Origin of the sequence: Bacillus sp. NH11B (genome assembly GCF_001884205.1) — a bacterium.
Classification (GTDB): domain Bacteria; phylum Bacillota; class Bacilli; order Bacillales; family Bacillaceae_G; genus Bacillus_A; species Bacillus_A proteolyticus.
Map to the genome: position 1 here is coordinate 1 of NZ_MAOG01000130.1, position 115,343 is coordinate 115,343.

Consider the following 115,343-nt stretch of genomic DNA (forward strand, 5'->3'; position numbering starts at 1 on the left):
TAACTTAATATGGCGGCATAGCCAAGTGGTAAGGCAGAGGTCTGCAAAACCTTTACCACCGGTTCAAATCCGGTTGCCGCCTTTCTTTTATGCCGATGTGGCGGAATTGGCAGACGCGCACGACTCAAAATCGTGTTCCTTCGGGAGTGTCGGTTCGACCCCGACCATCGGTATCGGTTAAAAGACGAGTGATCGTCTTTTTTTTATTTGTTTTTATCTTCAATTAAACGTGAATATACAGTAATATCAAGCGTTCCTACTTTGTGGGGACGCTTTTTTGTGTTCAAATTAATGTTAATTTATCACCTAATACGTTAATTCTTATAGGTTAAGGTAATGCCTTCTAATCGCATGTAGTAGGTTTAATTCACTAGAGAAAGGTAAGAGAAGTTATATTTTGGTAGGATTCTCGTGTTTATTTGCTTTATATAGTAGACAGATTAGTTGTAACTTCTTGTTTACAGCCTGTTTTTGCAGGTGGTGGTCTAACTGGTGAAACAATACTTAATACATTACCACCATCGGGACACTGGGGTAATTATTTAAGTGATTATTCTATGTTTGCTAGACCATCTTGGAGACAGTCAGAACTTGACGTAGGTAAGGGATATCCTGATTATGATGACCAAGTTGCTTTTAAAGATAGAGAAGAAGTTTCAAAGGTTACAAAAGGTAGTACAAGACCTGATTTTTACACAGAGGGTCACAGCTTAGAAGTGAAAAATTACGACTTGTCTACCTCGTCAAAAAGAAGTAACCTAGTTAGAGTTATTGTTAAACAAGTTAATGATAGGGTTGATAATTTACCTATAGATACAAAGAAAACCGTCATTATTGATATACGAGGGCAAACTGTTCCTGAAGATGCTTTATTTGATATTGTAAGAAAAATAAGAGAAAAGTCTAAAGAAACACCAGAGGTAATATTTAAGCGAGAGGATTGATATTAATGGCAGTAGGATTTAAAGTAGATATATTTTTCTATGAAACAGGACACCCTGATTTTTTACATAGCTTTTTTTCAACAATGTCATATCATACAGAACCTGAAGGTTGGGGCACTAAATACCCAATATTAATGAAGAATTTATATTTTGACAAGTTAAGTTGGGAAGACACAGAGGAAGCACTTCAAAATGTAGAGGAGATAAGAGAAGTTTTAAGCACATTACCTTCGGCAGAAGTCATTTGGGATATTGAGGACGTGGAAAGACAGCCACCTTGGGGGAATAAAATCCCTGATAAAATAACTAGTTTGGCAAATTATCATGCTACTCCAACAGGTACAACTATCTTAGATTTACTAAGCAATGCTTTAAAAGTTGCAAAAAGAAACAAAATTGATGTAACAGTTTCAAATCTAGGTAAATAAATCGTGCTGAATATTTTAGAGTTTTCTTTGAGGGATTTTATAAAAAGAGAGCTTCTGGCTTACGTGATTTTGAAGAAGAATAATCAATTATGAATAAGTTATTTCATAAATATACTAACGACTTAGATTTACAACAACCTATATCATTAGAGAATATCACTTCAATTGAATCTAACGGAGGTAGTAAAAGTTATGTTTGATTTTTTGAAAAATTGTGTTGTAGCTGATGAAAGTATAAAATCTGACCAAACACCTATTTTCTATCCTTTAAAAAGTGAAGAGATAGAGGAAGCAGAAGATTTATTAAAAATGAAATTCCCTAAAGAATTGAAAAATTTTTATAAAGAAATTGGTTATGGTTTTTTAGAGGCATCAAGTAAGTTCTTTTTTAACAGATTTATGGACCCCTTTTCTGTTGTGGATTTTCGTTTGAGACAAGATATCTATGAATATAACCCTAATATAGATGGTGTAGACGATGAAGAATCATTAGTGTTTTTTGAAGTGACAGAACTTAGCTTTTTAACAATTAAATTTAAGCAAGCGAATGAATTAGGTCAATGCCCTATTTACTCTGAAGATGAGAAAATAGCGGATTCTTTAGAAGAATTTTTAATTAAAATGGGCGAAAATCCTGACTATTATATCTAATGAAAGAATCAATGAACACCTGAGTTTCAGAGTTGAACGTGTAAGTCTTTAGCAAAGTTCTAAAATAACTGACAGGAGTTAGTAACATGGACGCAAAGGTTTCAGAAATTCTAAGAATGTTAGACAATTATGAGGGAAATGAAAAAGAAATTTTTGAACAGATTCAAGCTGAAGCAATGGTGAAATTTATATGTGGAAAAATCTGATTTTAGAAATTGAAGATATACTGAAAAGTGTTAACTTTAATCTAAACACACCAGCAACAGATACTGAAGTTCATAGATTAAGAGAACACGTGAAAGAGAAATTTAATGTCGATTTACCGAGTGAATTTGAGGAGTTTATTAAAAACGTAAATGGTTTAGATTTTAATGGGCTGGTGATTTATGGAGTTGACCCTTCTTTACTAGACACAGAAAGGGACGAACTAATTAGTGGACTTATAGACACGAATGAGATTTGGTATGAAAATGAATTTCAAAAAGAGTATCTTTTCTTTGGGGATTCAAATATTGCGTGGTTTTGCAAAAAACTTATCAGACGGTACTTATCTAGAACTTGATAAACCATCTGGCACAGTGATGAAAACATATAATGATTTCAATACAATGCTTGAGGAAGCGTTAAAAATAACCCTTCTGTAATAGGGGTATTAAGAAGAACAAAAAATCTATTTGAAAGAACAGTTTATTTATCTGATACGACTCAAGAGCGAAGAGTATTTCTTTTTACCGAGTGAAACTTTGGAAGAAGAAACAGCTCTGTTATATAAACAACAGTTAAAAGCTATTAAGGAATTAGAGCAAACTGCGAAACAATAAAGGGATAAAAATGAACATTCATTTTTATCCCTTTATATAATTTCATTACTTTATAGAGTATCTCTCCACCCGGGTGACATGAAGTTAAATCCGACACCACCAGTAGATATTAGCACATTATCAGCTGTTAATTTCGTAATTTCTAAAAACTTTTTTTCAAACTTTTCTCTGTTGTACTTGTACATAGCTGAGTGGCACGACCACATTTGCGTTGAAGTACTCAACCAGTCCCCTAATTCCTTTAATTCAGGAAACGACTCAAATTGAATTGGTTCATCTAATTTCATGAATCTCACTTGATAGATAGTTGGGTTTAACTTCTCTCCTATTCCTTTAAGACCATGTGCTTTTTTCTCATTTGAATGTGCCATAATTTTCCCTCCATTTTCCCTTCAAATTTTTCCCTATTTTAATTATACAGCAATAGAAAGAAAATATGGGAATATTATGGAAAACGGTATCAGCGATATAAAAAGACTCTAACAGAAATGTTAGAGCCTTTTTTGTTAAATTATACTATGTGCTTCTAAAATTCGTAATAAACGTAGGAATTCATGTATAATATAACTTGTCGAAAGAACAAAATGATAGTAATTTATATTATGTCTGTAATATGAATCAAAAATGAACTTTTTATATTTCTTTTAAAAATGTGTTGAATACACATTATATTTTATATTAATATTTTTATGTAGATTTAAAACGGGAAAGAGAGTGGAAAGTATGGGCCGTAAATGGAACAATATTAAAGATAAAAAAGCATCAAAAGATGCAAATACAAGCCGTATATACGCAAAATTTGGACGTGAAATTTATGTGGCAGCAAAACAAGGCGAGCCAGATCCTGAATCAAACCAAACGTTAAGAGTTGTATTAGAGCGCGCGAAAACATACAATGTACCAAGAACAATTATTGATCGTGCAATTGAAAAGGCAAAAGGCGGTTCAGAAGAAAACTATGACGAGCTTCGTTATGAAGGCTTTGGACCAAATGGATCTATGGTGATTGTAGATACACTTACAAATAACGTAAACCGTACTGCAGCAGATGTACGAGCTGCATTTAGCAAAAACAGTGGTAACATGGGCGTAAACGGTTCTGTAGCTTACATGTTTGATGCGACAGCTGTTATCGGTCTTGAAGGTAAAACATCAGATGAAGTTCTTGAAATTTTAATGGAAGCAGATGTAGATGCACGTGACATTCTAGAAGAAGAAGATTCTGTTATCGTGTATGCTGAACCTGATCAATTCCATTCAGTACAATCTGCACTTAAAGATGCTGGTGTTGAAGAATTTACAGTTGCAGAATTAACAATGCTTGCACAAAATGATGTAGAACTTCCTGAAGATGCTCAAGCACAATTTGAAAAAATGGTTGATGCATTAGAAGATTTAGAAGATGTACAACAAGTTTACCACAACGTAGACTTAGGAGAATAATAAGACAGAAGATCCTTTCGTTTAACGAATAGGGTCTTTTTTGTGAAGTTAATTAAGATGCTGAATTATTAAAGGTGTTTTGTTGTAAGTAGGGAATATGGTTATAGATTGTACATGAAATAATTGTATTTCTAGGAGGCATTTTTATGGCGCATAAAACACCAAAACATATTGTTGCCGTATCAGGTTATTTAACAAATGAAAAGAATGAAGTACTTTTAGCAAAAGTGCACTGGCGAGCTGATACGTGGGAAATGCCTGGAGGACAGGTAGAAGAAGGAGAAGCCCTCGATCAAGCTGTTTGTAGAGAAATAATGGAGGAGACGGGCTTAACGGTGAAGCCAATTGGAATTACAGGAGTGTATTATAACGCTTCTATGCATATTTTAGCTGTTGTCTTTAAAGTAGCATATGTTAGTGGCGAAATAAAAATTCAACCTGAAGAAATAAAAGAAGCCAAATTTGTTGCTTTAAACGAAGAGAACATTGATGAGTATATAACGCGTCCACATATGAAATCAAGGACACTTGATGCGATGAAAGCGACGCAGTTCATTCCATACGAAACATGGGAAGTTCAGCCATATAATCTTATAGGAAGGCTGTAACGTTTAGGTTAGTTATTTGAGGACACCTCAAATTGCTAACCTTTTCTTTATGTATACTGTTTCAGAAAAAGGTCACAATAATAAAGTGTAGTCTATTAATGAGTGGGAGAAGTTCTACTGTCAGCCAATAGCGAGACAGTATGAAAGCTAGTATTGATTTAAGGAACGTTTGTTCTGTATAATAGTGATATATCGTATATACTTAGATTGCTAGATGTTTAAAAGTATAAATTTATAAATGATATAGTAAAAGAATAAAGTTAAATTAAGCTTTTTTTATGAAGATAGTTATAGCGCTCTTAATTCTTTTTCTGTTACTAATTATTAAGGGGAGTCCTACTGTCTGCCTATAAATAATGTATATTCAACATTTCATATGAATAGTAGATAAAAAAGGACTGTGATACAATACATTTTTACACCTTACAATGTTGTAAGGTACGTGTAAGAGAAATCGATGGGATATTCTTTTACAACAATGTATTCTTGAGTTAAGAGTTATATATGCTGTGTGGAAAAGAGGTGTTCGAGATGAAAGAACGAGTATTATCTAGAGTGAACTATCATCAAAAAGTTGCATTAAATCCATTAACTAAATTTTTTTATAAAGCCATTATATTATTATTATTGTTAAGTTTTGCATTATTATTCGTTGGAAATGTAATGATTGAGCGAAGTGATATTAGTAAATTACATGTACCTGCTAATTTAGAGGTGCCAGAATCATTAACACACGCATTTATTGCGACGGAAGATAAAAGATTTTATCATCATAACGGTTTAGACTATATAGCGATTATCAGGGCGTCTATTGAGAATATAAAAGCTGGTGGTGTTGTGCAAGGAGGAAGCACGATTACACAGCAGTTATCTAAAAATGCTTTCTTATCTAATGAACGTACATTTTCTCGTAAGTGGAAAGAAATTTTTTATACGAAAAAGATTGAACGTACATTCACAAAGGATGAGATATTAAAATTGTATGTAAGTAATATTTACTACGGAGAAGGCGCATGGGGAATTGAAAAAGCAGCAAACCTTTACTTCGGTAAAAAAGTGGATCAATTAACACTGGCTGAAAGTGCAATGATGGCTGCTGTAGTAAAAGCACCGGCTTATTACTCACCTGCACAAAATTATGATAAAGCAGTTGAGAGACGGAATGTAGTTTTAAGGTTAATGGAGAAAGAAGGGTATATAAATCATGATGAATATGTGCAAGCAGTTAGTGAGAAACTAGTAATTCGTCATGATATAAAAACAGAGCAATCCATGTTAAAAAATGCCCGTGAAAAAGCAGTAAGTTAAAAGAAGTTCCTACGTAGGAGCTTCTTTTTTTTGAATAATTTGTGACAAAAGACGACACAATATTGTCACAAATGTTGTATTTTTGTAATTTATGTGAGCGTGTTCATTGCGTGACGTATATAAGTGTTGATATTATGTGTATTGTGTACAATGCTGTATACAGAATATGAATTTAAAGAGGAATGTATATGAAATCAAATAAACTCATGGTTCTTGGTGTAGTTTTTTCTATCGCAGTATTGATTGTAATTGGAACAATTGCGTATAGCATCATAAATGACAAGAAAGATAAAGGGAATGAGATGTTTGCTTATTCTACGCAACAATCTCTAGGGAAAGATGATGCTCCAGTTAAGGTAGTTGAGTTTGGAGACTTTAAATGTCCAGCTTGTCGTACTTGGGATGTAACAGCATTACCACGATTAAAAGAAGAGTATATTGATAAAGGTAAAGTGCAGTTATATTTTATTAACTTCCCGTTTATCGGAAAAGACTCTGATTTAGGTGCAGCCGCTGGTGAAGCGATTTATAAACAAGATCAAGATTCATTCTGGATTTTCTATGATGAGATTTATCAAAATCAAAAGAAAGATACGGAAGAATGGATTACAGAAGAATTACTTCTTAATATTGTGAAAGAAAAGCTTCCGAAAATTAATGTAGAACAGTTTAAAAAAGATTTACACAGTAAAGAAATGAAAGACAAAGTACGTAAAGATTCAGATCGTGCTCAAAAATTAAAAGTTCAAGGTGCTCCTTCAGTATATGTAAATGGAAATCTTGCAAATCCTGATTTCGATAGTATGAAGAAGGCAATTGATAAAGAATTGAAAAAGTGATGAGTTATCTCATCACTTTTTCGACTTTTTTCGATAAAATTCTTGCTTCGTATTTTTTTACATGCTATACTACTTTACATAAGTTATTTTAATATCTTATATTTATTTCATATTTGCGGGTGTAGTTTAGTGGTAAAACAAGAGCCTTCCAAGCTCTGGTCGAGAGTTCGATTCTCTTCACCCGCTCCAAATTTTATTTAATGTTTTTCTAATAAATTGTGATCAACGCAGTGTTTCGTTTCTAAGATAAACGAGGCATTGCGTTTTTTAATGTTTGAAAAGCGTAATTGTATGCGAAAATAGAAGTAAAGAATAGTATTCCAAAAGTGAATTACTAACCAATATAGTCGTTACATAAGGGATGGATTCATCGGAGGAGGCGATAAAGAATGGATTTTGAACAATTAAAGCAAGAAGTAATTGCGTATAGTAAAACGATTGGTATAGATAAAATAGGGTTTGCTAGTGCATCACCATTTGAGGAATTAAAGCAACGATTAATCCAGCAGCAACAATTAAATTATCAGTCTGGATTCGAAGAGCCTGATATAGAGAAGAGAACGAATCCACAGCTTTTACTACCTGGTGCAAAATCAATCATTGCGATTGCTTTAGCGTACCCTTCAAAATTAAAAAATGCACCATTAAGTAAGCGTGGAGAGCGCCGCGGGATTTTTTGTCGTGCTTCGTGGGGACAAGATTATCATCTCGTTTTACGAGATCGTTTGCAAAAGTTAGAGGCGTATTTAATCGAGAAACTTCCGGATATAGAAGTGAAATCAATGGTCGATACAGGTGAACTAAGTGATCGAGCTGTATCAGAGCGTGCCGGTATTGGATGGAGTGGTAAGAACTGCGCTATTATTACGCCGGAATTTGGTTCGTATGTATACTTAGGAGAAATGATTACGAACATCCCATTCCCTCCGGATCAGCCAATAGAAGATCAATGTGGAAGTTGTACGAAATGTATTGATATTTGTCCTACAGGTGCTTTAGTACAGGGAGGACAGTTAGACTCGAAGAAATGTATCGCATTTTTAACACAGACAAAAGGGTTTCTGCCTGAAGAATATCGCGATAAAATAGGAAACCGTATATATGGATGTGATACATGTCAGACGGTTTGTCCAAAAAATAAAGGAATGGATTTCCACAATCATCCTGAAATGGAGCCTGACCCTGAGTTAGTTAAACCGTTATTAACACCACTTTTAACAATTAGTAATCGTGATTTTAAAGAGAAGTATGGAATTATGTCTGGTTCATGGAGAGGTAAAAAGCCATTGCAACGAAATGCTATTTTAGCACTTGCACATTTTAAAGAAACAGCAGCAATTCCTGATTTAATCGGTGTTATGAAAGATGACCCAAGGCCAGTACTTCGCGGAACAGCAGCATGGGCACTTGGGAAAATTGGCGGAGATGGAGTAGGCGAAGCAATTGAAAAAGCGATGGAACGTGAGAAAGATGAAGAGGTTCTTCATGAAATGAATCGTGGGCTTGAATTGTTAGCACAGAAAAAAGAGTAGATAATATCTCCCTTTTTCATATTGTAATATGGGAGGGAGACGAAATGGTTGTAAAAGCGAATATTGAAAAGCAAGTACAACAGTTTTTAGCATATATCACAGAGAAACGAACTGACGTGGATGGTATTGCTGAAGATTTATTACGAATGGTACAGAGAAAGAAACAATTGTTTCAAAAACGTAGTGCAGATATAGTGAAAGCAACTGCCGATATTTCTTTCATTAGACAATTAAATAGTAGTGAGCATCAAGAAATTGATTATCAGGTACACTTTAAATATTTAATTAAGCATAAAGAATTATTTTATATCGAAGAGGAACAATTAAAACGACGAGTTTGTCTGAAAAACAGTCGTGTAATAGATGATTATGCTCTTGAGGTGTCAGAAGAAATAGGGATAGGTGAAAAGTTAGAACGAGAAGTCACGAAAGAAAAATACGGTTCATATCAATATAATCGTTTAGAGGCAGTGAAATATGCAGAGCGTTGGTGGGATGATCGCAATCCCGCATACCGTAATTTCCCTGATAATTGTACAAATTTCATTTCACAATGTCTGCACACTGGAGAAGTGCCAATGAACGGACATCCTAACATTCGTAAAGGGTGGTGGCAAAGGGGAAACCAATGGAGTTGGAGTTGGGCTGTAGCACACTCTTTTTATTGGTATTTGTCAGGTGCTACAACAGGGCTTCGGGCAGAAGCGGTAGAAAAGCCAGAAGACCTAATTCTTGGCGATGTAATTGCGTATGATTTTGAGGATGATGGTAGGTGGAATCATACGACAATTGTAGTAGCAAAAGACGCAGATGGTATGCCGCTTGTAAATGCACATTCAGCGAATAGCCGTCAGCGTTATTGGAATTATGAAGACTCTAGTAAATATACACCGCAAATGAAATATAAATTCTTTCATATTATTAATGGGTAGAGATTTTTCGTTCAAGTGGTATAATACGTAGTAGACAAAAAATAGAGGTGAATATCGCGTGGGAGTACATGTTGTTTTATATCAACCAGAAATTCCAGCAAATACAGGAAATATTGCACGTACTTGTGCAGCAACTGGAACAGAATTACATTTGATTAGACCGCTTGGATTTTCAACGGATGACAAAATGTTAAAGCGTGCAGGATTAGATTATTGGCAGCACGTAAAAGTTACGTATTATGATTCAATCGAAGAATTTTATGAAAAAAATAAAGATGGTGAATTCTTCTATTTAACAAAGTATGGCGAGAAAGCTCATACAGCATTTGATTATAGCAAACGTGAGAAGGATTACTATTTCGTGTTTGGAAGAGAAACAAATGGATTACCAGCTAATGTAATTGAAGAAAACTTCGATCATTGTTTACGTATTCCAATGACGGATAAAGTACGTTCATTAAATTTATCTAATACAGCAGCAATTTTAATTTATGAAGCGTTCCGTCAACAAAATTATCCAGGATTAGATTTAGAAATCGTTTATTAAAAGTCGCCATTTGGCGACTTTTTTATTTTTTTTAGAAAATATGTAACCATACATTTTAAAAAAGCTACATATTCATATAGAATGAGGTATATGAATAAAAATAGATAAGACGGGTTGAGATAAATATGAAGGAACAATATAACAATCAAAATACCTTTTTAAGTATGATAGATATGGATTTAGTAAGACAGGGACTACTACATGCTATTCAAGATTTAGTGTTTATTGTGAAAGTTATTGATGATGAAACTTTTAAATATATTTATGTGAATAAAATAGGAATGGATTATGCCAGGCTAGGAAAAGAATGTTATGGAAAAACTTTTGCAGAAGTATTACCAGAAGATACGGCAAGGATATTACAAGGACAATATGCAAAAGTAATGAGAGAAGCGAAAGCAAATACATTTTGTGATGTAATTAGTTTGCCAACTGGTAATATACATTATGAATCTTTACTTAATCCAGTATGTGATGTAAATGGAATATGTCAGTTTATTATTTGTATTACTAGGGATATTACAGCACAGGTTAAGGAAAAAGTGGAAATAGAAGAAAAACAAATGTTATTTAAGTCATTACTAGAATATAATAATGACTCCATTGTATCTGTAAATTCTATTGGGAGAATTATATATGCAAATCCAGCAACATATGAAATATTTGGATATCGATATGAAGAACTAAGTAATCAATTTGTTTTTCAGTTTATAAATAAGGAATATGAACAAGCTTTTCAAACCATATTTAAGGGGGCTTTACAGGGAAGAGCAAAACAAATTGTTGCAAAGAAGTATATTCATAAAGAAGGATATGAACTTTATATTTCCGTTAGGACAATCCCTATTATTGTGAATAGTGAAATCGTCGGGGTGTACATAGTCACGAGGGATGTTACAAGGCAAGTATTAAATGAGATGAAAACAGAATATTTGGCTTACTTTGATCAGTTAACGGGGTTAATGAATAGAATATCATGTACAAATAAACTAAATGAATTTTTAGCTGAGAATAAAAAATTCGCATTGCTTTTTATAGATTTGGATGAATTTCACCTTATTAATGATACATTTGGTCATAAAGAAGGAGATCAAGTCTTAAAAAAAGTTACTGAATGCTTACGAGACGTAAAAATAGAAGATATGCATTTATTTAGAGAACATGATGATCAATTTGTTATGTTAATAGAAAATATAACGAGAGAATGCGTAGAGGAAGTTGCACAAACAATACTAAAAAAAATTAGTGGGCATTTTGTACTAGAAGAAGAGGATGTTTATTTGAGTGCATCAATTGGGATTGTAATGGCCCCAGAAGATGGAATGGATGAAAAAATACTTTTCCAAAGGGTCGACGCAGCTTTGGAAAAAGCCAAGGAAAAAGGAAAAGGGTATTATCATTTCTATTGTAGTGGATTAGATTGTGAACGTGAACAAAGGTTTATAATAGAAAACCAGTTACATCGTGCTATAGAAAAAGATGAATTTTTCCTATATTATCAACCTCAAATTAATATTGAAACGGGAAAGATAGCCAGTATGGAAGCCTTAATAAGGTGGGAGAATAAGGAGCTAGGATTGGTCTCGCCAAATCAATTTATCCCACTTGCTGAAAGAACAGGATTTATTATTAAACTTGATGAATGGGTAGTACATCAAGTGTGTAAACAAATACATGAATGGTTAAATAAAGGATATGAGGTTGTACCAATTGCAGTTAATATTTCAGCTAGACATTTTCGTTCTATTACATTAATAGAGATGATTACACGCGCTTTAAATAAGTACAATGTACCGCCTCATTTATTAGCAATAGAAGTTACAGAAGGAGCCCTTATACATAAAGATTTATCGAAAAGAGTGTTATTACAGTTAAAAGAACAAAACTTAAAGATTCATTTAGATGATTTTGGAACGGGATATTCATCTTTAAGTTATTTGAAAACATATCCAATTGATACGTTAAAAATTGATCGTTCTTTTATGGAAGGTATATACAGAGATGAAAGAGATACGAATATTACGGCTGCAATTATTCATTTAGCACATACTCTAGGATTAAATGTAATTGCAGAAGGAGTAGAGAAAGCGGAACAAATACAATTTTTAAAGGAAAAGAATGTGAAACTCGTACAAGGTTATTTTTATAATCGTCCTTTATCGATATACGATGTGGAAAATATTTATTTTAAATAGTTTATAAAAACAAGAAAAAAAGTGATGTGCTAAATAGCACATCACTTTTTATGTGTACCTGGTTTATCGTTGTAACCAGATGTGAAAATAGCTGTAAGAAATGTGAGTGATACACCTAAAATTAATAATAATTTCATACTAATTTCCTCCTTACTTTTTCGGTTTACGAATCCTATTTGTGAATCGAAATGTATGTAAGGTTCCTAGAAGAAAAGAATTTATTTACAATGAATAGTAGCGTGAAAACGTTAATACCCTTATTATACAGAATTTTCTTTGAATTTTGGAGAGAATTTTATAGAGCTATTATATATTTCGTTTTGATTTAAAGAATGTTTAAGGACATCCTAGCATACCTTTTATAATAATCCGATTGAACAAGGAGATGGGGGAGGAGCTATAATGGATATTCTAAAAAAGATTGAACAGCATCGAGCAGCAGAAGAACGTTTACAATGGGAAGGTACGTTTGCGGAGTATTTGGAGCTTGTGAAAGAAAGACCATGGGTGGCTCAAACAGCACACTCTCGCATTTACAATATGATAAAAGATGCCGGAATTGAAGAAGTTGATGGTAGAAGAAAATATAATTTCTTTAGTAATCAGCTGTTTGGATTAGAGGATGCACTAGAGCGTCTTGTCGAAGAATATTTTCATCCATCTGCAAAACGATTAGATGTTAGAAAACGTATTTTATTATTAATGGGTCCTGTTAGTGGTGGTAAATCAACTTTAGTTACGATGTTGAAACGAGGATTAGAAACATATTCACGTACAGATCGTGGAGCTATTTTTGCGATTAAAGGCTGCCCAATGCATGAAGATCCATTGCATTTAATTCCGCACCATTTACGTGATGACTTCTTTGATGAGTATGGAGTAAGAATTGAAGGGAATTTATCACCATTAAATGTGATGCGTTTAGAGCAAGAATATGGATCAAGAATTGAGGATGTAGTTGTAGAGCGTATTTTCTTCTCTGAAGATCGCCGTACAGGGATTGGTACATTTAGTCCGTCTGATCCAAAATCACAAGATATTGCCGATTTAACAGGTAGTCTGGACTTTTCTACGATTGCAGAATATGGTTCAGAATCAGATCCTCGTGCATATCGATTTGATGGAGAATTGAATAAGGCGAACCGAGGTATGATGGAATTCCAAGAGATGTTAAAATGCGATGAGAAATTTTTATGGCATTTACTATCGCTTACGCAAGAAGGGAATTTCAAAGCGGGAAGATTTGCGCTTATTTCAGCAGATGAATTAATTGTAGCGCATACGAATGAAACAGAGTATCGTTCCTTCATAGCAAATAAGAAAAATGAAGCATTGCACTCAAGAATTATTGTAATGCCAGTTCCGTATAACTTACGAGTTAGTGAAGAAGAACATATTTATGAAAAAATGATTCGTGAAAGTGACGTGTCCAATGTTCATATTGCACCGCATACACTTCGAGTTGCAGCAATGTTTACCATTTTAACTCGTTTAAAAGATCCGAAGCGTCCGGATATTGATTTAATTAAAAAGATGCGTTTATATGATGGAGAAACGGTAGAAGGTTATAATGCAATTGATGTAGAAGAATTGCAACGCGAATATCAAGATGAAGGTATGAAAGGTATTGATCCTCGTTATGTTATTAACCGAATTTCTTCTACAATTATTCGAAAAGAGGTACCATCTATTAATGCACTAGATGTACTTAGATCGCTAAAAGATGGGTTGGATCAGCATCCATCAATTAGTAATGAAGATCGAGAGCGTTATATGAATTTCATCTCATTAGCGAGAAAAGAATACGATGAAATTGCTAAGAAAGAAGTACAAAAAGCGTTTGTTTATTCATACGAAGAATCAGCTAAGACACTTATGGATAATTATTTAGATAACGTTGAGGCGTACTGCAATAAGTCGAAATTACGTGACCCATTAACAGGTGAAGAAATGAGCCCAGATGAAAAATTAATGCGCTCAATTGAAGAGCAAATTGGAATTTCAGAAAATGCTAAGAAAGCATTCCGTGAAGAAATTTTAATTCGAATTTCTGCTTATGCCCGTAAAGGAAAGCGCTTTGATTATAATTCACATGAACGCCTTCGTGAAGCGATTCAGAAAAAACTATTTGCTGATTTAAAAGATATAGTGAAAATTACAACATCAACGAAAACGCCAGACGAAAATCAGCTTAAGAAAATCAATGATGTTGTTGCACGCTTAATTGATGAGCATGGATATAATTCTTCATCTGCGAATGAATTGTTACGTTATGTAGGTAGTTTGTTAAATCGATAGTTTGATAACAAAACGCTGTCTCTTGTTTTTTGCGGGACAGCGTTTTATTATCCGCTCATATGTGTATAACGTGTCATACCTTGTCCAAATATAATAAATTAAGATGCAATTTCATGAATTTATTGTCAATTATTTTTACAATATGCATATGATAGAGTAACCAACCATTCATACGAAAAAAGCCAACACAATACAATATGTTGCAAAGTGAAAATGTGTGCAACAATGCATTGTGTTTCTTTCTTATCGACGGTTAAATGTTACTTCTATTACGTGAGTGGAAAAATTTTGTTTAGGATGCTCGGAGTATTGTATGAAAAACGTTATATATGTTTATGGGATGATTTTCGATGGACAGTTATTTTTCAAGTATTCTAGCTTGCACATTACAGAACAAAATTTCTAGCTTGCTGTTCATAGAGGAAGACAATTACAGTAAGGAGGGAAAGAAATGGGCGAAGAAAATCAACCAAATTATACGATTTCACAGGAAAACTGGTCCCTCCATCGCAAAGGATATGACGACCAACAACGCCATCAAGAAAAAGTGCAAGAGGCCATTAAAAATAATTTACCAGACCTTGTAACAGAAGAAAGTATAGTTATGTCTAATGGCAAGGATGTTGTAAAAATACCGATTCGTTCTTTAGATGAATATAAGATTAGATACAATTATGATAAAAATAAACATGTTGGGCAAGGAAACGGTGATAGTAAAGTTGGTGATGTCGTTGCGAGAGACGGATCAGGTGGTCAAAAACAAAAAGGACCAGGAAAAGGGCAAGGTGCAGGAGATTCAGCTGGGGAAGATTATTATGAAGCAGAAGTCTCAATTTTAGAATTAGAGCAAGCGTTTTTCAAAGAATTAGAGCTGCCTAATTTAAAGAGAAAAGAAATGGATGAAAACCGGATTGAGCATATTGAATTTAATGACATTAGAAAAACAGGATTATGGGGAAACATTGATAAGAAGCGAACGATGATATCTGCATATAAACGAAATGCAATGGGTGGTAAAGCATCCTTCCACCCGATTCACCAAGAAGATTTAAAGTTCCGTACTTGGAATGAAGTGTTAAAGCCAGATTCGAAAGCGGTTGTATTAGCGATGATGGATACGAGTGGATCGATGGGAATATGGGAGAAGTATATGGCACGTAGCTTCTTCTTTTGGATGACAAGATTTTTGCGCACAAAATATGAAACGGTAGATATTGAGTTTATTGCCCATCATACAGAGGCAAAAGTAGTTACAGAAGAAGAGTTCTTCTCAAAGGGAGAAAGTGGCGGAACGATCTGTTCTTCCGTATACAAAAAAGCACTTGAGGTAATCGATAATAAATATTCACCAGACCGCTATAATATTTATCCGTTCCATTTTTCAGACGGTGATAATTTAACTTCGGATAATGCTAGATGCGTAAAGCTTGTGGAAGAGTTAATGAAGAAGTGTAATATGTTTGGATATGGGGAAGTGAATCAGTACAACCGCCATAGTACGCTAATGTCCGCCTATAAAAATATTAAAGATGAGAATTTCAGATATTATATTTTAAAGCAAAAAGCAGACGTATTCCATGCGATGAAAAGCTTCTTTAAAGAAGAATCAGGTGAAAAAATGGCATAATCCCTTTTAAAGGGATTATTTTTTTGTAAACTTTTTATTTTTTTAATTGACATCGATAATGAAAATCATTATCATTTATTCAAGAAATGATTATATTTAGATTTATAGATTTCGGAGGAGATGTAAAGTTGAAAAAAACTAAAAGAAAACATATAAATGCAATGCTAGTGGCGGCAGCCTTATCGCTACCGTTTGCTGTTTATTCAACACCTGCTTTAGCGGCGGTAGCAATTGAGGTGAATAAAACTGGCCAGACTTTAGAAAATGGTACATATGATGCTGTTATTAAAGCATATAAAGATAAAACGAATGAAGAATCTATGGCAGCTGTTTATATAAAAAATCCGAAATTAACAATTGAGAATGGAAAGAAAATTGTAACGGCAACGTTAAGTGATAGTGATTTCTTCAAATATTTGAAAACAGAAGATATCCATACTCTTGGTGTGTTTCATGATGTAAAAGTAATATCAGAAGATAAAAAGAAAAATGGAACGAAAGTGATTCAGTTTGAAGTAGGGGAATTAGGAAAGAGGTATAATATGCAAATGCATATTTATATTCCGACAATGGCCTATGATAATAAGTATCAAGTGCAATTTGAAGTAAATGCATTGAATTTAGAAAACAATGTTCCAGAAGAACAAAAGGAAAATAAAGAGGATAAAGTGGATCAACAAGATGAAAGTGCAAATGTAATAGTAGATAAGCAATTACAAATGCATATTAATAAATATAACTTGAATAGAGAGAATCTAAATACGCCAATAACTAAGGAAGATTTATTAAAAGTTAAATCTTTAATAGTCGTTGAGGCAAAAAGTAAAGGAATAAAAGACGTAAGTGGTCTAGAATATATGACGAACTTAGAAAACTTAACATTGGAAGAAGTCAAGTTAGAAAATATACATTTTATCTCGAAGTTGAGACAGTTAAAATCAGTAAATATAACTTATAGCGAACTTCAAAATATTGAGCCTTTGGCTGAGTTAGAGAATATTGAGAATTTAAATTTAAGAAACAATAAAATCTCAGATTTGAGCCCATTGAGTCAAATGAAGAGAGTTAAAATGTTAGATTTAAATAGTAATTATATAAAAGATATAACACCATTGTTTACAGTAACGTCTTTAAGGACTTTGACTGTAGCAAATAATCAAATTAGTAATGCTAATCTTGCTGGGATTGAGCAATTGAAAAATGTGAGAAATTTATCTTTAAGTAACAATGGACTTACTAATATCGAGCATATTACCTCAATGAAAAAGTTAGTGGAGTTAGACCTTTCTAAAAATGAATTAAAAAACATCGAACCTTTATTAAGATTATCTACTGTACAATCACTTAATTTAGAGGAAAACTATATTTCAGATATAACACCAATTAGTCAATTAACAGGCTTGTATGATTTAAAGCTAGGTTCAAATGAAATTCGTGATGTTAGACCTGTTCAAGAGTTAGGAAAAAGAATGTATATCGATATTCAAAGACAAAAAATCTTTTTAGATGATGTAGAAAAAGGTAAGGAAGTTAAAATACCTATCTATAATTTACAAGGAGAACCAATCGAGACTATTCAATTGAAGAGTGAAGATGGAATAGTTAATAACGGTGCTATTAAATGGAGTACTTCCGGTGAAAAAATATACGAATTTATGTTGGACTTAAAACGAGAAGAGAATGGTATTAAATTTAATGGAACAGTAATTCAAAATGTTGTTGAAAGGTTAGATGAAATAAAGGAAACAATAAAAGAGGATAATGAAAAAAAGGAAAATGTAATTCTCGATAAAGCTTTACAACAACATATTAATAAAGAGAATTTAGGTAGAGAGAATTTAAACGATCCTATCACAAAAGAAGATTTATTACAGATCAAAAAATTAGAGGTACTTAAAGAAAAAGGAAAAGAGATAAAAAATCTAACTGGTTTAGAGTACATGAAGAACTTAGAAAACCTCACTTTAGAGGGAGTAGGACTGAAAAATATAGAGTTCATCTCAAACTTGAAACAATTGAACGATGTAAATGTGTCTCATAATCAAATTGAAGATATAACACCGTTATCTGTATTGAAAAATTTACAATGGTTAGATCTTACAGATAATCGTATTAAAGATGTAACGGTTCTTGGCTCAATGTTAGACTTACTTAGTTTAAAATTAGCTGAAAATGAGATTCGTGATGTAAGGCCATTAATACAATTAGGTCAGTGGGGGACAATTGATGTTAGAAGGCAAAAGGTTATTTTGGATGATGCAGAAATAAATAAAGAAGTGACAATTTCTGTATATGATTTAGAGGGAGAGCCAATTGAAAAGATTACACTAAAGAGTGAAGGTGGAACGCTTACCGATGAGGGAATCATTTGGAGTACTTTAGGAGAAAAAATATATGAATTTGATTTAGATGCAGATCATGATGAGACTGGCATATTATATAGTGGCATTGTAATTCAGAATATAGTAGAAAAATTAATACCGAAAGAAGAAGTAAAAGAACCGGTAAAAGAAGTTGAAGAAACAAAAGAAGAAGTAAAAGAACCGGTAAAAGAAGTTGAAGAAACAAAAGAAGAAGTGAAAGAACCAGTAAAAGAAGTTGAAGAAACAAAAGAAGAAGTGAAAGAACCGGTAAAAGAAGTTGAAGGCGTAAAAAAATCAGCAACAGGATTGGATCAAGAGCCAAAAGGGAATAATCAAGTTGTTGCAAACGAGGGAAGAAAAGCAGACACTTTAAATAAACAACATACTAATAAGCCAGAGGAAGGCAAGAAATCTTTACCATCAACAGGCGGTGAGGCTAGCACATCGACTTTATTTTCTGGAATAACACTTGTTCTTTCCGCACTAAGTATGTTCGTATTTAGAAAGAGATTATTTAAGAAGTAAATAACGTTTAATCTTATTATTATATATAATTAATTTTTACTTTTTTGAGAAGACATTATCATGGCAGTTTCATTAGAAACATGCATATGATAATGTCTTTTTTTACGAGAGAAGGGTATTACTGGGGATTTCTAAGTGTATTAGAAATGGAAGAAAGCAGATTATTGTCGGGAGATAAAGGTTGATTTGTTGACGATATGTACAAATTATAGGAAGAAATAATATGAAATATTGCATTTTATATTGCTATATCTAGATTTTATGTTAAATTCTTGGATGGAATATTAAAATAGGGGGCAAGGATATGAACAAGAAATCAAAGATCAATAAAGTGATGCTTAGCATTAGTACAATGGCTTTATCGTTAGGGGCACTTCAAACTCATGCAGCAGTGGAAGAAAAAATACCGTATAACGTGTTGAAAACGAAACCGGTTGGAATTGAAAAGCCGGTAGATGAAGTTGGACATATTTCAAAAGTTGATGAAACTTTATCATTTCAAGAACGTTTAAAAGTAGGAGACTTTTCACAGCGACCAGCAGCTATTATGAAGAGTTCAGAAGTAAAGCAAGTTAAAGAAAGCTATTCGATGGCTGATTTAAACAAAATGAATGATCAAGAATTAATTGAAACGTTAGGAAGTATTAAGTGGAATCAAATTACAGACTTGTTCCAGTTTAATGAAGACGCGAAAACTTTTTATCAGGACAAAGGAAAAATGCAAGTAATTATAGACGAATTAGCTCATAGAGGTAGTACATTTACGAAAGATGACTCGAAAGGGATTCAAACGTTTACTGAAGTATTACGTTCGGCGTTTTACCTTGCATTTTATAATAAAGAATTAAGCGCTTTAAATGAAAGAAGCTTCCAGGACAAATGTTTACCAGCGTTAAAAGCTATTGCAAAAAATCCAAACTTTAAGCTTGGAACAAATGAGCAAGATACAGTCGTATCTGCATACGGTAAATTAATTAGTAATGCATCAAGTGATGTTGAAACGGTGCAATACGCATCGAATATTTTAAAACAATATAATGATAATTTTAATACATATGTAGACGATCGTATGAAAGGACAAGCTGTGTACGATATGATGCAAGGCATTGATTATGATATACAGTCTTACTTAAATGAGGCTCGTAAAGAAGCGAATGAAACGATGTGGTATGGAAAAGTAGATGGGTTTATTAATGAAATAAATCGTATTGCTCTTCTAAATGAAGTAACGCCAGAAAATAAATGGCTCGTTAATAATGGAATTTATTTTGCTAGCCGTTTAGGAAAGTTTCATAGCAATCCAAATAAAGGATTAGAGGTTGTTACACAAGCAATGCATATGTATCCACGTTTAAGCGAACCGTATTTTGTTGCGGTAGAACAAATTACAACAAACTATAATGGGAAAGATTATAGCGGGAATACGGTAGATTTAGAGAAGATACGTAAAGAAGGCAAAGAGCAATACTTACCAAAAACGTATACATTCGACGATGGATCTATTGTGTTTAAAACTGGGGATAAAGTGTCAGAAGAAAAAATTAAGAGATTATATTGGGCTGCGAAGGAAGTAAAAGCGCAATATCACCGCGTAATCGGAAATGACAAAGCTTTAGAACAAGGTAATGCAGACGACGTATTAACGATAGTAATCTATAATACTCCAGATGAATATCAGTTAAATAGACAATTGTATGGATATGAAACAAACAACGGTGGAATTTATATTGAAGAGACAGGTACATTCTTTACATATGAGCGTACGCCAGAGCAAAGTATTTATAGTTTAGAAGAGTTATTCCGTCATGAGTTCACTCATTATCTTCAAGGGAGATATGAAGTTCCCGGTTTATTTGGAAGAGGAGATATGTATCAAAATGAAAGATTAACTTGGTTCCAAGAAGGGAATGCAGAATTTTTCGCAGGATCTACTCGTACAAATAATGTAGTACCGAGAAAGAGCATCATTAGCGGATTATCATCTGATCCTGCAAGCCGTTATACAGCAGAGCGTACACTATTTGCTAAATATGGTTCTTGGGATTTCTATAACTACTCGTTCGCATTGCAGTCTTACTTATATACGCATCAGTTTGAAACATTTGATAAAATTCAAGATTTAATTCGCGCGAATGACGTGAAAAGTTATGATGCATATCGTGAAAATCTAAGTAAAGACTCTAAGCTAAATAAAGAGTATCAAGAGTATATGCAGCAGCTAATTGATAATCAAGATAAGTATAATGTACCGGAAGTAGCAGATGATTATTTAGCTGAACATGCACCAAAATCGTTAACAGAAGTGAAGAAAGAAATTAGTGAGACGTTGTCTATGAAAGATGCAAAAATGACAAAACATGAGTCTCAATTCTTTAATACATTTACATTAGAAGGTACGTTTACAGGTGATGTAACAAAAGGTGAATCAGAAGACTGGAACGCAATGGGTAAAAGAGTAAATGAAGCTTTAGAACAATTGGCGCAAAAAGAATGGAGCGGCTACAAAACGGTTACAGCATATTTCGTCAATTACCGTGTGAATAGTTCCAATCAATTTGAATATGATGTAGTCTTCCATGGTATCGCAAAAGATGACGGAGAGAATAAAGCTCCGACAGTTCATATAAACGGTCCTTATAATGGGCTTGTAAAAGAAGGAATTCAATTCAAAAGTGATGGATCAAACGACGAAGATGGAAAAATCGTTTCTTATTCATGGGAGTTTGGAGACGGAAGAACAAGTACGGAAGTTAATCCAGTACATGCATATGAAAAAGAAGGAACTTATAAAGTAGCGTTAAGAGTAAAAGATGATAAAGGAAAAGAGAGTAGAAGTGAAACAACTGTTACGGTTAAAGATGGAAGTTTAACAGAATCTGAACCAAATAATCGTCCAGAGGAAGCAAATCGTATCGGACTAAACACTACTATAAAAGGTAGCCTTATCGGCGGGGATCACACCGATGTTTATACATTTAATGTAGCATCAGCGAAAGATATCGATATTTCTGTTTTAAATGAGTATGGAATTGGGATGACGTGGGTACTTCACCATGAATCAGATATGCAAAATTATGCTGCTTACGGTCAAGCTAATGGAAATCATATAGAAGCAAAATTAAATGCAAAACCAGGTAAGTATTACTTGTATGTATATAAATATGATAATGGCGATGGAACGTACTCATTATCACTAAAATAAGTACTCTTCCAATGTATGTTTAACTTTACTTTTTGTGGAAAATAGTATATTATATAGATATACAATATATCGGTTATTTACTAGGAGGAGCCTGTCACAATGGGTTTCTCCTGTTCTTTTTTAGAGACCTGTCTTACAGGTTTTTCTTTAAAAATTAAATAACTGAAAATTAAGATTAATAATCTTTGAAAGAGGTGAGGCATACACATAACAAAAAAGGGATTGTTTAAGAAAGGGGGATAAAAATGATGTTGTTCGGTTATCCACTTGAAACAATTTATTTATACGGATTTACAATTGCAACTATACTTACTGTTATTTATATCTTTTTTGGAGATATTTTTGAATCAATATTTAGTGTTGGGGGCGGATCTGTATCCGTTGTAACGTTGCTACTTAGTTTTTTCGCCATGTTATGTGGACTTAGTTATATAGGAGAATATTTATACGCCTATAACAGTCTCGTTATTTTCGGGGCTTCATTTGCTATATCTTTTATCGGTGTTTTCATAATGAAAATACTAATTTTAAAACCAATTGCAGAAGCAGAACAAAATACTGTCCAACGCATGGATGAATTTATAGGATGCAAGGGAGAAGTCATTACTACAATCCCTAGAGAAGGATTTGGAGAAGTGTTAATCTCCTCTCAATTTGGAAGTAATGCAATACCAGCGAAAACAATTGGAAAGAAAGATATTTCACAAGGAACCGAGGTCATTATTGAGGGAGTTCAAGATGGTGTTTTACTTGTACAAAACATCGCTTATTCTTTAAAAAAACCAAAATTATAAGGGGGAATTTACATGACGATTCCATTAATTATCGGTGGAGTTTTACTCGCAATTTTAATTCTACTTATTTTAGTATTCATTACGAAGTATCGAACAGTTGGCCCGGATGAAGCATTAATTGTGACAGGGAACTGGCTTGGTGGTGGAAAGAATGTTGTTACTACTGATGACGGGAAGAAGATTAAGATTATCCGCGGCGGTGGTACTTTCGTAGTTCCAATTATGCAAAGAGGAGAGCCTCTTAGCTTATTAAACTACAAATTAGAGGTTGGAACACGTGATACGTATACGAAACAAGGTGTACCGATTACAGTAAACGGTGTTTCTATTATTAAAGTAGGATCGACAATTGAAGAAGTATCTACAGCAGCTGAACAATATTTAGGAAAAGAAACGGAAGAATTAAAAATAGAAGCAAAAGAAGTGTTAGAAGGGCATCTACGTGCTATTTTATCTTCTATGACAGTAGAAGATGCTTATAGTAATAGAGAGCAATTCGCACAAAAGGTACATGAAGTAGCTTCTACTGATTTGAAGAAGATGGGTCTTCGCATCGTCTCCTTTACAATTAAAGAGATAATGGATAAAAATGGATATTTAGATGCGCTTGGTCAGCCACAAATTGCAATGGTTAAGCGTGATGCAACAGTTGCGAATGCAGAGCGTGAAAAAGAGGCACGAATTGAAAAAGCTCGTGCTGAGAAAGAAGCAAAAGAAGCAGAATATCAACGTGATGCACAAATCGCTGAAGCTGAAAAACATAAGGAATTAAAAGTACAATCTTATAAGAGGGACCAAGAACAAGCTCGTGCAGATGCGGATCTTTCTTACGAATTACAACAGGCGAAAGCGCAACAAGGTGTTACAGAAGAGCAAATGCGAGTTAAAATCATTGAGCGTGAGAAACAAATTGAATTAGAAGAAAAAGAGATTGCGCGTCGTGAAAAGCAATATGATGCAGAAGTGAAGAAAAAGGCAGATGCAGATCGCTATGCTGTTGAACAATCAGCAGAGGCTGAAAAAGTAAAACAAATGAAAAAGGCAGATGCAGATCAATATAAAATTGAAGCAGAAGCAAGAGCGCGTGCAGAAGAGGTACGTGTGGAAGGTTTAGCGAAAGCAGAAATTGAAAAAGCGCAAGGTCAAGCGAAAGCGGAAGTACAAAAGGCACAAGGTACAGCGGAAGCAGATGTTATCAGGTTAAAAGGTTTAGCAGAAGCAGAAGCGAAACAAAAAATTGCAGAGGCATTTGAATTATATGGTCAAGCGGCAATTATGGATATGGTTCTTAAAATGCTTCCAAGTTACGCGAAAGAAATTGCAAGTCCACTTAGCAATATTGATAAAATTACAGTTGTTGATACAGGCGGCGGTGGTAAGAATAGCGGTGCCGGGAAGGTTGCAGGATATGCGACTGATTTAATGGCAACAATGCAAGAAACGTTAAAAGCTTCTTCTGGCATTGATTTAAAAGAATTACTAGAAGGATTCGCTGGAAAAGGTGCCGTGCAACAACTATCAAATGATAAACCTGTAGCATCAGTAGTAGAAGGTGAGAAAAAAGAAGTGAAAAAAGATAAAGAATAGTAAGACGGAAAGAACCTCTAGTAAATGGCAGTAGAACTACAAGAAATGATTGATAAATTTAAAGTGTAATAACAATTATTAAGAAACGAGGTAGTAATTTTACTTCGTTTCTTTTTTTATAAAGATAAAGAAATATATAGTAACCGTGTTATGATTAAACGTGATAATAAAAAAACTGTATTTTCTTTAAATTCTATCTTTATTCATGTTAGGGGAATGGTTTTGACATTTAAAAAATTAAAGCTACAACCGAGAATTACATTAACTATTAGTACACTTATTCTTGTTGTACTGCTGTTAACAAGTTATTTATTTTACTATATATTATCTGAAACGGTAGAGGAACAAATTGGAAAAAGGGCGTTGCATGTTGCAAAAACAGTTGCTGCTATACCGGAAATCGGGGAAGCTTTTCAAAAAGAAAATCCAGCTTCCATTATTCAGCCAATTGCAGAAAAAATTCGAATCGAAACAGATGCCGACTTTATTGTAGTTGGAAATAAAGATGGTATTCGTTACGCACATCCTATGCGGGATAAAATAGGAGAGAGAATGGTTGGTGGAGATAACAAAGGGGTTCTATTAGAGGGGAAGTCTTACGTTTCGGAAGCAACGGGATCATTAGGGCCTTCATTACGAGGAAAAGCCCCAATTCGTAATCAGGATAATGAAATTATTGGCGTAGTTTCTGTTGGATTTTCAATGGATGATATTCATGGAGCGATAGAAGTATATGGAAAGCGTGTGTTTTGGATTACAATAATAGGTCTGTTAATTGGGATAATTGGCTCTATATATTTAGCAAGAAGTATAAAACGAATGATGTTTGGAATGGAGCCAGAGGAAATTTCATCTTTATATGAGGAGCATAGTACAGTTATTCAATCCGTACGTGAAGGGATTGTAGTAATCGATAAAAATGGAATGGTTAGTTTAGTAAACCAAGCAGCACATGACATTCTTTCTTTAGATAAACAACAAAATATAATGGGAGAATTTATTTTAAATGTTATTCCTAACTCATCGATACTGGATGTACTTCAAACTGGCGAAGAACAATTTGATCGTCAATTAAATATAAAGGGACAGGATGTTATTGCCAATCGCCTACCTATTAAAGTTAATAATAAAGTAACTGGTGTAGTATCCAGCTTGCGCTTGAAATCTGAGATGGATCAATTAACAGCGGAATTATCTCAAACACGGCAGTATACAGAGGCATTACGGGCGCAAACGCACGAATATAACAATTTATTGTATACGCTTTCGGGTCTTATTCAATTAGAGTCTTATGAAGATGCTTTAGAGCTTATTCATAAGGAAACGGCAGTATATCAAGAGTTCGTTCAATTTATTATGAAAAGAATTCGAAATCCGTGGTTAGGTGGGATTTTAATTGGATTTTATAATAGGGCACGAGAGTTGAAGATTGATTTTACGCTAGATCGAGAAAGTAGTTTAGAAAATTTAAGTCCACATATTGAGAGTAATTACGTTGTTTCTATTTTAGGGAATTTGATCACGAATGCATTTGAAGCAATTGAAAGAAATCAAGATTATGATAAGAAAGTAAGAATGTTTGTAACAGACATTGGGGAAGAAATATTAATTGAAGTAGAAGATTCAGGACAAGGTGTTCATGATGAAATAATTACAAGCATATTCTATAAAGGTTTTTCGACGAAAGTGGGCGGAAAACGTGGATATGGATTAGCAAAAGTGAAAGAGTTAGTAGAAGATTTAAATGGGAGTATTGCGATTGAAAAAGGGGATTTAGGTGGTGCTTTATTTATCATTGCATTACCGAAAGAGAGAGGCGAATTGTAATGAATGAGGGGATTGAAGTATTGATTGTAGAAGATGATATTCGGATTGCGGAAATTCATCGTCGCTTTACTGAAAAAATTGAGGGATTTAAAGTAATTGGAACAGCAACGACTGGAGAACAGGCGAAGGAATGGTTAGAATTTGTAAAGCCGCAGCTCGTTTTATTAGATGTATATTTACCTGATATGCAAGGGACTGAACTTGTCACATATATTAGGCATAATTTGCATGATACAGACATTATTATGATTACAGCTGCGTCAGAAACAGATGTCGTACGTCATGCTTTACGTGGAGGAGTAACAGATTATATCGTAAAGCCACTTATGTTTGATCGATTTAAAACAAGTTTAGAAAATTATCAAAAGAAGATTATGCAGTTAAAGAGAAATGACCAATTATCACCAGAACAAATTGAACATCTCTGGTCCCAAAGGGGGGGGAAGGGCAACTCAATCGAATACGCCCCAAAAGGAATAGATCCTTTAACTTTAGCAAAAATAAAAAAGCATATGTTAACAGTTAATGAAGAAGGTATTACCGCAGAAGTGTTAAGCTCAATGGTCGGAGTGAGCCGATCAACAGCGAGGCGATATTTAGAGTATTTAATATCTGGAAAGAAAGTACATGCAGAGCTTATATATGGAAGTGTAGGGAGACCAGAGAGAAGGTATTTTCTTGTTTCTTCATAACAAAAAACAGTAGAGGATTGCATTTTCTCTACTGTTTTTTGCTTCTTATATTGGAATAATCCCAATTACAATTCCAGTAATCAACATCACCATTGTAGTTCCAACAGCCCATAATAAAGTAAAGCGTTGGTGTTCACCAAAATCAACTTTTGCCATTCCGACTAATAAATAAGTGGAAGCAACGAGTGGGCTTAATAAATGAACGGGTTGACCGAGCAAGGAAGCACGTCCCATTTCAGCTGCGCTAACTCCGTAAGCAGCAGCCGCTTTTGTTAAAATAGGTAATACACCGAAGTAAAAAGCATCGTTGGACATGAAAAATGTAAACGGCATACTTAGAAGAGCTGTAATAATTGGAAGCTGGGGTCCAAGTGCATCTGGTATGAGAGTAACTACACTTTGAGCCATCGCATCTACCATTTTTGTTCCAGATAGAATACCTGTGAAGATTCCAGCAGCAAATACGAGAGAAACAACCGCTAAGACGTTTCCAGCATGAGAAGCAATACGTTCTTTCTGTTGTTCTAAGTTCGGATAGTTAATCATAACAGCAATAGCAAAAGCGACTGTAAATAAAACAGGTAACGGCATAACTTCTAGTATGAGACAGACGAGAAGAGCGACGGTTAATAAAAAGTTAATCCATAGCAGTTTAGGGCGTTTATGCACGGCAGCTTCTACTGTGGCAGCTTGCTCATCCATTGTTTGCATTTGTTTTAAATATTGTACATCCATAATGCCTAAACGTTTTCTTTCTTTTTTTCCAAGATAGTAGGCAACGAAAACTACCCAAATTGCACCAGCAATCATTCCTGGTATAAGTGGTGTAAAGAGCTCTGATGCATCTAGTCCAAGTGCACTCATAACTCGAGCAGTTGGTCCACCCCAAGGTGTAAGATTTGTCACACCTGCCCCTAACATAACAACCCCAGCTAATATAAGTGGATTCATTCCGAGACGTTTATATAATGGGTACATTGCGGAAACAGTAATCATATACGTTGTTGTTCCGTCCCCATCTAATGAAACGATAATAGTAAGAATAGCTGTACCAACAACAATTTTTAAAGGATCCCCTTTTACAAATTTTAATATTTTACTAATGACAGGATCGAATAAACCGCTATCAATCATAATTCCAAAATATAAAATGGCAAACATAAGCATAATACCGGTAGGTGCTAATTTTTGAATACCCTCTAACATCATAGGACCCATGTCTGCATAAAAGCCGCCAATTAATGCGAAAGTAATTGGAATTAATATTAATGCTACTAATGCTGACATACGTTTCGTCATAATTAAAAACATAAAGACAAATACCATTGCAAATCCAAGTAGAGCTAACATTTGATCTCCCCCTCAAAAAAATGATTACGCTTTCAAAATAAATCAAAAATTCAGAATAAGGTTTTTTGTTTATCATAAAAGCATCTATTCAAATGGTAAATAATTTGAAAAATAACACCATTAGAAGCATAATTTTTATTTTGGTCATATTGTTCACGAAGGTAATTTTGAATTTTTAAAAATATGATTTACTTCTAACAAGAATGATAGAATAAGGTGAAAATAGTGAAGTGCGAAGTAGGGAGTAGATTTTGAATGGAAACGAGAATAGAAGAAGTTTATAGTTCTTATGAGGGGAAAATAGAAGAGATTTTTGTTAATGAATCTTCTTACGTATATGAGTGGGAAAAATTAATGATGATTCGAAAAAATAACGGTGAGCTTGAAAAAGTCGCGGTCGGTATCAGTGGAAATATAAGATTAGTAAATGTAGAAGTTGGGCAGAAAATTAATACAGATACATTATTAGTTAAGTTAGAAGATGATTTATTAATTACAGGCTGTGAATGATGAGAGATGTGTAGAAATAGCTACACATCTTTTTTGTTTCCTATATTACAAAAAGCACATTGTTTTTTCACAAATCCCACACAAGTTTTTGATATTCTCCTTGTGGAGTATACGGTTTTTAGGGAGGAATAGTGATGAGAATAAAGTATGTTGTGCTTGCTATATGTTTATGTTTCTTATTTACGATAGTGGGATGTGGGAAAAAGGAAACAACAGCTGTGGCAATTGATGAGAAACATGATAAGTGTGATATTTGCCAAATTGGGGTAACGGATAATCAATTTGCAACAGAAATCATTTTAGAAAATGGAAAAGCTTTAAAGTTTGATGATATTGGTTGTATGTATAAATGGATGGAGATTAATTCAGGTGAAAAGACGAAAGAAAAATTTGTTCGAGATTATGATTCGAAAGATTGGATTTCGTTAGAAGATGCCACTTACGTATATGATAAAACAATAACGACACCAATGGCTTATAATGTAATTTCTTTTAAAAATAAAAAAGATGCAGAGAGTTTTGTATCTAACTATAAGGGGAAAGTTCTTTCGTATAAAGAGCTAACAGAGCATAAATGGGAAATGAATAAAGAGATGATGGGGAAACCGAAAACAGGGAATCACGGTGGGCATCATTAATAATAGAAAAAGACAACTATATAGTTGTCTTTTTCTATTATTAATGAGATGAAAATAAGAGGATAAAAGGTGTAAAATATTTAAAAGAACGGTTACAATGGAATATAGTAACCTAAAGCAATCATTTATGTACTTTTTAGAAATGTATACAAATGCGGTAAAAACGTGCTAAACTAATTGCTTCGCTAATATAGGTTGAGAAACATCGATATAAGTTTAGGATAATCCGATTAAAGAAGGAATCTAAAGGGCTTATGGATAAATGTACTCAAGAAGAATTTTTGTATGTGATGGAGGAATGGTTAAGAAAACATTATCTTTCATAGGAGCTGTAGTTGTGAGAAAACAAAAAATTTTATTATGTATGTTATTAGGACTTTTAATGACGGTAGTGGCTTGCGATAAGCAAGAAGAGTCAGAATCAAAACCGGTTCATGTGAAAAACGAAAAGAAAAAAGAAAAGCATAAAGAACAGGAAGAATTTAAAGAAGAAAAAAGTATAAATTTAATGGACAAACAGTTGCTACTTTCTGCGACACTTGGAGATACAGAAACAGCTATGAAGCTGATCCAAGATGGAGCGAATATCAATGTAGAAGGTGACAACGGAGAAACGCCTGTCCTTGCAGCGACGTATCAAAATCATGTAGAAACAGTTAAAGCATTAATTGGTGCAGGTGCTAATATTGAAATTAAAGATGAGAAACAAAGCAATCCACTTCTTTATGCAAGTAGAGAAGGATATACGGATATTGTAAAAGTATTAATTAATGCAGGAGTTAATACGAAAGAAACGACTAAGTCAGGTGGAACAGCACTTATTTCTGCATCTGAGCGTGGCCATGTAGAGGTTGTTAAAGAATTATTAGAGCATACAGATATTGATGTGAATTATAAGAATGAACGTGGTGGAACAGCTTTATTAGAAGCAATTGTATTAGGAAATGGTAGTGAAAGTCATAAGAAAGTAATTCAAATGCTTATTGACCACGGGGCAGATGTAAATATGGCCAATAAGGAAAATATTACGCCGCTGCAATATGCTGAAAAAAGAGATTTTAAAGATATTACGAATATGTTGAGGATAGCTGGAGCGAATGAAGTAGTACAGCCGCAACCACAACTGGCGGAATAACAAGTACGAAATAATCCCATTTAGATAGACAGAATGAAGAAGTCATTTTAGTATGATGGATTCAGTAATGTGTATTTAAATGGGATTTTTGTTTTGAAAAAATGGATGGATGCTATATCGAGGAGGCTACAAATGAAATTTTCAGAACTTGAGTTAATAGCAATTCAAGCAGAGGTTTTATTTGTTCATAATCAAGTAGGAAGAATAAAGTGTGTAAATGAAAATGGAAATCTGAAAGCACCACGTTTTTTTCTGAGCAGAACTCGTGAAGGGAATATAACGAGATATCATTATAAACTGCATGATGAAATGGTAAGTAAGATCGAGAAATTAATTCGAGAACATCCAAAACATATAGAGATAGCAAAAATCATTAAAGTATTAAATGAAGAGAGAACGGTGGAGAATATTTGGGTGGGTCCTGCTTACATGTTTCCAAATAATTTAAATAAACCAACTAGAACAATACAAATAACAGAGAAGAATAAAGAGCTTTTGCGAGAAAATTTTCCTAATCTAATAGAACAGATGGAATGGAGGCAACCTTATTTTGCAATTGTAAAAAATGAAAAGGTAGTTTCTATATGTTGCAGTGCCAGAAGTACGCCCATAGCTGCTGAGGCAAGTGTGGAAACTTTAGCGGAGTTTCAAGGGAATGGATATGGTGTTGATGTCGTTACAGCCTGGGCAATATCAATACAAGAAGAAAAGCGCATTCCGCTTTATAGCACTTCTTGGGATAACTTTGCTTCGCAAGCAGTGGCAAGAAAACTAAAACTCATTAATTATGGCATGAACTTACATATGGAGTGAATTTTAAACATCGTTGTATTTCGTTTGGTTATATTCGTATATATAGATTAATGTAAATGATGATATGGTGAATATTTACGTTTGATTAACACCTAATTAACAATTTATCAAAACTGACTTAATAAATGCGTAATATAGTAAAGATAACAAAATAACTAGGGTAGAGAACATTTGGGAACACCCGCTTACATATAACGTGCCACTTTCTTAGGTGTGCTCTATTCCCTAGAGTTCAAATAAGGAGAAAGGTGTTCTATGTAAGTAGGTGTTTTTAGTTTGGATAAAAATAGAAAAGCTAGGTGGAATAAATGTTTAAAGAACCTTATATTGCGATGATAAAGGATTCGAAAGGGTATAAAGCATACAAAAAATTACCGAAAACAGTTTTTCTTATGACGGGTTCAATGCTGGAGTTACCAGAGCGTGTATATGAATTACAGAAACATGGACATGATGTATTTCTTCATTGTGATTTTATACAAGGTTTAAATACGAATGCAGAAGAAGCTCTTTTGTATATTCAAGATGTTATCGGAGCACAAGGTATTATTTCAACAAAGGGATCGACAATTCGAAATGCCAATAAAATTGGATTAAAAACGATTCAACGTATTTTTATTGTCGATACTTTATCTTTTACAAAATCAATTGAAAATTGTAAAACGACTAAACCAAATGCGGTAGAGATTATGCCTGGAATTATGCCTTCTATCATTAAACAGCTAGCAGGGGAAATAGAATTTCCTATTATTGCAGGTGGATTGATTCAAACGCGGGAAGATGCGGAAATTGCCATTCGTGCAGGAGCAAGTGCGATTTCAACGAGTCATTATGAAGTATGGATACAAGAAGAAAAAAGGAGTGCAACCTTGTGATCGAATTGAAAGATATTTCAAAGGTATATAAAAATGCGGAAGAGACAGCGGTTAAAGACGTATCGGTTCATATTAAGAAGGGAGAATTTTTTGTTTTAGTTGGACCTTCGGGATGTGGAAAAAGTACATTACTACGAATGATCGCTGGCTTAGAAGAAATTTCTTCGGGAGATTTAATGATTAATGAACGTGTTGCAAATGATTTGGAGCCGAAAGACCGTAATCTATCAATGGTATTTCAAAATTATGCATTATATCCACACCTAACTGTAGAAGAAAATATTTTATTTGGACTCAAGGTAAGGAAAGTACAAAAAGAAGAGCGACAAAAACGATTAATGGAAGCTATTAAAATGGTAGGACTGAAAGAGTATGTGAAAATGAAACCGGGCCAATTATCAGGCGGACAAAGACAGCGTGTTGCGCTTGCCAGGGCGATCGTGAGTCAAGCACCGATTTGTTTAATGGATGAACCACTTTCAAATTTAGATGCGAAATTACGTGCGCAAATGAGGATTGAAATTAGAGAAATTCAGCAACGACTAGGAATTACGATGATTTACGTTACTCACGATCAAATAGAAGCGATGACTATGGGAGATCGTATCATGGTCTTAAATAAAGGAAGTATACAGCAAGTTGGAACACCGCTTGATATATATAACGAACCAGCAAACGAATTTGTTGCAAGTTTTATAGGTTCTCCTTCTATGAATATAAATGATGGAGAAGTGGATAAAGAAAAAGGCGTATTACATATAGGGCAATTACAAATTCCATTATCTATTGGACAGTTAAAGCAATTACCAAAAGGAACAATTCGAGTAGGCATGCGTCCTGAGCATATTGCATTGTCTGAGGAAGGACAAGAAGTTACGCTACAATCTATAGAAGTATTAGGAAATGAATCTATATTAAACTTTGCGGTAAATGGTGCAACTTGGAGTGCGAAAGTTATCGGGCAGTTACCTCTGAACAAAGGTGACAAAGTAAAATTATTATTCTCACAAGATAAACTATGCTTCTTTCACCAAAATACGAATGAACGATTAAAAGTGATGGCTGAAGAAGAGTTGAAAGTGGTGGCGAAATAATGATTGAAGTAAGTAAGTTACCAGTTCAAACAACAGTGTCAAAAAAGAAGAGTTTATGGGGCAGAACGAAAGATTTAAGAATAGGATTATTGTTTTTGGCGCCATCTATTTTACTATTTTCGATTTTTCTTTTCTATCCATTGTTTAGGACGATTTATTATAGCTTTTATTTAACAGATATACATGGAGAAGCTAATCTTTTCGTGGGCTTAGAAAATTATCAATATTTATTTTCTGATCCTGCTTTCTACAAAAGTATAAAGTCAACGTTATTATTTGTTTTATATACAGTGCCTACTAGTATTATATTCGCCTTATTTCTTGCATTACTTGCAAATGAAAAAGTAAGAGGTATTGCATTATTTCGAGTCCTGTTTTCTTCAACAATGGGCATATCAGTAGCTGCTAGTGCAGTGATTTGGCTATTTTTATTTCATCCAAGCGTAGGGCTATTTAATAATATATTGGCCGCTATGAATCTTCCTGCAATCGCATGGTTAACGAGTCCAGAATGGGCACTGTTTTCTGTATCGGTTACAACAGTTTGGGTGAATACAGGATTTGCATTTTTAGTTATATTAGGCGGTTTACAAAATATTGATACGTCTTTATATGAGAGTGCATCTATAGACGGTGCTAGCTATTTATATAAGCTTCGCCGCGTTACATTACCGATGCTATCACCAACTTTATTTTTTATTGTGACAGTAACGTTAATTAGTGCGTTCCAAAGCTTTGGACAAATTGATATTTTAACGCACGGTGGACCAAATGATGCAACGAATTTAATTGTGTACTCGATTTATAAAGAGGCATTTGTAAATCATCAATTTGGAACAGCAAGTGCACAAGCGATGGTATTATTTGTTTTCATTTTCATTGCTACATTACTTCAATTCAAGTTTGCTGAGAGAAAGGTGCATTATAAATGATCGTTAAACAGTGGAAACAAAATTTCCTATTATACATGCTGCTCATTATTAGTGCAGTAATGGTGTTTTTTCCTGTCCTGTATGCGTTTGTAATAAGCTTTATGACACCAGATGATATTCAAATGAGAAGGATATTTCCAACTCAATTTACTTTTGATAATTTCATTAATATTTTTCAAAAAGTACCGCTTTTTACATACTTATATAACAGTTTAATTGTATCGACAGTTGTTATGATTGGACAACTTATTGTGTCAAGCTTAGCGGCTTATGCTTTTGTTTTTCTCCAGTTTAAAGGAAGAAACGTAATTTTCTTCTTGTTTATTTCAACGATGCTTATTCCGTGGGAAGCAACGATGGTACCGAACTTTTTAACGATTCAAAACTTCGGGTGGATTAATAGCTTTGCTGGGATGACAGTACCATTTTTTGCAACAGCTTTCGGTATTTTCTTACTACGTCAACATTTTATGACGCTTCCGAATGAATTGAAAGAAGCTGCTTTTATTGAAGGGATTGGAAATATAAGGTTTTTATTCAGAGTTGTAATTCCGTATTGTAAAACGAGTTTTATTACGCTTGGAGTATATAGCTTTTTAACAACATGGAATATGTACTTGTGGCCGCTCTTAGTGACCACTGATGAAAGAGTAAGAACAGTTCAAATTGGTGTGAAGCAGCTTCAATCTCAAGAGGTTGCAACTGATTGGGGCAGTGTAATGGCCGGTGTTACGGTTATCGTCATTCCAACGTTGATTTTACTATTTTTAGGGCAAAAGCAATTACAACAAGGATTAACAAAAGGTGCAATTAAATAAGCATACATAGGAAAAGGTGGAATTGAGATGAGTTTATTGAAAAAAAGTGCTGCTCTTTTAATGGCAGCCACAATGGCATTAACCGGGGTAGCTTGTTCAAATAGTAAAACAGAGGGTAAGCCTGAAGCACAGGCAAAAGTAGCTCCAGTTGAAAAGAATGGTGATAAAACTGTAATTCGTTTCTGGCATGCAATGGGTGGAAAAACACAAGGTGTACTAGATGGGCTTGTTGCAGACTATAATAAGTCGCAGAATAAATACGAGATAAAGGCAGAGTTTCAAGGAACATACGAAGAGTCTTTAACGAAGTTTAAAACGATGTCTGCAACGAAAGAAGCGCCAGCTCTTGTTCAATCGAGTGAAATTACAACGAAGTATATGATTGATAGCAAAAAGATTACGCCTATCGATAGCTGGATTAAAAAAGATAAGTACGATACATCAAAATTAGAAAAAGCAATTACGAACTATTATTCAGTTGATGGAAAAATGTATTCTATGCCGTTTAATTCATCTACACCAGTATTAATTTATAATAAGGATGCCTTCGCGAAGGCTGGATTAGATCCAGAGAAAGCTCCGCAAACATATGCTGAGTTAAAAGAAGCGGCGAAAAAGTTAACGATTAAAGACGGCGGAAATGTAAAGCAGTATGGATTTTCAATGCTGAACTATGGTTGGTTTTTTGAAGAGTTGTTAGCGACACAAGGTGCTTTATATGTAGATAATGAAAATGGTCGTAAAGATGCTGCACAGAAAGCGGTATTTAACGGAAAAGAAGGCCAAAAAGTATTTGGGATGTTAGATGAATTAAATAAAGCTGGTGCACTAGGAAAGTATGGAGCAAGTTGGGATGATATTCGTGCCGCGTTCCAGTCTGGACAAGTTGCTATGTATTTAGATTCTTCAGCTGGTGTTCGTGATTTAATTGATGCATCTAAGTTTAATGTAGGCGTTTCGTATATTCCGTATCCAGAAGATTCAAAGCGAAATGGTGTTGTTATTGGTGGTGCATCATTATGGATGACGAATATGGTTTCAGAAGAAACGCAACAAGGTGCTTGGGACTTTATGAAATATTTAACGAAGCCAGATGTACAAGCAAAATGGCATACAGCAACAGGGTATTTCTCAATTAATCCAGATGCATATAATGAGCCGTTAGTAAAAGATCAATACGAAAAATATCCACAGCTAAAAGTAACAGTAGAACAATTGCAAGCGACGAAGCAATCTCCAGCAACTCAAGGGGCATTAATTAGTGTATTCCCAGAATCAAGAGATGCAGTTGTAAAAGCATTAGAAGCAATGTATGACGGAAAGAATAGTAAAGAAGCTTTAGATGAAGCTGCAAAAGCAACAGATAGAGCAATTAGTATTTCAGCTCGTACGAGTCAAAAATAAGAGAAAGCCGCATCCTTTTTCAGGATGCGGCTTTCTTTATAGGGAGATAAGGGATCAAAGAAATGATGAAGTCTTATCTCTTTTATATGAGTAAAGGGTCTAGAATGAATTTTGTCTTTTTCATTATTTGTTTAACTCCATTGCAATCTGTTTCCCATTTACGAAAACCTCTGCCACCGCTACTACAACTTCCATCACTTTTTTCATATCTCATCTCTCCTTGTTTTTTGTTTCATTTCTTACTTTTAGTATAAGGAAATGCAGTAACTGCAACTATCGAATTGGATGACAAGAGACTTACATTGTTGTAAGGATAATAGTTTTAGTTTGTAATAAATGTGATTCGGAAATTTCTGTCTTTTTGAATTATAATTAGAAAGAGAATGTTTTAGAAAGAAGGGGATAATATGAAAAGAATTCTTGTTATTAGTGATATTCATGGAGAAATAGAAAAGTTCGAACAATTATTGGAAGAAGCTCACTACGATGCAAAACAGGATCAACTAATTTTGTTGGGGGATTATGTAGATCGTGGCCCGAATGCAAGTGCTGTCATTGAAAAGGTAAAAGAGTTAAAAGAAGAGGGAGCCTTCGTTTTAAAGGGAAATCATGAAGATATGATGATTAAGGCGTTAACGACAGATGAGGAACGTTCATGGAACCATTGGGTAAAAAGGAATGGTGGAGATAAAACGTTATATAGCTATGGATTTGTAGAAGAAGACATTGCGGTTAATGAGGAAAACTTCCAAAAACCGATTTTACAATCTCATATATTAGAGGAACATGTAACGTTTATTCAAGAATTAGATCATTACATTGAAACAGAAGAGTATATCTTTGTACATGCTGGTGTTGAGCCAATGAAACGAGTTTCTGAATCTGAACCATATACGTTAATGTGGATCCGTAATGAGTTTCATAGTGGGTATAGTGGCGAAAAGGTTGTTGTATTTGGCCATACGGAAACAAAGACGCTCCATGGAAATGATAATTGTAATGTGTATTTTGGGGATAACCGTATTATAGGGATTGATGGCGGTGCTGTGTATGGTGGCCAGTTAAATTGTTTGGAGTTGCCGAGTAAAAAGATGTATGTAGTAAAAAATTGAAAGCGATAAGTGAAATCTTATTTCTTTCAATTTTTTATTAAGCAAAATTTAAGAAAGAGCTTTTATAATAAAGGTTCAAAATTCTATATCAAGCAAAACCTTAGAAGGAAATAGTTAAAAATAAAATTACATAATATGATTACATTCTTTCGTTATGAAGAGAAGAAATGTAATAATAAAAAGAATTGAAATAGATTGTGGAAGGTGAGAATATGCGCTTACTTGTAGTAGAAGATAATGCTTCTTTATTAGAGTCTATTGTCCAAATCTTACGTGATGAGTTTGAAGTAGATACAGCGTTGAATGGAGAAGATGGATTATTTTTAGCACTGCAAAACATTTATGATGCAATCCTACTTGATGTGATGATGCCAGAAATGGACGGATTTGAAGTGATTCAAAAAATACGTGATGAAAAGATTGAAACGCCAGTCCTGTTTTTGACAGCGAGGGATTCTTTGGAAGACCGGGTGAAAGGATTGGATTTTGGTGGAGACGACTATATTGTTAAGCCATTTCAGGCTCCTGAATTAAAAGCGAGAATTCGTGCTTTGCTACGCAGAAGTGGTAGTTTAACGACACAGCAAACTATTCGCTATAAGGGGATTGAACTGTTCGGAAAAGATAAAGACGTTCAAGTGGATGGACAAGGTATTAAGCTGACATTGAAACAATATGAGCTACTAGAGTATCTCATTCAAAATAGCGGTAAGATTTTAATGCGTGAACAAATTTTCGATCGTGTTTGGGGCTTTGATTCAGATACGACAGTAGCAATTGTAGAAGTGTATGTGCATCATTTACGTAAAAAATTAGAACCATTCGGTTATCAGAAAGATATTCAAACCGTTCGAGGTATTGGATATATATTAAAAGAACAATGAAAAAAGGAAGTATGTTTCAAAAAACACGCATTCGTCTGACTATATTAAATTCGTTAGTGTTTATTATATTAATTGGAGTGTTAGGAAGTTTAGTGTATTCATATACATCCAATGAAATTTATAAGGGAGTAGATGAATCGATAAAGGACTTTATTATAAAGATAACGAGAGAAAAGCCACTAGGACCTCCACGATTTGAGGTGGGTAAAGAATTACGTATAGGGGATTCAAAAGCTTTTTACTTAATATGGGACGAAAGTAAGCAATTGCGAGAGATTGATCCGAGAGTTCGAGATCGTAGTTTTCTGAAAGAAAACAAAATAAAGCTATCCCCCAAAAAAATTGGAGATTTCTATGATATAGAAATAAAAGGAAAAAGTTATAGAACCGTGGCAGTCAAAGAAACTATACGTTCGGGAGAGAATGTCACATTTCAAATATTACGTGAAACTACGACTGAAACAGAAGTACTGCGTACATTGTTTTTAATTCTTGTTATTGGTTGTAGCATAGGAAGTCTATGTGCAATAGGTATCGGCTTTTTCCTAGCTGGTAGAGCGCTCATACCTATTCAAAATTCATGGGAAAAGCAGCAACAGTTCGTGTCTGATGCATCACATGAATTAAGGACACCACTTGCAGTTATTCAATCAAAAACGGATGTGTTATTCCAGTCACCATCCGCTACGATAGAAGAAAAGGCGATGGATATCTCTACAATTTCAAAGGAATGTAGGCGATTATCGAAACTAGTTAGCAATTTATTATTGTTAGCGCGTTCGGATTCTAATCAAATTGAGATGGATAAGAAAACATTTGAACTAGATAAATTGTTAGAGGAAATAGTAGATCCATATAAAGAAATTGCCTCTTATCAAGAAAAAGAGATGATATTAACAGTAGAACGTGATATATCGTTTATGGGTGATAGAGAGAGAATACATCAAATGATGGTCATATTGTTAGATAATGCGATGAAGTATACGAATGAAGGTGGGCATATTCAAATTGATTGCATGCAAACGGGCGGTTCAATTCGTATACAGGTGAAAGATGATGGAATAGGGGTGAAAGAAGAGGATATTCCAAAATTATTTAATCGTTTTTATCAAGGTGATAAAGCGAGAAGTGCATCAGAAGGTGCCGGATTAGGCCTTTCAATCGCCAATTGGATTGTAGAAAAGCATTACGGAAAAATATCAGTAGAGAGCAAATGGGGAGATGGTACTTGCTTTGAAGTGATTTTTCCTAAAAACCAAAGAATATAAGTGAGAAGACGACCTTGTTTTTACAAGGTCGTCTTTTTTTTAAGGGAAAGTTAAGGAATTGTTTATAGTATGTATTGCATATAGAAAGTTCGTTACAGGAAGAAACGATTATAGAAGTGTATTTGAGTAGATTTTATCAATCATAATGTTACCTCAAGCAGCGGTGAGATGTATGTATAGTATTAAAAAAATTATGGGAATGATGGAAAAGACAGTGAAAGAGGGAGGAAGTAAATATGAAAAAGAAAATGATGACGGTATTCACTATTGGAGTAATGAGTTTAAGTATATTAGGGGGTGCCTCTCCTTCTGAAGCACAAAAAGGAAAGACAGATTACGCGCAGCGCAGTAAAGAACAATTAAACAATGGTAAGATACATGCAGTGCATACAGAAGAAAAAGCAGAGAAACTAGGTATTGAAACGGAAGGCAAAGAGCAAATCACGTTAGAAAAAGAAATTCATGAAACGGAAGTAGGAAGAGAAGCAGAACAGTTAGGAATTTCGATTGAAGGAAAAGATGTTGGGACTCTTTCAGAAGAAATCTATGAAACAAAAGTGAAGCAAGAAGCATCAAAATTAGGCATATCTATAGAGAATACATCGATTGTAAATTTAATTACTCAAATTAATACGATTAAAATTAATGAAGAAGCAGATAAATTAGGGATTTCGACAAATGGAAAAGAAATAGAAGACATTGAGGAAGAAATTTACGGAACAAAAGTAAGAGAAGAAGCAGATAAGTTAGGTATCTCTCATAAAGAGAAAGAAATAGAAGAGTTAGTACAAGAAGTGTACGAACAAAAAGTACAAGAAGAAGCAAAAAAATATCATATTGATTTATATGGGAAAGATATATATCAAGTATTAAGAGAAATCAATGAACAAAAGGTAATACAAATGGCGGATGAGCTTGGTATGGATAGAGAGAATTTGAATATTCAAGATTTGGCGGAGAAGATAAATCTTGAACAACCTGAAAAGGGAAAAGAGCTTAAGTTTGTTCCTATGGTTCAAACAGATGCTGATGCGTTTTATTCGTATTTAACGAATTAAAAAGGGCGTGAGGGTGATACGAAAATGGAAGTGGTATATATGTATGGCCGTACTTTGTATAGGGATATGGGGTGCATATACAAATGGAATTACAAAGTATGTGGAGAAAGTAAAGGGGTTACTATTTTCAAGTATACAAAGTCAAAAACGAACAGAGTTTAGTAATAACGATGAAAAAGTCATTTTATCAAATGTGCCTTTAATTCAGCAATTACCAGAGTTAGAGAGAGGCTGCGAAGTAACAAGCTTAGCGATGATGTTACAATATGCGGGTGTTTCTGCAGATAAGATGAAATTAGCAAATGAAATAAAAAAAGTTAACTTTATAGAAGATGGTGTACGCGGGAATCCGAATGAAGGATTTGTTGGGAACATTTATACGCTTTCTGAATCGGGATACGGTGTATATCATGGACCACTTTTTCAGTTAGCGAAAATATATTTACCGAATAAAGCTGTGGATTTAACAGGGAAGAGTATAGAAGAGATTTATAAGAGTGTAAAAGCTGGGCAACCAGTAGTCATGATTACGAATGCAACATTTGCACCACTAGATGAGGATGAATTTACTATATGGGAAACAAATAGTGGAGATGTTTCTATTACCTATAATGAACATTGTGTTGTACTTGTTGGGTATGATAAGGAATCTGTATATATTCGAGATCCTCTCAATGATAGCTTAGATGTAAAGGTACCGAGAGAAGACTTTGAACAGGCATGGGTGCAGATGGGGAGCCAAGCAATTAGTTATGTGAAAAGTTCAAAGTAAAGTAAGGGAATAAGGGTATACAGATTATAAAGAAGGTTTTGTGAGAAGTGTTTTAAAGAAGTAAAATTGATAAGAAGAAAGAGAACTTCTATGTATGGAAGTTCTCTTATTTTGTAATTTAAACTTTGAAGAATAATTACATATGTAAAAATGCATAATCAATAAAAAAAATACGTGTTATTATTATATTTTGTTTCTAAAATTAATTGAGCAGCAGAAACAATGAAAGGTTTAGCAGGCGATGAAAATGAAGTAACGAATGCTATTGGTGAAATTGAACAGGTTACAGAAGAACTATAAGAAATTAAAGTATAATAACAGAAAATAAGTAAGGTGAAAATAATATCACCTTACTTATTTTTCTATTCAGCAATTAGGGGAGTTATTAACGGGATGAAAAAAAGAAAAAAACTATGGAATTTATGGAAAACGATTACATTATTAGTGTGCACAGTTGTAATTTTTTCTTTACTCGTAACAGATATTTTAATTAGCCATAATGTTGAACGAACGACAGAGGAAAGCCAGGCGGAGAAGGCAAAAACGATTGCACGTATTGTGGCAAATGATTCTATTGTAATTGATGGGTTGGCGGGGAAGGTAGATCCCTCTTTGATTCAAGTGTATACAAATAAGCTATTAAAGAGTACGGATGTTCAATTTATTGTAGTTATGGATATGGATGGAATAAGAAAATCGCATCCAAATCCTCAAAAAATAGGTCATCATTTTATTGGGGGAGATGAGGGACCTGCATTGAAAGGGAAGGAACATGTATCGCTAGCAGAAGGAACTTTAGGTATTTCAATGCGAGTATTTGTACCAATATTTTCTGAAACAGGTGAACAAATTGGAGCGGTGGCTGTCGGTATTTCAGCAGATAATGTAAAAGAAAGGGTTAAGGAAAGTAGACATATTATTTATATTGGTGTTGGAGTTGGAGTACTAGTCGGAATTATAGGAGCAATATTGCTAGCTAGGCATATAAAGAAAAGCTTATTCGGTCTTGAGCCACACAGGATAGCGAAAATTCTTGAGGAAAGAAATACGATGTTACAATCTGTAAAGGAAGGTATTATCGCTGTAGATAAAGAGGCGAGAGTAACGTTAATTAATAATGAAGCGAAACGGCTATTTAAAAAAAGTGGACTGGAAGAAGATTTTATTGGTAAAGATGTTGAATTGTATATGCCGAATTCACGTATAAAAGAAGTGTTGCAAACAGGAGAGGTACAATTAAACGAGGAACAAAAAATTTATGGGATTACGATTGTTACTAATCGTGTTCCTTTATATGTAAAAGGAGAAATAGTTGGTGCAATTGCAACATTTCGTGATAAAACAGAAATTAGAAAATTGGCAGAAGAACTAACTGGTATTAGGCTATATGCGGAAGCTTTACGGGCACAATCTCATGAATTTATGAATAAAATGCATGTCGTATTAGGGTTAACGCATATGAAACAGTATGAAGAATTGCAGAAATATGTAAGTAGTATGGTATCAGAGCATCAATATGAAATTGGGGGGATTATGAAAAAAATTCAAAGCCCAGTATTTGCTGGATTTTTACTAGGTAAACTTAGTTATGCTAGAGAGAAAAATATAAAGTTAATTATAAAAGAAGATTCTTACTTACCAGAAATATATGATGAACGTATCATTCATGAACTAATCACTATTGTCGGAAATTTAATTAATAATGCATTAGACGCAGTGACAAATTGTGAGAAGAAGCAGGTTGAAATTGGAATACAATATGGGGATACATTAATCATTACAGTACAAGATACGGGGAAAGGCATAAAAGAAGATGAAATTGATGCATTATTTATAAAAGGTTATTCTACAAAGGGGGATAATCGGGGGTATGGTTTGCATCTTGTAAAGGAAAGCATACAGCGAATAAACGGGGAAATTTATGTTCATTCATTGTTAGGAACGGGGACGACAATAACGATTGAAATACCTAAAGGTAGGGATGAGAGGTAAATATGATTAAAGTTTTAATTGTAGAAGATGACCCGATGGTAGCGATGTTAAATACACATTATTTAGAGCAAGTAGGAGGGTTTGAACTTGTTCATGCAGTTAATTCGGTAAAATCGGCGATAGAAGCATTAGAAAAGTCACGAGTAGATTTAGTATTACTTGATATTTTTATGCCTGAAGAGACTGGATTCGAGCTTTTAATGTATATTCGGAATCAAGAAAAAGAAATCGATATTATGATGATTTCAGCTGTACATGATATGGGGAGTATAAAAAAAGCATTACAATATGGGGTTGTGGATTATTTAATTAAACCATTTACATTTGAACGATTTAAAGAGGCATTAACTATATATCGAGAAAAACTCACTTTTATGAAAGAACAACAAAAAATTAGTCAATCGGAATTAGATTCATTAATTTTGCAAAAAGAAAAAAGAGAATCTTTTGTTAATAAAGAACTTCCAAAGGGATTAACGAAGCAAACGTTGCAATTAATTTGGCAGAAGATCGAGTCGCTGAATGGACGAGCTTTTACAACAGATGAAATGGCGCAATTAGTAGGGGTTTCAAGAGTTTCTATTCGGAAGTATGTAATGTTTTTGACTGAAATTGGAGTGTTAGAAAACGAAATGGTGTACCAACATGTGGGAAGACCTGTGAGTAAATTAAGATGCATTGACCAAAATAAAATAGAGTTTTACGTATAAGCGACTTATTATAAGTCGCTTATACTTTTTTTAATTACAAAACCAATTACAAAACTTACAAAAACTATTTTTACTATTGAAAGCGTTTTAATATTGTTATTAAGAAAACAAGGGGGTGCCATATGGAAATTCAAAAGAATGTGGAAGCGGTATCATTTCCTGAGGAGAATGAGGTACAAAGAGAATCGTTTGCTTCTAAAATTATGAATGTAAAAATCGGTGTAATACCTTTACCGTTATATGTAGTATTGGCTGCTATTATTTATGGGGCATCTGTATATAATAAATTGCCAGCAGATATGATTGGTGGATTTGCAGTTATTATGATCATGGGGATTTTCTTAGGTGACATTGGGATGAGAATTCCAATTCTAAAAAACATCGGTGGTCCAGCAATTCTTTCGTTATTTGTTCCATCGTTACTTGTATTTTTTAACTGGATGAATCCAGCTTCAATGGAAGCTGCAACTATGTTAATGAAAAAATCGAACTTTTTATATTTATATATTTCTTGTTTAGTAGTTGGAAGTATTTTAGGAATGAACCGTAAAGTATTAGTACAAGGTTTCGTTCGCATGTTTATTCCTTTAGTGGTAGGGACGCTAGCTTCTATAGCAGTAGGCCTATTAGTAGGTTCACTATTTGGATTTGAAATGAAGCAGACATTCTTCTTTATCATTGTACCAATTGTGAGTGGTGGTATTGGGGAAGGGATTTTACCATTATCGTTAGCTTACGGTGATATTTTAAATGAGCCATCAGCAACATTTGTATCACAACTTATTCCTGCAGCTATTATCGGGAATATGTTTGCAATTGTGAGCGCAGGCTATATGAAGCGTTTAGGTGAGAAGAGACCTGAGCTTAGTGGGAATGGTGTATTAGTAAAAACAGATAATCAGGCAGAGTTATTAAAAGAGCAAAATACAGAAAAACCAATTGATTTCTCATTAATGGGAGCTGGGTTATTGATTGCATGTACGTTCTTCATCTTTGGAGGATTCGCTTCTAAGTTCATCGGTATTCCTGGGGCAATTATTATGATTTTCTCAGCAGCACTTGTGAAGTACTTTAAATTAATGCCAGCAAAAATGGAGCAAGGAGCATTCCATTTATATAAATTTATTTCAAAAAATTTAACATGGCCGTTAATGGTCGGCTTAGGATTGCTATACATTCCGTTAAAAGACGTAGCAGCAGTTCTTTCAGTAGGATATGTTGCTGTGTGTGCATCAGTTGTTCTTACAATGGTAGCATCAGGTTTTCTTGTAGGGAAAGTGATGAAAATGTATCCTGTTGAATCAGCAATTGTAACGGGATGTCATAGTGGTTTAGGTGGAACTGGAGATGTCGCGATTCTATCAGCTTCAAATCGTATGGAATTAATGCCTTTTGCGCAAATTTCAACGCGTTTAGGCGGGGCAGCAGTGGTCGTAACAGCGACAATTTTATTGAAAATGTTTTCATGATTAAACAAGCTAGCTATATTCATATAGCTAGCTTGTCAAATTAAGGGGAGATTATAAGTATGTTAGAAAATCAAATTAATGAAAGATCATTGTTATTGCATAAAGAGTTAGTAGGGAAAATTGAAATTACAAGTAAGGTGGAAGTGAATTCAGCGGATGATTTAAGCCTGACTTATACACCAGGCGTGGCGGAATCTTGCAAAGCAATTGCAGCAGATGAGGAAACGGCTTATGACTATACAGCACGTGGGAATATGGTAGCGGTTGTCTCAGATGGAACTGCAGTACTTGGTTTAGGGAACATTGGACCGAAAGCGGCAATGCCTGTTATGGAAGGGAAAAGTATTTTATTCAAGAAATTTGCGAATGTAGATGCTTTTCCATTATGTCTAGGGACGACGGATGTAGATGAAATCGTTACCCTTGTGAAAAATTTAGAGCCTACATTTTCTGGTATCAATTTAGAAGATATTGCAGCGCCACGTTGCTTTGAAATTGAAAAACGATTAAAAGAAGAAACGAATATTCCTGTATTCCATGATGATCAACATGGAACAGCTATTGTCGTTTTAGCAGCTGTTATTAATGCACTAAAAGTCGTAAGTAAACAAATGGATAATGTGAAAATTGTTATTAACGGTGCGGGTTCGGCAGGAATTGCAATTGGAAAATTATTATTAAAAGCTGGCGCAAAACACATTACATTAGTAAGTTTAGAAGGTATTGTTTGTGAAGGTGAAGCGTGGATGAACGAAGCACAAGTAGAAGTTGCAAAGCGGACGAATCGCGAACATGTACGCGGAACGCTAAAAGAAGCGATTCATCAAGCTGATATTTTCATTGGCGTATCTGCTCCTAACGTATTAACGAAAGAACTTGTACAGACGATGAATGGGAAAGCGATTGTGTTTGCAATGGCGAATCCAATTCCAGAAATATTCCCAGAAGATGCATTAGCAGCTGGCGCAGCTGTAGTAGGAACTGGACGTTCTGATTACTCGAATCAAGTAAATAATGTATTGGCGTTCCCAGGAATATTCCGCGGTGCGTTAGATGTGCGAGCGACTGATATTACAGAAGAGATGAAATTAGCGGCAGCATATGGAATCGCTAACATCATTACGGATGAAGAGCTTCATGCGAGTTATGTAATTCCAAATCCATTAGATAAAAGAGTTGTTCCAAGTGTTGCAGAAGCAGTAGCAAAAGCAGCCATTGATTCAGGAGTGGCGCAAATTACGAAAATGCCAAGTTATAAATAGTCAAAAGCAGCGCCTTAAAAAGGCACTGCTTTTTTTGAGATAAGAAATCAAAACAATGAAGAAGTGTAAATTTATTCAAGCCCCTTTCATTATTTATTTAATTCCATTGCAACTTGTTTACCATTTACTAAAACCTCAGTTACTGCTACGATCACTTCTATCATTTTTTTCATCTCTCATCTCTCCTCGCTTCATTTCTTACTTTAAGTATAAGAGAAGAGAGATAATCCAACTATCGAAGTACGTGACGTAGAAATTACATTGTTGTAAGGAAGTGTTTCAGTTTTGTCACTTTATTCGGCGTTGATTACAAACTGATCATAATATTTTTCATTCACATATATATTTAATACCCATAATCCAGAGGAAGGTAGTGACATTACGAGAGGGAGTTCCTTTATGGTTGTATCGACTGTATTTGAAGTAGTCCAAGTTTGTTTGGAAGTTTCTTTTTGAAAGAGTACTGGTGTTGGAGTTGTAGTTCCTTGTTTTAACGCGATAATAGACAGTTTTCCAGTTGGCATTTCAGGATCTAGGAAGAACCACATTATTTCATTTTGTTCATTTGCGATAATAGAGCTATCAGCCATTGCAATTTTTCCTTCAATGCCTTTTAAGGGCATTTTCCCCTCTGTAAAGGAAGGTGCTTCTTCCCAATTTACATCTTTTAAAACACTAAGATGAAAAAAGGAAGGTGCGTTAATTTGAGAGGATGACGTTTCTAGTACTTCTTTTTTAGGTACATTTGAATCTGGTTGCACTTGTGCGCAGCCAGTAATGAGGAAGGAGAAAAGTAGCATAGTTCCGATTTTTTTCATGTTGCCACACTCCTAATTTTTATTGTTAGTGTAATTGTATTTGCTAGCAAGCGGGACAATTCCTTTAAAGTATAAAAAGAGGTCGTAAGTTTTGTACGACCTCTTTTGACATTTTCTATACTTGTTCAGTTGTAAAGGTTGGCTCATTCTCTTTTTGCGGCATCGTTAAGAAAATAACAGAAAGAATGATACATACGCCGCCTAATAATTGATAGGCTCCAAAAGATTCATTTAGCCAAGCGATTGAAACGATGGCTGCTACAAGTGGTTCAATGCTAGATAAAATGCTCGTTTCTGTTGCTGCTAAATATTTCAGACTGCCGATATAAAGAAGGAAAGAAAGGGTGCCACTTGTGATGATAAGAATAAGCATAGAAAAAGTTTTTGGTGTAAAAGTTTGTGAAAGCTGATTCCATTCAAACGAGCGATTACAAATAAGAAGGGCAATTCCACCGATTAACATCCCCCAGCCAATTACTACAGTTGTTCCGCATTCTTTAATAAGAGAAGCTGGATGAAGGGTATAGAATGCAAATCCAATTGCTGTTAATAGACCAAAAATAATGGCTTCTTTCGATAAAACAATATTTTCAATTGAACCGTTTGTAATAATAAAGTACGTTCCCGTTAGGGCAGTTATAATTGCGAGTAGTTGCATAGAAGCAGGGAATTTTCTTTGTCCAAATGCGACATAAATGGTAATAAGAACAGGACCTAGAAATTGAAATAATGTCGCTGTGACCGCATTACTAATATGAACTGTTTCGATAAAGGCATATTGCGCACCAAGCATGCCAAGAATAGAGAAAATTATAAGTTGTATAAAGTGTTTAGGGTGTTTCCAAATGTGAAATATGTTTTGTTTTTTAATAAGCAAGAAAGATAAAATGAATATTCCAGCGAGCAACAGGCGAATTGTTAAAAAATCAAGTGATGATACGTTAGTATGTTGAAATAGCCACTGAATCATGGGACCAGATAATCCCCATAGGGTAGCTCCTGTAATAATCATCATAAGTCCAATGCGTCTACCATTGTTCATTATCATGCATCTCCTCTCTAGTATTTGATTATTAATGCGTTACATGATAAAAGGAATTATATAGAACTTCTGGTACTGTAAAAAGTATCAGTTATGTGTTTTTGAGAGGGGTCAGTTATTGTGTTAGAATTAACGCCTAATTTGAATGCAAATAGTAAGACGGCATTGTATGTACAATTGTATGAGTATATAAAAAAAGAGATTAAAGATGGAACGATTCCGGCTTTTACGAAATTACCGGCTAAGAGGAAGCTAGCAACATATTTACAAGTGAGTAAAAATACAGTTGAAGCTGCTTATGAGCAACTTCTTGCGGAAGGATATATTGAGTCGATTTCTAGAAAAGGATATTTTGCATGTGAAATCGAGCAAATGATTCATGCGGAAGGTAGCGAAGAGGTAATAGGAGAAGCACCTTTTCAAGATAAGGAGTATAAATTTGATTTCACTCAAACGGGTGTGGATACTAATACTTTTCCGTTTCATGTATATCGAAAAATTACGAACGAGGTATGGCAATTTGAAAATAAAGATTTACTTTTTATTGGACATCCGCAAGGGGAGGTAAGTTTACGAGAAGCAATCGCGAGCTATTTGTATGAATCTAGAGGTGTACGATGCGTAGCTAGTCAAATTGTAATAGGAGCGGGTACACAAATATTAGTAAAAATGTTATTTCAGCTGTTAAAGGGAAGTCGTTATGCAGTTGAGAATCCTGGGTACCATCGGAAAATGGTTGTTTTTGAGCAAGGGGAACAAAATGTCCAAATGTTATCTTTAGATGGAGATGGAATTTGTATGTCACAGTTAACTGATAGTCATGCAAATGTTGTATTTGTTACACCTTCGCATCAGTTTCCTTGCGGGATGATTATGCCAATTACGAGAAGAATGCAGCTTTTACAATGGGCGAAAAAAGAAGAAGGAAGATATATTATTGAAGATGATTATGATAGTGAATTCCGATATTCAGGAAAGCCGATTCCGGCGCTGCAAGGGTTAGATAGAGATGGGAAAGTAATTTATATGGGTACGCTGTCTAAAGCGCTATTGCCATCATTACGGATGAGTTATATGGTGTTGCCAAAACCGCTCATTAAGCAGTATCAGGAGCAATATTTATTTTATACACAAAGCGTTTCAAGAATGGATCAAGAGGTCATTAAGAAATTTTTAAATGATGGGCATTGGGAAAAACATATTCATAAAATGCGTGTTGTGTACCGAAAGAAGAGGGACCGTCTTGTTTCGGTAATAGAAAAATATTTTTCTAATGGAGTTGAAGTAATAGGGGAGGACTCTGGCCTACATATTTTATTAAAAGTGCATAATGGGATGGAAGAGAAAGAGTTAGTGGAAGCTGCAGCTGAAAGGAGTATTAAAGTATATCCTGTTTCGATGTATTATAAGGAAAGGACTTCCCCCGAAAATACAGTATTGCTTGGATTTGCGACTTTATTAGAGGAAGAAATTGAAGAGGCTATTCAATTATTATATACAGCATGGTTTACAAGGAAGTAAAAAAACATCCTCATAAATGGAGGATGTTTTTTATTATTTTTCTTCATCTAGGAAAAGAACCATATGCTCTTCATCCCAATATTGTCCGTTATATTTTAATGAACGTTCCTGCACACCAAATGTTTTAAATCCTAATGACTCATAAAGTTTTTTTGCACCATCGTTGCCAACAACAACATCAAGCATAACTTGCTCTACTTCTAGAGATTTAGCAAGTTCAAGACATTCCTTAATAAGTGCTTTTCCTGCTCCAAGTCCGCGTGCTTTTGGAGACACGTATACTGAACCAATTTTCGCTTTATGTTCTTGTTTTACATATGGTTTCGTTTCCAGTGTTGCAACTCCGATTAATTCTCCATCTTTAAATGCACCTAGTGTATAGTTCTCATCTTGTGCTAATTTTTGGGCTTTATATTCAATAGCACACTCTTTATTAATAATATCTTCATAAGAAGAGCTGAAAGCTTCCGGGTTTTGTTTTAATCCTTCTACTCGAAGTTCTAAGTAAATTTCTGCTTCGTCTTTTGTTAATACATGGATATCCAATTATATCACCCTCCAAATCTTTTACAGTTGTACCTATATTTTATATTGAAATAAAAATAATTTCAAAAGCTTAGCTTATATGAGCTGGTTTTATAAATAAAATAGCACCAGTAGTGTTTACTACTACTGGTGTTTTCACGCATATATTATTCAAATGGTAACTCAATTATAAATTCTGTTCCGACTTCTAATTCGCTTTTAACTTCGATAGAACCATTATGAAGTTCTACAATTTCCATTGCAACAGCTAGTCCAATACCTTTTCCACCGGTAGCCCTTGTTCTAGATTTATCGACACGGTAAAAGCGATCGAAAATGTGTGGGATATCTTCTTTTGGAATACCTTCACCTTCATCTTGTACACTTATTGTAAAAGTATTCACACTGGTTAGTACACGTATTGTGATAGAAGTGTTTTCTGGAGAATGTTGATAGGCGTTGTGTAATAAATTTAACATCACTTGTTCCATACGCCTTTCATCTATACAAACTTCTAAATCATTTTTACAGTATACATGAATTTCTATTTGTTTGTTTGTTAATGTTGTTTTTGTTTTTTCAACCATTCGTTCTAAAAATGGTCTAAGGGGCATTTTTTGTTTTTTAATAACGAATTGATGTTGCTCTAATTGTACGAGCATAAATAAATCTTGTACGAGATCAGTTACACTATCCGTTTCATCCTCGATGATTTGTAAATACTCTTCACGTTCTTCCTTCGTTAAAGAATCTCTCTTTGCTACCTTCGCATAACCTTTCATATAGGTTAATGGAGTTAATAATTCGTGAGCGACACTAGCGAGGAATTCATTTCGTTCTTTTTTCATATACGTAAGTTCACTAGATAAATCTTCAATAGTTTTTGCTAAGCTTCCAAGTTCATCATTTCGTTTAATTCCTAATTGAATTGGCTTGTTCAATTTGGACATTTTTTCAGTAGCTCTTTTCATCTTTATAAGAGGTTCTGTAATAACCCGAGAAAAAACAAAGACAGAAATAGTTGTTAAAATAATTGTCAAAATACTAATGATAATAAATTGATCCATGAGTTTAAGTAACATATTTTCTAAGAAAGATGTCTTTAATAACATATGTAAGTTACCTTGAAATCCATTTATTTCAAGTGGGCTTACTGTTGAGATGAATTTCGATTTTTTCCAGTTTTTTTCTACAATCAACCCGTTTTTAGGAATAGTTTCCGTTTTACAAGTAAGTTGCTTTTGCATTTCTTTCGTTACGGGTTCTGAGGTGGAAATGATTTTGCCGTTATTGTCAGTTATAATGATAGTGATATCGGTATTAGCAATTAATTCTGAGCCAATTAATTCTTCAGCTGCATGCTCGATAGTGAACTCTTGATACCAAGGGCGTTTAGGACGTTCGGTGTTTGGATTTTGTTTAGAATGTTCATTCCATTTTGCACGGTTTACAATTTTGTCACGATACCGATTGCCTTTCTCTAATAGAGCAACTGTTTCCTCTTCAACCCGCATTTTTGAAAGGCTTTTATAAAAAGATACGAAAGCAATTGTTTCAATACATAAAGCTAATATTAAAAAGTATGTCCCAATTTTAAGGGAAAGTTTACTCATTTTCTCACCATACCTTATTTTATATAAAGTGAAACTTTGGAGATTTCACGGATTATTATCCTGCATTAATTGGAGCCTTATTGCCCATTAATGCAGGATAAAGGGTCAGTGGTATACTATTATCGACTGACCATATTAATTATTCACTTTTCCATTTATATCCGACTTTATAGACAGTTTCTAAGTAATCTTCAACTGGAAATCCTTTTTTGCGTAACTTATCCCGTATATTACGAATATGTGAATCGATAGTTCTGTATTCGATGTCTGTTTGATAGCCCCAAATCTTCTCGATTAAATCGTCTCGGCTGTAAGCGCGGTTTGTATTTTGTAAAAATAGTCCGAGCAACGAAAACTCAATAGGAGTTAGTGAGATTTTTTCATTATAAGCTGTAACAGTATGTTTCGTTTTATCCCACTCAATACCATTGAAGCTAACAAAGCCATCTTTCTTTGTGCGGCGTAATATAGCCTCGATTCGCGCGACTAATACATGTTCATCGAATGGTTTTGTAATATAGTCATCTGCTCCCATTGTTAGGCCTTTGACCATATCGTAGTTTTGGTTGCGAGCTGTTAGCATAATAATGGGAACGTTGGAAATTTGACGAATTTGATAGCAAGTATCCCACCCATCCATATTTGGCATCATAACATCTAATAAAACAATATCGAAGTCCTTCTGTTCGATTACTTCTAGCGCTTCAAGGCCAGAAGTAGCTTTCATACAAAAATAGCCACGAGGACTTAAGAACAGATCTAATAATCGTAACATACGTTCTTCATCGTCTACTAATAGAATTTTCACCATAATCTTGTGCACCCCAAACTATTCATTCTACTTGTATAGTTTACATGAAAATAATAAAAAACTCTTTTTATGTGATTGAATGGATGGCTGATTTTTTCAATCAGGGCAATTGACATAAAAAATGCACTAGTTTTGCACAACTATTTTTTATAATAGAAAACGTAGCGACACAAATACCCTATGTTGCGACATAACGTCATGTCATTTTATTTATAAAATGACAATTCCATTCTATTGTGTATGTGAGATAGAGAGGGTTTTCGTATTCACCTCGCATCGGATAAGAAAAATTTCCTATCTCACACTTTTTTTAAAAGGAGATTGTACACATGAATAAACAAGTAGAGCATTTACAAAAAGAAAAGCAAGATCGTAATGCGGTTGTAATGTGTGTTGCGGTATCTATGCTTATTATGATAAGTTGTGTAAATAAATTTTTCGGGATTTTATAATAGAAAAAAAGCTTATTGCCTCTTAAGGAGCAATAAGCTTTTTTTATGTATTCTATATAATAAACCAAGGTAAAATTGCTAATCCAGAAGTTACAATTGCTGTAGCACATATTAAAAAGATAGCTCGTTTGTTTTGTTTCATGTCATATTCTCCTCTACATATCAATTGCATCATGCTATACGTTCATTTAATAATCAGCGGGAGATGGATCCGCCTTGCCGACTAAAGTTTCACTTTATCCCGCTATTCGCGGGCAGTAAGAATTCCATCTCAAAATTCAGTGGGGGATGGAGCTCCCGACTGAGTAAAGCTTCACTTTATATTTTTAGTATAACGAATGGAAAGGATTGGAACGATCGATAAAGGTGACATGAAGATTACATTGTTGTAATGAAAAAAGCATCTTAATTAATAAGAAGATGCTTTTGAAAAGTTATATTAAAATGTTAATTATTTAAGAATAAAACCATATGCTCTTCGTCCCAATATTGGCCATTATGTTTTAAGGACCGTTCTTGCACGCCGTAAGTTTGGAAGCCGAGAGACTCATATAATTTTTTTGCAGCAGTGTTATCAGCAACAACATCAAGCATGAGCTGTTCTACATTTAATTTATCGGCATTTTCAATAATCGCTTTAATTAAAGCTCGCCCTGCACCGAGACCACGTGCTTTTGGAGAAACAAAAACGGAGCCGATTTTTGCCTTATGCTCTTGCTTAATAAATGGCTTTGTTTCTAGAGTAGCAATACCGACTAAATCATTACCTTTGAAGACACCTAGAGTATACTTATCCGGATTGCTTAATCGCTTTGCCATGGCAGCGACAGGGTTTTCATGTTTAAGAACATCTTCATAAGAAGAGCTAAAAGCCTCAGGGTTTTTCGTTAAACCTTCCATACAAACTTTCAAATAAATTTCTGCGTCCTCTGTTGTTAATAAGCGAATTTCCATAGTTGTAACCTCCTTGGTTGATCCTAATTTAATCCATTAACTCTATAAGAATAAGGGTAGCTAAATACATTCTGTGATTATTCTTTCTTAATTTGTAAAAGAATGAAAAGATATATGCTACTATGTTTTCATTTTATTTATGTAATGAAATTATATATTAACTTTATTAACTATTCAAGTGTTAAATATATTACATTTTTATAACTAAAAAACACCTCCTCAATTGAGAAGGTGTTTTTTAATTATTCGATTGATAACCATCGATTCGTTCTGGATGTGTATAAATATTGCAAGATTCATTTCGAATGAATCCTACTACGGTAATGCCTAAATCGTGAGCGAGTTGCAATGCTAGCTTAGTTGGAGCTGATTTAGATAGGACAATTTCGCAACCGATTTTTGAAACCTTTAACAAAATTTCAGATGAGATGCGTCCGCTAAACGCGATGATTTTCCCTTGAACAGATATATTGTTTCGTAAACAATGACCGTATATTTTATCTAGTGCATTATGTCTTCCGATATCCATTCTTGATATGAGAATATTTTTTCGATCGCATAACGCGGTATTGTGCACACCACCTGTTTGGCGAAATGTAGTTGAAGATTGTTGTAAGGAAGTCATTAGGTGAAAACATTCTTCTGGAGTAATAGATATATGTATATCGTGTAACTCTTTTGCTTTTGCGGCATCATTGACGAAAACAAAACCTTGTCTACTTTTTCCGCAACAAGAAGTTACGTATCTTTTATTATATAAAGTTTGATAGAGCGGATTAATTTTTGATGATTTTACATGGGCAATTCCGTTTTCCTTTTGGACCCATAATTCTTCAATATCTTTATAAGAAGAAAGAATTCCTTCAGAAATTAAAAAACCAATTACCATATCTTCAATGTAATTAGGCGTGCATACAACTGTTACGTATTCTTCGCTATTCAACTTAATTGTAATAGGAAATTCTGTCACAACATCATCATTTTGTTTTGAAAATGTACCGGATTGATAGCGTACAATCGTATACGTTTCTTGAGTAGGCCCCATATTAAATTCCCCTTTATATGTATTTTTTCCCATATTTATCATAAAACATCGGAAAAATAAAAGCATCTACTATCAGAAAGATGGCAGATTATTTTGGTTATTATTGTATATGTACGATATAATAGATTTGTAGAATAGTGACATTTTCAAGCTTGCGTAGCTATACCTTATAACATCTAGAATCGACTTCATAAGAAAAGTATTTGGGCAGAGCGTTTCAAAAATATGTACAGAAATACGTTTTTGAAAACGGATTCATAATCGTATTGTACAGTGAGTTGTAAGGGGAGGGGAAACTATGACAGAACAGACAGTCCGTGTAACCGTTGATGGGAAAGAACTTTTTGCATCAGGTGAAAAGACGATACTCCAATTATTTAATGAAAGTAATTTAGAACATCCTCAAATTTGTCATGTACCAGAGGTAGATCCTATTCAAACCTGTGATACATGTATTGTAGAAGTAGATGGGAAGTTAATGCGTGCTTGTTCAACGCAAATAGAGAATGGTATGCATATTGAAAGACAGTCTCAGCGTGCAAAAGAGGCACAGACTGAAGCAATGGATCGAATATTAGAGAATCATTTATTGTATTGTACAGTATGTGATAACAATAATGGTAACTGTAAAGTCCATAATACAGTACATATGATGGGGATTGAAGAACAGAAATATCCGTATGAACCGAAAGTAAGTGCATGCGAAGTGGATACATCGCATCCATTCTATCGATACGATCCAAATCAATGCATTGCTTGTGGGCAGTGTGTAGAAGTATGTCAAAATTTACAAGTTAATGAAACGTTATCAATCGATTGGAGTTTAGACCGTCCACGTGTTATTTGGGACAATGGTGTAAGTATAAATGACTCATCTTGTGTGAGTTGTGGGCAGTGTGTAACAGTATGTCCGTGTAATGCGTTAATGGAAAAAACAATGCTGGGTGAAGCAGGATTTATGACAGGATTAAAACCAGATGTGTTAGATCCAATGATTGATTTTGTAAAAGATGTAGAACCTGGATATAGCAGTATTTTAGCGGTTTCAGAAGTAGAGGCTGCGATGCGTAAGACGAAAGTTAATAAAACAAAAACCGTTTGTACATTTTGTGGTGTAGGTTGTTCATTTGAAGTATGGACGAAAGATCGTCAAATCTTAAAAGTACAACCTGTTTCAGATGCACCGGTTAATGGTATCTCTACATGTGTAAAAGGTAAATTTGGCTGGGATTTTGTAAACAGTGAAGAGCGAATTACAAAGCCGTTAATTCGCCAAGGGGATATGTTTGTTGAGGCTTCATGGGAAGAGGCTCTTGAAGTTGTTGCATCTAATATGCAACATATTAAATCAGAATACGGTAGCGATGCATTTGGTTTTATTTCTTCTTCTAAAGTAACAAATGAAGAAAACTACCTTATGCAAAAACTAGCCCGTCAAATATATGGAACGAATAACGTAGATAACTGCTCGCGTTATTGCCAATCTCCAGCGACAGACGGTTTATTTAAAACTGTCGGTATGGGTGGGGATGCTGGAACAGTAAAAGATATTGCTGAAGCAGGTCTTGTTATTATTGTTGGTGCAAATCCAACAGAAGGTCACCCTGTACTTGCAACTAGAGTAAAGCGTGCTCATAAATTACACGAGCAAAAATTGATTGTAGCAGACCTTCGTAAACATGAAATGGCAGAGCGTGCTGATATATTTGTTCACCCGAGTCAAGGGACGGATTATGTATGGCTTGCTGGTATTACGAAATATATTATTGATCAAGATTGGCATGATAAAAAGTTCATAGCTGAAAATGTAAAGAATTTTGATGAATATAGCAAAATGCTAGAAAAGTATACGCTTGATTATACTGAGAAAATTACAGGGATTTCTAAAGATAATCTTAAAGAGATGGCTCGTATGGTATATGAAGCAGATGGTACTTGTGTACTTTGGGGAATGGGTGTAACTCAAAATACAGGAGGAAGTACAACGTCAGCTGCAATTTCAAATTTACTGCTTGTTACGGGCAACTATCGTCGTCCTGGTGCAGGTGCGTATCCGTTACGCGGACATAATAACGTACAAGGTGCTTGTGATATGGCAACATTACCGAACTGGCTTCCAGGTTATCAAGCGGTTTCAGATGATGTGCATCGTGCGAAATTTGAAAAAGCATACGGTACTACCATTCCGAAAGAACCGGGACTAAATAATATCGCAATGTTACTAGCAGCGGAAGAAGGAAAACTGCGTGGTATGTATGTTATGGGAGAAGAAATGGCTTTAGTAGATTCAAATGCCAACCATGTACAACATATTTTAGCGAATTTAGACTTCCTCGTTGTTCAAGATATGTTTTTATCGAAAACAGCTCGTTTTGCCGATGTTATTTTACCGGCAGCACCAAGCTTAGAAAAAGAAGGAACATTTACAAATACAGAACGCCGTATTCAAAGATTGTATGAAGTATTGAAGCCACTTGGTGATTCTAAGCCAGATTGGTGGATTTTACAAAAAGTAGCTCGTGCACTGGGCGGAGACTGGAATTATGGAAGTCCAAGTGAAATTATGGATGAAATTGCATCGCTTGCTCCGTTATACTCACAAGCAACGTATGACCGTTTAGAAGGCTGGAATAGTTTATGTTGGGGTAGCCATGATGGTAGCGATACACCATTATTATATGTAGATGGATTTAACTTCCCGGATAAGCTAGCTCGTTTATCATTAGATGAATGGGTACCGCCAGTAGTAGCGCCAGATGAGTATGATTTACTATTAAATAATGGCCGTATGCTAGAGCATTTCCATGAAGGGAATATGACGAATAAGTCGGCTGGCATTTTATCTAAAGTGTCTGAAGTATTTGTTGAAATTTCACCTGAACTTGCTAAAGAACGTAATGTGAAAGATGGTGGTCTTGTAGAATTAGCATCACCATTTGGGAAAATCAAAGTACAAGCGCTTGTTACAGATCGTGTAACTGGAAATGAGTTATATTTGCCGATGCATGCGACAGTAAATGAAGAGGCAATCAATATTTTAACAGGAACAGCAACAGACATTTATACGTGTACACCAGCTTATAAACAAACGATGGTGAAACTGCGCGTATTACGTGAAAAAGGGAATCGTCCGTTACCATCTTCAAACCCGAGAGATAAAAAACGTCATCCGCAAAATGGTGTTGAAATCGAGCAAAAGTGGCAAAGAAAACAATACGTATCACTTGTGGACCAGAATTAGGGGGCGGAGATCATGGCAAAAGAGATTACTTTAATTAAAAAGAAGGTTGTAACAGAAGAAGAAAAGAAACAGCAAGTAACAGATGAACTGTTAAATGAGCTAGCTGAAAATAGAGAAGCAGTAGAAGAGACGATGCAGCTGTTAGGACAGTTGCAAAAAGCTGGAATTTTAGATGCAGCAATTAGTTTACTTGCTGCAAAAGAAGATGTTTCCAAAATAGCTGTTGAACAATTAAATCGTGAACCAGTAAAAAATGCATTAAACAATATGATGGGGGCAGGAGAGGCATTATCTTCAGTGGACCCAGAAATAACGAAACAAATAACATCTAGTTTAGTCACTGGATTACAATTTGCAACGGATGAGCTGAAAAATGGAAAAAAAACAAAAGTGATGGATTTCTTTAAAGTATTAAAAGATCCAGATATCAACAGGGCGATAACATTTGGTTTTAGTTTCTTAAAAGCATTTGGACAAGGACTAGAGAAAAAATAGAGTGAGTGAAAAAAGTGATGGAAGTAGCCATCACTTTTTTCATTATATGTATAAGAGTGTTCATGTTAAGCGGAATATATTATTATTATTATTAAAAAGATGGATTGAAATTGGAAATGTGGAATCCATCTCAAATATAGTTTTAGAATGTGGAGGAATATATGCAACACCGTAAAAGACTATCTATACCAGGAGTAATGAGACATTCCTTTCAAACTGTACAATTTGCTTTTTGGAATGTGCTAACATTTCAGCTCGTCTATAAATTGTTAGCTGCAATCGTATTTATCCCCCTCTTAGGTATTATTTTCAATAAGTTATTGTACTTTGGTGGTTATGCAAATGCGACAAATGATGAATTAGTAGCATTTTTGAAAACACCATATGGGATTTTGGCGATTGTAATTTTATCGATACTAGCATTGTTTCTCATTTTTACGGAATTTGCAGTGCTTATTATCATTTCGTATTTCGCTCATAAAAGGCAAAAGGTAAGATTACGTCCGATTTTGTATAAAACAGTAACGTATTTACCTTCTCTTTTTACATATTGCTTACCAGGATTTGTGTTGTATGCAGTTGTACTATTACCGCTATTAAGTATGGGATATAAATCTGCATTGATTCCTGAAATTCAAATTCCTAATTTTATTACAGGTGAACTATTTAAGACGACAATGGGTCAGGTTGGTTATTATGCTTTCTTTGCTGTAGTTGCTTATTTAAATCTTCGTTGGATTTTTGTGTTACCTATTATTGTATTAGAAGAAAAACCATTTCGCACGGCAGCACGTAAAAGTGCGAACTTAGTAAAAGAAAGCTTTTTTAAAGTGTTGTTCTTTTTAGTAGGAGTTTTCATCTCTGTAGGAATGGTCTTTCTTTTATTTATAGGAGTGTATTTACTCTGTTTATGGGGCGTATACGAATTTACGAACCCAGAAGGGACATTTGCGCTATTAGCAGAGTCAACGATTTCAGTCTTCTTAACGAGTACATTGTATTTATTTAGCTTCATTATGACGCCGTTTTATATTATGGCGTTAACAAGATTATACTTACAGAAAGTTTCGGTTGAAGATGTTTTATTAGAAGAAGGATTAGATTATTCAAAAACAAAAGCAGATAAATGTTTCTTTAAAAAACACCGTTGGAAATTTATTGGTGTATATATCGTGGGGATTATTACTGCTGGAATGGTCGTTGCCTTCATTGTGACCTTTATTTCAAACACATATAAAGAACCAATTATTATGGCGCACCGTGGATATATATCAAAAGGTGTAGAGAATACGAAAGAAGCAGTACAAGGTGCCATTGATGCAAAAGCAGACTATGCAGAAATAGATGTTTTGCAAACGAAAGATGGCGAACTAGCGGTCATACATGATTTGAAGTTGAAACGTCTTGCGAATGCGAATGTGCATGTATCGGATTTGACGATGGATGAGCTAAGAAAGCTTACTCTTAGTCAAGATGGATTCTCGGGACAAATAAGTACACTTGATGAGATCATTAAGCTTGCAAAAGGCAAAATAAAACTTAATATAGAAGTGAAACTTCACGGTAATGAGAAGGATTTCGTAAAGAAAGTACTAAAAACAATTAAAGAGAACGATTTTGAGAAACAATGTGTAATTCAAACGTTACATTACCCGCTTATTAAAGAGTTTAAGCGTGCAAATCCGGATATAAAAGTAGGGTATGTATTGTTTGCAAGCAGGGCTAATTTAAAGAATGTACAGGCGGATTTCTATGTAGCAGAAGAATATATGTTAAATAAACGCCTAGTGAAAGAAGCGAGAAAGCTAAATAAACCACTTTACGTATGGACAGTAAATGATATGGAAAGTTTAAAGGCATATTATAAGTTAAACGTGGATGGTATCATTACCGATTACCCTGAAGACGCACGCGAAACAATTAAGATGTTAAAAGAGCAAGAAGATCGTGAAAGTGATATGTTTGATAAAATTACTGAAACGACAGAAGATTTATTTTCAAAGTTATTTATAAGTTATCCAGCTGCTGGCTAAATGCTAGTAGCTGTTTTTTTATGAAAAGAATATATTTCTAAAGTATTGTACAAAGTAATAAGTGTATATGTATACGTAACTACTTAGTTTTTTTGCATTGTTACATTATTGTCAAATAATAAATAATTACTATGCGTTTTGAATGGATATAATGTAAATAGAGTGATAGATAATGGAATGGCACGGATAACCCAATAGAATCAATGTTTCGTATATTTACACTATTCTAAATATATAAACTTTAAAAAAATAGTATGTTAGCGTTTTCATAACTTTTAAGTTATGCTAGAATAAGGACATAAGTTATTAATTATTACAAAAAGAAAAAAGAATTCCTTTTTTCTGTTAATTATAAGGGGGCATTTCATTATGCGTATTGGGGTACCAGCAGAAATTAAAAACAACGAAAACCGTGTGGCAATGACACCAGCAGGTGTTGTACATTTAATTCGTAACAATCACGAAGTATTCATTCAAAAGGGTGCAGGTTTAGGATCTGGTTTCACAGATGCTCAGTATGTTGAAGCGGGAGCAAAAATTGTTGATACAGCTGAAGAAGCTTGGAACATGGAAATGGTTATGAAAGTTAAGGAACCAGTTGAAAGCGAATACAAGCACTTCAGTGAAGGTTTAATCTTATTCACATACTTACACTTAGCTCCAGAACCAGAATTAACAAAAGCGTTAATCGAGAAGAAAGTTGTTGCTATCGCATATGAAACAGTACAATTAGAAAACCGTTCATTACCATTACTTGCACCTATGAGTGAAGTAGCTGGTCGTATGGCTGCACAAATTGGTGCGCAATTCCTTGAGAAAAACAAAGGCGGTAAAGGTATCTTACTTGCAGGTGTTCCAGGGGTTAAACGTGGTAAAGTAACAATTATCGGTGGTGGACAAGCTGGTACAAATGCTGCTAAAATTGCAGTTGGACTAGGTGCGGATGTAACAATCATCGACTTAAGCGCAGAACGTCTTCGTCAATTAGATGACATTTTCGGAAACCAAGTAAAAACTTTAATGTCTAATCCTTACAATATTGCAGAAGCTGTAAAAGAATCTGATCTTGTAATCGGTGCAGTATTAATCCCAGGTGCAAAAGCACCAAAACTTGTAACAGAAGAAATGATTAAATCAATGGAACCAGGTTCTGTTGTTGTAGATATCGCGATTGACCAAGGTGGTATTTTCGAAACAACTGACCGTATTACAACTCATGATAACCCAACTTATGAAAAACACGGCGTTGTTCACTATGCAGTTGCAAACATGCCAGGTGCGGTTCCACGTACATCAACTCTTGCATTAACAAACGTAACAGTACCATATGCAGTACAAATTGCTAACAAAGGCTACAAAGAAGCATGCCTAGGCAACACTGCATTATTAAAAGGTATTAATACATTAGAAGGCTATGTAACATTCGAAGCAGTTGCAGAAGCTCACGGTGTAGAGTACAAAGGTGCTAAAGAATTATTAGAAGCAGAAACAGTATCTTGCTAATAGAAGCATTATACAAAACAAAATCGAACAATATATAAAACAACATGATAAGAGCTAAGAGATAACACCTCTTAGCTCTTCTTGGTAAAAGGGGGCATTCATCGTGGCCAACCTATTTAAAAAGAAATCCGTTACGCAATTGTTAGGGGAAAGTAAAAGTAAAACTTTGACGAAAACGCTAGGGGCATTCGACCTAACAATGCTAGGGATTGGTGCGATAATTGGTACAGGAGTTCTAGTATTAACGGGATTAGTAGCAGCAAGAGATGCTGGTCCAGCAGTTATTTTTTCATTCATGATTGCAGCAATTGTTTGTGGATTTGCAGCTTTATGTTATGCAGAGGTTGCATCTACACTTCCTGTTTCAGGTAGTGTGTACACATATTCATATGCAACAATTGGTGAATTTGTTGCCCATTTAATGGGATGGACATTGTTATCCGTATATGTCGTAACAACTGCCGCAGTAGCTGGCGGATGGACAGGTTATTTCAATAATTTAGTGAGTGGATTGGGACTTGAAATTCCAAAAGCATTGTTAACGATTCCATCGCAAGGTGGTATGGTGAACTTACCGGCAATTATCGTTACGTTGGTTATAACTTGGTTATTATCACGAGGTACGAAAGAAAGTAAGCGTGTGAATAACATAATGGTATTAATTAAAATTGGCATTGTTGTTTTATTCATTGCAGTTGGTGTATTCTACGTGAAACCAGAAAACTGGATACCATTTGCACCGTACGGCTTAAGTGGAGTCTTCGCTGGAGGAGCAGCAGTATTCTTCGCTTTCTTAGGATTTGATGCATTAGCAACTTCTGCTGAAGAAGTAAAAAATCCGCAACGTGATCTACCGATTGGTATTATTGCTTCGTTAGTTATTTGTACAATCATTTATGTTGTAGTTTGTCTCGTTATGACAGGTATGGTTTCTTACAAGGAATTAGATGTACCAGAAGCGATGGCATATGTACTAGAGGTTGTAGGGCAAGATAAAGTGGCTGGTGTAATCGCTATTGGAGCTGTAATCGGTATTATGGCTGTAATTTTCGCTTACATTTATGCGACAACACGTGTATTCTTCGCAATGAGCCGTGACGGTTTATTACCAAAATCTTTTGCGAAAATTAACAAGAAGACAGAAGCACCAACATTTTCAGTTTGGTTAACAGGAATTGGTAGTGCTTTAATTGCTGGATTTATCGATTTAAAAGAATTGTCGAATTTAGCGAATATTGGAGCGTTATTAACATTTGCGATGGTTGGTGTAACTGTCATCATTCTTCGTAAAACACATCCGAAATTACAACGTGGATTTATGGTACCACTTGTACCAATCTTACCGATTATTTCAGTTGCATGCTGTCTATTCTTAATGCTAAATTTACCATTAACAACATGGATTTACTTCGGTATTTGGTTAGCAATCGGAGTGGTTGTATACTTTGTTTATTCGAAAAAACATAGTCATTTAAAAGACGATGGAAGTTCGCAAGATAGTTTAGAAAAAGCTAATTAAAAAAAGCTAAATAAAAGGGATATAAGATAGTAAGCCTTGTGCGTCTAGGGAACGCGCAAGGCTTTTTATTATGTAAATATAAAGGGAATGGATATGATTTTGTAGAATTTTGTATGTCGTAATATGCAAAAGGGGTGTAAGAATGAGAATAAAAGAAGATATAAAAGTTGTCGTTGGAGCAGAGGGATACAATAATAACCCTGGTTGATTACATACGAATGAAGAAGAATTAAATTTATTAAAAAGAGCAACGTGGCTTAATAAATTTCAGCTTAATTCTTTATCAGTAATTTTAGCGGAACATGTATGGGAGCATTTATCGTACGAAGAAGGAATCGAAGCGGCAAAAATTTGTTATGAGTTTTTAACGGAGGATGGATATATTCGTTGTGCAGTACCAGATGCATTTTTTCCAGATGAAGAATATCAGGAAGGTGTACAAGTAGGCGGACCAGGTCCATTAGATCATCCAGCGGCAAGCCACAAAATCGTTCATAACTATAAAACGATCACGTCCATGTTTGAATCAGCAGGTTTTCAAGTGAGGGTTTTAGAATATTGTGATGAGAGTGGTGAGTTTCATTATAATGATTGGGATGAAAAGAAAGGATTCATTTATCGATCGAAACGTTTTGATCATAGAAATCAAGATGGTAAATTAGAATTTGCTTCGTTAATTGTGGATGCAGTGAAAGTTAATAAATTGAAACTTTAATCAGTGGGGGTTCTTGGTCTCCCGCTGATTATTAGCCTTCACCAATCGGGCTTTTACGGGCAGTTAATGTGGGGTAAATAAGAGAAGGATGCACGATAGTTTTCGTGCATCCTTTTTGTATGAAGAGTATGATGGATGCGAAGAATATTGATATGTGTATGTTGAAATGTGAACGAAATTGTCAAAAAAATCTTTCGGATTTTATTGACACATATGAGTAGGCGCTCATATAATATATATGAACAGTTGTTCATATGTTCAATTAAAGAGGTGAGCTATAATGGCTGAAAATAAAGTAGAAACACCGCAGGAAACTTGTTCTCAAACGGTAATTCATGAGGAAGTCGTGGATCAAGTGAAGCAAACAATTCCGACTGATGAAAGTTTAAGTAAAGTAGCAGAACTATTTAAAGTATTAGGTGACCGTACGCGTACGAGAATATTACATGCATTATTTGAAGCTGAAATGTGCGTTTGTGATTTAGCTTATTTATTAGGAATGACACAATCGTCTATTTCACATCAGCTACGTGTGTTAAAGCAAGCGAAACTTGTAAAGAATCGTAAAGAAGGCAAGGTCGTTTATTATTCGTTAGCTGACCAGCACGTAATCCATATCTTCGAGCAAGCGTTTGAACACGTAAACGAGGAAGAATAAAAACGCGAGGAGGGAGAATGATGGCAGAAGCATTAGTGAAAAAGAAACTGATGTTAGAAGGTTTAGATTGTGCGAACTGTGCAATGAAAATTGAAAAAGGCGTTGGGAATATAGAAGGAGTAAATTCTTGCTCTGTAAACTTCGCAACAAAGACGATGGTTTTAGAAACAGCACAAAATAAAGAAAATGAAGTTGTGACAGAAGCGAAACAGCTTGTTACAAAGTTAGAACCACATATTAAAGTGCAAGAAGAGCAAAAAACAAAATCGGCAAAAGAAGTTTTTATATTAGAAGGTTTAGATTGCGTGAACTGTGCAATGAAGATTGAAAATAAAGTTAAGGAAATGCCGACAGTTTCAGAAGCAACTGTTGATTTCGTATCAAAGAAATTACGAGTAGAAGTTGCGAATAAAAGAGAGTTAGAATCGACTGTAGAAGATATAAAAAATGTCGTTCAAAAGTTAGAACCAGATGTGAAAGTTGTTCGTGAAGAAAAGAGCGGTCATGACCATGGACATAGTCACGACCATGGTGAAGCAAATGTGAAAAAGATGATAGGGCGATTAGTAGTCGGTGGAATTTTGACAGGAATTGCTGCCTTAGCTGATTTACCACAAATGATAACAATTCCGTTATTCGTCTTTGCGTATTTATTAATAGGTGGAGATATCGTTTGGAGAGCGGTAAGAAACATAACTCGCGGCCAAGTATTCGATGAAAACTTTTTAATGGCAATTGCAACTGTAGGGGCTTTTGCAATTCAACAATATTCAGAAGCTGTTGCGGTAATGCTATTTTATCAAGTAGGGGAACTATTCCAAAGTATTGCAGTAAATCGCTCGCGAAAATCAATTACTTCATTAATGGATATTCGTCCTGATTATGCGAACGTAAAGGTTGGAAATGAAACGAAACAAGTATCACCAGAGGATGTGCAGATTGGTGATTATATTATTGTGAAACCAGGTGAGAAAGTACCGTTAGATGGAAAAGTAGTCGAGGGAACATCAATGATGGATACTTCAGCACTTACAGGTGAATCTGTACCGCGTGAAGTAGAAGTTGGTAATGACGTATTAAGTGGTTTTGTAAACCAAAATGGTGTATTAACAATTGAAGTTACAAAAGAATTTGGTGAATCTACTGTATCGAAAATTTTAGATTTAGTTCAAAATGCAAGTAGTAAAAAAGCGCCGACAGAAAACTTTATTACGAAATTTGCGCGCTATTATACTCCTGTTGTAGTTATTACAGCAGCGATCATGGCGTTTATTCCACCGCTTATTTTAGAAGGTGCTACATTCTCCGAGTGGATTTATAGAGCGTTAGTATTCTTAGTTATTTCTTGTCCATGTGCGTTAGTCGTATCCATTCCTCTTGGATTCTTTGGAGGTATTGGTGGTGCATCTAAAAGTGGAATTTTAGTAAAAGGAAGTAACTATTTAGAGGCATTGAATGATGTGAAATATATCGTCTTTGATAAAACGGGTACATTAACAAAAGGTGTCTTTAAAGTTACAAAAATGGAGCCAAGTGAAGGTACTACTAGTGAAGAACTGTTAGAGTATGCAGCGTTTGCCGAAGTATATTCAAATCATCCAATTGCACAATCTATACGAAATGCATATGGAAAATCAATCGATGAAAATAGTATTGAAGACTATAGTGAAATTTCTGGTCATGGTACGGTTGTAAAGGTACAAGGAAAAGAAATTTTCGCAGGTAATGCTAAATTAATGAGAAAAGAAAACATTACATTTAAGCAACCAAATACAGTAGGTACACTAGTTCATGTTGCTGTAGATGGTAAATATGCAGGTTATATTGTTATCTCTGATGAGGTAAAAGAGGATTCAAAACAAGCAATTCAAAAGTTAAAAGAACTAGGTATTAAGAAGACAGTCATGTTAACTGGTGATGCAAAATCAGTTGGTGAAGCTGTTGGTAAAGAATTAGGTTTAGATGAAGTGCATGCCGAATTATTACCACACCAAAAAGTAGAAGAAATCGAAAAAATTGATGCAGCAAAACACGGTAAAGAAAAGATTGCATTCGTCGGTGATGGTATTAACGATACGCCAGTATTAGCGAGAGCGGACGTTGGTATTGCGATGGGCGGTTTAGGATCAGATGCAGCAATTGAAGCGGCTGACATCGTCATTATGACTGATGAACCTTCAAAAATCGCGACAGCTGTAAAAATTGCAAAACGTACACGTAGTATTGTATGGCAAAATATTATATTTGCATTAGGTGTAAAAGGGCTAGTTTTATTACTTGGTGCCTTTGGTATTGCAACAATGTGGGAAGCGGTCTTCTCAGATGTTGGTGTGACATTACTTGCAGTTTTAAATGCAATGCGTGTACTACGAGTGAAAGATTTATAAAAAAGAGGACGCAACCCGCGTCCTCTTTTTTATCGGTTATTTTGTCGAAATTGACTTAATAAAATAATATCAAATATTATTTTAGCTTTGAATAACGTAATATTAAATTTTACAAATAAAAAATATTCTTCTTGTTATTTTAATATATTTTTTACAAATATCCATATAGTATTGAAAAAACAGAGAAGGAGGAAACTTCTCTGTTTATTTTTGTATGTTTTTTTCAACTTGTTCGCGAACAGTTTGAATATAATTCATTTTATGATCCCAGCACTCTTGGCTTAAATCGACGGGATACTCTTCGGGGTTTAAAGTTCGCATGTATTCTTCCCAAAATAGAGCGAGACTCTGTTCGTTATATTTTTGAATATCTAATATACTTGGTAGTTCATATGTTCTTTCACCGTTAACGAAAATGTCTTTATGCAGTTCACGTGCTTCAAAGTTTGTCACGAATTTACTTATATATGTGTGAACGGGGTGGAACATTTTTAAGCGTTCTTCTTTTTCGGGCTCTTCAGAATCTAACGCAATATAATCGCCTTCAGCATGATTATTAACCCTGTTGACTATACGATAAATTCGTTTAAGCCCTGGAGTTGTAATCTTTTCAGGGTTAGATGAAATTTTAATCGTGTCATTTAATTTCCCGTCAGTATCTTCAATCGCAACTAGTTTGTAAACAGCCCCTAATGCAGGTTGCTCAAAGGATGTAATTAATTTTGTTCCAACACCCCATACGTCAATTTTTGCTCCTTGAGATTTAAGGTGCATAATTGTGTATTCATCTAAATCGCTAGAAGCAATAATTTTTGTATTTGTAAATCCAGCCTCATCTAGTAATATTCTTGCCTTTTTAGACAAATAAGCCATATCGCCACTATCAAGACGAATGCCATAGAAATCAATGCGATCTCCAAATTCTTTTGCGACACGAATCGCATTTGGAACACCAGATTTTAATGTGTCATATGTATCAACGAGAAAGACACATTTTTTATGAGTTTCAGCGTATTTTTTAAACGCGACATATTCATCGCGATACGCTTGAACGAAAGAGTGAGCATGTGTGCCGGCTACGGGTATCCCGAAGCGTTTTCCAGCACGAACGTTGCTTGTAGATGAGAAACCACCAATAAAGGCAGCTCGTGTTCCCCAAAGGGCAGCATCAAACTCATGAGCGCGTCTTGTACCGAACTCTAAAAGCTCATCATTATTTGCAGCGTGCTTCATACGTGCAGCTTTTGTAGCAATTAATGTTTGGTAATTTACAATATTTAAGAGGGCAGTTTCAATTATTTGTGCCTCACCGAGTGGTGCATCAACCCGTAATAAAGGCTCATTATTAAAAACAACTTCACCTTCTTGCATACTACGAATCGTTCCAGTAAATTTCATGTTTTGTAAATAATGAAGGAAGTCTTCTTCAAATTGAAGCTCTGCTAAATAAGCGATGTCACTTTCGGTAAAACTGAAATTTTCTATGTACTCTACAATTTTCTCAAGACCAGCAAAAACAGCATAGCCGTTTTCGAATGGAAGCTTTCGAAAGTATAAATCAAAAACAGAACGGCGATTATGAATACCATCTTTCCAATATGTATAAGCCATGTTGATTTGATATAAATCTGTATGTAAGGCGTAACTATCGTCTTTATAATGATTCATTGCGAAAACACCTCCGTAATTTGGTTATAGTATACCAATTTTTCCCCTTGCGTAGCAAAGAAGTAATAGGGAGTGAAGTCAAGAGAGAAAAAAATGAAATAATGCATATTTTTTAGAAAATTTACATTTATCAATTTATATTTCTCTAGATTTTATGTATTATTAGAGTAATGGGGGTAATGAGAATGGAGGAGGACAATGCAACAAACATTAGAAAAAATAGGCAAGCAAGTTTTTTATAAACGGCTACAGCAAAAAATGACACAAGAAGAATTATGTCAGGGCATTTGTTCTGTCTCATACTTAAGTAAGATCGAAAATGGAAAGATAGAAGCATCAGAAGAGATTCTACAATTGCTCTGCACAAGATTAGAGATTGCTGTGACGGATTTGAGAGATGTAGAAGAAGATGTGAAGGTGAAGTTGGATGAATGGTTGAATGCGCTAATTCATTTGGACAAGCAACAAGTAGAGCGCATATACGAAGAGTTGCAAGGTGAAATGAAGCATGTTTTGGATTTTGAAATTATAAACTATTATAAGTTACTTTATACGCGATATTTAATTATGAAAAGGGATATTTCTGTACTTGAAGAAGAGTTAGATAGACTGAAAAAGGTTTATAAGAAATATTCACCTTTTCAAAAGATGCTTTATACGTATAGTAAGGCTATATTACTTAGTTTGCAATATAAGCATAAGGAAAGCTTGGAGTATTTAATTGAGACGGAAGAAATGGCTAGAGAACAAGGGTATTTTGAAAATGGCATATATTATAATTTGAGTCTTGCATATAGCCATCTAAATATACCGCATTTAGCCATGCATTTTGCTCATATTGCTATGGAAGGGTTCCGTAACGAATATAAATTTCGTTATGTGATCAATTGTCAAACAATTATTGCTTTAAGTTATGTGGAAAAAGCGCAGTATGAAGAAGCTTTAAAGATTTATGAGAGTATATTAAGAGAAGTAGATTCTTTTGCGGAAAAAGATATGATTAAAGCTATGACCTTAAATAATATGGGGGAATTATACCATTATAAAAATGAGCATGATAAATCTAAAAACTATTTTCTTCAAAGTTTCGAATTGCAGAAGGCTGTCAATATGAATTATATTGAAACAATTTATGGACTGGCTAAACAATGCATTCATCTTAAACGTTATGAAGAAGCGCAGGAATGGATAGAAAAAGGAATTGATTGCTCACGTAGTGATGAAAAATATAATAAAATGATTTATTCGTTCTGTATATTTAAGTATAAATATTTTGGAGAATCTCAAGAGTTTAAGAGGTTTTTAGAGAATGAAGCTATTCCATTCTTTAAAAGTGTAGGTAGTATGAAAGAATTGAAAAATGCTTATTTAGAATTAGCAATGTATTTTGAGAATGAATTTAAGTATGAAGAAAGTAATAAATATTATAAAGAAGCGATTAAAGTGTTGGAAGAAAAGGAGGAATTGAATTGAAAAGACGTATATATGGTGTGGTAGGGATGGGTTTAGTGGCGATGTTGTCTTTGGGAGTTAACTATTCTAATCCAGATATATATGGAGTAAAATCCCTGAAAGAAGGATCAGTGAATTATTCCAATCCGGATATATATGGATTGAAGTCTTTACAAGAAGGAAGTATACAATATTCTAATCCAGATATTTATGGTTTTAATTTTTCGGAAAAAAGAGGTATAAATTACTCTAATCCGGATATTTATGGTTAAGAAAATATTGAGAAACCCCTTTCCAATCGGAAAGGGGTTTTTCAATATTTGTTCCTCAAAATTCTACAAAACTTGAGAAAAAAGTTATTTGAATTTTTAGTATATTAATAGTGAAAACATAATGCTAATATGAAATTACTCTTTTTCAAAAATTTTTTATTAGGGGGAATGTTAGATGAAAAAGAAGAGTTTAGCGTTAGTGTTAGCGGCAGGAATGGCAGTTACTACGTTCGGAGGGACAGGCTCTGCATTTGCGGATTCTAAAAATGTGCTCTCTACTAAGAAGTACAATGAGACGGTACAGTCACCTGAGTTTATTTCTGGTGATCTAACTGGAGCGACTGGTAAGAAAGCGGAATCTGTTGTGTTTGATTACTTAAACGCGGCAAAAGGTGATTATAAGTTAGGGGAAAAGAGTGCGCAAGATTCTTTCAAAGTGAAGCAAGTGAAAAAAGACGCTGTGACTGATTCAACAGTAGTACGTATGCAACAAGTTTACGAGGGAGTACCTGTATGGGGATCTACTCAAGTAGCTCACGTAAGTAAAGATGGTTCTTTAAAGGTATTGTCTGGAACAGTTGCGCCTGATTTAGACAAGAAGGAAAAGTTGAAAAATAAAAATAAGATTGAAGGCGCAAAAGCAATTGAAATCGCACAACAAGATTTAGGAGTAACACCTAAATATGAGGTAGATCCAAAAGCGGACTTATATGTATATCAAAACGGTGAAGAAACGACATATGCGTACGTTGTAAATCTAAACTTCTTAGATCCAAGCCCAGGAAATTACTACTATTTCATTGAGGCGGAAAGCGGCAAAGTATTAAATAAGTTTAATACAATTGATCATGTAACAAATGATGATAAGTCACCAGTTAAACAAGATGCTCCTAAACAAGAAGCGAAAGCAGCTGGAAAACCTGTAACTGGAACAAACAAAGTAGGGACAGGTAAAGGGGTATTAGGAGATACGAAATCAATCAATACAACGTTATCTGGATCTTCTTACTATTTACAAGATAATACGCGCGGAGCAACGATTTTTACGTATGATGCGAAAAATCGGACTACATTGCCTGGAACGTTATGGGTAGATACAGATAATGTTTTCAATGCAGCGTATGATGCAGCGGCAGTTGATGCTCATTACTATGCAGGTAAGACATATGATTATTATAAAGATACATTTAACCGAAATTCTATTAATGATGCAGGAGCACCATTAAAATCAACTGTTCATTACGGAAGTAAGTATAATAATGCATTCTGGAACGGCTCACAAATGGTATACGGAGATGGTGATGGTGTAACATTTACTTCATTATCTGGCGGGATTGATGTAATCGGTCACGAATTAACGCATGCTGTTACGGAAAATAGCTCGAATTTAATTTATCAAAATGAATCAGGAGCGCTAAATGAAGCAATCTCTGATATCTTTGGTACTTTAGTAGAGTTCTATGATAACCGTAACCCAGATTGGGAGATCGGTGAAGATATTTATACACCTGGTAAGGCGGGAGATGCACTTCGTTCTATGAGTGATCCAGCGAAATATGGTGACCCAGACCATTATTCTAAACGTTACACTGGTTCAAGTGATAACGGTGGCGTTCATACAAACAGTGGCATTATTAACAAACAAGCTTATTTATTAGCAAATGGTGGTACGCATTCTGGTGTAACTGTAACTGGTATCGGTAAAGATAAATTAGGTGCGATTTACTACCGTGCAAACACACAGTATTTCACGCAATCTACTACATTTAGTCAAGCTCGTGCTGGTGCAGTACAAGCTGCAGCGGATTTATATGGTGCTAGCTCTGCAGAAGTAAATGCAGTGAAGCAATCATTTAGTGCTGTTGGTGTAAACTAAGGCTTTAAAGGATAGTTATTAATAAAATACTTCAAAAATAAAGAAGGAGCATAGGCTCCTTCTTTATTTTTTTCTCCATTTTTTCCACAAATAAAACAATCCAATAGCGCCCGCGATTGTTACAATCCACTTCGCTTCATTCGTTCCATTCATGACATGATAGGCAGAATATACTTCGATTAACAAAGCCGGTATTTTACCTATTGTACTGGCAATACTGAAGGATAGTAATGACATTTTACCTAGAGCTGCAAATAAAGTCACGATACTGGACGGAATGAAAGGGATAAGACGGAAAGATAGGACGAGTAGAAAGGCTTCTCTGCCTTTTACATAAAGAAGACGCTCTACCTTTGGGTACTTATTTACTTTATCGTGAGTGAACTTTTGAAGGCCCATACGATAAATATAAAACGAGATAATAGCCCCTAATGCCTCACCTGCGATCGAAATAATGGTTCCGTTTGTTACACCGAAGAGCTGTATGTTAATAGCGGTCAAAAAAATACTAGGGATAAAACCTAAAAGACTGATGATGATGTTGATTAAGATACTAAGTGGAATTGCGATTGAATAATAATCTGTTAAGAAGTTTTGAATTGTTTCAGCCATCTTGTAAAATCCTTTATCTTTTTTTGCATTACACCATATTTCTATTGTGTAGGCAAGTGTAAATTTACATAATGTAGAAAATAGTTAATAAAAAGAGGTCTGTATACAGTATATGGGTATTGGGTATATAAAAATAGGGGTATATTTAGTTTGTTTTGAAAACACTCCATAAATCTTATATTTAAAGGGTTTATATAGTATTATGATTGGTATTTTCGTTCGGGAAATAATCGTAAAATCATGGGGGTATATTTTAAGGCGGGCGAAAAACAGTGGTTTGATGAAAGTAGGTTGGAAATATAGAAAAATGAATGCGAAACTTTAAAACTATATACGTTTTTTCTTTGTGAAATTGACTTTTAGTGGAGTTACGATAATAATCATGGAAGAGGTGATATGATGAAACGACTAAGTAGTCTTTTCTTGAGTGGTTTATTGGCACTAATGCTGATTTTAAGTGGATGTGCAGGAAAAGAACAAAAAACAGAAAAACCAAAAGAGGATCATTCTACATCAGTAGAAAAAATTAGTGATAATATTTTAGATGAAATGGAAGGACCACCGAAAAATGGTCATACGATTGAAAGGCATGTAGGCAAATCAGAAGAGGATTTGAAGAATCGTTTGAAGACAGATAAAGTATCAGCGGCAAGTACATACTATGATAAAGAAACAGCGACGAAAGCTGTAAAAGATAGTTTGAAGCAACATGATAAGGAAATTCAGGATTGGTTAAAAAATTCTAAAGAAGCTCGTCTTGTGTTAAATACAACTCATTCATTCCCAGTTGGAAAAACGGTAATAAAGAAAAATATGAATGTAAAAGACAAGTTAGTAAAAACTGTTACTGTTTTAGCGAGAGATAAATCAGGAGAATTAGGATATAAGATCATTACTTCTTATCCATCTGACAAATAAGAAGGGGGAGTACATATGTATACGACATTACAATACTTTCTTAAATCGTACTGTACGTTAAGTATTCATGAGGATGAAATAGTGAGTGTGATGAAAGAGTTTATAGAGCAAGAAGAAGAAATTGTTTTGAAATTACGTGATGAATTAGTATATATGAAGAAAAAGAACGCATGGGAAGAAGCGTGCGTATTAGCTGCGAAGCAAGGAAATCGTATGTGGTCTTTAGAAGAAACGAAAGACCATCTTGAAAATTTTTTACTATTATTGCAAAAGAAAAAGGCGTGATCTACTCACGCCTTTTTCTTTTTAAAATTTGTCCGTTTAATAGTATCTTATTGTTTTGGGGCACTTTTATATACGCTTTTTGAAATTTGTCCATTTGATATTACTTCACCATTTTGTGTTACCTTTTTATATGTAACCGCGGTTATTTTATCACCAGTATTACTAACTACTTGAGAAGAAACTTCAACATTTTTGCCAGTATTTGTACCGAAAATACGTGTAGTAATACTACCTCCATTTGAAAATGCTTGAATGTAAATATGCTTACCTGTATTGTTTTTAAATTTTAAATCTGGACCATAATCTGCGACGGCTGCATCTTGCCCAAGTGGTAAATAATTTACGGGCATAGAATGATTACTTCGAGAAACAATTCCTAAATCTGCCCTTAAAGCTGCGCTATATAAAGTACTACTGACTTGGCAAACGCCTCCGCCTGCACTTTGTATAACTTTACCTTGTGAATATACTGCTGCGGATTTATAACCATGTGCAGCATCAGTTACGCCAACACGGTCATTAAAACTAAACGTTTCATCAGGTGCTACAATAACTCCACTTAAAGTATTAGCTGATTTATTTACGTTATAAGACTGATTTCCATTACGGCCAGTCATTGGAGTCGAGTATTCAGCAATTACTTCTTTAATCCCCATTTTCTGTATATCTTCTGTAGAACGTTCTGGTTTTATTAATGTAACCGGTAATGTAACATCTGATTTACCAGTAGTAATAGCTTCGTTTGTTAAATCGTTTAGTTTTCCTTTATCAATTTTTTCTCCGTTTTGACTTTGACTAACATTTACTGTAGAGCCTTCAACACTTAATTCTGCATTAACAGGATTTTTTAATGTTTCATTATATTTATCTTTTATAAAGGCTTCATAAGCTGTTGTATTTAATTGTGGTGTTAATTTATAGTCACGTTTTAATTCATCGTTTTCAGCTTGCTTCCGCATTTTGTAACGACTCATTACGTTTCCTTCTTGTTTTTTAAAGATTTTGTTTACAATATCTTTCTCTTTATAATTTATCCCTAAATCTTTCCATGTGTAAGTTTGTTTATCATCTTGGAATATGTAGGTAAGGGATTTTTGATCTAATTCATTTACTTTTTGATTAATAATTGCTTGAATATCTGCTTTATTTTTTCCATCAAGAGAAATACCTTCAAATGTAGTGTTTGGTAATGCAGTTGTATTCAGTTGATCATTTAATTTGGATACATATTGATATCCACCAACACCACCAACACAAAGTAATATGCCACCAGCGATAGTGGAACCGATCAGTATTTTGCGTAGCTTCATTTATTTCCCCCCAGAAAAATTTGTATAAATATATGTATGACATTTTTTGTATAAAAATGATGAAAATAACATTATGTACGTACTAGTATACTATTATTTTCACTATGCGTGTAATGTTTTTATAAAAAATGTTACACTGGTGTAATAATTGTCTCTTTTTGTCACAATATGTACGAGAAATATGTTGAAAATTATAATAAAAAGGCTGCTTAGAAAAATCTAGCAGCCTTTTTATTATAATTTTTTATGCTCATTTTTATTCGTAACACCGAGATGTTCTTGAAGTGTTGTCGATATATCATTAACACTTTTTTCGTTTGGAACGTAATAATAAATACCACCTATATATTTATCAGTACCTTCCACTTGCAATTTATCCATTTTTAAATTTGAATCCATTGAACTTTTTGCAATAGCCATCATATCATCAAAAGTTAAGTTTGTTTTTAAATCCTTATCGACAGCATCTAATAAGCTTCCGATTTTATTAACGGAATTGAGAGATAGTGCTTTTTCAGCAATAGCTTCTAAAACAAGTTGTTGTCGTTGACCACGCATATAATCACTATCAATATGACGAGTTCTAGCTAGTGCAAGTGCTTCTTCTCCATTTAAATGTTGACGTCCTTTTTCTAGATGAATTGCATTTGCTTCGTCTTTACTATTTTGTTCTGTAAACTCAACGGGAACATCGACAGTAATGCCACCAAGGGAATCAACGATTTTGATAAAGGATTTAAAGTTGAATTTTACATAGTAGTCAACTGGAACGTCTAAAAAGGTCTCTACTGTATCAATCGTGCTGTCTACACCACCGAATACGTGCGCATGTGTAATTTTATCGTATTTATCACGTGATTTAATGTAGACGCGTGAATCACGTGGAATGCTGACAAGTTTAACGGATTTATCGTTTTTATTAATTGTTGCAAGTAATAACGCATCCGTACGAGTCGCTTTTCCATAATCCTTGTCCCTAATATCACTTTCATCAACGCCCATAATAAGGACAGAAATATTGTCAGTCATAGGTTTAACGGCTTTTTCACGTTTGCTGGATTTATCTCCTCGGCCGAGTTCAGAATAGGCGTTGCTTAAGACGGATTTTGCTTTACTGTATATATGGAAGGAGTAACCTCCTGCTCCTATTGCTACAATAAGTAAGGGAATAAGAATGAACCAAAGTAGGCGCTTTTTCTTTGAACGTCCTTTTTTGGCTCGAGTTTCTTTGTTAATGTCGGATTTCATCATTTTTTCTCCTTTAAAACAATCAAAGTGTATACATCTAGAAGTGTATTAAAACACATAAAAAATATTGTACGCTAAATAAAAGGTATTGTACATGTATAAAAAATAGATGTCTTGATTATTTATAAGACACCTATTCGTTATTGTATACAAAAGACAGGGATAAGAAAATGATAAAATTTTACCTAATTAAAGCATAATACTTACAATAATCGCAGATAAAATGCTAACAAGAGTAGCTCCGTATAGTAATTTTAGGCCAAAGCGGGCAACGACATTTCCTTGTTCTTCGTTTAATCCTTTTACCGCACCGGAAATAATTCCAATGGAAGAAAAGTTAGCAAAAGAAACGAGGAAGACAGAAATAATACCAACTGTACGGATAGAGAGCGTGCTGGAAATTTTACTAAGATCCATCATTGCTACAAATTCATTTGTTACAAGCTTCGTTGCCATAATGCTACCAGCTGTGACAATTTCAGAAGTTGGTACGCCGATAAGAAATGCAATAGGGGAGAATACATAGCCTATTATTTGTTGGAAAGTAACTCCAAATATAATGAGGAATAGGTCATTAATACAACTCATTAATGCGACGAATCCAATGAGCATAGCACCGACGACAATTGCTACGCGAAAACCATCAAGAATGTATTCCCCAAGCATTTCAAAGAAACTTTGTTTTTCCCCTTTGATTTCCAAAATGTCTTCATCATCGTTAACGTCGTAAGGGTTAATAATGAGTACGATAATAAAACCGCTAAATAAATTGAGAACGAGTGCGGTTACTACATATTTTGGTTCGATCATTGTCATATAGGCACCGACAATGGACATAGATACTGTTGACATAGCAGAGGCGCAAAGTGTATAAAGTCGATGTTTTGGAATTTGGGCTAATTGTTTTTTTACCGTAATGAAAACTTCTGATTGGCCAACAATAGCGGAAGCGATGGCGTTGTAAGATTCCAATTTACCAAGACCGTTTATTTTACTAAGAAAGAAACCAATCCAACGAATAAAGAATGGTAGTATTTTGAAATGTTGTAATATACCAATTAAGACTGAGATGAAAACAATCGGTAATAATACGTTAAGGAAAAATGGCATTTCTCCTTTATTTGCAAGACCCCCAAATACAAAATTTATTCCACTGGCAGCATACCCAAGTAGCCTTGTAAACAGATTGGAAATTATCGTAATAAGTATGAGGCCAATTTCTGTATTTAATAATAAATAAGTTAAAATTAACTGTATAATTAGCATGATAAAAATTGGTTTGAATTTAATATGTTTTTTATTGTTGCTAGCAATGTAGGCAAGAAAAAAAACAACGATAAGTCCAACGAAAAAAGTGATAAATTTCATAATAAGCCCCCTAAAAGAGATATTCTGCTATATATGTTTTTCATTTAAAAGGAGAATATGCATGTTTAGTAAAGAGAGGAATAGAGGAATCATGAATATATGTAGAGTACATCACGTTGCAATTATTAGTTCAAATTATGAAGTGTCAAAGGATTTTTATACACGAATATTAGGTTTCAAAGTGATGAATGAAGTATACAGAAAGGAACGAAATTCTTATAAGTTAGATTTATGTGTAGGAGAAGAGTATCAAATTGAATTATTTTCATTTCCAAATCCGCCTAACCGCGCAAGCTTTCCGGAGGCTGCTGGGCTTAGGCATTTAGCTTTTGCCGTTACTGATATAGAAGAAGCTGTTAAACATTTAAAACGATGTGATGTTGAGACGGAATCGATACGTGTTGACGAGATAACGGGAAAAAAATTCGTCTTTTTTCAAGATCCTGACGGTTTGCCATTAGAATTGTATGAGGACTGAAAATTGGTGAATTTTATGTAGGGTTGCTTTCAAGTAAATGAAGAAACTAAAGTGAAACTTCTTTTTTAAAGGAGGTGTAACTTTAGCTAAGAAAAGCTAAAGGACATATGTGGATATTTTAAAATTATTGATGGTAGCTGTTCTGATTGCGCTAACAGGTTTTTTTGTAGCTGTAGAGTTTGCAATTATTAAGGTACGTAGCAGTCGTATTGATCAACTCGTCAGTGAAAAAAAGCGAGGGGCATTGGCAGCGAAAAAAGTAACTTCAAATTTAGATGAGTATTTATCAGCATGTCAGTTAGGGATTACGATTACTGCTTTAGGGCTCGGGTGGTTAGGGGAGCCAACCATTAAACATTTACTTGAGCCGTTATTTTTAAAGGTACATTTATCTCCTGCAATTTCCAGTACAGTTTCATTTATTATTGCCTTTGCAGTAATTACATTTTTACATGTTGTAATTGGTGAACTTGCTCCAAAGACTTTTGCAATCCAAAAAGCAGAGCAAGTTAGCTTATTATTATCAAAGCCCCTTATTTATTTTTACCGAGTTATGTATCCATTTATTTGGGCTTTAAATGGCTCTGCACGATTTGTGACAGGCTTATTTGGCTTACATCCCGCTTCTGAACATGAAGTTGCGCATTCTGAGGAGGAACTAAGATTAATCTTGTCTGAGAGTTATGAGAGTGGCGAGATTAATCAAGCTGAATTTAAATATGTAAATAACATCTTTGAATTTGATAACAGGTTAGCGAAGGAAATCATGGTACCTCGTACTGAAGTTGTTGGTTTATATGAAGATGAGCCGTTTGAGACACATATTAAAGTAATTGCTCAAGAAAAATATACGAGATATCCAGTATTTGGTGAAGATAAAGATGAAATTATTGGGATGGTTAATGTAAAGGACTTATTTATTCGTTATATGGATGGTAATCGAGATGAAGAGTGTTCGATTACACCATATACACGTCCAGTTATTGAAGTGTTAGAAAATATCCCAATCCATGATTTATTATTGCAAATGCAAAGAAAGCGCATTCCATTAGCTGTATTATATGATGAATATGGTGGCACAGCAGGAATCGTTACATTAGAAGATATTTTAGAAGAAATTGTTGGAGAAATCCGAGATGAATACGATGAAGATGAACATCCACCAATAGAGCATATAAGTGAAGTGTGTAAAATTGTAGAGGGGAAAGTGCTTATTAGCGAAGTAAATGATTTATTTGGCATACATTTGGTTGCTGATGATGTTGATACAATTGGTGGGTGGTTTATGGTACAAAATCAAATCGTTGCTGAGGGGGACATTATTGAGAAACACGGCTTTTCTTTTAAAGTTCTTGAAAAGGATATGCATCAAATTAAGCGAGTTGAAATAAAGAAAGTAGAAGAATGAATTTTTTATTATATAAACTTTAATAAAAAGGATATATAGAAAAATAAATGTTTGCGCTTTCAAAAAAGGTGCTTTATAGTGAAGGTGGATACTGAAGAATTCTTTTTAATGATACTCGTATTTTATAGGGCGAATTCTTTGGATAAGGATTTAGAATGAAAAGTATAGGTGATGAAAAATGATAGCAACGAAGGATATACGTATAGAAAAAGATTTTTTAGGTGAAAAGGAAGTACCGAGTGTAGCTTATTATGGTGTACAAACATTACGTGCCGTAGAAAATTTTCCGATTACAGGATATCGCATTCATCCGTCACTCATTACGGCAATGGCAATTGTAAAAAAAGCGGCAGCGCTTGCGAATATAGATACAGGTTACTTGGCTAAAGATATCGGACAAGAAATTGTAGAAGCTGCACAAGAGATTATGGATGGAAAGTTCCATGATCAATTTATCGTAGACCCAATTCAGGGCGGAGCAGGGACTTCAATTAATATGAATACTAATGAAGTAATTGCTAATAGAGCTTTAGAACGTATGGGGTACGAAAAAGGTGAGTATGCGAAAGTTAGCCCAAACACTCACGTGAATATGGCCCAATCAACAAATGATGCGTTCCCAACTGGGATTCATATTGCAACTCTTATGATGTTAGAAGAGCTTCTTATTACAATGGAAGAACTTCATTCTGCTTTTCGTAAAAAAGCAAAAGAGTTTGATCACGTTATTAAAATGGGACGCACACATTTACAAGATGCAGTTCCAATTCGCCTTGGACAAGAATTTGAAGCGTATAGCCGAGTGCTTGAGCGTGATATAAAAAGAATTAAACAGTCTCGTCAACATTTATATGAAGTGAATATGGGGGCGACAGCTGTTGGTACAGGATTAAATGCAAATCCTACGTATATTGAACAAGTGGTAAAACATTTAAGAACGTTTAGTGGATTCCCACTTGTTGGTGCAGAGCATTTAGTTGATGCAACACAAAATACAGATGCATACACAGAAGTATCTGCAGCACTTAAAGTATGTATGATGAACATGTCTAAAATTGCAAACGATCTTCGTATTATGGCGTCTGGGCCACGTGTTGGGTTAGCTGAAATTCAATTGCCAGCACGTCAGCCAGGTTCATCGATTATGCCAGGTAAAGTAAATCCAGTTATGGCAGAAGTGATTAACCAAGTCGCATTCCAAGTAATTGGAAACGATCATACAATTTGCTTAGCATCAGAAGCAGGGCAATTAGAGTTAAACGTAATGGAGCCTGTGCTTGTATTTAATTTAATTCAATCTATCAGTATTATGAATAACGGATTCCGTGTATTCCGTGAATATTGTATTGAAGGAATTACAGCAAATGAAGAATTGCTGAAGCAATATGTTGAGAAAAGTGTTGGAATTATTACAGCAGTTAATCCTCATATTGGTTATGAAGCAGCATCTCGTATTGCACGTGAAGCAATTGAAACAGGAAAATCTGTTAGGGAGTTATGTTTAGAACATGGTGTACTTACAGCAGAAGAGCTTGATATTATTTTGGACCCATATGAAATGACGCATCCTGAAATTGCTGGTGCTTCTTTATTAAAGGATAAAGTGAAACTTTAATCAGTAGGGGGGGAATCCCCCACTGATTATTAGCCTTCACCAATCGGGCTTTTACGGGCAGCCCGACTCCCACCTAACTCCCTCGCATTCGCCGAATTTTTGGGTGGGAGTTTTACTGCCCAAAAATAGCGGGATAAAAAAATGTAATGTAAAAAGAACCGATCCATTTGGATCGGTTCTTTTTTAGAAGATATTAAATACAGCGTTTAATTGAAGTAAGCTAATAACAGCTAAGAAGATTAAACTGTATTTCATTGCTGTTTTAAATAAGGCAGATTCTTGACCAACTAGTCCAACTGCTGCACAAGCAACTGCTACAGATTGTGGTGAAACCATTTTCGCCATTGTACCACCTACTACGTTTAATGCAACGAGTGTAGAAGGAACGATGTTTAATTGGTCTGCAGTTACCGCTTGAAGTGGTGCGAATAATGAACCACTTGATACTACTGATCCTGTAATGAATACGCCAATCCATCCTAAGATTGGAGAAAGAACTGGGAATGCATTACCAGTAGAAGAGAATGCAAGTCCAAGTGTAGATGACATACCAGAGTAGTTCTCTACGTAAGCTAAAGCGATAACGCTACAAATTGTATATACTGGAGCTTTTAGTTCTTTAATTGTTTCAACCATTAGTTCTTTAATCATTTTACCTTTTACGCGGTAAACGATAAGTGAAACGATAATTGCTAGTACGATCGCAGTAGTTGTAGAAGAGAATACATCGAATTTGAAAATCGCTGCGAAAGGTGTATCTGCTTTTGTAATTGGTGTAGTTTTCATAACCATATTATGAAGACCAGGGAATTGAATGTTAAATACTAAGTTTGCTAACGCACCATCCGGAGCAAATAAAGCTTTAATTGGTTTTAAATTAAAGATTGTTACGAATGCAGTTAAGAATACGAATGGAGACCAAGCATATAAAATTTGATTGAATGTATGAGATTCTCTTGCTTCTTGTTTTTCTTCTTTAGCAGAAGATTTTGGTTGCCAAACACGTAAGAATAATGCAAGTGATACCATACTTACAACGGCTGCGAAAATATTAGTAAGTTCTGCACCTAAGAAGTAAGTTACAAGGAACTGAGTAATTGCGAAAGAAAAACCACTTACAAGAATACCTTGCCATGTTTCTTTAATACCTTTAATTCCATCGACCATTGAAACAAGTAAGAAAGGTAAAATAATGCTAATGAAAGGTAAAATAAGAACAGTTTGACGACCTATAGTTAATGCATCTAATTGAGTTAATTGTGCAGGTACTGTAACTGGAATACCCATAGCACCCATAGCACCACCAGCGATATTTGCTACTAAACAAATACCTGCTGCTTTTAATGGATTAAAGCCCATACCTACAAGTAGTGCAGCTGTAATAGCAACTGGAACACCTAGACCAGCTGCACCTTCTAAGAAAGCACCGAAAGAATAAGCGATTAACAACACTTGTAAACGTTGATCATTTGTAATGCTTGAAATACTATCACGAATTATGTTGAATTGCTCTGTTTTAACAGTTAATTTGTAAAGGAAAATTGCTGCGATAACGATAGTACAAATTGGATAAAATCCAGATAGAATACCGAATCCGGCAGATGCTACAGCTACTGTTGCTGGCATTTTATAAACGAATATAGCAAGAATAATAGCGACAATCACACTGTAAAGACCAGCGATGTAACTTTTCATTTTGAGTCCCATTAAACAAATGATGAAGCAGAAAATTGGAAGTGCTGCGATTAGTGCAGATAACCAAATGTTGTTTAATGGGTCATAAATTTGTGTCCAAGTACTCATAATAATGACAACTCCTATCTATTTATGTGAAACTATTCACATTGTTTGTGAAACTATTCACAATCAACTTACATGCTTAGTATATTCTCCTTCAACACTATTGTCAACGTGAAAAAGTATAATTATTCCATAATAGTATTAAAAGTAACATTTTGTTCATAAAGTAGACAAAAAGCGTAATCAAATTGATTTGAATACGCTTTTATAAATTATTTATATATTCTTTCATTTTTTCATATGTCATTGGTCCTACATGCTTATATTGAATGACACCGTTTGAATCGATGACAAAAGATGTTGGAATACTGATAATTTGATATGCGGCACTTGCCTGTCCTTTCTGATCTAATAGGACGGGGAAGGTATATTTGTTTTCTTCAAGAAATTGTTTTACATTGTTCGGGTCTTTTTCAGTAGCTGTCGCATTTACAGCAACAATTTCAATCCCCATATCTTTAGTATCATGATAAAACTTTTCCATATCAGGCATTTCTATTTTGCATGGACCACACCAGCTTGCCCAAAAATTCAATATTACTTTTTTTCCTTTATAGTCTGTAAGACGAACTTCTTGACCAGTGGTTGTTTCCAGAAGGAAATCGAGGGCAACATTGCCAACTTCAGTTCCAATGGGGATGTTTGATTTTGAAGCTATATCTTCTTTTTTGTCTAATAGGAAGTGATTGATAATAGTCCAGCCAACCGCAATGCTAAGTAACGCAATAATAAACCATTTTTTAATACTACATCCTCCTCCTTACTTAAATTTCCTTTTTTATCGTAACAAATTGGTTAAATATGGTCAAATTACTTTACGATAGGTTATCAATTATAGACGATATTTTACAATATCATTACTGTACATTTCAGTAAGGTGAAAATATAACAAAAAGCCTGATAAAACAACGTTTGTAAGCAAAGTATCGCTAGCCCTTTATTTTGCTTTTTCGTTGTATCATATAGTATAATATTCAAAATCAGGAGAGATTTTTTCTTGAACTGTGTGCTGATAAAAGTCGGAAAATTTTCTCAGCATTATGGGTTGATAAAGTTATGTCGTAACAGGAAATATAAGAACAGATATATAAATAAATAAAAAGAAAATAAAAAATGAAAATGAGGGGAACTTTATGAACCAAAACCAATTTGACTGTCGTATTTCAGAAGAAGACGTACAGATGTTAAGAGCATTAGCTCATCCATTGCGTCTACGCTTAGTAATGGAACTAATGCAGCGTGGAACATGTAATGTAACACAATTACAAGAGGTATTAGAAATTCCACAATCAACTGTTTCACAGCATTTAACGAAATTAAAACAAAATAAAGTAGTACGCTTTGAGAGACGCGGGTTAGAAGTGTACTATCAAATTCATAATGATAAAGTAAGTGAAGTAGTAAAAACGTTATTTTCTTAATTTTTGAATATTATGGAAAGGAGACGTATGAAATATACGTCTTTTTTTATTTGAAAAGGATGTAATAATAGGAAGATTTGAGAGCGTATATATTAACGCGTGAGAAAGAAACAAACTATCGGTTGAAGTGCTAAATTGTTGGAATATATTCTGAAGGGATATGAAAAGATAGAAAGGAGTGTTGTAAGCTAAAGGAGGAATAATATAATGGATGTACAACGTGTGAAACAGATATTATCTTCTTCAAGTAGAATTGATGTTACATATGAGGGAGTCCCCGTATGGATTGAGAGCTGTGATGAGCAGAAGGGGAGTGCTCAAGTGTATGACGTATCCAATCCAGGAGAGAGCGTTCACGTGGATGTGACGGCTTTAGAAGAGAGGTAATAGAAAAGACGCTTCTAATTGTAGAAGCGTCTTTTTTATTTGCTATTCCATCATATGTGCAATTTTCTTAGAGAACATAAGAAGTACTAATCCTAGCACGATTACGATAACACCGATGCTCGCGAATACTTCTAAATATCCTAAAGATTGAGTGAAAGCAGCTAATTGCCCTGCTAATAAGTTTGCACAGCCAGTACCAGCTAACCATACACCCATTAATAAAGATGCTAATTTAAGAGGAGCGATTGCACTTACCATAGATAATCCGATTGGTGATAAGAATAATTCACCGATTGTATGGAACATGTAAGTGAACACAATGAACAGTAAGTTTGCTTTCATTGTAATGTTACCTTCATCGCTACCAGTTTTTAAAACAGCTAAAGTTAGAACTAAATATCCAACTCCTAGTAAAATCATACCTAATGCCATTTTTGTTGGGATTTTTAAATCACCATTTTTTGTTTTTGAAAGTTTAATCCATAATGCAGAAACTGGTAATGCTAGTAAGATAATGAACAATGGGTTTACAGATTGGAACCAAGGTGTTGGAATTGTAAATCCACCAATTGTACGATCTACGAATTTATCTGTATAAAGTGTTAAAGAACTACCAGCTTGTTCAAATCCTGCCCAGAAGAATACAACGAAACAAGTTAAAATTAAAATTGCAACTGTACGTTTTTTCTCTTGTGCTGTTAAAGGTTTTTTCTCAATTACTTTTGCATTGTTTTCTTTAGATTGTTTTCCGACAACAGTTGTTCCAATAGATCCTAAGTAACGAGGTGCTAATGTGTTAAATGCAATCTGACCAATGATCATACCGATACAAGCTGTTAAGAATCCGTATTTATAATCTGCGAAATAACCGCAAATGAATGGAGCGATAAAAGCTCCTAAGTTAATTCCCATGTAGAAGATAGTGAAGGCACTATCACGACGAGAATCATTTTCGCTATATAATTGACCTAATAAAGTCGAAATATTTGGTTTGAAAAATCCATTACCAATAACTAATAATCCTAACCCTAAGAATAGTCCAGTTTTAGTGTTCATTGAAAAGAGTACAAAGTTACCAAGTGCCATGATGATACCACCGATGGTAATGGCGTGTCGTTTCGTAATGAAATGGTCAGTTAGCCAACCACCAATAATCGGTGTGAAATATACGAACATTGTGAAAAGACCGTAAATTTGCACAGCAACTGCTTTATCAAATCCTAAACCGCCGCTTACTAAGCTCGTTGTTAAATAAAGAACTAATAAGCCACGCATTCCGTAATAACTAAATCTTTCCCATGCCTCTGTAAAGAACAACAAATATAATCCTGGTGGATGTTTTTTTGGTGATTGTTGTTCTCCAGCTTTGTCTAATTTTAAAGCTGCATCCATGTTTGTTTCCCCCTAATCCTGTATAACGGATATTTATGTAATTATTTTAATTCACAAAATATTTAGAAGTCAATAGAATTATATGGAAATAGAAAGAAAATTTCTGAAATAATTCATTTTTTCTTCAACCGTTATTGTATTTTTCCCTGAAAACGAGATAATAAGCGTTTTCAAATGTAGTAATTGAATTCTAAAAGAAAGTAAAATAGTGATTAATCAGAAAATTTAGATTAAAATATCTATTCTGATATAGAGAAAAAACACTGTATTTACTTTTATAATATAACATATTGGGAATAAAAATACAAAATGAAATAATGTGACACTTCAGTGAAATGAAAAAACCAGCTCCATAAAAGAGGGCGCTGGTTTTTTATTATTTAATAAAGCGTTTTTCAATGTCGTCTAGCATTAAGTTCGCAGCCATTACACCGCCAGCTGTATTCCAAATTACATCGTCAACTTTGTATGCTTTTCCATTTTTTACTGCATTTAAGTTTTTAAATAGAGGATCGTTTATATATTCCTTTTCTAGTTCAGAGCCTTTTTTCTCGTTTCCTTTATCGAATGTGAAGTAGAATAATACATCACCATCCATTGCAGAAATACGCTCTTTAGATACGTTACGCTCTGCAAAATCATTTTTGTTTTGGTCTCCAGGACGTTTAAATCCAAGTTCTTTTAAAATAACACCAGAGAATGTATCACCATGATAAATACGAACGTCACCAGGCATAAAGCGTACCATAGAAATTTCTTGATTTACTTTATCGCCGAGTTTGCCTTTTAAATCTTTCATACGTGCTTCGTAATCAGCTAAGACCTTTTGACCTTCTTTTTCTTTATTTAATGCTTCCGCATAAAATTTGAAGTTATCTTTCCATTCACCGCGTAATGTTTCTGAGAAAACAGTAGGTGCGATTGCTTTTAGTTGCTCATACACTTTTTCGTGACGCATTTTATTACCGATAATTAAGTCTGGTTTTAAAGAAGCAATCGTTTCAACGTTAACTTGTCCTTCATCACCGACAACTTTTACATCTTTCATTTCATCCTTAATATGTGGATACCATGGATCTCCAGTCCAAGACTTTACAGCCCCAACTGGTTTTACACCTAACTCAAGTAAGGCTTCAGTTCCTTCATTTGTTAAAATAACTACACGTTTTGGGTTTGCTGGAACTTCTGTTTTACCCATTGCATGTTCAACCGTAATCATTTCTTTTTTATTATCTTCTTTTGTAGACTCTTCTTTGTTATTTGATTTTCCACAAGCGCTTAAAAGAAGTGAAAAAGTTAGTAGAAATACAAATACTGTGAACGATTTCTTTTGCATGAAATTCATTATGTACCCCCTACAGGTTGAGAATATTTTTCAATAGCAAGCATGATATTAATACTTCGTGGTCCAATTGTCAATGAAAATAATTCTCATTATCGTTGACAATGAGAATTAAGTTGAAATACACTTACAACGTATCATTATACATTGAAGGGGAAACGCTGCATGTTATTAAAAACAAATCAAGCAAAATGGATTGGATTATTTGTTGGAATCATTGCAGTCGCTATTTGTATTTGGGGAAGTATTATTTTTGGATATACAAATACGAGTTGGAAATTAGCGTTGGATGCTTTTTTCCATTTTAATGGTTCAAATGAGCATATTATTATTCAAAATGTGCGCCTACCAAGGGCACTAATTGCAGCCAGTGTTGGTGCTAGTTTAGCCATAGCGGGTTGTTTGATGCAAACTTTAACAAAGAACCCACTTGCTTCTCCAGATTTTATTGGATTAAATTCAGGTGCTGCGTTCTTTATAGTTGTAGCAATTGTACTCTTTTCCGTGACATCATTATCAGCTTTCACATGGATTTCCTTTTTAGGAGCGGCGGTTGCAGCAGTACTTGTATTTGCCTCTAGCTCTTTAGGAAAAGAAGGGACAACGCCTCTTAAGTTAACGTTAGCAGGTGTCGCGATAAGTGCGTTGTTTTCATCATTAACACAAGGGTTACTTGTTTTAAATGAAAAAGCATTTGAAGAAGTGTTATTTTGGCTTGCCGGATCTGTGCAAGGAAGAAAGTTAGAGATTTTACAATCTGTATTCCCGTATTTATTAATAGGCTGGATTGCATCTCTTATGATGGCAGGGAAAGTAAATACATTAATGATGGGGGAAGACGTTGCAAAAGGACTTGGACAACGAACAATTTTAATGAAATCATTCGTACTACTTATTATTGTACTACTGTCTGGTGGTTCAGTTGCGGTCGCTGGTCCAATTGGATTTATTGGTATTGTTACTCCGTATTTTGCCAGATTCCTTGTTGGAGTAGATCACAGGTGGAGAGTACCGTATAGCGGCTTGTTAGGTGCAATACTATTACTCTTAGCTGATATAGCAGCTAGATATGTCATTATGCCACAAGAAGTACCAGTAGGGGTTATGACAGCATTTATCGGGGCCCCATTCTTTATTTATATTGCACGTAAGAGAGGGCTTAGCAAATGAAGAAGTACATTCCGTTTCGTATAGGAAAAGGTGGGCTCTCGTTTTTAATGTATAAACGAGCTGTTCTAGTCTTACTTAGTTTACTAGTTGTTTTAATAGGATTATTTTTTGCGAGCGCAGGTATGGGAGATATGAAAATTGCTCCTTATGATGTATGGCAAGCAATTACCGGAAATGGTGATGCGATGTCAAATATGGTTGTAAATAAATTTCGTATGCCGCGTATTTTAATTGCAATCCTTGTGGGAATAGCACTTGCTGTAGCGGGGTGTATTTTACAAGGGCTCGTTCGAAATCCACTGGCTTCTCCTGATATCATCGGGATTACGGGTGGGGCAAGTGTTGCAGTTGTACTATTTTTAGCTATATTTAGTGATAAAAATAACGCGCTAACTGTAAGCATTCATTATATGCCGTTAGCAGCCTTTATTGGGGCAACGATTGTAGCGCTTTTTGTATATTTATTTGCATGGAGAAATGACGGGTTATCACCGATTAGTCTTGTTTTAATTGGTGTTGGTTTTTGGGCATTAACGAAAGCGGCAACGACTTTGTTTATGTTGTTAGCGCCAATTTACCAAGCGAGTCAAGCGAATGTATGGATTACAGGTACTGTTTACGGTTCTTCATGGCAAAACGTTATGGTGCTTGCACCGTGGGTTCTCATTTTAACGGTAATATCATTTATAGCTGCTAGACATTTAAATGCGCAAGAGCTAGGGGATGATATTGCGGTAGGACTTGGTGTTCCGTTAACGAAGTCACGCGTATTCATGTTATTACTTAGTACAGCTTTAATTGGCGGTGCGGTTGCCTTTGCTGGAGGAATTGGATTTGTCGGTTTAATGGCACCTCATATTTCACGAAGACTAGTTGGTTCTTTATACGGTGCATTACTCCCAGTTGCGGCTATTGTTGGTGCAATTTTAGTACTTGCTGCAGATTTAATTGGGCGTACAGTTTTCGCGCCACTCGAAATTCCAGCAGGGGTATTTACATCAGCAATTGGTGCACCTTATTTTATTTATTTACTTTATAAAAGTCGGAATTCATAAAGGGAGATGAATATGCAAAAAGCATTGGAGACAAAACGCTTGACGTTGTCTTATGGTGAAACAATCATTATTGATGAATTGAATTTAGAAATTCCAAAAGGAGAAATTACAATCTTTATCGGTTCTAACGGTTGTGGTAAATCAACTTTATTACGTTCACTAGCTAGATTATTAAAACCAGCGTCCGGTGATATTTTATTAGATAATCAAGCGATTCAAAGTATGCAAACGAAGCAAATCGCTCGTCAAATGGCAATTTTGCCGCAAGGACCGCAGGCACCTGAAGGACTTACAGTATTGCAACTTGTAAAGCAAGGACGTTATCCGTATCAAACGTGGCTGAAGCAATGGTCAGAAAAAGATGAGGAAATGGTACAAAAAGCACTTGCAGCAACAGGTATGACAGAATTTGCTGAGCGTGATGTGCATGCTCTTTCAGGTGGACAACGACAACGTGCTTGGATTGCAATGACCCTTGCACAAGATACAGATATTATTTTGCTTGATGAGCCGACTACATATTTAGATATGACGCACCAAATTGAAGTGTTAGATTTATTATTCGAATTAAATGAAACAGAGCAAAGAACGATTGTTATGGTATTGCACGATTTGAATCTGGCATGCCGTTATGCAGACAACATTGTAGCTATTCAAGATAAACAAATATATGCGCAAGGTAAACCAGAAGAAGTTATTGACCAGAAGTTAGTTCGGGATGTATTCCGTATGGAGTGTCAGATAAGCGCTGATCCGTTATTTGGGACACCGCTCTGTATCCCGCATGGAAGAGGAAGACGTGTACTTAAAGATGCTGTTCAGGCGATGAGGTAACGAAAAAAGACGATGAAGATTCATCGTCTTTTTTATTTTTGGCAAGAAAATAATAGAAAAAGGGGAATACGTAAACGGCGTTCATATTCTTCCGCGCTTTGAAAATAGGTTTGATTTGGTGTAGCTTCTTTTAAGTGTGTAATTGTAAATCCGGATTGTTGTAATAATGTGAAATACCCTTCTGTTGTACGATGATATTTAATAACCTCTTGATCAATCCATGGCTCAACACGTTTTCCTGTTTTGAAGTAATCATCAACGAGCCAGCTCGTTCGCTTGCTGCTTGTTTGCAAGCTTTCAAATGAAGATGTAATAACGGGATGTTGAACACTAAAGGTAAAAATGCCGTTCGGTTTTAAGGTTTGGTATACATTTTGAAAAATAGTATCAAGATGTTCAATATAGTGTAAGGCGAGTCTAGATGTTACTAAATCAAAAGTAGAAGGAGGGTAGGTATAGTCTTTGAGGTTTACAAAATGGACAGTACCATTTTTATTTTCTAGGTGCTTACTAGCTTTTTCATACATGCGCTTGGAGCCTTCAATCCCAGTGTAAAAGTGGCAACCATTTTCTAATAATTCTTCGCCAAACTTAGCATCACCACAACCTAAATCGAGAATTTGTTTTCCTTTTACATCGCCAATGAGCTGAAAGAATGCTGGCTTCTCAATCGATTCATTCGGGCTATTTTCGCGGTATCTTCGTTTCATATATTGCTCAAAAAACGCTTCGTTATTATATACATCAGATTCTGTAAATGCCATGTTTGAACCCCTCCTGAATATTTTTTTATTCTATCAAATATGAAAAGTAAAAGATAGATTTCTTGTAATGAATCATATATAATCTAAAATTGTAAGCGGTTACTTTAAACTATTTTTCTATAATAAATTCTGAAAACATGTTAAGCTAATAGAGGGATTATTAGAATTATTGAGATATTAATCCGCTTACATGAACGATGGGAGGCTTCACGATGTCTAGTAAAACACTTGCGAAATTTTTAGAAGAGAATTTAGAGGATTTAAAATCAAAGGGGCTTTATAACGTAATTGATCCGCTTGAGAGTTCAAATGGACCGATCATTACAATTGGCGGAAAAGAATATATTAACTTATCTTCAAACAACTATCTTGGATTAGCAACAGATAGCCGTTTGCAAGAAGCAGCAATTGGTGCCATTCATAAGTACGGCGTTGGAGCAGGAGCTGTTCGTACAATTAACGGTACTTTAGATTTGCATATAAAATTGGAAGAAACAATTGCAAAGTTTAAACATACAGAAGCAGCAATTGCTTATCAATCAGGATTTAACTGTAATATGGCAGCGATTTCAGCCGTTATGGATAAAAATGATGCGATTCTTTCAGATGAATTAAACCACGCATCTATTATTGATGGTAGTCGTTTATCAAGAGCGAAAATTATTGTTTACAAACATTCTGATATGGAAGATTTACGCCAAAAAGCAATCGCGGCGAAAGAGTCAGGTCTTTACAATAAATTAATGGTTATTACAGACGGTGTTTTCTCAATGGATGGAGATATTGCAAAATTACCAGAAATTGTTGAAATTGCAGAAGAGCTGGATTTAATGACATACGTAGACGATGCACATGGTTCAGGTGTACTTGGAAAAGGTGCAGGAACTGTGAAGCACTTCGGTCTGTCTGATAAAGTTGATTTCCAAATTGGTACATTATCAAAAGCAATTGGGGTAATTGGTGGATATGTAGCAGGGAAACAAAACTTAATTGATTGGTTAAAAGTTCGTTCACGTCCATTCTTATTCTCTACAGCTTTAACACCAGCTGATGCAGCAGCTTGCATGAGATCAATTGAAATCTTAATGGAAAGCACAGAATTACATGATCGCCTATGGGAAAATGGTCGCTATTTAAAACAAGGGTTAAAAGAACTTGGCTTTAACATCGGAGAAAGTGAAACGCCAATTACACCTTGTATCATTGGTGATGAAGTATTAACACAAGAATTTAGTAAACGTCTAAATGAAGTAGGCGTATATGCAAAATCTATCGTGTTCCCAACTGTAGCAAAAGGAACGGGTCGCGTTCGTAATATGCCTACAGCAGCTCATACGAAAGAAATGTTAGATGAAGCAATTCGTAAGTATGAAAAAGTAGGGAAAGAAATGGGTATCATTTAAGTAACGACATCTTTTGAATAGCTTGCAAATGAGGAGTGGGAAAAATGAAAAAAATTCTAGTAACCGGTTCTTTAGGGCAAATTGGTTCTGAACTAGTAATGAAACTTCGTGATGTATACGGTGCATCGAACGTTATTGCAACAGATATTCGTGAAACAGATAGCGAAGTAGTAACGTCTGGTCCATTTGAAACGTTAGATGTAACAGATGGACAAAAACTACATGATATTGCAAAGCGTAATGAAGTAGATACAATTATTCATTTAGCGGCTTTACTTTCAGCGACAGCAGAAAAAAATCCACTATTCGCTTGGAATTTAAATATGGGCGGACTTGTAAATGCATTAGAAGCAGCTCGTGAATTAAACTGTAAGTTTTTCACGCCAAGTTCTATCGGTGCATTCGGTCCATCAACGCCAAAAGATAATACGCCACAAGATACAATTCAGCGTCCTACTACGATGTATGGGGTAAACAAAGTAGCAGGGGAATTACTATGTGATTATTATCATCAAAAGTTTGGCGTTGATACGCGCGGTGTACGTTTCCCTGGTTTAATTTCTTACGTAGCTCCTCCAGGAGGCGGAACAACTGACTATGCAGTTGAAATTTATTATGAGGCGATTAAAAAAGGCACATACACCTCATACATTGCAGAAGGAACATACATGGATATGATGTATATGCCAGATGCTTTACAAGCGATTATTTCATTAATGGAAGCTGATCCAAGTAAACTTGTGCATAGAAATGCATTTAACATTACAGCAATGAGCTTTGAACCAGAGCAAATTGCAGCATCAATTCGTAAACACATTCCGAACTTTACAATGGATTACGCAGTAGATCCAGCTCGTCAAACAATCGCTGATAGCTGGCCAAACTCTATTGATGCAACAGCAGCAATGAAAGAGTGGGGCTTTAAAGCAGAATACGATTTAGACAAAATGACAACTGACATGCTGGCTAAGTTAAAAAAAAAGCTTGCATCTGAGTTAGTGATGAATTAATAGGAAGAGCCGATTCTTAGGAATTGGCTCTTCCTTCTTTTTAAGAGGGAGAAGAATAACATGCAAAGAGTTGACGTCGTATATGCACTAATACATGACGAAGAAGCCGATAAAATATTAATGGTACATAATGTAGAACAAAATGTTTGGTCACTGCCGGGTGGGGCTGTTGAAAAGGGTGAAACGTTAGAGGAAGCTCTAGTAAGGGAAGTAAAAGAAGAGACAGGTTTAACTGCTATGGCAGGTGGACTTGTTGCGATCAATGAAAAATTCTTTGAAGAATCCGGGAATCATGCGCTACTTTTTACATTCCGAGCAAATGTAGTAACAGGTGAACTTGTTGCAGAAGATGAAGGAGAAATTTCTGCAATAGAGTGGGTGGATCGAACAATCGCAAATGAACGATTCCCATTCTACGATGGAGGATTCGAGGCATTACTAGAAGTAGCCATTCCATACAAGTTTCAACCAGAAACAAAGTAATTGAACGAAAAAAAGGAGCCAAAAGGCTCCTTTTTTCTATTCAATCGTCTTCAGTAATAGCTTTTTCAGTAGTGGTTTAATCTTCAATCTTAAATCCTCAGCGTGATTTGCAACTAAGAAGTGATGGTTATAAATGTTCTTCATTAATTGATAAGTTGCTTCTTTCGCTTCGCCTTCTTCGATGAAGATTCCGATTACTTCCATACCACTTTTACGAGCAAGTTTGACAGCTTCATGCGTATCTAAAATACCGTCTTGTTGATAGTCTAGCGCAGAAGGCTCACCGTCTGTAAAGACAAGTAAGAATTTATGCTTTTCTGGTCTTTTCGCAAGCTTTTCAGAAACGATACGAATAATATATCCGTCGCGGTTATCTTCTTCTTCGCGAAGCTGCATAATTTCAGGACCTACGTTTGGTAAAGTTGAGTTTTTGTATGTCACAACTTCATGGATAACGTTCGGCTTATCTTCAGGTTTCGCACTAGAAGCATCTTCCCAAAATCCGCTAATAGCGTGCGGGATTTTTAAAGATTTTAAAGCTTCATGGAATAGGACCACACTCTTTTTCGTTTCTTCCATTTTGTTATACATAGAACCAGAGCAGTCCACTAGTAGTTGGAATGCAACATCGAGCTCTTGTGATTCTTGCCCTTTTTTATAAAACATGCGTGGTTGCTTCTCAGTATAAATACGAAGGAATTTCTTACGAAGTCTTCCGTAATATTTATCACTATTTGCATTCGTTTTATTTTCAATTGTTTTTTCGATAATTTTCTTTAATTCTTTTACATCTTTATTAACGACTGACTTGATAGCTTGGTAATCTTTTTTCTCATCGGTATTTGTTTTGCGAGCTTCTTTAAAGGTATGAGAGGCACCTACATTATACTTACCGTATGCACCCTCGTTTTGGCTAGAAGCGTGTGAAGCTCTTGCTTCTTCTGTATCAGAGCCATCAAAGTTGGATTGTGTACTCTTTTGAGAAGTACCTTGTACAGAACCAAGTGCTTGATCGCCATCTTCTGATTCACGAGCAGTATCGCCCATCATGTTTGTTTTTGTTCCGCTTTCTAATTCAAAGCGTAAAAAGTTCTCGTTTTCGTTATTTTTATTTTCACGATGCCATGTGGAGAAACTTTCATCCATTTTGTTTTTATTTTCATCGTCATCTATGAGTTGCGTATCATCATTAGCTAAATCTTCAACGCGACAGTTCTTTTCGTCTGCAATGACAGATAAATAAAGCGGAGCATGTCCGAAATAATTATTAAGCATATCACTTTCAAGAAGTTCCTCTAAGCGATAGCGAATCTTCTCAACGATATACATAATATCTTCCGTATTACGAGATTGGAATGTTTCATGCAAAATTGCTTCAATTTGCTCGAAATATTCATTATTAAACATTTCATATTTATCACTCGTTAATGAAAGATAGCATAGACAAAATAGACGATCACCGTGATAGTTACGAACACGATTTATTTCATTTTGTGAGCCAAAGTAATTGCGATACATTTCTTTTCGGCGTTTGAAAATATGTTTTGTGCCAGGTCGTAAATTTTTGACGATTTCCTCAACACGTAAATCTTCTAATAGAACAAATAATTGTGTTAAAAACTTTTTTAGAGGCGATTCTTGTAATTCAATCGCATAAGAACGAATTAAAGTCATGTCCGAGTAATGTTTATTACCAAGTGCTTTCAAAAACACTTCGCTTTTTAATCCGATTACTGTATCCTCTTCTTTTCGATCATCCCAAAAGTGACTAATGACAACCTTTTTTTCAATTTCGTCGTAGTATGCTTTATAGCCATACTCAAGATAGGCATCGTCTTCTTTTAGAAGAGCATACATTAAGTTTTCCATTTGTAGAAACAGCGACGCATCAATTTTTTTGTCACTAAAAATTTGTCTCATGAATTATCCCTCAAAGAAATAACTTTCTGCTAATTCACGGACAGTCATTTGTTCTGTTTCATCGTTTAATTTTGCGATAATGCTACGTTCAATTGCACGCATAACAGGAATATATACACCTAAATCACATGCATCGATAATGCCACGAATACTAGCTGCTTCTTCACTTACACGTCCATCACGAGCTAAAGGCATAAGGTCGCTCGCGAATGCAACGAATTTGTCAATTGTTGCAACATCATTTAATTTTGATTCAGATAGTAATAGCTCTTTTAATGTATCACCTTGAATGTAAGGAACTTCAATAATAACGAAACGGTTTTTTAATGCCTCGTTTAGTTCACTTGTACCAACGTAACCTTCATTAATCGCAGCGATTACACGATACTCGTCATCACCGTATACAACTTCTTGTGTAAATGGATTAGTAATCATTTTACGGTAATCCAATGCACCGTGAAGAAGTGGTAATGTTTCAGGTTTTGCCATATTAATTTCATCAATATATAGGAAATGACCGTTCTTCATTGCCTTCATAAGAGGACCGTTAACAAATGTAACTTCAGATGCGCCATCTTTCGTTTGTAGTGTGTTATATCCTAAAATACCTTCTACATCTAGGTCAACAGAACAGTTAATGCTATGCATTGGTTTTTGGAATAAAGAAGAAAGAGTTTCAGCTAGTACTGTTTTACCACTACCAGTTGGCCCTTTTAATAGAATGTTTTTCCCAAGAAGAAGGGCTGTAATAGCGTCTTCGATAATGCTGTTATCAGATGCTTTATATATTTTCTTTCCGATTAAATGTGCATTTTCACCAGCTTCTTGCTTATTCTTTTCATTAATTGTAGAAAGCTGCTCTTTTAAATCAGCATGTATATGAAATTGTTCTAACATGTATTTCCCACCTAACATTATTTTCATAAAGCAATACATCTTATGATAACTTGTTTTAATATGGTATGCAAAGAAAAGGAAAGAGAGAAAATGTAAAAGAAAAAGCAATCAATATTATATTGATTGCTTATAGCAAAGGAGAAATGAGTCGCATGAAAGACTCTAATATTCGTTTTTTGATACTTCTTTTTTGGAACGAGTTCCATTTAATCTCAGTGGAATGCTTAAAGTCTTCTTCAAAATCATGTTTAATATCATGAACGGTTTCGGACTCATAAAGTACACTAATAATTTCATAATTTAATTCAAAGCTACGTACATCCATATTTGCTGTTCCAATTGTTGCAATCTTATCATCAACGAGTACAATTTTCGCATGCATAAAACCATCTTTATAACTGTAAATGGAAGCACCAGCTTTTAAAAGTGGAGTGAAATAGGATTGAGATGCTTGATCACTAATAATACTATCACTTTTACCTGGATATAAAATACGTACATCTATGCCGGAAATTGCACTTAAGCGTAATAATGTTAAAGTTTCTTGATCTGGAATAAAGTATGGTGTAGCGATCCAAATAGATTTTTTAGCAGATCCCATAACAGCTAGTAATGTATTACGAATACTTTTATCATCTGAGCTTGGTCCACTTGCTACAATTTGAACAGCACCTTCTGCATCTGAAACTTCTTTACCTGGGAAGTATTGTTTATTCATAAATTGGTCCCAAGAATAGTTATTTAATCCACTAGAGGCATAGAGCCAATCTTCTAGAAAGATTGCTTGTAATTTATATAATGCTTTTCCTTCTATTTTTAAATGACTGTCTCGCCAAACGGGGAATTTTTTTGAACGGCCAAGATACTCATCACCGACGTTGAGTCCCCCGGTAAAACCAATTTCTCCATCTACAATAACGATTTTTCGATGGTTACGATAATTGACCGTTTCAAGCAACCAAGCTGAAAAAATAGGGTCAAATTCTACAATTTCAATTCCAGCTTCTTTCATAGGCTGTAAAAAGCGTCTTCTTAACGTGTTACTTCCGAGTCCATCATAAAGGAAGCGTACAATAACACCGTCTTTTGCCTTCTTTATTAAAGCATCCCGAACTTTTGTACCAATCTCATCAGATTTATAAATATAGTATTGAATATGTATATGGTGTTTTGCATGCTCAATAGCTTGCAGAATTTCTGAAAATGTTTGATCTCCGTTTGTTAAAAGTTTTGTGGTTGTTCTATCTGCGGCAGGACCGCCTCCAAATTTTTGTACGACTTCTGTTAAATGTACGGAACGTTCATGTAAAGGAACTGTGAGTGACAATTCCAGTCGTCGTCCTTCTAAAATTTCACGGAATAATTTTCTTTGTTCTTCTGAGCGGTGGAGGTGTTTTTTTCTTCTCCAACGGCTACGCCCAAAAATAGAGTATAAAAGCACACCGACAACAGGAAGAAGTGCTAATACTAAAAACCACGCTAAGGTGCTTTGGGGTGATCTATTTTCGATAAAAATAACGAATGAAATTCCTACGATTGTAATAGACCATAGGACACCTACAAATGTATATAGCGAAATAACCGATGTATTTAAAAGGAAAAGAACGATAGATACAATTGTAAATATTAATAATAATTGAACGATAGGCTTCTTCATTTCTATAAAATTCCTCTAATCTTTCTTAAATATAGACTTCTTATATAAAAGGTGTAATCCGACATTCTTATTATAAAGCGTTTTGTTTTTTTTACAAAATATAGACATTTTCCCCATGCTTTCCGCATTTGTCCTACATACAGTATATTGTTACGTTTTTATCCCATTATTTGCTGGTTAATGATCAGTGTAGGAGGGACAAAAACCTTGCCCCTTATATAGGAAAGAGAATGAGGTTTCTTTCCTGGATTTGTAGCAGGTGCATTATGAAGCCCAGGATATGATTATCCATATTACGCGGATTTTTCTTATTATATAGGTTACCAACAAAGTCCGTACTATTCATACAATACCTATTAAGGTGAGAAAATGGAAAGGAGAGGGGAATAATGAATTATATAGAAAATAACGGATTGTATTATCGTCATAATCATGGAGGGCACCATCATAATGGCGGACATAATCACCATGGAGGACACAATCATTATGATCATCATCATCATCATCACGGTGGTGGCTGGGGTGGCGGCTCATGGGGCGGTGGATTTTTCCCGGGAAGTTTTGCTGGAGGCGTGTTAGGTGGACTTACAGCTGGCGCATTAACGGGTGCAGCAGGTGGAGGCTACTACCCAGCACCGTACCCAGTAACATATCCAGCACCATATCCAGTGCCATACCCAGGTTATCAGCAAATACCATATCAGTATTAAACTAAAAAGAGGATATCCTCTTTTTTAGTTTAATACTATATTTATAAAATACTTCCAAAATTAAGGTGGAAATATGTTAATATTTTATTATTGTAATTCAATGTATTAAATGTAAATCTTGATTTTATCCCGCTATTTGTGGGCAGTAAAACTCCCACTTCAAAATTCAGATGGAACAAAGAAGTTAGGTGGAAGCCCTGCTTCCCGTAAACGCCCGATTGGTGAAGGCCAATAATCAGTGGATGATGAACAAAACCCCCACTGATTAAAGTTTCACTTTATATTATTATTCGTGAATAGTTGCATCTTGTAATTTAATCTCTATTTTATTATGTATCGGCAGTTGGATTTACATCTTAACATTTCATGAAATAAAGGAGATTAGGTGTGAGGCTATATTAATAGGGATTAGAGGCTAATATTGATGAAATTGTCACTTTAAAAATTAAAAGAATATAAGAGAATACGGTATAATAAATTTAGATAAACAGAGAGATGAGAAGCTTCTACTATCATTAAAATAGCACCATATTGCTTTTTTTATAAATAATATTATGTTATTTTAATTGGTCTATTTAGAAAAAATTTGTGATTTATGTAAAGGCATATTGTTAGAAGATGAAATATCTCTATTTCTATGAAGAGAAACAAGTTGTGTTTTAGTCAGATAGGAAGCAAGGAGAGGTGCGCATGCTAGAACAAAGAGGTCATGCATTATATGACTCTTCATTGCGAGATTTAAAATTAGCATTAGATGAGTCTTCAATTGTTGCTATTACAGATCGAAATGGTCGTATTACATATGTGAATGATAAATTTTGTAAAATCTCAAAATATAAAAGAGAAGAGTTAATAGGAAAAGATCACCGTATTTTAAATTCTGGATATCATCCGAAAGCATTTTTTCAAATTTTATGGAAGCGTATTTTGAGTGGGAAAGTTTGGACGGGGGAAATTCGAAATCAAGCAAAAGATGGTACGTATTATTGGGTTAAAACAACAATTGTTCCATTTTTAAATGAAAAGGGAGAACCTTATCAATTTATTGCAATTCGAAATGATATAAGTAGTAGGAAAGAAGCAGAACAAAGATTACGATTAAGCGAAAGTCGTTATAGGGAACTTGCTTATCATGATACGTTAACAAGTTTACCAAACCGTTTACAGTTAATTACGACTGTAAATAAGATGATTGCAGAGAAAATAGAGTTTGGCATGATTTACTTTGATTTAGATCGTTTTAAATTAGTGAATGATACGTTAGGTCATATGATAGGAGATTTACTTTTAAGCGAAGTTGCTTCACGGTTGCATTATGTGCTAGGAGAGGAAGATGTTCTGGCTAGGCTGGGTGGCGACGAATTTGTGCTGTTAACAAAAACTCATACACATGATGGGATGGGGCAGTTAGCGACATCCGTGTTGTCATGCTTTCAAGCGCCATTTATGCTTGAAGGTCATGAAATATATATTTCAGCTAGTCTAGGACTTTGTTCCTATCCGCAAGATGGAAAAGACGTGGAAACGTTATTGGAAAATTCGGATTTAGCCATGTATAGTGCGAAAGAGCAAGGAAGAAATGCGGCGTGCTTCTTTACAGATGAATTACGTGCGAAAATAAACCGTAGAATGAAAATAGAATTCGTGATGAAGAATTAAAAGTGGCATTACAGCCCATTATTGATTTGAAAACAATGAAATGTACTGGTATTGAGGCTTTAGTACGTTGTAATACAGAAGAAGGTCCTATTTCACCAAGTGAATTTATACCTGTAGCTGAAGAGTGTGGACTTATTATAAAACTAGGAGACTGGGTACTAGAAAAGTCATGTCGATTGTTTAAAACTTTACCAGAGTATCAAGAGGGACTGAAGTTATCTGTTAATTTATCAATACAACAATTGATGCAAAAGCGATTTATTTTATCTGTTCGTAGTATATTGAAGCGAACAGGATTTCCACCAAGTCGTTTAATATTAGAAATAACAGAAAGTATAGCTGTACGTCATTTTGATTATATTATTGCTACATTACAAGAATTAAGAAGTATGGGGATTTTAATTGCTTTAGACGATTTCGGAACAGGGTATTCCTCATTATATTATTTAAAAAAACTCCCACTTGATATTGTAAAAATTGATCGTAATTTTATTCGTGAGTTTCATTATGATCATGCACAACCTGAGCGAACGATTGTAAAATCGGTTATTGAAATTGCCCATAGTTTAAATTTATTAGTGGTTGCTGAAGGGGTAGAAACGGTAGAACAAGAAAGTTTATTACAATCAATGGGCTGTGACTTTGTACAAGGTTTTTATTATGCAAAACCGTTAGATGTAGGTAAACTAAAAGAAAAGCTAATAACTGACTTTTAATAAAAAAAGGAGAAGCGGAAAGCTTCTCCTTTTTTATTTTTTTTGTGAATCTTTCATTAAAATTGGATAAAGAATAAGGCCTAATACAAACAACCCAATTCCTAAGAAGAACGTTTTTAAATCAGCAGTTCCTGTTTTAATAACCCAAATGGAATATAAAAATGCTAGTGCAGTAATGATACCATCTTTTATTCGAGATCCAGGCATTATATCATACGTTTCCCCCGTAATAACTAATTTTAATTGATACAAGGTAGAAACAAGGTATGGGATTAAATATGCTAATGTCGCTACAACAATAGCGAAATTATATGCTTCGGAAACAGTACCAGAAATCGTTGAAAATAAGAAAATTTGTGTCATTACATTTGTAATAAATAATGATTTTGAAGGGCTTCCTTTTTTATTTGTTTTTCCGAAAAACTTAGGGAAAAGCCCATTTTTTGCTGCTTGGTAAGGTACTTCTGAGCTAACAACGATCCATCCTACAGTAGAACCGAATAAAGATACGAGTGCAAGTAAGGCCATTATATAAGCACCTTTAGTACCAATTGCTAAATTTAATGCATCTACTAATGGCTTTTGAGACTCTTTTAAAACATCTTGCGGAAGAGCGCCCATTGTTAGTAGAGTAATTGCCATGTAAATAAGAAGAGCAATAATTAATCCAAAAATCGTTGCTTTTTTAACATCACGCTGAGATTTTGCACGATTAGAAAGCATAACTGCTGACTCAATACCGATGAACGCCCAAAGTGTTGCAATAGCAGCTGAATTTATTTGTCCCCCTAATGAAATGGCTTGTCCAGATTCATTCATAAATGTTTGTCCGTCTCCGAAATTAGAGGCATTGAAAATGAATAATGTGATTACAATAAACATTGTAAATCCGATGATTTTTGCGATTGTTGCAAGAAGATTCATATTACCAGCGCGATCAATATTTTGAGAAAGAATATATTGAATTCCCCATAACATAAGGCTACATACGAGGAAAGTTAACCCTTTTCCAAGTTCTAGTGAAAATCCGTTTGTTGAAAAGAGAATTTGCTTACTTTGTAAAACTGGAAAGAATGTTGATAAGTATCCAGCAAAGGAAATAATAACAGATGCTGTAGCAGCCCAGTTAGCAGCCCAATATCCCCAAGCCATACTATACCCTGCAACTTTACCTGCCTTTTTGGATGTAAACATTGCTTGGGCATAACTTTGTGGTCCGGCTTTTAATTCTGGTTTTCGAATTGCTAAATTTCCAAATACGAGTGCAATCATAAATACACCAAAACCTGTAATACTCCATGCAAGTGTAGAACCCATTGGACCTGATACGTGTGCTAAGTTTGCTGGGAGCATAAATACGCCACCGCCAACCATATTTCCGATAACAAAAGCTGTTAAAATCCATAATCCCCATTTTTTCGTTTCCATTTTTGTTAACTCCTTTGTAGTAAGTTTTGCTTAAACATCATTTTTTACTAGCTTTTTGGCAATAAAAAAAGAGCCATGTAGATAAAAAATACCTACATGGCTCTTTGCCAAAGCGTAGGTACAATGGGAATAACCCTTGTACCTACGCGTAATTTTTCCGCTAGGTTTCAAGGGTTAAGTATGATGATGATGTTTTTGTGCAAATGTAACTACAATTGTTGTATAAGTAAGCATAGTTCTTTGCTCCCTTTCTCCTCTGATTTTGAAGTTAGTATACTACATGTTTTTTTGAATGAAAAGAAAAATATAAATTTTTTTATAAAAATACGTATCATCGGTTAAATATTTACCTATATTTTTCTTGTACTGGAAAATAAGTGAGAGATTGGCAGAAGAGTGTAGCGTGGTATAATACATATAGAATTAGAAGGTGACAAGGGGCTATTGTAGATGATGAGTAAGTATGAACAAATTTATACAGAAATCAGTAAGTCTATTGATAATAAACAATTAAAAGAGGGATGCAAAATCCCATCAGAAACTGAATTAATGAGGCAGTATGAAGCAAGCCGAGGCACTGTAAGAAAAGCGGTAGATTTATTGCAAGAGCGTGGATATGTTCAAAAAATACATGGAAAAGGTGTTTTTGTTTTAAAGCGAAAAAACATTGAGTTTAATTTTGGCGGCATAGTAAGTTTTCAAGAAGAAAATGAGCGTTTAGGACGTCATTGTATTACAGAAGTCGTGGAAATGGAGAAAGTAAAAGCGACAAAAGAGGTAGCCAAGTTATTAAACGTGAAAGAAAAAACGGAAATAGATCATATTAAGCGTGTACGAAATATTGATGGAGAAAAAGTAATTTTAGATATAAACCATTTTGTATCGGAATATATTCCAGGATTAACGAGAGAAATTGCAACTGCATCGATTTATAAATACATTGAGAAAGAATTAGAGCTACATATTAGCTATTCACAGAGGGTAATTGAAGTACAACCATGTACAGATGATGACCGAAAGTATTTAGACTTAAATGGAACAGACTATGTTGTCGTTGTAAAAAACTTTACTCATTTATACGATGGGAGTCAGTTCGAATATACGGAATCACGTCACCGTTTAGATATTTTTCACTTTTCGGATGTGGCGCGAAGAAAATAAAGAGATGGAGCGAAATAATCGTTCCATCTCTTTATTTATCCCGCTATTTGCGGGCAGTAAAAATCCCCCCTCAAAATTCGGCAGGAGCCAAGAAGTTAGGTGGAAGCCCCGCTGCCCGTAAACGCCCGATTAGTGAGGGCTGATTAAAGTTTCACTTTATAAAAAAATCACCAACTCGTATATACGAGTGTTGACTAACTTATATATACGAGTTAATATGTAAGTGTAAACGGTATCAAAAACAGAAAAGAGGGACGGGAATATGGGGAAAGACTATCGTAAGACAGCAGAAGAAGTGTTGCAGTACATTGGTGGGAAAGACAATATTGAACAAGCTGCGCACTGTGTAACGAGGCTCCGTATCGCTTTAAAAGATGAAAGTAAAATAGATAATGATAAATTGCAGTCTGTTTCATTAGTGAAAGGAGCGTTTCATAACGCTGGGGTATTTCAAATTGTAATCGGTCCAGGGGACGTAGATCGTGTTTACGCTGAATTGATAACGCTTGCAGGTATGGAGGAATCGACAGTAGCTGACGTAAAAGATTCTGGAAACCAAAAGTTAAATCCAGCTCAAAAATTTGTAAAAGTATTTTCAGATGTATTTATGCCGATATTACCAGCGATTGTAACAGCTGGTTTACTGATGGGGATTAACAATTTATTAGGGGCAAAGGACTTATTTTTTGATGGTAAAAATTTATTAGATGTTTATCCGAACTTAGGAGGGCTTTGGGATTTAATTAATATGATGGCCAATACAGCGTTCGTATTCTTACCAGCACTTGTCGGTTGGTCAGCAACGAAGCGTTTTGGTGGTAGTCCGATACTCGGGATTGTTATGGGATTAATGCTTGTGCATCCGGCCTTATTAAACGCGTGGGATTATGGAAAAGCAGCGACTGGTTTAGAGGGACAAAAGATTGAGTACTTCGATATTTTAGGATTATTTCAAATTGAAAAGGTAGGATATCAAGGTCAAATCCTACCGGTTTTAGTAGCGGCATTTGTCTTAAGTAAAGTGGAAATCTTTTTAAAGAAACATGTACCAAATGCGATTCAATTATTAGTTGTACCAATTACAACAATCGTTGTGACAGGTGTGTTAGCATTGGGAATTATCGGTCCAGTTACACGTCATATTGGAGATTTATTAACAGCTGGATTAGTAGGTGTATATGAAACAGTACCAGTAGTTGGAGCAGTATTATTTGGAGCATTATATGCACCGCTCGTAATTACAGGTATGCATCATATGTTTATTGCCATTGACTTACAATTAATTGCACAACACGGCGGTACATTCATTTGGCCGATGATTGCTCTTTCTAACATTGCACAAGGTAGTGCGGCACTAGCAATGTTCTGGATTTCTAAAAATCAAAATGATAAAAGTATGGCATCGACATCAGCAATTTCAGCGTACTTCGGTATTACAGAGCCAGCGATGTTTGGTGTGAATTTACGAAATAAATTCCCGTTCTATGCAGCGATTATAGGATCTGCTGTGGCAGCGATATTCATTACATTAAATGGTGTATTAGCACCTGCTATCGGAATTGGCGGATTGCCAGCATTTATTTCTATCATTCCGAAATCGATTCCAATGTTTGTTGTAGGAATGATTATCGCAATTGTAATCCCATTTACGTTAACATGGTTATTTGCAAAAAGAGTTAAACAGAAGTAGGAGGAAGTTAAGCATGAAGGATTGGCATAAAAGTGTAGTCTATCAAATTTATCCGAAGAGCTTTAATAGTTATTACAATAAAGAAACCGGTGATATAAAAGGGGTTACAGAGAAACTAGATTATTTAAAAGAACTTGGAGTAGATTATATTTGGTTAACACCGATATACGAATCACCACAAAATGATAATGGGTACGATGTAAGTGATTATTACAGTATTGATCCATCTTACGGAACGATGGAAGAGTTTGAAGAGCTTTTAGAAGAAGCGAAAGCACGTGACATTGAAATTATGCTCGATATCGTTGTAAACCATAGTTCGACGAAGCATAAGTGGTTTAAAGAAGCAAAAGAAGATAAAAATAGTCCGTATCGTAATTACTATATTTGGCGTGATGAAAAGAATAATTGGCAGTCTAAGTTTGGTGGGTCTGCTTGGAAGTATGATGAGCAGACTAAGCAATATTATTTACATCTATTTGATGAGACACAAGCTGATTTAAATTGGGAAAATGAAAAGCTTCGTGAAGAAGTATATGATATGATGCGCTTTTGGCTTGAGAAAGGGGTAACTGGATTCCGATTAGATGTTATTAATTTAATTTCAAAAGATCAACAGTTCTTAAATGATGACGGAAGTACGGCGACAAGTGATGGCCGTAAATATTATACAGATGGTCCGCGTGTTCATGAATATTTACAAGAGATGAACCGAAATGTGTTTGAAGGGAAAGATGTAATTACAGTTGGAGAAATGTCATCTACGACAATTGATAATTGTATTAAATATTCAAACCCTGGGCGCAATGAACTAAGTATGACGTTTAGTTTCCATCATTTAAAAGTAGATTATCCAAATGGTGATAAGTGGACGAAGGCTGAGTTTGATTTTATTAAATTAAAAGAGATTATGTCTAATTGGCAAATTGAAATGCAAAAGGGCGGGGGATGGAATGCATTATTCTGGTGTAATCATGACCAGCCTCGCATTGTGTCACGCTTTGGTAATGATGGAAAGTACCGAAATGAATCTGCAAAAATGTTAGCAACGGCTATGCATATGTTGCAAGGCACACCTTACATTTATCAAGGCGAAGAAATCGGTATGACGAATCCTAATTTTGAGTCTATCGAACAATATCGTGATGTGGAATCGTTAAATATATATGATATAAAACAAGAAGAAGGCTTATCTAAAGAAGAGATTATAGGAATTTTAAAACAAAAATCTCGTGACAACTCCCGTACTCCGATGCAGTGGAATGAAGAGGCGAACAGCGGTTTTACAACAAGTACGCCTTGGATCTCTGTAGCTGAAAATTTTAAAGAGATAAACGTAGAGAAGGCATTAGAAGATAATGAATCTGTATTTTATCATTATAAAAAGTTAATTGAACTTAGAAAAAAATACGATATAATTACAGACGGAAAATATGATGTTTTAGATGAAAATCATCCTAAGATTTGGGCGTATACACGTACTGTAAATAATGAAGTATTACTTGTTATAAATAACTTCTATGGAGAAGAAATAACATATTCTGTACCAGGTAATGTTCAATTAGATGGGATGAAACAAGAAGTATTATTGTCAAATTATAAAGATTCAAGCAAGGATATTACAAATCTTAACTTAAGACCTTATGAATCAATTGTATATCGATACACAAAATAAAACAGTTGTATGCCCGCGAGGCATACAACTGTTTTATTTTAAGACACCGCTATATAAAATATCTACTTCTACTTCTGGTTTGAACTTCACTTTTGCATAATCTTTATTCCAATTTTTTTTCTTCCATAGACAAATCAAATCGAGTTAATAGTGGTTCAAGAGCTAATTGGTGAATTAAATTGGGGTCTGTTAAAGATTCGATATATAAGATTGTTCCTTTTCCATTTTGAAAAGGAACATCTAATTTTTTTATATCATCGGAATGAGAGAGCTTGTTTTCAATGTAATTAATATTTTCCGCAAGTGATGGAAACATAGGCTTCGTTTTATTCGTCTGTTGGTTATTGTTTTGTTCTGTCACATTGTCCACCCCTTTTAGGATTAAATTATCACTGTTAATCTTTGTTTTTTATGAAAAAATTATGCTTGTATTCTTTTTAAGAAATTAGCTTGAAAGTTACGTTACGTCATCTTTTATACTAAAGAAAATAGGATATAGGGGATGGTATAGATGACTTTGAGGTATATGTGGGGATGGAAAGAAATCTTATATTTATTTATGTTTGTATTCATTATTGTTCCAGTAACAGTTGAATCTCTTTTTTTTGAGTATGCTTTAAAAATAATAGGGAACTCATTATATGCTGGAGTATTAATGGGACTTATAATGGCAGTGATATTTACGTTTGTAGTTTATCTTTTTTGCATAAAAAGATATAAACTGTCGTGGAAAGATATTGGAATTCGGAAGCTTTCATGGAAAGATTTATTGTGGACATTTGTAGCGGTTATTTCTTTGATTGTAGTTAGTATTGGAGTATTAATGATAATGGAGAAACTGGGGATTTCTTTTGAAAATAGTAAAACGGAGACGGTCCAAAAGGATAAATCAATATATTCGTTCTGTATCGCGGTAATTGGAGCGGCGGTTATATCACCAATCTATGAAGAGATTTTATATAGAGGTGTTTTTTATACATTTTTTCGTGATAGATATGGTATATGGGGCGGTATGCTTATAAGTTCAATAATATTTACTGTTGTTCATATCCCAACATATAACACATTACCGGTGAATTTTTTAAGCGGCGTAGTATTCGCATGGTTATATGAGAAAACAAATTCTATTTTATCAGCTATGGTTGCCCACGCGTTATTCAATTTCATAGCAGTACTTCTCACATTTATGTCGAATTAAGAAGATATATAGGAGGGATACATATGGAAATAGCTGTAGAACGAGTTTTTACAAAAGAGATTTTAACAAGAGCAGCAAAGGAATTTCATGTAACAGTGGGAGAAAACCCACTTGGTGATTTTGAAAATTATATTTTTAAGGCGAAGGATAAAAATGATGAGGATTCCGTATTACGTTTAACGCATTCTTCTCATCGTTCTAAAAAAGAGGTAGAAGCTGAACTAGATTTTTTACGATATGTTGCGGAGAACGGGGCAAAGGTAGCAGGACCACTTTACTCAACATCTCAAAATCTTGTAGAAGAAATTGTAGCAGAGGATGGGACTTTCTTTTTCGCTTCTTTATTTACATACGCAAAAGGTGAGCAAGTAAAAGGAGAAGAATCACCTTATTGGGGAGATACTTACTTTGAAGCGTGGGGAAAAGCGATTGGACAACTGCATCGCCTTACAATGAATTATCCTAAAACTGACTACCGTGATACGTGGGAAGAGGACGAAAGTAGCATTGTTAATGAATTAGAAGATGAGAAAGTGAAAGAGATTGCTGCTATATTAATGGATGAAATAAAGGCTCTTCCAATCGAAAGAGAAACGTTCGGCCTTATGCATGGCGATATTCATCCAGGCAATTTTCATTATGATGGAAAAGAGCTAACAATCTTTGATTTTGATGATGCAGCTTATAATTACTTTATACATGATTTAGCAATGGTTCTTTATTACTCGGTTCTTTTTACACCGTGGACAGTGGAGGAGAAGACGACATTCGCTCGTAAACAGTTACAAGTGTTAAGAAAAGGATACGAATATGAACACAGGCTAGCGGATAGTTGGTATGAATCGTTACCGTTATTTTTACGTCTACGTGATATTGGTTTATACGGTACGCTTCAAAAGAAGTTTAAAGGGAAAGATATGCCAGATCATTTTCGAGAATTAGCAGAACAACTCTATGAAAGAATTATAAAGAAGGAAGCAATTGTGAATATATAATACATCCAGATCGAGACAAAGTATACAAAATAAATGTATACTTTGTTTTTTTATACAAAAATATGTTTACTTTATTAAAATAATATTGTTATAGATTCGGTATACACTTATAATTTTATATATATTCTGAATATTCTTTATAAAGGAGGAGGGGGAAAGTTGGAAGCTATCGTAAGTTGGATAAATAATATTGTTTGGAGTCCCGCACTTGTCTATTTATGTTTAGGAGTAGGCTTATATTTTTCCATTCGAACGAGGTTTTTACAAGTAAGACATGTAGGAGAAATGGTGAAGCTTACATTTCAAGGGGAAAAGTCTGATGCGGGTGTTTCTTCATTCCAAGCGTTAGCACTTTCGTTATCAGGGCGCGTTGGAACGGGAAATATTGCCGGTGTTGCAACGGCTGTTGCCTTTGGTGGTCCAGGGGCTGTATTTTGGATGTGGGCGGTAGCCTTTTTAGGAGCTGGTTCTGCATATGTAGAATCGACGCTTGCACAAATATATAAGACGAAGCATCAAGGGCAATTCCGCGGTGGACCTGCTTATTACATTGAAAAAGGACTAGGTGTTAAATGGTACGCATTAGTGTTCGTTGCAGCGACAATTCTTGCGACGGGAATGCTGTTACCGGGTGTTCAGGCGAATAGTATTGCTGTAAGTTTGGAAACAGCTTTTGGCATTAATACTTCTGTATCCGGAGCGGTATTAGTAGCGGCATTAGCACTTATTATTTTTGGTGGAGTTAAGCGAATTGTTAACGTAGCGCAAGTTGTAGTACCGTTTATGGCGCTTGGCTATATTTTAGTAGCTTGTATAATTGTAGCTATGAATATTGAAAAATTACCAGACGCTTTCATGTTAATTTTAAAAAGTGCATTTGCATTAGAAGCGGCTTTTGGCGGGATTATCGGTTTAGCAATTTCTTGGGGTGTAAAACGTGGTATTTATTCAAACGAAGCAGGGCAAGGAACTGGGGCCCATGCAGCAGCAGCAGCTGAAGTATCGCATCCAGCTAAACAAGGATTAGTACAAGCATTTTCCGTTTACATTGATACATTATTTGTTTGTTCAGCAACAGCATTTATGATGATTATTACAGGCATGTATAACGTATTTGATGCAAGCGGAAAAAACTTTATCGTCAATAAATTAAATGGTGCACAGCCAGGTCCCGGTTATACACAGGCAGCAGTAGAATCTGTTTTCCCTGGATTTGGAAACGGTTTCGTGGCAATCTCTCTACTATTCTTCGCATTTACAACAATTATGGCTTATTACTACATTGCAGAAACGAATATAGCTTACTTAAATCGTGATAAAGACCGTCCTTGGATGTCTATCGTACTAAAGTTTGTATTCTTAGGAGTTGTATTCTACGGTTGTGTAAAAACAGCAGCAACAGCATGGGCTTTAGGAGATATTGGTGTAGGAATTATGGCATGGGTTAACATTATTGCGATTTTATTATTACAAAAACCGGCATTGATTGCATTAAAGGATTATGAAAAGCAGAAAAAAGAAGGAAAAGATCCAGTATTCGATCCGCAGAAATTAGGAATTAAAAATGCTGATTTCTGGGAGCATGAATACGGGAAAGACAAGAAAGAAGAAGTATCTTAAGAGAATAGAAATGAAAGAGCAAAGGGAAATCCCTTTGCTCTTTTTTATGGACAAAATGAAGCTGAAAGTTATTTTTTTGCCTATTTTTGAATATAAAAAGAATGTACATGCTTTGTTTAGGGGAAGGGGGGAGTATGTTGATAGAGTTTCGTAATGTAAATAAATATTATGGTAACTTCCAAGTTTTGAAAAATATTAATGTGCAAGTGAAAAAGGGTGAAGTGGTAGTAGTTGTCGGGCCTTCAGGATCAGGAAAAAGTACATTGCTTCGGTGTATAAATCAATTAGAGACAATTACAGACGGAGAATTAATTGTACAAAATACAGAGGTACACAATAAGAAAACGGATATGAATGAATTACGCCGAAATATTGGGATGGTCTTTCAACACTTTTATTTATACCCACATAAAACAGTGCTTCAAAATATTACATTAGCACCAATGAAAGTAAATAAAGTTTCGAAAGAGGAAGCTGAGAAAACAGCGATGTTTTATTTAGAGAAAGTAGGAATTCCGGAGAAGGCTAGTGTATATCCGCATCAATTATCAGGAGGTCAACAGCAAAGGGTAGCGATTGCAAGAGGGCTTGCAATGCAGCCAAAAATTATGTTGTTTGATGAGCCAACGTCTGCCCTTGATCCAGAGATGATCGGAGAAGTGCTTGATGTTATGAAAGCGTTGGCTAAAGAAGGAATGACGATGGTTGTTGTCACACATGAGATGGGATTTGCACGTGAGGTAGCAGATAGGGTTTTATTTATGGATGACGGTCAAATTATCGAAGATACAACACCAGCACAATTTTTTGCAAATCCTGAACAAGAAAGAGCACGTCTATTTTTAAGCCGGGTATTAAATCATTAAAGGAGGAATTTCATGTTTAAGATGAAAAAGTTGTTTACCCTAATCGTATTCTCATGTTTATTCGTACTTATTGTTGCTGGATGCGGGGGTAAAAAAGAAGAGGCGAAAGAAACGAATACGAAGCAAGGCGGAGCTGTTGAGCAAATTAAGAAGCGCGGGAAATTAGTAGTTGGGGTGAAGAATGATACGAATTTATTTGGGCTGAAAAATCCTTCAACAGGGCAGGTAGAAGGATTCGATGTTGATATCGCGAAGGCACTTGCGAAAAAAATTCTTGGGGACGAAAAGAAACTAGAGCTGAAAGAAGTAACATCTAAAACACGTATTCCACTACTGAAAAATGGTGATATTGATGCAATTATCGCGACAATGACAATTACGGAAGAGCGTAAAAAAGAAGTGGATTTTTCAGATGTATACTTTAAAGCGGGGCAATCGTTACTTGTGAAAAAAGGGAGCGATATTAAAAGTATTGATGATGTGAAAAAAGGTGTGAAAGTGTTAGCTGTAAAAGGTTCAACGTCTACAAATAATATACGTCAAAAATCACCAGAATCGACTGTATTAGAATTTGAAAATTACAGTGAGGCGTTTACAGCGTTAAAAGCAGGAAAAGGTGATGTTTTAACGACAGATAATGCAATTCTTTATGGAATGGCAAAACAAGATTCTAATTATGAAGTTGTAGGGAAAATTTTCACGGATGAACCGTACGGAATTGCAGTGCAAAAGGGTGCAGAGGATTTAACAAAAGAGATTAATAGTTTATTAAAAGATATGAAAGCTAATGGAGAATACGATAAATTATATGAAAAATGGATCGGTCAAAAACAAGAAAAATAAAGTGAAACTAACTGGAATAAATAATAAGAATGAGAGGATGAGGGATACTCATCCTCTTCTTATAAAGAAAGAGGGGAGAATATGTGCCTGATTTTTCTATATTAACGAATAACATTGATATGTATTTAGAAGGCTTTAAATATACG

95 protein-coding genes, 3 tRNA genes and 5 pseudogenes (1 of these 103 running past the window's edge) are annotated in these 115,343 nt (G+C 34.8%); 79 read left to right on the forward strand and 24 right to left on the reverse strand.

All coding sequences use genetic code 11. The annotated features are described in order from the left end of the window. The first annotated feature begins 11 nt into the window (after nucleotides 1-11). The 7 genes and pseudogenes from BAU27_RS23530 to BAU27_RS32440 all read left to right on the forward strand — a co-directional run bounded on the left by BAU27_RS23530 (nucleotide 12) and on the right by BAU27_RS32440 (nucleotide 2,844). A tRNA-Cys gene (locus BAU27_RS23530) sits at nucleotides 12-82 on the forward strand. 9 nt (nucleotides 83-91) lie between these two features. Next, nucleotides 92-173: transfer RNA gene (locus BAU27_RS23535), tRNA-Leu, on the forward strand. Nucleotides 174-419: 246 nt separating this feature from the next. Continuing rightward, nucleotides 420-944: a hypothetical protein gene (locus tag BAU27_RS23540; protein WP_254798002.1), complete on the forward strand. Its 525-nt coding sequence runs from the start codon at nucleotides 420-422 to the stop codon at nucleotides 942-944. A 5-nt stretch (nucleotides 945-949) separates the two neighbouring features. After that, nucleotides 950-1,372, forward strand: a complete 423-nt coding sequence (locus BAU27_RS23545) for an immunity 70 family protein (protein ID WP_071772130.1) — start codon at nucleotides 950-952, stop codon at nucleotides 1,370-1,372. Between the two features lie 192 nt (nucleotides 1,373-1,564). Next, nucleotides 1,565-2,023, forward strand: a complete 459-nt coding sequence (locus BAU27_RS23550; protein WP_012261693.1) for an SMI1/KNR4 family protein — start codon at nucleotides 1,565-1,567, stop codon at nucleotides 2,021-2,023. 190 nt (nucleotides 2,024-2,213) lie between these two features. Next, nucleotides 2,214-2,667, forward strand: a pseudogene (locus BAU27_RS23555) (YrhA family protein). Between the two features lie 30 nt (nucleotides 2,668-2,697). Then, the gene (locus BAU27_RS32440) at nucleotides 2,698-2,844 is read left to right on the forward strand and encodes a hypothetical protein (protein WP_165616011.1); all 147 of its coding nucleotides are present in this window, start codon (nucleotides 2,698-2,700) and stop codon (nucleotides 2,842-2,844) included. Between the two features lie 50 nt (nucleotides 2,845-2,894). Here BAU27_RS32440 and BAU27_RS23560 read toward each other — a convergent pair whose 3' ends face one another. Further along, nucleotides 2,895-3,215 carry a DUF3884 family protein gene (locus BAU27_RS23560; RefSeq protein ID WP_071772131.1) on the reverse strand — a complete coding sequence of 107 codons (321 nt, stop codon included), beginning with the start codon at nucleotides 3,213-3,215 and terminating at the stop codon, nucleotides 2,895-2,897. Nucleotides 3,216-3,567: 352 nt separating this feature from the next. Between BAU27_RS23560 and BAU27_RS23565 the strand changes: the two genes are divergently transcribed. The 17 genes from BAU27_RS23565 (at nucleotide 3,568) to BAU27_RS23645 (ending at nucleotide 27,163) form a co-directional block, all read left to right on the forward strand. Then, on the forward strand, nucleotides 3,568-4,287 hold the full coding sequence (locus BAU27_RS23565) for a YebC/PmpR family DNA-binding transcriptional regulator (protein ID WP_071743856.1): 720 nt from the start codon (nucleotides 3,568-3,570) through the stop codon (nucleotides 4,285-4,287). Between the two features lie 146 nt (nucleotides 4,288-4,433). Further along, nucleotides 4,434-4,895 (forward strand): NUDIX hydrolase, encoded by a 462-nt coding sequence (locus BAU27_RS23570; protein WP_071772132.1) that lies wholly within the window; start codon nucleotides 4,434-4,436, stop codon nucleotides 4,893-4,895. Nucleotides 4,896-5,426: 531 nt separating this feature from the next. Beyond that, on the forward strand, nucleotides 5,427-6,203 hold the full coding sequence (locus BAU27_RS23575; RefSeq protein ID WP_071743854.1) for a transglycosylase domain-containing protein: 777 nt from the start codon (nucleotides 5,427-5,429) through the stop codon (nucleotides 6,201-6,203). A gap of 188 nt (nucleotides 6,204-6,391) precedes the next feature. Further along, nucleotides 6,392-7,042 carry a DsbA family protein gene (locus BAU27_RS23580; RefSeq protein WP_071743853.1) on the forward strand — a complete coding sequence of 217 codons (651 nt, stop codon included), beginning with the start codon at nucleotides 6,392-6,394 and terminating at the stop codon, nucleotides 7,040-7,042. Between the two features lie 115 nt (nucleotides 7,043-7,157). Then, nucleotides 7,158-7,231: transfer RNA gene (locus tag BAU27_RS23585), tRNA-Gly, on the forward strand. A gap of 200 nt (nucleotides 7,232-7,431) precedes the next feature. Continuing rightward, on the forward strand, nucleotides 7,432-8,574 hold the full coding sequence (queG, locus tag BAU27_RS23590; RefSeq protein WP_071743852.1) for a tRNA epoxyqueuosine(34) reductase QueG: 1,143 nt from the start codon (nucleotides 7,432-7,434) through the stop codon (nucleotides 8,572-8,574). 44 nt (nucleotides 8,575-8,618) lie between these two features. Continuing rightward, nucleotides 8,619-9,506 carry an amidase domain-containing protein gene (locus BAU27_RS23595; RefSeq protein ID WP_071743851.1) on the forward strand — a complete coding sequence of 296 codons (888 nt, stop codon included), beginning with the start codon at nucleotides 8,619-8,621 and terminating at the stop codon, nucleotides 9,504-9,506. A gap of 58 nt (nucleotides 9,507-9,564) precedes the next feature. Continuing rightward, a complete protein-coding gene (gene trmL, locus BAU27_RS23600) occupies nucleotides 9,565-10,053 on the forward strand; it encodes a tRNA (uridine(34)/cytosine(34)/5-carboxymethylaminomethyluridine(34)-2'-O)-methyltransferase TrmL (protein ID WP_000538149.1) in 489 nt (162 codons plus the stop codon). Between the two features lie 125 nt (nucleotides 10,054-10,178). Beyond that, nucleotides 10,179-12,248: a sensor domain-containing protein gene (locus BAU27_RS23605; RefSeq protein WP_071743850.1), complete on the forward strand. Its 2,070-nt coding sequence runs from the start codon at nucleotides 10,179-10,181 to the stop codon at nucleotides 12,246-12,248. A gap of 402 nt (nucleotides 12,249-12,650) precedes the next feature. Next, nucleotides 12,651-14,546 (forward strand): PrkA family serine protein kinase, encoded by a 1,896-nt coding sequence (locus BAU27_RS23610; RefSeq protein ID WP_000353273.1) that lies wholly within the window; start codon nucleotides 12,651-12,653, stop codon nucleotides 14,544-14,546. Between the two features lie 451 nt (nucleotides 14,547-14,997). After that, nucleotides 14,998-16,173 (forward strand): sporulation protein YhbH, encoded by a 1,176-nt coding sequence (gene yhbH, locus BAU27_RS23615; RefSeq protein WP_071743849.1) that lies wholly within the window; start codon nucleotides 14,998-15,000, stop codon nucleotides 16,171-16,173. 128 nt (nucleotides 16,174-16,301) lie between these two features. After that, on the forward strand, nucleotides 16,302-19,061 hold the full coding sequence (locus BAU27_RS23620; protein WP_071772133.1) for an NEAT domain-containing protein: 2,760 nt from the start codon (nucleotides 16,302-16,304) through the stop codon (nucleotides 19,059-19,061). 304 nt (nucleotides 19,062-19,365) lie between these two features. Next, nucleotides 19,366-22,263, forward strand: coding sequence for a collagenase ColA (colA, locus tag BAU27_RS23625; RefSeq protein ID WP_071772134.1), 2,898 nt, complete (start codon nucleotides 19,366-19,368; stop codon nucleotides 22,261-22,263). A 245-nt stretch (nucleotides 22,264-22,508) separates the two neighbouring features. After that, nucleotides 22,509-23,057, forward strand: a complete 549-nt coding sequence (locus BAU27_RS23630) for an NfeD family protein (protein ID WP_071772135.1) — start codon at nucleotides 22,509-22,511, stop codon at nucleotides 23,055-23,057. Nucleotides 23,058-23,069: 12 nt separating this feature from the next. Further along, nucleotides 23,070-24,644 (forward strand): flotillin lipid rafts scaffold protein FloT, encoded by a 1,575-nt coding sequence (locus BAU27_RS23635; protein ID WP_071772136.1) that lies wholly within the window; start codon nucleotides 23,070-23,072, stop codon nucleotides 24,642-24,644. A 216-nt stretch (nucleotides 24,645-24,860) separates the two neighbouring features. Next, nucleotides 24,861-26,471: an ATP-binding protein gene (locus tag BAU27_RS23640; RefSeq protein ID WP_071772137.1), complete on the forward strand. Its 1,611-nt coding sequence runs from the start codon at nucleotides 24,861-24,863 to the stop codon at nucleotides 26,469-26,471. After that, nucleotides 26,471-27,163 carry a response regulator gene (locus BAU27_RS23645; RefSeq protein ID WP_071772138.1) on the forward strand — a complete coding sequence of 231 codons (693 nt, stop codon included), beginning with the start codon at nucleotides 26,471-26,473 and terminating at the stop codon, nucleotides 27,161-27,163. Before BAU27_RS23640 ends, BAU27_RS23645 begins: the two co-directional genes overlap by 1 nt. A 45-nt stretch (nucleotides 27,164-27,208) precedes the next feature. Here BAU27_RS23645 and BAU27_RS23650 read toward each other — a convergent pair whose 3' ends face one another. Then, nucleotides 27,209-28,513 (reverse strand): CitMHS family transporter, encoded by a 1,305-nt coding sequence (locus BAU27_RS23650; RefSeq protein ID WP_071743843.1) that lies wholly within the window; start codon nucleotides 28,511-28,513, stop codon nucleotides 27,209-27,211. A gap of 255 nt (nucleotides 28,514-28,768) precedes the next feature. On the opposite strand from BAU27_RS23650, the gene BAU27_RS23655 reads away from it, so the two are divergent. From BAU27_RS23655 to BAU27_RS23740, 18 genes are all read left to right on the forward strand, one after another. After that, the gene (locus BAU27_RS23655) at nucleotides 28,769-29,023 is read left to right on the forward strand and encodes a hypothetical protein (protein WP_071743842.1); all 255 of its coding nucleotides are present in this window, start codon (nucleotides 28,769-28,771) and stop codon (nucleotides 29,021-29,023) included. A gap of 134 nt (nucleotides 29,024-29,157) precedes the next feature. Continuing rightward, the gene (locus BAU27_RS23660; RefSeq protein WP_071772139.1) at nucleotides 29,158-29,661 is read left to right on the forward strand and encodes a nitrous oxide reductase accessory protein NosL; all 504 of its coding nucleotides are present in this window, start codon (nucleotides 29,158-29,160) and stop codon (nucleotides 29,659-29,661) included. 262 nt (nucleotides 29,662-29,923) lie between these two features. After that, entirely contained in the window at nucleotides 29,924-30,796 is an 873-nt protein-coding gene (locus BAU27_RS23665; RefSeq protein ID WP_139254680.1) for an ankyrin repeat domain-containing protein, read from the forward strand. Between the two features lie 132 nt (nucleotides 30,797-30,928). Next, nucleotides 30,929-31,609, forward strand: a complete 681-nt coding sequence (locus tag BAU27_RS23670; protein WP_071772140.1) for a GNAT family protein — start codon at nucleotides 30,929-30,931, stop codon at nucleotides 31,607-31,609. A 308-nt stretch (nucleotides 31,610-31,917) separates the two neighbouring features. After that, nucleotides 31,918-32,484, forward strand: a complete 567-nt coding sequence (locus tag BAU27_RS23675) for a glycerol-3-phosphate responsive antiterminator (RefSeq protein WP_071772141.1) — start codon at nucleotides 31,918-31,920, stop codon at nucleotides 32,482-32,484. Then, the gene (locus BAU27_RS23680) at nucleotides 32,481-33,578 is read left to right on the forward strand and encodes an ABC transporter ATP-binding protein (RefSeq protein ID WP_071772142.1); all 1,098 of its coding nucleotides are present in this window, start codon (nucleotides 32,481-32,483) and stop codon (nucleotides 33,576-33,578) included. The genes BAU27_RS23675 and BAU27_RS23680 overlap by 4 nt, the downstream gene beginning before the upstream one ends. After that, nucleotides 33,578-34,510: a carbohydrate ABC transporter permease gene (locus BAU27_RS23685; RefSeq protein ID WP_071772143.1), complete on the forward strand. Its 933-nt coding sequence runs from the start codon at nucleotides 33,578-33,580 to the stop codon at nucleotides 34,508-34,510. Before BAU27_RS23680 ends, BAU27_RS23685 begins: the two co-directional genes overlap by 1 nt. Next, on the forward strand, nucleotides 34,507-35,328 hold the full coding sequence (locus BAU27_RS23690) for a carbohydrate ABC transporter permease (protein WP_071772144.1): 822 nt from the start codon (nucleotides 34,507-34,509) through the stop codon (nucleotides 35,326-35,328). The genes BAU27_RS23685 and BAU27_RS23690 overlap by 4 nt, the downstream gene beginning before the upstream one ends. A gap of 27 nt (nucleotides 35,329-35,355) precedes the next feature. Continuing rightward, nucleotides 35,356-36,732 carry an ABC transporter substrate-binding protein gene (locus BAU27_RS23695; protein ID WP_071772145.1) on the forward strand — a complete coding sequence of 459 codons (1,377 nt, stop codon included), beginning with the start codon at nucleotides 35,356-35,358 and terminating at the stop codon, nucleotides 36,730-36,732. A gap of 407 nt (nucleotides 36,733-37,139) precedes the next feature. Continuing rightward, nucleotides 37,140-37,844 (forward strand): metallophosphoesterase family protein, encoded by a 705-nt coding sequence (locus BAU27_RS23700; protein ID WP_071772146.1) that lies wholly within the window; start codon nucleotides 37,140-37,142, stop codon nucleotides 37,842-37,844. 212 nt (nucleotides 37,845-38,056) lie between these two features. Beyond that, nucleotides 38,057-38,728, forward strand: a complete 672-nt coding sequence (locus BAU27_RS23705) for a response regulator transcription factor (RefSeq protein ID WP_071743864.1) — start codon at nucleotides 38,057-38,059, stop codon at nucleotides 38,726-38,728. After that, the gene (locus BAU27_RS23710; protein WP_071772147.1) at nucleotides 38,725-39,996 is read left to right on the forward strand and encodes a sensor histidine kinase; all 1,272 of its coding nucleotides are present in this window, start codon (nucleotides 38,725-38,727) and stop codon (nucleotides 39,994-39,996) included. Before BAU27_RS23705 ends, BAU27_RS23710 begins: the two co-directional genes overlap by 4 nt. A gap of 236 nt (nucleotides 39,997-40,232) precedes the next feature. Continuing rightward, nucleotides 40,233-41,054, forward strand: coding sequence for a transporter (locus BAU27_RS23715; RefSeq protein ID WP_071772148.1), 822 nt, complete (start codon nucleotides 40,233-40,235; stop codon nucleotides 41,052-41,054). Between the two features lie 43 nt (nucleotides 41,055-41,097). Then, nucleotides 41,098-41,826: a C39 family peptidase gene (locus BAU27_RS23720; RefSeq protein WP_071772149.1), complete on the forward strand. Its 729-nt coding sequence runs from the start codon at nucleotides 41,098-41,100 to the stop codon at nucleotides 41,824-41,826. Between the two features lie 393 nt (nucleotides 41,827-42,219). Beyond that, a complete protein-coding gene (locus BAU27_RS23725) occupies nucleotides 42,220-43,818 on the forward strand; it encodes a sensor histidine kinase (protein ID WP_071772150.1) in 1,599 nt (532 codons plus the stop codon). A gap of 2 nt (nucleotides 43,819-43,820) precedes the next feature. Continuing rightward, complete coding sequence (locus tag BAU27_RS23730; RefSeq protein ID WP_071743829.1) at nucleotides 43,821-44,528, forward strand: response regulator; 708 nt, start codon at nucleotides 43,821-43,823, stop codon at nucleotides 44,526-44,528. Nucleotides 44,529-44,650: 122 nt separating this feature from the next. Then, nucleotides 44,651-45,997, forward strand: a complete 1,347-nt coding sequence (locus BAU27_RS23735) for a 2-hydroxycarboxylate transporter family protein (protein ID WP_071743828.1) — start codon at nucleotides 44,651-44,653, stop codon at nucleotides 45,995-45,997. 59 nt (nucleotides 45,998-46,056) lie between these two features. Further along, the gene (locus BAU27_RS23740) at nucleotides 46,057-47,259 is read left to right on the forward strand and encodes an NAD(P)-dependent malic enzyme (protein ID WP_071772151.1); all 1,203 of its coding nucleotides are present in this window, start codon (nucleotides 46,057-46,059) and stop codon (nucleotides 47,257-47,259) included. A gap of 293 nt (nucleotides 47,260-47,552) precedes the next feature. On the opposite strand, the gene BAU27_RS23745 is transcribed toward BAU27_RS23740, so the two are convergent. Together BAU27_RS23745 and BAU27_RS23750 are read right to left on the reverse strand one after the other, a co-directional pair. Beyond that, the gene (locus BAU27_RS23745; protein ID WP_071772152.1) at nucleotides 47,553-48,077 is read right to left on the reverse strand and encodes a DUF4871 domain-containing protein; all 525 of its coding nucleotides are present in this window, start codon (nucleotides 48,075-48,077) and stop codon (nucleotides 47,553-47,555) included. A 115-nt stretch (nucleotides 48,078-48,192) separates the two neighbouring features. Then, nucleotides 48,193-49,119, reverse strand: coding sequence for a DMT family transporter (locus tag BAU27_RS23750; protein WP_071772153.1), 927 nt, complete (start codon nucleotides 49,117-49,119; stop codon nucleotides 48,193-48,195). A gap of 120 nt (nucleotides 49,120-49,239) precedes the next feature. Here BAU27_RS23750 and pdxR point away from each other — a divergent pair, with 120 nt between their 5' ends. Further along, a complete protein-coding gene (pdxR, locus tag BAU27_RS23755) occupies nucleotides 49,240-50,640 on the forward strand; it encodes a MocR-like pyridoxine biosynthesis transcription factor PdxR (protein ID WP_071743824.1) in 1,401 nt (466 codons plus the stop codon). A 33-nt stretch (nucleotides 50,641-50,673) separates the two neighbouring features. On the opposite strand, the gene BAU27_RS23760 is transcribed toward pdxR, so the two are convergent. The 3 genes from BAU27_RS23760 to BAU27_RS23770 form a co-directional block, all read right to left on the reverse strand. After that, complete coding sequence (locus BAU27_RS23760) at nucleotides 50,674-51,186, reverse strand: GNAT family N-acetyltransferase (protein ID WP_000351210.1); 513 nt, start codon at nucleotides 51,184-51,186, stop codon at nucleotides 50,674-50,676. Between the two features lie 146 nt (nucleotides 51,187-51,332). Continuing rightward, nucleotides 51,333-52,778, reverse strand: coding sequence for a HAMP domain-containing sensor histidine kinase (locus BAU27_RS23765; RefSeq protein ID WP_071743823.1), 1,446 nt, complete (start codon nucleotides 52,776-52,778; stop codon nucleotides 51,333-51,335). A gap of 139 nt (nucleotides 52,779-52,917) precedes the next feature. After that, nucleotides 52,918-53,589 (reverse strand): response regulator transcription factor, encoded by a 672-nt coding sequence (locus BAU27_RS23770; RefSeq protein WP_071772154.1) that lies wholly within the window; start codon nucleotides 53,587-53,589, stop codon nucleotides 52,918-52,920. 329 nt (nucleotides 53,590-53,918) lie between these two features. On the opposite strand from BAU27_RS23770, the gene BAU27_RS33260 reads away from it, so the two are divergent. Continuing rightward, nucleotides 53,919-54,041 (forward strand): hypothetical protein, encoded by a 123-nt coding sequence (locus BAU27_RS33260; RefSeq protein WP_071743821.1) that lies wholly within the window; start codon nucleotides 53,919-53,921, stop codon nucleotides 54,039-54,041. A gap of 447 nt (nucleotides 54,042-54,488) precedes the next feature. On the opposite strand, the gene BAU27_RS23780 is transcribed toward BAU27_RS33260, so the two are convergent. Both BAU27_RS23780 and fdhD read right to left on the reverse strand, forming a co-directional pair. Further along, nucleotides 54,489-54,995: a GNAT family N-acetyltransferase gene (locus tag BAU27_RS23780; RefSeq protein ID WP_071743820.1), complete on the reverse strand. Its 507-nt coding sequence runs from the start codon at nucleotides 54,993-54,995 to the stop codon at nucleotides 54,489-54,491. Nucleotides 54,996-55,233: 238 nt separating this feature from the next. Next, the gene (gene fdhD, locus BAU27_RS23785) at nucleotides 55,234-56,040 is read right to left on the reverse strand and encodes a formate dehydrogenase accessory sulfurtransferase FdhD (protein WP_071772155.1); all 807 of its coding nucleotides are present in this window, start codon (nucleotides 56,038-56,040) and stop codon (nucleotides 55,234-55,236) included. A 298-nt stretch (nucleotides 56,041-56,338) separates the two neighbouring features. On the opposite strand from fdhD, the gene fdhF reads away from it, so the two are divergent. The 8 genes and pseudogenes from fdhF to BAU27_RS23825 all read left to right on the forward strand — a co-directional run bounded on the left by fdhF (nucleotide 56,339) and on the right by BAU27_RS23825 (nucleotide 68,591). After that, complete coding sequence (gene fdhF, locus BAU27_RS23790) at nucleotides 56,339-59,281, forward strand: formate dehydrogenase subunit alpha (protein WP_071743818.1); 2,943 nt, start codon at nucleotides 56,339-56,341, stop codon at nucleotides 59,279-59,281. A 12-nt stretch (nucleotides 59,282-59,293) separates the two neighbouring features. After that, on the forward strand, nucleotides 59,294-59,776 hold the full coding sequence (locus BAU27_RS23795; protein WP_002091031.1) for a helical membrane plugin domain-containing protein: 483 nt from the start codon (nucleotides 59,294-59,296) through the stop codon (nucleotides 59,774-59,776). Nucleotides 59,777-59,937: 161 nt separating this feature from the next. Next, a complete protein-coding gene (locus BAU27_RS23800) occupies nucleotides 59,938-61,809 on the forward strand; it encodes a glycerophosphoryl diester phosphodiesterase membrane domain-containing protein (protein ID WP_071772156.1) in 1,872 nt (623 codons plus the stop codon). Nucleotides 61,810-62,178: 369 nt separating this feature from the next. Then, complete coding sequence (ald, locus tag BAU27_RS23805) at nucleotides 62,179-63,312, forward strand: alanine dehydrogenase (RefSeq protein WP_071743816.1); 1,134 nt, start codon at nucleotides 62,179-62,181, stop codon at nucleotides 63,310-63,312. A gap of 103 nt (nucleotides 63,313-63,415) precedes the next feature. Then, the gene (locus tag BAU27_RS23810; protein ID WP_071743815.1) at nucleotides 63,416-64,831 is read left to right on the forward strand and encodes an amino acid permease; all 1,416 of its coding nucleotides are present in this window, start codon (nucleotides 63,416-63,418) and stop codon (nucleotides 64,829-64,831) included. 142 nt (nucleotides 64,832-64,973) lie between these two features. Further along, nucleotides 64,974-65,546 (forward strand): annotated as a pseudogene (locus tag BAU27_RS23815) (class I SAM-dependent methyltransferase). A 280-nt stretch (nucleotides 65,547-65,826) separates the two neighbouring features. After that, a complete protein-coding gene (locus BAU27_RS23820; RefSeq protein WP_000829679.1) occupies nucleotides 65,827-66,204 on the forward strand; it encodes an ArsR/SmtB family transcription factor in 378 nt (125 codons plus the stop codon). A gap of 20 nt (nucleotides 66,205-66,224) precedes the next feature. Then, entirely contained in the window at nucleotides 66,225-68,591 is a 2,367-nt protein-coding gene (locus tag BAU27_RS23825; RefSeq protein ID WP_071772157.1) for a heavy metal translocating P-type ATPase, read from the forward strand. A 204-nt stretch (nucleotides 68,592-68,795) separates the two neighbouring features. Here BAU27_RS23825 and BAU27_RS23830 read toward each other — a convergent pair whose 3' ends face one another. Further along, on the reverse strand, nucleotides 68,796-70,259 hold the full coding sequence (locus BAU27_RS23830; RefSeq protein WP_071743812.1) for a nicotinate phosphoribosyltransferase: 1,464 nt from the start codon (nucleotides 70,257-70,259) through the stop codon (nucleotides 68,796-68,798). A gap of 198 nt (nucleotides 70,260-70,457) precedes the next feature. On the opposite strand from BAU27_RS23830, the gene BAU27_RS23835 reads away from it, so the two are divergent. From BAU27_RS23835 to BAU27_RS23845, 3 genes are all read left to right on the forward strand, one after another. Continuing rightward, complete coding sequence (locus tag BAU27_RS23835; RefSeq protein WP_071772158.1) at nucleotides 70,458-71,732, forward strand: tetratricopeptide repeat protein; 1,275 nt, start codon at nucleotides 70,458-70,460, stop codon at nucleotides 71,730-71,732. Then, nucleotides 71,729-71,983, forward strand: a complete 255-nt coding sequence (locus tag BAU27_RS23840; protein ID WP_071772159.1) for a hypothetical protein — start codon at nucleotides 71,729-71,731, stop codon at nucleotides 71,981-71,983. Before BAU27_RS23835 ends, BAU27_RS23840 begins: the two co-directional genes overlap by 4 nt. A gap of 175 nt (nucleotides 71,984-72,158) precedes the next feature. Further along, nucleotides 72,159-73,859 carry a M4 family metallopeptidase gene (locus BAU27_RS23845; protein WP_071772160.1) on the forward strand — a complete coding sequence of 567 codons (1,701 nt, stop codon included), beginning with the start codon at nucleotides 72,159-72,161 and terminating at the stop codon, nucleotides 73,857-73,859. A 63-nt stretch (nucleotides 73,860-73,922) separates the two neighbouring features. On the opposite strand, the gene BAU27_RS23850 is transcribed toward BAU27_RS23845, so the two are convergent. Continuing rightward, entirely contained in the window at nucleotides 73,923-74,471 is a 549-nt protein-coding gene (locus BAU27_RS23850) for a TVP38/TMEM64 family protein (protein WP_071772161.1), read from the reverse strand. A 399-nt stretch (nucleotides 74,472-74,870) separates the two neighbouring features. Between BAU27_RS23850 and BAU27_RS23855 the strand changes: the two genes are divergently transcribed. After that, nucleotides 74,871-75,389 carry an RNase A-like domain-containing lipoprotein gene (locus BAU27_RS23855; RefSeq protein ID WP_071743808.1) on the forward strand — a complete coding sequence of 173 codons (519 nt, stop codon included), beginning with the start codon at nucleotides 74,871-74,873 and terminating at the stop codon, nucleotides 75,387-75,389. Between the two features lie 15 nt (nucleotides 75,390-75,404). After that, nucleotides 75,405-75,674, forward strand: a complete 270-nt coding sequence (locus BAU27_RS23860) for a hypothetical protein (RefSeq protein ID WP_071772162.1) — start codon at nucleotides 75,405-75,407, stop codon at nucleotides 75,672-75,674. 47 nt (nucleotides 75,675-75,721) lie between these two features. Here BAU27_RS23860 and BAU27_RS23865 read toward each other — a convergent pair whose 3' ends face one another. From BAU27_RS23865 to BAU27_RS23875, 3 genes are all read right to left on the reverse strand, one after another. After that, a complete protein-coding gene (locus BAU27_RS23865; RefSeq protein WP_071772163.1) occupies nucleotides 75,722-76,984 on the reverse strand; it encodes a VanW family protein in 1,263 nt (420 codons plus the stop codon). 234 nt (nucleotides 76,985-77,218) lie between these two features. Further along, on the reverse strand, nucleotides 77,219-78,235 hold the full coding sequence (locus tag BAU27_RS23870) for an LCP family glycopolymer transferase (protein ID WP_302848840.1): 1,017 nt from the start codon (nucleotides 78,233-78,235) through the stop codon (nucleotides 77,219-77,221). 186 nt (nucleotides 78,236-78,421) lie between these two features. Continuing rightward, complete coding sequence (locus tag BAU27_RS23875) at nucleotides 78,422-79,600, reverse strand: NupC/NupG family nucleoside CNT transporter (RefSeq protein ID WP_071772165.1); 1,179 nt, start codon at nucleotides 79,598-79,600, stop codon at nucleotides 78,422-78,424. A 91-nt stretch (nucleotides 79,601-79,691) separates the two neighbouring features. Here BAU27_RS23875 and gloA2 point away from each other — a divergent pair, with 91 nt between their 5' ends. The 3 genes from gloA2 to aspA all read left to right on the forward strand — a co-directional run bounded on the left by gloA2 (nucleotide 79,692) and on the right by aspA (nucleotide 83,101). After that, nucleotides 79,692-80,078 (forward strand): SMU1112c/YaeR family gloxylase I-like metalloprotein, encoded by a 387-nt coding sequence (gene gloA2, locus BAU27_RS23880; protein ID WP_071743863.1) that lies wholly within the window; start codon nucleotides 79,692-79,694, stop codon nucleotides 80,076-80,078. A 109-nt stretch (nucleotides 80,079-80,187) separates the two neighbouring features. Further along, nucleotides 80,188-81,486 carry a hemolysin family protein gene (locus BAU27_RS23885; RefSeq protein ID WP_071772166.1) on the forward strand — a complete coding sequence of 433 codons (1,299 nt, stop codon included), beginning with the start codon at nucleotides 80,188-80,190 and terminating at the stop codon, nucleotides 81,484-81,486. 178 nt (nucleotides 81,487-81,664) lie between these two features. After that, on the forward strand, nucleotides 81,665-83,101 hold the full coding sequence (gene aspA, locus BAU27_RS23890) for an aspartate ammonia-lyase (RefSeq protein WP_071743802.1): 1,437 nt from the start codon (nucleotides 81,665-81,667) through the stop codon (nucleotides 83,099-83,101). 183 nt (nucleotides 83,102-83,284) lie between these two features. Here the strand turns inward: aspA and BAU27_RS23895 are convergent, their stop codons facing one another. Further along, nucleotides 83,285-84,904, reverse strand: a complete 1,620-nt coding sequence (locus BAU27_RS23895) for an L-lactate permease (protein ID WP_071772167.1) — start codon at nucleotides 84,902-84,904, stop codon at nucleotides 83,285-83,287. 202 nt (nucleotides 84,905-85,106) lie between these two features. Then, nucleotides 85,107-85,496: a TlpA disulfide reductase family protein gene (locus tag BAU27_RS23900; RefSeq protein WP_244159057.1), complete on the reverse strand. Its 390-nt coding sequence runs from the start codon at nucleotides 85,494-85,496 to the stop codon at nucleotides 85,107-85,109. Between the two features lie 538 nt (nucleotides 85,497-86,034). On the opposite strand from BAU27_RS23900, the gene BAU27_RS23910 reads away from it, so the two are divergent. Continuing rightward, on the forward strand, nucleotides 86,035-86,322 hold the full coding sequence (locus BAU27_RS23910) for an ArsR/SmtB family transcription factor (protein WP_001075217.1): 288 nt from the start codon (nucleotides 86,035-86,037) through the stop codon (nucleotides 86,320-86,322). Nucleotides 86,323-86,529: 207 nt separating this feature from the next. Continuing rightward, nucleotides 86,530-86,709, forward strand: coding sequence for an acid-soluble spore protein H (locus tag BAU27_RS23915; protein ID WP_071743799.1), 180 nt, complete (start codon nucleotides 86,530-86,532; stop codon nucleotides 86,707-86,709). Between the two features lie 42 nt (nucleotides 86,710-86,751). Here BAU27_RS23915 and BAU27_RS23920 read toward each other — a convergent pair whose 3' ends face one another. Next, nucleotides 86,752-88,101 (reverse strand): peptide MFS transporter, encoded by a 1,350-nt coding sequence (locus BAU27_RS23920; RefSeq protein WP_071772169.1) that lies wholly within the window; start codon nucleotides 88,099-88,101, stop codon nucleotides 86,752-86,754. A 376-nt stretch (nucleotides 88,102-88,477) separates the two neighbouring features. Next, nucleotides 88,478-89,446 (reverse strand): ABC transporter substrate-binding protein, encoded by a 969-nt coding sequence (locus BAU27_RS23925; protein ID WP_071772170.1) that lies wholly within the window; start codon nucleotides 89,444-89,446, stop codon nucleotides 88,478-88,480. 162 nt (nucleotides 89,447-89,608) lie between these two features. On the opposite strand from BAU27_RS23925, the gene BAU27_RS23930 reads away from it, so the two are divergent. From BAU27_RS23930 to BAU27_RS23940, 3 genes are read left to right on the forward strand one after another with little or no spacing between them, the layout of a single operon-like run. Beyond that, a complete protein-coding gene (locus tag BAU27_RS23930; RefSeq protein WP_071772171.1) occupies nucleotides 89,609-90,613 on the forward strand; it encodes a FecCD family ABC transporter permease in 1,005 nt (334 codons plus the stop codon). After that, a complete protein-coding gene (locus tag BAU27_RS23935) occupies nucleotides 90,610-91,668 on the forward strand; it encodes a FecCD family ABC transporter permease (RefSeq protein WP_071772172.1) in 1,059 nt (352 codons plus the stop codon). The genes BAU27_RS23930 and BAU27_RS23935 overlap by 4 nt, the downstream gene beginning before the upstream one ends. A gap of 12 nt (nucleotides 91,669-91,680) precedes the next feature. Then, nucleotides 91,681-92,502: an ABC transporter ATP-binding protein gene (locus BAU27_RS23940; RefSeq protein WP_071772173.1), complete on the forward strand. Its 822-nt coding sequence runs from the start codon at nucleotides 91,681-91,683 to the stop codon at nucleotides 92,500-92,502. 32 nt (nucleotides 92,503-92,534) lie between these two features. On the opposite strand, the gene BAU27_RS23945 is transcribed toward BAU27_RS23940, so the two are convergent. Further along, on the reverse strand, nucleotides 92,535-93,266 hold the full coding sequence (locus tag BAU27_RS23945; RefSeq protein WP_071772174.1) for a class I SAM-dependent methyltransferase: 732 nt from the start codon (nucleotides 93,264-93,266) through the stop codon (nucleotides 92,535-92,537). A gap of 212 nt (nucleotides 93,267-93,478) precedes the next feature. On the opposite strand from BAU27_RS23945, the gene BAU27_RS23950 reads away from it, so the two are divergent. Genes BAU27_RS23950 through BAU27_RS23960 form a run of 3 tightly spaced genes read left to right on the forward strand, consistent with a single transcriptional unit; the run spans nucleotide 93,479 to nucleotide 96,162 of the window. Beyond that, a complete protein-coding gene (locus BAU27_RS23950) occupies nucleotides 93,479-94,669 on the forward strand; it encodes a glycine C-acetyltransferase (RefSeq protein ID WP_071772175.1) in 1,191 nt (396 codons plus the stop codon). 44 nt (nucleotides 94,670-94,713) lie between these two features. Beyond that, nucleotides 94,714-95,679 carry an L-threonine 3-dehydrogenase gene (locus tag BAU27_RS23955; RefSeq protein WP_071772176.1) on the forward strand — a complete coding sequence of 322 codons (966 nt, stop codon included), beginning with the start codon at nucleotides 94,714-94,716 and terminating at the stop codon, nucleotides 95,677-95,679. Nucleotides 95,680-95,739: 60 nt separating this feature from the next. After that, nucleotides 95,740-96,162 (forward strand): NUDIX hydrolase, encoded by a 423-nt coding sequence (locus tag BAU27_RS23960; RefSeq protein ID WP_071772177.1) that lies wholly within the window; start codon nucleotides 95,740-95,742, stop codon nucleotides 96,160-96,162. A gap of 36 nt (nucleotides 96,163-96,198) precedes the next feature. On the opposite strand, the gene BAU27_RS23965 is transcribed toward BAU27_RS23960, so the two are convergent. From BAU27_RS23965 to BAU27_RS23975, 3 genes are all read right to left on the reverse strand, one after another. Next, the gene (locus tag BAU27_RS23965) at nucleotides 96,199-98,082 is read right to left on the reverse strand and encodes a vWA domain-containing protein (protein ID WP_071772178.1); all 1,884 of its coding nucleotides are present in this window, start codon (nucleotides 98,080-98,082) and stop codon (nucleotides 96,199-96,201) included. 3 nt (nucleotides 98,083-98,085) lie between these two features. Beyond that, nucleotides 98,086-98,979: an ATP-binding protein gene (locus BAU27_RS23970; RefSeq protein ID WP_071772179.1), complete on the reverse strand. Its 894-nt coding sequence runs from the start codon at nucleotides 98,977-98,979 to the stop codon at nucleotides 98,086-98,088. A 127-nt stretch (nucleotides 98,980-99,106) separates the two neighbouring features. Continuing rightward, on the reverse strand, nucleotides 99,107-100,636 hold the full coding sequence (locus tag BAU27_RS23975) for a cardiolipin synthase (RefSeq protein WP_071772180.1): 1,530 nt from the start codon (nucleotides 100,634-100,636) through the stop codon (nucleotides 99,107-99,109). 389 nt (nucleotides 100,637-101,025) lie between these two features. Here BAU27_RS23975 and BAU27_RS23980 point away from each other — a divergent pair, with 389 nt between their 5' ends. Both BAU27_RS23980 and BAU27_RS23985 read left to right on the forward strand, forming a co-directional pair. Beyond that, on the forward strand, nucleotides 101,026-101,346 hold the full coding sequence (locus tag BAU27_RS23980; RefSeq protein WP_071772181.1) for a cobalt transporter: 321 nt from the start codon (nucleotides 101,026-101,028) through the stop codon (nucleotides 101,344-101,346). 690 nt (nucleotides 101,347-102,036) lie between these two features. After that, nucleotides 102,037-103,721 (forward strand): annotated as a pseudogene (locus BAU27_RS23985) (putative bifunctional diguanylate cyclase/phosphodiesterase). Between the two features lie 33 nt (nucleotides 103,722-103,754). Here the strand turns inward: BAU27_RS23985 and BAU27_RS23990 are convergent. Next, a complete protein-coding gene (locus tag BAU27_RS23990; protein WP_071743785.1) occupies nucleotides 103,755-105,149 on the reverse strand; it encodes an amino acid permease in 1,395 nt (464 codons plus the stop codon). Nucleotides 105,150-105,599: 450 nt separating this feature from the next. On the opposite strand from BAU27_RS23990, the gene treR reads away from it, so the two are divergent. The 3 genes from treR to treC all read left to right on the forward strand — a co-directional run bounded on the left by treR (nucleotide 105,600) and on the right by treC (nucleotide 109,675). Continuing rightward, nucleotides 105,600-106,310 carry a trehalose operon repressor gene (treR, locus tag BAU27_RS23995; protein WP_071743784.1) on the forward strand — a complete coding sequence of 237 codons (711 nt, stop codon included), beginning with the start codon at nucleotides 105,600-105,602 and terminating at the stop codon, nucleotides 106,308-106,310. A 262-nt stretch (nucleotides 106,311-106,572) separates the two neighbouring features. Continuing rightward, nucleotides 106,573-108,000 carry a PTS system trehalose-specific EIIBC component gene (gene treP, locus BAU27_RS24000; RefSeq protein WP_071772182.1) on the forward strand — a complete coding sequence of 476 codons (1,428 nt, stop codon included), beginning with the start codon at nucleotides 106,573-106,575 and terminating at the stop codon, nucleotides 107,998-108,000. A 13-nt stretch (nucleotides 108,001-108,013) separates the two neighbouring features. Next, on the forward strand, nucleotides 108,014-109,675 hold the full coding sequence (gene treC / locus BAU27_RS24005) for an alpha,alpha-phosphotrehalase (protein WP_071772183.1): 1,662 nt from the start codon (nucleotides 108,014-108,016) through the stop codon (nucleotides 109,673-109,675). Between the two features lie 118 nt (nucleotides 109,676-109,793). On the opposite strand, the pseudogene BAU27_RS24010 reads toward treC, so the two are convergent. Next, a pseudogene (locus BAU27_RS24010) lies at nucleotides 109,794-109,991 on the reverse strand (hypothetical protein); the annotation flags it as partial. 195 nt (nucleotides 109,992-110,186) lie between these two features. Here BAU27_RS24010 and BAU27_RS24015 point away from each other — a divergent pair. From BAU27_RS24015 to BAU27_RS24045, 6 genes and pseudogenes are all read left to right on the forward strand, one after another. Continuing rightward, nucleotides 110,187-110,873, forward strand: coding sequence for a CPBP family intramembrane glutamic endopeptidase (locus BAU27_RS24015; RefSeq protein WP_071772184.1), 687 nt, complete (start codon nucleotides 110,187-110,189; stop codon nucleotides 110,871-110,873). Between the two features lie 23 nt (nucleotides 110,874-110,896). Next, the gene (locus tag BAU27_RS24020; RefSeq protein WP_071772185.1) at nucleotides 110,897-111,868 is read left to right on the forward strand and encodes a phosphotransferase enzyme family protein; all 972 of its coding nucleotides are present in this window, start codon (nucleotides 110,897-110,899) and stop codon (nucleotides 111,866-111,868) included. 159 nt (nucleotides 111,869-112,027) lie between these two features. Continuing rightward, nucleotides 112,028-113,488: an alanine/glycine:cation symporter family protein gene (locus tag BAU27_RS24025; protein ID WP_071743778.1), complete on the forward strand. Its 1,461-nt coding sequence runs from the start codon at nucleotides 112,028-112,030 to the stop codon at nucleotides 113,486-113,488. After that, nucleotides 113,433-114,354 (forward strand): annotated as a pseudogene (locus tag BAU27_RS24035) (amino acid ABC transporter ATP-binding protein). Before BAU27_RS24025 ends, BAU27_RS24035 begins: the two are co-directional and overlap by 56 nt. Before the next feature lie 12 nt (nucleotides 114,355-114,366). Next, nucleotides 114,367-115,197: a glutamine ABC transporter substrate-binding protein GlnH gene (gene glnH / locus BAU27_RS24040; RefSeq protein ID WP_071772187.1), complete on the forward strand. Its 831-nt coding sequence runs from the start codon at nucleotides 114,367-114,369 to the stop codon at nucleotides 115,195-115,197. Between the two features lie 83 nt (nucleotides 115,198-115,280). Further along, nucleotides 115,281-115,343, forward strand: partial view of an amino acid ABC transporter permease gene (locus tag BAU27_RS24045; RefSeq protein ID WP_071772188.1) — the 5' portion only. Its footprint extends 594 nt past the window's final position; the window shows 63 of its 657 coding nt (coding positions 1-63); it begins with the start codon at nucleotides 115,281-115,283; its stop codon lies beyond the right edge, outside the window.

Coding starts and splice junctions, on each gene's coding strand:
- BAU27_RS23545 (WP_071772130.1), top strand. CDS start 950: ATGGCAGTAGGATTTAAAGTAGATATATTTTTCTATGAAACAGGACAC.
- BAU27_RS23550 (WP_012261693.1), top strand. CDS start 1,565: ATGTTTGATTTTTTGAAAAATTGTGTTGTAGCTGATGAAAGTATAAAA.
- BAU27_RS23560 (WP_071772131.1), bottom strand. CDS start 3,215: ATGGCACATTCAAATGAGAAAAAAGCACATGGTCTTAAAGGAATAGGA.
- BAU27_RS23565 (WP_071743856.1), top strand. CDS start 3,568: ATGGGCCGTAAATGGAACAATATTAAAGATAAAAAAGCATCAAAAGAT.
- BAU27_RS23570 (WP_071772132.1), top strand. CDS start 4,434: ATGGCGCATAAAACACCAAAACATATTGTTGCCGTATCAGGTTATTTA.
- BAU27_RS23575 (WP_071743854.1), top strand. CDS start 5,427: ATGAAAGAACGAGTATTATCTAGAGTGAACTATCATCAAAAAGTTGCA.
- BAU27_RS23580 (WP_071743853.1), top strand. CDS start 6,392: ATGAAATCAAATAAACTCATGGTTCTTGGTGTAGTTTTTTCTATCGCA.
- queG (WP_071743852.1), top strand. CDS start 7,432: ATGGATTTTGAACAATTAAAGCAAGAAGTAATTGCGTATAGTAAAACG.
- BAU27_RS23595 (WP_071743851.1), top strand. CDS start 8,619: ATGGTTGTAAAAGCGAATATTGAAAAGCAAGTACAACAGTTTTTAGCA.
- BAU27_RS23605 (WP_071743850.1), top strand. CDS start 10,179: ATGAAGGAACAATATAACAATCAAAATACCTTTTTAAGTATGATAGAT.
- BAU27_RS23610 (WP_000353273.1), top strand. CDS start 12,651: ATGGATATTCTAAAAAAGATTGAACAGCATCGAGCAGCAGAAGAACGT.
- yhbH (WP_071743849.1), top strand. CDS start 14,998: ATGGGCGAAGAAAATCAACCAAATTATACGATTTCACAGGAAAACTGG.
- colA (WP_071772134.1), top strand. CDS start 19,366: ATGAACAAGAAATCAAAGATCAATAAAGTGATGCTTAGCATTAGTACA.
- BAU27_RS23630 (WP_071772135.1), top strand. CDS start 22,509: ATGATGTTGTTCGGTTATCCACTTGAAACAATTTATTTATACGGATTT.
- BAU27_RS23635 (WP_071772136.1), top strand. CDS start 23,070: ATGACGATTCCATTAATTATCGGTGGAGTTTTACTCGCAATTTTAATT.
- BAU27_RS23640 (WP_071772137.1), top strand. CDS start 24,861: ATGGTTTTGACATTTAAAAAATTAAAGCTACAACCGAGAATTACATTA.
- BAU27_RS23645 (WP_071772138.1), top strand. CDS start 26,471: ATGAATGAGGGGATTGAAGTATTGATTGTAGAAGATGATATTCGGATT.
- BAU27_RS23650 (WP_071743843.1), bottom strand. CDS start 28,513: ATGTTAGCTCTACTTGGATTTGCAATGGTATTTGTCTTTATGTTTTTA.
- BAU27_RS23655 (WP_071743842.1), top strand. CDS start 28,769: ATGGAAACGAGAATAGAAGAAGTTTATAGTTCTTATGAGGGGAAAATA.
- BAU27_RS23660 (WP_071772139.1), top strand. CDS start 29,158: ATGAGAATAAAGTATGTTGTGCTTGCTATATGTTTATGTTTCTTATTT.
- BAU27_RS23665 (WP_139254680.1), top strand. CDS start 29,924: ATGTACTCAAGAAGAATTTTTGTATGTGATGGAGGAATGGTTAAGAAA.
- BAU27_RS23670 (WP_071772140.1), top strand. CDS start 30,929: ATGAAATTTTCAGAACTTGAGTTAATAGCAATTCAAGCAGAGGTTTTA.
- BAU27_RS23675 (WP_071772141.1), top strand. CDS start 31,918: ATGTTTAAAGAACCTTATATTGCGATGATAAAGGATTCGAAAGGGTAT.
- BAU27_RS23685 (WP_071772143.1), top strand. CDS start 33,578: ATGATTGAAGTAAGTAAGTTACCAGTTCAAACAACAGTGTCAAAAAAG.
- BAU27_RS23690 (WP_071772144.1), top strand. CDS start 34,507: ATGATCGTTAAACAGTGGAAACAAAATTTCCTATTATACATGCTGCTC.
- BAU27_RS23695 (WP_071772145.1), top strand. CDS start 35,356: ATGAGTTTATTGAAAAAAAGTGCTGCTCTTTTAATGGCAGCCACAATG.
- BAU27_RS23700 (WP_071772146.1), top strand. CDS start 37,140: ATGAAAAGAATTCTTGTTATTAGTGATATTCATGGAGAAATAGAAAAG.
- BAU27_RS23705 (WP_071743864.1), top strand. CDS start 38,057: ATGCGCTTACTTGTAGTAGAAGATAATGCTTCTTTATTAGAGTCTATT.
- BAU27_RS23710 (WP_071772147.1), top strand. CDS start 38,725: ATGAAAAAAGGAAGTATGTTTCAAAAAACACGCATTCGTCTGACTATA.
- BAU27_RS23715 (WP_071772148.1), top strand. CDS start 40,233: ATGAAAAAGAAAATGATGACGGTATTCACTATTGGAGTAATGAGTTTA.
- BAU27_RS23720 (WP_071772149.1), top strand. CDS start 41,098: ATGGCCGTACTTTGTATAGGGATATGGGGTGCATATACAAATGGAATT.
- BAU27_RS23725 (WP_071772150.1), top strand. CDS start 42,220: ATGAAAAAAAGAAAAAAACTATGGAATTTATGGAAAACGATTACATTA.
- BAU27_RS23730 (WP_071743829.1), top strand. CDS start 43,821: ATGATTAAAGTTTTAATTGTAGAAGATGACCCGATGGTAGCGATGTTA.
- BAU27_RS23735 (WP_071743828.1), top strand. CDS start 44,651: ATGGAAATTCAAAAGAATGTGGAAGCGGTATCATTTCCTGAGGAGAAT.
- BAU27_RS23740 (WP_071772151.1), top strand. CDS start 46,057: ATGTTAGAAAATCAAATTAATGAAAGATCATTGTTATTGCATAAAGAG.
- BAU27_RS23745 (WP_071772152.1), bottom strand. CDS start 48,077: ATGAAAAAAATCGGAACTATGCTACTTTTCTCCTTCCTCATTACTGGC.
- BAU27_RS23750 (WP_071772153.1), bottom strand. CDS start 49,119: ATGAACAATGGTAGACGCATTGGACTTATGATGATTATTACAGGAGCT.
- BAU27_RS23765 (WP_071743823.1), bottom strand. CDS start 52,778: ATGAGTAAACTTTCCCTTAAAATTGGGACATACTTTTTAATATTAGCT.
- BAU27_RS23770 (WP_071772154.1), bottom strand. CDS start 53,589: ATGGTGAAAATTCTATTAGTAGACGATGAAGAACGTATGTTACGATTA.
- BAU27_RS33260 (WP_071743821.1), top strand. CDS start 53,919: ATGAATAAACAAGTAGAGCATTTACAAAAAGAAAAGCAAGATCGTAAT.
- BAU27_RS23780 (WP_071743820.1), bottom strand. CDS start 54,995: ATGGAAATTCGCTTATTAACAACAGAGGACGCAGAAATTTATTTGAAA.
- fdhD (WP_071772155.1), bottom strand. CDS start 56,040: ATGGGGCCTACTCAAGAAACGTATACGATTGTACGCTATCAATCCGGT.
- fdhF (WP_071743818.1), top strand. CDS start 56,339: ATGACAGAACAGACAGTCCGTGTAACCGTTGATGGGAAAGAACTTTTT.
- BAU27_RS23795 (WP_002091031.1), top strand. CDS start 59,294: ATGGCAAAAGAGATTACTTTAATTAAAAAGAAGGTTGTAACAGAAGAA.
- BAU27_RS23800 (WP_071772156.1), top strand. CDS start 59,938: ATGCAACACCGTAAAAGACTATCTATACCAGGAGTAATGAGACATTCC.
- ald (WP_071743816.1), top strand. CDS start 62,179: ATGCGTATTGGGGTACCAGCAGAAATTAAAAACAACGAAAACCGTGTG.
- BAU27_RS23820 (WP_000829679.1), top strand. CDS start 65,827: ATGGCTGAAAATAAAGTAGAAACACCGCAGGAAACTTGTTCTCAAACG.
- BAU27_RS23825 (WP_071772157.1), top strand. CDS start 66,225: ATGGCAGAAGCATTAGTGAAAAAGAAACTGATGTTAGAAGGTTTAGAT.
- BAU27_RS23830 (WP_071743812.1), bottom strand. CDS start 70,259: ATGAATCATTATAAAGACGATAGTTACGCCTTACATACAGATTTATAT.
- BAU27_RS23835 (WP_071772158.1), top strand. CDS start 70,458: ATGCAACAAACATTAGAAAAAATAGGCAAGCAAGTTTTTTATAAACGG.
- BAU27_RS23845 (WP_071772160.1), top strand. CDS start 72,159: ATGAAAAAGAAGAGTTTAGCGTTAGTGTTAGCGGCAGGAATGGCAGTT.
- BAU27_RS23850 (WP_071772161.1), bottom strand. CDS start 74,471: ATGGCTGAAACAATTCAAAACTTCTTAACAGATTATTATTCAATCGCA.
- BAU27_RS23855 (WP_071743808.1), top strand. CDS start 74,871: ATGAAACGACTAAGTAGTCTTTTCTTGAGTGGTTTATTGGCACTAATG.
- BAU27_RS23860 (WP_071772162.1), top strand. CDS start 75,405: ATGTATACGACATTACAATACTTTCTTAAATCGTACTGTACGTTAAGT.
- BAU27_RS23865 (WP_071772163.1), bottom strand. CDS start 76,984: ATGAAGCTACGCAAAATACTGATCGGTTCCACTATCGCTGGTGGCATA.
- BAU27_RS23870 (WP_302848840.1), bottom strand. CDS start 78,235: ATGATGAAATCCGACATTAACAAAGAAACTCGAGCCAAAAAAGGACGT.
- BAU27_RS23875 (WP_071772165.1), bottom strand. CDS start 79,600: ATGAAATTTATCACTTTTTTCGTTGGACTTATCGTTGTTTTTTTTCTT.
- gloA2 (WP_071743863.1), top strand. CDS start 79,692: ATGAATATATGTAGAGTACATCACGTTGCAATTATTAGTTCAAATTAT.
- aspA (WP_071743802.1), top strand. CDS start 81,665: ATGATAGCAACGAAGGATATACGTATAGAAAAAGATTTTTTAGGTGAA.
- BAU27_RS23895 (WP_071772167.1), bottom strand. CDS start 84,904: ATGAGTACTTGGACACAAATTTATGACCCATTAAACAACATTTGGTTA.
- BAU27_RS23910 (WP_001075217.1), top strand. CDS start 86,035: ATGAACCAAAACCAATTTGACTGTCGTATTTCAGAAGAAGACGTACAG.
- BAU27_RS23915 (WP_071743799.1), top strand. CDS start 86,530: ATGGATGTACAACGTGTGAAACAGATATTATCTTCTTCAAGTAGAATT.
- BAU27_RS23920 (WP_071772169.1), bottom strand. CDS start 88,101: ATGGATGCAGCTTTAAAATTAGACAAAGCTGGAGAACAACAATCACCA.
- BAU27_RS23925 (WP_071772170.1), bottom strand. CDS start 89,446: ATGAATTTCATGCAAAAGAAATCGTTCACAGTATTTGTATTTCTACTA.
- BAU27_RS23930 (WP_071772171.1), top strand. CDS start 89,609: ATGTTATTAAAAACAAATCAAGCAAAATGGATTGGATTATTTGTTGGA.
- BAU27_RS23935 (WP_071772172.1), top strand. CDS start 90,610: ATGAAGAAGTACATTCCGTTTCGTATAGGAAAAGGTGGGCTCTCGTTT.
- BAU27_RS23940 (WP_071772173.1), top strand. CDS start 91,681: ATGCAAAAAGCATTGGAGACAAAACGCTTGACGTTGTCTTATGGTGAA.
- BAU27_RS23945 (WP_071772174.1), bottom strand. CDS start 93,266: ATGGCATTTACAGAATCTGATGTATATAATAACGAAGCGTTTTTTGAG.
- BAU27_RS23950 (WP_071772175.1), top strand. CDS start 93,479: ATGTCTAGTAAAACACTTGCGAAATTTTTAGAAGAGAATTTAGAGGAT.
- BAU27_RS23955 (WP_071772176.1), top strand. CDS start 94,714: ATGAAAAAAATTCTAGTAACCGGTTCTTTAGGGCAAATTGGTTCTGAA.
- BAU27_RS23960 (WP_071772177.1), top strand. CDS start 95,740: ATGCAAAGAGTTGACGTCGTATATGCACTAATACATGACGAAGAAGCC.
- BAU27_RS23965 (WP_071772178.1), bottom strand. CDS start 98,082: ATGAGACAAATTTTTAGTGACAAAAAAATTGATGCGTCGCTGTTTCTA.
- BAU27_RS23970 (WP_071772179.1), bottom strand. CDS start 98,979: ATGTTAGAACAATTTCATATACATGCTGATTTAAAAGAGCAGCTTTCT.
- BAU27_RS23975 (WP_071772180.1), bottom strand. CDS start 100,636: ATGAAGAAGCCTATCGTTCAATTATTATTAATATTTACAATTGTATCT.
- BAU27_RS23980 (WP_071772181.1), top strand. CDS start 101,026: ATGAATTATATAGAAAATAACGGATTGTATTATCGTCATAATCATGGA.
- BAU27_RS23990 (WP_071743785.1), bottom strand. CDS start 105,149: ATGGAAACGAAAAAATGGGGATTATGGATTTTAACAGCTTTTGTTATC.
- treR (WP_071743784.1), top strand. CDS start 105,600: ATGATGAGTAAGTATGAACAAATTTATACAGAAATCAGTAAGTCTATT.
- treP (WP_071772182.1), top strand. CDS start 106,573: ATGGGGAAAGACTATCGTAAGACAGCAGAAGAAGTGTTGCAGTACATT.
- treC (WP_071772183.1), top strand. CDS start 108,014: ATGAAGGATTGGCATAAAAGTGTAGTCTATCAAATTTATCCGAAGAGC.
- BAU27_RS24015 (WP_071772184.1), top strand. CDS start 110,187: ATGACTTTGAGGTATATGTGGGGATGGAAAGAAATCTTATATTTATTT.
- BAU27_RS24020 (WP_071772185.1), top strand. CDS start 110,897: ATGGAAATAGCTGTAGAACGAGTTTTTACAAAAGAGATTTTAACAAGA.
- glnH (WP_071772187.1), top strand. CDS start 114,367: ATGTTTAAGATGAAAAAGTTGTTTACCCTAATCGTATTCTCATGTTTA.